Origin of the sequence: Psychrobacter sp. AOP7-A1-24 (assembly GCF_052376235.1) — a bacterium.
Classification (GTDB): Bacteria; Pseudomonadota; Gammaproteobacteria; order Pseudomonadales; family Moraxellaceae; genus Psychrobacter.
In genome coordinates, this window is sequence record NZ_JBQSVM010000007.1 from 1 (window position 1) to 102,367 (window position 102,367).

Below are 102,367 nucleotides of genomic sequence, written 5' to 3' on the forward strand. Positions count from 1 at the left end.
TGCTTTTTAATATCTAAATAATTTTTTAGACAAACTTTTATAACTCAGCTGGCAAGCTGTTATGATAAAGAGCAAAATGCGCTAAAGCCAGCTTAGTCTGGCTGCACGCGTCTTAAGTTATTCATATATTATAATAAACTATCAACATCGCTCAATAGTTACCGAGACCATTATGACCGCCTCTACTCCGATAAAAGCAGCTGAACAATCGACTAACGAAAACTTCAATAAAATACTGACTCATAAATTACTACTAGTAAATGGGGTAAATCTAAATTTACTAGGTAAACGAGAACCGCATATTTATGGTCATACGACGCTTGCTGATATAGAAAAGCAACTAATCGAGCGCGCCGCACGCCATGGTATAGATTTAATATGCATACAGTCTAACCATGAAGGTAAGCTAGTAGACGACATTCAGTATCACGGATTATTGGCGGATAAATCTGACCAAGTCGATGCTATCATCATCAACCCAGCTGCATTTACGCATACTTCAGTAGCTCTACGCGATGCACTATTGGCCACGCAAAAACCATTTATAGAAGTGCATTTATCAAACGTTCATGCACGCGAGCCTTTTAGGCATCATTCCTATCTAAGTGATGTTGCGGTTGGAGTTATTTGCGGCTTGGGCCAATTAGGCTATCAAATGGCGCTTGATTACTGGTTGAGCAATATATATGCAGCCGAGACAAACAAATAAAGTGACGGTGTTTACTCTTTTACAAATAATTGCACGCGTCTTCACACATTAGTCAAACAGTAATATTGTAATTAAAATAATAGAATTACGACTGAGCAAACAACCCATTATACGGTGACATGAATGGCAAAATCGTCCGGAAAACGCTTTATGAAACTTGCTGGTATGACAGCAAGTATTGCTGGCAAAGCCGCTAAAAACTCATTTAAGCATCTCTCAAGTGACGAAGAAAAGCGTCTGCAAGCTCGCTCAGATCTGATGCAAGACGTAGGCGTTCAAATTGCCGAGACGTTGGGGGAGATGAAAGGCGCTGTGATGAAGGTCGGACAGATTGCTTCACAGTACAAGGATGTGTTCCCGCCTGAGGTGGCATCAGCACTCGAAAAGCTACAGAAAGATGCACCGCCAATGCCGTATGCGCAGATACGTGCCCAAGTTGAACGCGAGCTAAAAGCGCCTATATTAGAATTATTCAGCGAGTTTGAAGAGACACCTTTTGCCGCAGCATCGATTGGACAAGTGCACAAAGCGACGTTACCATCGGGTCAAAAGGTGGTGGTCAAAGTTCAGTATCCGGATGTTGACGAAAACTGTGATAGCGATCTCAAACAAGTACGCATGGCATTAAAAATTGCTGGCGTGCTCAATATGAGTAAGCAGTTACAAGAGCAACTTTTTAATGAGATTCGCCAAAGTCTGCATGACGAACTAGACTATGTCAAAGAAGCTCATAATTTACGCGTGTTTGGTGCTTTTCATGCAGAAGATGAAGGCCTTATTATTCCTAAAGTGATTAGCAGTCATTCTTCTAAAAGGATTCTGACTTTAACTGAAGAGATGGGAGAGACATTGACTGTCGCTGCGACATGGGACAATAACGTCAAACAAAAAATCGCTGAACGTCTGTTTCACTTTACCGCAGGTCAATTATTTGGGTTGTACCGTATGCACTGCGACCCTCATCCAGGTAACTTCGCTTTCCGTCATGACGGCAGTGTCGTGGCATATGATTTTGGCGGTATCCGTAGTTATAGCGATAGTGAAGTGCAGCTATTCAAATGCTTTGTCAAACATGCGCTAAAAGGTGACGTCACTGCACTCGAACAAGATTTGATTGCCCTAGATATTCGCCGCGAAGACGACAAGAACATCCCTGGTGAATTTTATGAACAGTGGCTATCAATTGGTATGAAGCCTTTATCTATTAGCCCCTATCAAGAAGGTGCATTTGATTTTGGTAGTAGCCAAGTACATCACGAGGCCATTGCTCAGATGCGTACTTCTTTAAAGTACTTCGGTCAGTTTCAACCTTCCGCTACCACTATGATGCTAGATCGTACTGTATCAGGACAATACTGGAATCTGGTCAATCTAGACGTCGAGATCGATCTGTCGCCTCTAGTTGATGAGTACATCGATGCGTAGTAGATTCATTTGCTGTCACAATTGAATCTATATATGTAGTGCGTGTCCGCAGCGATCACAAAAGTCTGCCCCTACCGCATGACCAAACTTGCCGCAGTTTGGACAAGTCACTGGGTTCAACTGCGGACGCATATTACGAGCTAGCTCTGACGTAAAGATACCTGTTGGTACAGCAATAATCGAATAACCCGTGATCATGACCATGGTTGCGATTGCTTGTCCAAGCGGTGTTTTGGGTGACATATCACCGTAGCCAACCGTCGTCATCGTGACAACTGCCCAGTAGATAGACAATGGAATACTGGTAAATCCATTCTCTGGCCCTTCTACCACATAAATGATTGAACCGAAGATGGTTACCAATAGGACAAGCGATAGGAAGAAGACCGTGATTTTCTGCTGACTGGTTTTTAATGCGGAAGCCAAAAACCCAGCCTGTTGCATATAGGCTTTGAGCTTAAGAACACGGAATACACGTAAAATACGTAATACCCGTATCACGAGTAGATACTGCACGCCCACAAACATTAGGCTCAAGTAACTTGGCAATACAGACAGCAAATCCACTATCCCAAAGAAACTAAAAGCATAACGTAAGCGGTTGGGTGCTGAAAACAGTCTTAGCACATACTCAATGGTAAATAGGATGGTAAAAAACCATTCTGCATAAAAGAACAACGTGCCATACTGCAAACGCATATATAGCACACTATCAAGCATGACGACGGCCACACTGGTTAAAATTGCAATCAGCAATACAATATCAAAGAGTTTACCCAAACGGGTATCTGTGCCTTCGATAATGATATGCGTACGGTTACGTAAGTGTGTAAGAGCTTCGGCGGTTGGTTGCTTCATAGAATCAGTACTTTATAAAATCAATGGTTTGGTAGCACGCAATGACTTAAAATGTGATGGATAAGGGCAAGTTGGTCAAAATAGCTAAAACTGGTTTATAATATCGCTCACCTATCACAGTGAATACAATCTATAGGTTGCCACAGTGTAGCAAAAAAGCACTCTCAACAACATACAAATCGTTAACGTGCCAGTAGCGCTGCTGCCTCATATAGACAAAGTAATGATAGTATAAAATCAGGCAATCACATATTGAAGGTTGTTATTGTTCACTCTTTTTATTCATAAAAAGAGTACGTAGAACTTAAGGATGTTATATGGCAGGCCATTCAAAATGGGCAAATATTAAACACCGTAAAGCCCGTCAGGATGCAGTAAGGGGTAAGATATTTACCAAAATTATTCGTGAAATCGTTTCAGCTGCCAAACAAGGCGATCCCGATCCTGACAAAAACCCACGCTTACGTGCCGTTATCGAAAAAGCGCTATCAGCCAATATGACGCGCGACACGATTAATCGAGCTGTCGACCGCGGTACAGGCGGCGGTGATAACGAGAATATGGAAGAAGTCAGTTACGAAGGCTATGGTGTTGGTGGTGTAGCTGTATTGGTCGAAACCATGACGGATAACCTCAACCGTACGGTTAGCGAAGTACGTCACGCTTTTACCAAAAACGATGGAAACCTTGGTACATCAGGCTCAGTAGCATATCTATTCACTAAACGTGGCGAGATCACTTTTAACGATATCAGTTTAGAAGATGAAGTGATGCTCGTTGCATTAGATGCGGGCGCCATAGATATCGAAAATGACGGCGAGAGCTTACTCGTTATTACTGAATGGGAGAGTTTTGGTCAGGTCCAAGATGCCCTAAATGCGGCCGGTCTGGTTTCTGACAATGCCGAAGTTACCATGTCACCATCTACCACGGCTGAGATCGACAATGTTGATGATGCTGAAAAGATTATAAAGATGATTGATATGTTAGAAGATGCTGATGATGTGCAAGAAGTTTATACTAACGTAAAATTCTCTGCTGACGTCATGGCTCAGCTTGAAGCATAATCTTATTAATTGTTCATTGAAAAGGGCCAGACACTAAAAGTATTTGGCCCTTTTCTATTAAGATAGATTTGGACTCAGCTTTACGTCCAACTTCCTTCTAGTGCTAGTAAATATTCCTTTTTATCTAGCCCGCCTGTATAACCACCAAGCTTACCATCGCTAGCAATCACTCGATGACAAGGCACAATAATGCTAAAAGGATTTTTGCCATTGGCCTGTGCGACCGCACGAAACCCCTTTGGACTGTTGACACGCTGCGCGAGTGTGGCATAGCTGATAGTTTCACCATACTCAATACCTTGCAATGCCTGCCATACTCTTTGCTGGAACTCAGTACCCATAGAAAAGTCTAAAGGCAAATCCAATGTCTTACGTTTACCATCAGCATAGTCTTTGAGCTGGAAAATCGTTTCTATTAATAAGGCTTGAGCAGGTTCATCCATGCTTAGGCTATTTTTATCTATAAAGGTAAAGTCTTTATCTGTCATACCATAGTACTTTTTAAGTTTAGGCACAGATTTTGAGCTATGCCATGAATTACCTGCCAGCAGCCAGTTGGTTTCAACAAGCATAGGCTGACCATGCTCGTCGGCATGAGCAATTAACGTTAATTGATGTGACCCAAAAGCTGCTGTGGTAACTATCATAGCATCTATTTCCATATTATCTTAAAAAATTTACTCACTAAAACTGGCTATTTTATTCTTTATCTTCGGTCTCGAATAAGGCGGCAACAAACTGCTTCGGACTAAAAGAACGCAAGTCATCAATCGACTCACCCACACCAATATAACGAATAGGCACATCTGTCGTTTCGGCAATATTAAACACCACACCACCTTTAGCAGTACCATCTAGTTTGGTAATAGTGATACCTGTCAGCGGTACAATTTTATTAAACAGCTCGACTTGATTGATAGCGTTTTGACCCGTACCAGCATCCAGTACAATCATACCTTCATGCGGGGCACTTGGATCCGCTTTACGCATGACACGTACGACTTTCTCTAGCTCTGCCATCAAATGTGTCTTATTTTGTAGACGACCAGCCGTATCAGCGATGAGTACATCAATATTTTTTGCTTTAGCTGACTGCATCGCATCAAAAATGACAGAAGCGCTGTCAGAACCATGACCTTGCGCCACAACTGGAATATCATTGCGCTCGCCCCAAATCTGTAGCTGCTCAGTCGCTGCCGCGCGGAACGTATCACCCGCTGCCAACATGACTGATTTTCCCTCACCTTGCAGACGCTTGGCAAGCTTACCAATTGTTGTGGTTTTACCCACACCATTGACACCTACTACCAATATAACGAATGGCTTTTTACTGGTATCAATCACTAATGGCTCAACTTTTGGTGTAAGGATATCAACCAGTTCGCTTTGCAACGCTTTATATAGTGAATGGGCGTAAATCAGATCACCACGATCTGTCTGCTCAGTGAGGCTCTTGATAATACGATTCGTCGCGTTGACACCGATATCAGCTACCAATAGTTGGTCTTCAACTTCTTCTAATAGCTCATCATCAATCTCTTTACCACCGATTAAAATACTAACCATACCTTCGGCTAAGTTTTTGCGTGACTTGCTGAGACCCGTTTTCATACGGTTGAACCAGCTGCCTTTTTTCTTGCTTTCTTTAGGCTCTTGTGTTTCTGCAGCAGGCTCTTTGGTAGTAGCCGCCTGCGTGTCGCTATCAGACACTGGGTCTACACTTGGTGTATCACCCAATTGATCTTGTAACGGCATAGCAGGAACGGTTGATGCTGTATTGGACTGACTTGTAGTACTTGTCTCTTCAGCGCTTAAAAAGCTTTCAGGAGCACCTTTAGGAACATTGTGCTCTTCTGTCATCACAATTGGCGTGGCCAACGCAATATTATCTGCAGAATCATTATTCGGGACGTCTTGACTTAACGTACTGTCCTGTTTAGGGGCAATATCATCGGCATCATCGACGATGGGTACAGATTGCACCGGTAGACTGGGTAAGGTAATATCATCGTCATCTAAGTCGTCGTGACCAGCATCAAGGTTAATGACTACGCGGTTAGTATTGTTTGGGTTATTCATAAACTTGCCCTAAAGGTTATCACTATCAATTATTTGTTTATTGTTAATGGATTTGTATGTTGCCATCTGGCTGCGAGCGACATGACACCTAATTTTGACTTATTTTAGCATATTTAAAGTCATGCTCAGCCCTTACCCTATTAGACTATCGTCAAAATTTATCTGTTTAAGAAATCACTCTATGATTTGAGAAAGTTTTGCTTAAGGTTTGGACACAAAATTCTGACCCGCTACTTATCAGACTTCGCCTACTCTACCAAGACTTATTTGATAAATATTTATTAGGAACGCTTTATGTCATTATTCTCTAAACACTATAAGAAAATCAGTAGCATCAGTGTGGCTGTTCTGCTAACGACGACTATATTGGTGACAGGTTGCACCACCACGCAAGAGTTTAGACCGACTGCGAGCGTTATGGTTGGTGCTCAGACCTCTTTGTAATGCCTTCTATTATTATGATTATCATTTAATTCTTCAGTCATCATTCTATATAAGTAGACCATATCATGCCATTGTCTTTACCTCTACCGGCTGCGCCATTACGTATTGCTTGTGCCTTAGCAGTAGCAGCGTCACTTGCTGCGTGTCAAACCAACACGATGCCTACTAATTCCGCAACCACGACAAGCTCAATCACAACAAATAGCTTGGCTCAAAATATGTCAGATGAAAGCAAAGATACTCAACCATCCGAGTTGACAATGGACATGTCGAGCCGACATGAATATCAATTAGAAAATGGTCTAAAAGTCGTCATAAAAGAAGACCACCGAGCCCCAGTCGCTATGACACAAATCTGGTACCGAGTGGGCTCGGCAGACGAGCCTGTTGATAAAGGTGGTATCTCTCACTTACTCGAGCACATGATGTTTAAAGGTACTACCAATGTCGATAGCGATGATTATGAGCGGCTAATTGCTAAATTTGGTGGCGTCAACAACGCTTTTACTAGCTATGACTATACTGGATATTACGAGCTGTTTCCTGCCAACCGTATGCCGCTGGCATTGGAGCTTGAAGCAGATCGCATGAAAAACCTTACTTTCGATGACAATGAATTTGCCAAAGAACATCAAGTAGTTATGGAAGAGCGTCGTCAACGTACTGATGATAATCCGCTTGCCAAAGCCTATGAATCATTTCGTCTGTTAGCGCTACCTGACAGTCCAAAAGGCGAGTCTGTCATTGGACCTATGGACGAGCTAGAATCGATTAAACTTTCAGACTTAAAAGACTGGTATAAGACATGGTATGCACCCAATAATGCAACGTTAGTCATCGTCGGTGACGTACAACCACAGAAAGTGCTCACCCAAGTCAAACGTTACTTCGGTGATCTAGAAAAAAGCAACCTACCCAAACGCACCTCTGTCACTCAAAAAGGTTTTCGTGGTTACCAAAAAATAGACTCTGAGCAAGCTGTACAAGTACCCGTTCTATTAATGGGTTACAACGTACCGAGCCTTGCAACGGCAGGTGCAAGCAATGAAAAGCAAGCTTATGCCCTCTCACTTGCTCAAGATGTGCTCGATGGCGGATTATCTGCACGCTTAGAGAGTCGCTTGATACGTGAACAGGGTCTGCTGACCTCTGTTGGCACTTCTTATGATTTACTAGACCGCGGCGATGGACTGTTTTTAATACAAGCAACACCGCGTGAAGGCGTCAGCTTAGAGCAAGCACAACAAGCCATAACCTCAGAAATAGAAAAACTAAAAACCGATCCTATTGCCAATGATGAAATCAGTCGCGCTAAAACCAATACGGTTACTGGTTTGATTTATGCGCAAGACAGTATGGAAGGACAAGCACGTATGATTGGCTCGCTACAGTCTATCGGTCTAGATGATAGGTTGCTGGCTAAGTTGCCAGCTAAGCTCGATGATATCAGTGTGGCCGACATCCAAACTGCCAGTAAAAAATACTTGGTCAGAGACAACTTGACGGTGATGCATATCGTGCCACCTCAAGACAATGAAAAACCAACTAAATAATAGACGCTATGTATCATCAAACGTCTCATAAACATGGCCACAAAACCGTATTATTAATAAGAAGAAACTCATGATTCAGAATAAATACGATTCTAAAGCGAAGCAAGAATCCTTTAAGACTACCTCACCCTCTGTAAGAAGTACCTTTTCATCTAAAAAGCGATCCTACCTCAGTACCAGCGTAGCTTTTGCTTTTAGCATCTTGGCTACTACCGCGCAGGCTGATACAGCCGCTGCTGAAGATTACCGCGCACCTGCTACAGTCGATACAAGTGCGTCAATTGCTGCTCTATCTAGGCTAACCAGCTTAAACGATGACAAACCTTTAAAAGTCACCGTACCAACAATTCAACAGTTTAAGACCAAGTCTGGCGTACCTGTTATGTTTGTACAAACGACCACCCTACCAATCGTCGATGTTGATTTGCGTTTTAATGCGGGTAGCGCGCGTGATGGTAGTATCAAAAAGGATGGCTTTGGTATTGCTAACATGACAGCGACGATGCTCGAACAAGGCTCCGAAAGTCTAGATGAAAATGCATTTACACGTGCCGTAGAAACTTTGGGTATCAACCTAAGCAGTAGTGCCTATAAAGACATGTTTATCGTTTCACTACGCAGCCTATCTGATGATCAGCATCTCCTGCCAGCCGTTGATTTAATGACACAGATGGTAAGTGAGCCTACGTTTGACGAGGAAACGCTAGCACGCAATAAAGCACGACTCCTCGTTGGTTTACAGCAACAAAAACAAGATCCAAATAGTCTAGCAAGTATTGCTTTCAGCGATGCTTTGTACGGTACTCACCCTTATGCGCATCCATCAGTCGGCACATTAGAAAGCGTTCCTACTATCCAGAAACAGCAACTTATAGACTTCAAAAACAAATATCTAGTGGCGGCAAACGCATCTATTGCTATGACAGGTAATCTGACATTAGAGCAAGCAAAAAATCTGGCAGAAAATATCACTGCTAAATTGCCTACTGGCCAAGCTGCCGCCGAATTACCTGAGCCGAAACCGCTTACTAAAGCGCAGCACGTTCATATTCCATTTCCAAGCACTCAAACCACTGTACTCATGGGACAATTGGGTAGCAAGCGGGCAACTGACCCAATAGCACAGCAGCAGCAAACCAACTTTGCGGTTGGAAACGAAGTCATGGCAGGTAGTGATTTTAATGCACGGCTAATGACAGAAGTGAGACAAAACCTTGGCTATACTTATGGAATCTCGGGATCAATGAATTCCATGCTCTCTCGAGGCCCCTATCAGATTGGTTTTTCGACACGTAATGACAAAGCGCGTGCGGCAATTGATGCAAGTTTAGAGGTTATCAACGAGACACTGGATGAGGGTATCACTAATGATGAGATGCGCTTGACTACTGATAACTTAAAAAACAGCTTCCCAATGGGATTTGCAAGCAATGCAGGCATCAATGGCTTACTCGGAATGATGAATTTTTACCAATTACCGAATAATTACTTAGCTGACTATACCAATCGCATCGATCAAGTCACACTTTCAGAGGTCAATCAAACCATGCAAGATACACTAAAGCCTGATAATTTCTTGATTGTCACTGTGGGACAAGAAAATCCGTGGGAAGAAAAGAAAGCGACAAAGAAAACCAGTAAGAAATAAGTTGCTAGGAAGTAGGATATTTTTAGATATAAGAGTTATTAACAATATATGCATGTTATGAGTAGTAGAGAATACTACTCATAACACTTACTTTAATATTTGAAATACTATGGCCCTAAAATAAAAAATGGAGCATTCTTAATATTTAGCATTAGGAATGCTTGGCATCAGAGATTTTTAGCGTAACATCATAGACAAAATGCTCAGGCTTATAGGTAGCCCCATTATAGCTTAGACGGATGACATGCTTATCATAAGACGTCACTTGATACTTACCATTAGCAAAATTATGTATCGTTGGCACAACTAATAGCGCTTCTATTTGACGGTTATCTACTTTGACATTGAGACGCTGCCCCTCTCGCGGATATAAAAAATAATCACAATAGTCATTTACCATGACCTCCGATATACGCTCAATAACCTGATTCCCTGTTTCTTCTTGAATTAATTTTGGACAAACGTCAGAACGCTTAGATGCCAAACGTGCGTAAGAGTTCTTGATATTGTCTTCTATCTCCTTAGAGCTTTGTATGTTTCTAGCAGAATTATCTGTCACTGTCATACTACTTTCGGAGGACACCTCTGTACTACATGCGCTGACCATCAGTATGGATACGAGTGCAGGAATAAGTAAAACGCCATACTTGTTATGGGTCGGCTGCAAAAGACTCTGACGCCTACCTTTTGCTTTATAGTATCTTACTGTTGTTGAGCACTGATTTTTCATAAATGTCGCTTAAGGTAAATTCAGTCGTTTTTTGTAGATCATGGAGACAATTGATCGCACACATTATTAAAGCATGGCTTGCGAATACCAAACAAATTTTTGATGAACTTATGCGTACAACCTATAAATCCTACTAAACAATTGCAATAGTATTGCTTTTAGTAAATACCGTCGCAGTATATATAAAAATGAATATACATATCTAGCGTTATTATGATTTGTTTATCTTTATTCGACATTTATATCAGTAACAATCTACTTAATATCGACAAGAAGAAGAGCTACTAGCGTGATTAAATCCCCATTTACGGTAGCCATCAGTATCCAAATGAATAGCCCCTGTCGCATATAATCCTAAGCCGAAATTGTAAGACTTTCCCTGATATTGCCAAAACTGACATAGGCCATCTTGCATGGTATTCAAGCGCCATAAATTATCTTCGTACTCAGGCACCCAAATATCTATAGCACTCGCATTCATATGCTTACTACTATCAGCACCACCTGCACAATCATTCAGTCCTGGGTTACGATATACCGACCGTATTTCACTGCTGGTCGGCAAAATGCCTTGATTTTTCAATTCACTATAGAGATGCAATGTCGGTACGATGTTAGGCCATAACTCTTGGGGTGGTAGCTGATAAGGTTCATACCCACATTTACTCCAGCTACGAGCGGTTGTAAGTAATTGAGATAGCGGTGGTACATTCTGTGACCCTACTCGTGAACTGAGATAGCGTTCATACTCTGCCACTTGCCTAGCACGATAGCTATTACTATTTAGCCATGCGTTAAAGTCCATGTTAGTAGAATCTTTATAAGCATTATTGTAGGTGTTGTTTGACGTACTATAGATGGCACCGCGCTTCACTATATTCACACTTTTGTTTTCTTCAATAGATAACCTAGCATCAATCTCAAAATCACGCTGCTTTTGTACAATCAAGTTCTGCATACTATCGCTATTTGATGTATTCGCACTACTACTTTGACGTATTTGAATACGGCGTTCACTATCATCACTGATAATAACGGCATGAGCAGTTATACTACCAGCACAAAGTATGAACGTAAGAACAGGCTGGAAAATTTGCCTATACGCATAGGTTTTTGATTTCATCATGACAAGAAGCTACCGCTAAAAACGTTTTATCGATACTATCAAATTTTCGACAAGCAGGCTAAACTATCGCTTCTAATTTGAAGTCCGATATTGATAATTAACACTTATCCTCACAACTTTTATAATTGAGTGACTTTATTACTTGTGTGCCAATTAACTGACTGTTGATTGCTCGCGTACTTTTATTAGAAATGGTACTTTTAAGCTTATCTCACTCTATGTTTATAACGAAAAAATTTAGTTAGTACTTCCTTCCTACATCAATTGTTAGTCAAACTCTGCCTATGTCTTCTAGCCCGCAATATCGTTTTTCACGTCAGAGCCATCATCTGGGTCAAGGTCATGCACCGACACTATGGCAACGTATCCATATCGATCCATGGTTAACCTTACTACTACTGACAGTTTGTTGTATTGGTCTAACGATACTATATAGCGCTGCAAGCCAAGATATTGGTATGGTCATTCGCCAAATGGTCAGTTATGGTGTGGCATTTGCTGTGATGTTTACCATGGCACAAATACCGCCCAGTCTCTATCGTACTTTTACGCCTATATTTTATGTCCTAGGACTCATACTATTAGTATTGGTAGATATTATTGGTGAAGTGCGTATGGGTGCTCAGCGCTGGATTAACTTACCTGGTTTTGGTAGTGTACAACCTTCGGAATTTATGAAACTTGGCATGCCAATGATGTGTGCTTGGTTTTTGTCTAAGCGTGATCTGCCACCGTCAGCGTCTAGCATTGCTATCACATTAGCTTTGATTATTGTACCTGTGCTATTAATTGCTAAAGAGCCTGATCTTGGTACGTCACTACTGGTCGCTGCCAGTGGTATATTTGTACTTTTCTTAGCAGGCCTCTCGTGGCGTTTAATCTCTGCCGCTGTAATCTTAGCTGTACCTTTTATCGCTTTCGCTTGGAATTTTTTACTCCACGACTATCAGCGTACGCGGGTATTAACACTCCTCAATCCTGAAGCAGATGTACAAGGTGCTGGATGGAACATTATTCAGTCGAAAACAGCCATTGGATCTGGTGGTCTCACTGGAAAAGGCTACCTAGAAGGCACTCAATCACATCTACACTTTCTACCAGAGGGCCATACTGATTTTATCATTGCTGCTTTCTCCGAGGAGTTTGGTTTACTCGGCGTGATGCTACTAATGTTTATCTACTTTTGCCTTCTATCACGTGCTCTATATATTGCTTTCACCCATCCTGATGTCTATTGCAGGTTGTTAGCTGGTGCTATCGCCATGTCTTTCTTTGTTTATATATTTGTCAACGTCGGTATGGTTGGCGGCATCTTACCTGTTGTAGGTGTTCCACTACCATTCATTAGTTATGGGGGTACGGCAATTGTAACTCTGATGGCAGGATTTGGCTTACTTATGTCTATTCATACTCATAAATCTGGCTAGATTACCTACGACTTCATAAAAAATGATATATGTTCGTGCAGGTAACAACAATAGTTACAAACCTGAAATAATGAGTCATTCTACTCGCTATTATTCTAATGATAAACGAGCATAATTTCTGATATTGATCAATTAACCACAGATACGGAAAGATTTTATTGCTTGTTTTTTACAAAAAATTGCGTTAATCTCATTTAACTATACTCTGATACATAACATGTACATAGCTACCAACAAATATTGCATTTAAATATATTTAGGTTGTAGCTTAGCTGTATAGTTAACATCTTGTAGATTCCAGACTTTCAAATACACTACTTAATTAACGGTTTGATAACAAAGCGATACGCGATGTCTTCTAAACCTTCTATTAATGTAGCACTCTAAAGAAGTTTGTATATCGCACATCATGTAAATACGACATAGTGATATTGTCACTCAGTCTTTGTTCTAGACTCTGTATTCAATAGTTATCGCTAACTATCATTTGAGCGTATCGTCAGTCGCTCTAGCCATTATATTCGCTAAACACTGATGAGAATGAAATGAAAAATTACCATACATCAATATTTATAAGAGCCATCTATTAACCGACATGAAAATAATAGGTTGATATTATGCTCAGTCTAAATTATTTAGCGTTAGGTTTTGATGTATAAGTTATAGAGGTATTTATGAATAAGCGTTTATCTGGTTTACTCACCATGTCAGCAATGTTGTTTGCTGGCTCTGCAGTCGCTACCAATGCAAATGCTGCAGAAGCAAAGACCACACTTGCTATGATTTCGCAAGATAACGCCTCCCACATCGACCGTGTACTTGGTGAACTGAGTCGTCAGCACGATGGCGCATCAAGTTTAGTTAAATCAGCCCGTCAGCCTACTTCGTTAGCCCTTAGTAGCTCATTACTGGCTAATGATACGACCCAAGTTACTAATGATGAAGATGTACTAGAGCGTCTAACAGCTGTGGCCTCTAACTCAGTAAGCAAATTCAAGCAGACTGGTCTTGCTTCATGGTATGGTCGTAAGTTCCATGGTCGCAAGACTGCTAGTGGTGAAACTTTTGACATGAATGCTCTGACTGCAGCGCATCGCTCATTGCCACTAAACTGCTATGTCAAAGTTACTAACAAAACCAATGGTAAAACGGTCGTCGTAAAAGTGAACGATCGCGGCCCATTCCATGGTAACCGCGTGTTAGATCTATCCTATGGCGCTGCCAAGAAACTTGGTATTACAAGTAAAGGTGTGGGTAACGTTTCTATTGAGCGCGTTGCAGGACCATAGTTTCAAGTATCGATTTTAAATACTGATAACATTGCTAACGTATATAACAAAAAACGCCTAACTAATAATTAGTTAGGCGTTTTTTATGATTTATATTTATTGTTCCAAACTGATAGTAATGACTTAATTACTTAAAACCAAGCACTATGATTTCTACATACCCTATAATTCAAATGCGCTTTCGATAGCATCATCAAGTCGCTCAACCGCAATTACGTTGATACCTTTAAACTGAGGCGCTCCCTTAGCAGGTGCATTGGCTTTTGGAATAATGGCATGCTTAAACCCATGCTTCATCGCTTCTTTTAAACGTTCCTGTCCATTGGGTACTGGACGAATTTCACCAGATAGACCTACCTCTCCAAACACGGCTAGTGATGATGGTAATGCCCTCTCTTTGATACTTGATGCACAAGCCAGCAATACGGCTAAATCAGACCCCGTCTCTATAACTTTTACGCCACCAACAACGTTGACATAGACGTCTTGCCCGCTAGTGTGTATCCCACCGTGACGATGCATCACTGCTAATAACATAGATAAACGCTGGAAATCCAGACCCAGCGCCATCCTTCTAGGCGAACCTTGTGAATCATCGACCAAGGCCTGTACTTCTACCAATAATGGTCTTGTACCTTCACGGCTGACCATAACCACAGAGCCCGCAACAGGTTTGTCATAACGACTCAAAAATATTGCTGATGGATTGGCAACTTCTTTGAGCCCCATATCAGTCATACCAAAGATACCCAGTTCATTAACCGCACCAAAGCGATTCTTGACCGCACGAATCATACGAAAACGCGAGTCAGACTGGCCTTCAAAATAAAGCACCGTATCAACCATATGCTCTAATACTCGCGGACCAGCCAGTGTACCCTCTTTTGTTACATGCCCTACTAAGAATAGCGCTGTCCCTGTTTGCTTAGCATAGCGCGTCAAAATCGCAGCAGATTCTCTAATCTGACTGACACCACCTGGCGCAGAGTTAATAGCATCCGTATAAATCGTCTGAATAGAATCAATAATCGCAATGGCTGGCTGCTCTTGCGTCAATGCAGCACAGATAGTCTCTACGTTAGTTTCGGCAAGTACACGTAACCTGTCAGCAGGCAGGTCTAAGCGTTTGGCTCGCATGGCCACCTGTGCCAGTGACTCTTCACCCGTCACGTATAATGCACTACCTGCCAATGAATCAGCCCGTGCCATATTGGTCGCCGTTTGCAGCAAGATCGTTGACTTACCAATACCCGGATCACCACCGATTAATACAACAGAACCTGCAACTAGTCCACCGCCAAGTACGCGATCAAACTCACTGATACCAGTTGGTAGGCGTGTGTCAAGTGTGACGCTTACTGCGTTAAGTGGCATAACAGCGCTATGAGTACCAGAGTAATTACCAGCTGGCGCACTACTGCTACTATGAGCAGCAGCTCGAGCACTATTAGGCTTCGCGGTGCTCTTATTATGATGTGGCATACTGACATTTGGGGCTTCAACCAAGCTATTCCATTCCCCGCAATCTGTACACTGACCTGCCCATTTACCAAAATGCGCGCCGCAATGCTGACAGACATAGCTGGTTTTATTTTTTGCCATAGCTTATAAGCCTTATTCAGAATATCAATCGAGAATAATAAAGAAAGTATTGTCACGCTTTTTAAGCGTTGATTCAGAAGTATTTGTTATGATAGCCAGCCATTATTTTGTAAGCTGTACTTTAAAGAGGATGATGTTAATTGTAGATACAAGTAGTAGCTGGCTTACAAGTTCTATAAAGAGTAGTTTCAGCCAGCTCTATTAGTTAATTAGAGAGTACAAAATTGTTGGTATGAATTTTACACAGCGTTTGGAAAGCAAAACGTATAGGAAGTAAGGAAAATCCATACAAGTATAACTCTACTTTAACGGCATATTTTTGTTTTAAGCGCACTATATAAAATAGAGTATGAGATAAGGGATTTAATGTTCTCACTTATACTTGAAAGTCTTTGCCTAGATAAACAGATTTTACTAAGTCGTTTTCTAACACTTCAGTTGAAGTGCCTTCTGCAATGATAGCGCCTTCTGATACGATATAAGCTTTTTCACAAATTGCCAGTGTATCTCGAACATTATGATCGGTTATTAGAACGCCTATACCGCGTTTTTTTAATGTTAAAATAACGTCTTTAATATCGCCAACAGAGATAGGATCTACCCCTGCAAATGGCTCATCCAACAAGATGAACTTAGGATCAGCGGCCAATGCTCGCGCAATCTCACAGCGACGACGCTCACCGCCTGACACGCTCATACCCTGAGACTTGCGTACATGTTCTAAATGGAACTCGCCAATCAACTTTTCAAGCTCTTGCTGCTGTTCAGCCTTACTTAATTCTGTACGAGTCTGTAAGATAGATAGAATATTATCTTCGATAGACAACTTACGGAAGATTGATGCTTCTTGCGGTAGATAGCCGATACCTGCACGCGCACGCTCGTGCATTGCATACTTGGATAAGTCCATTTTACCTAAAGTGACACGGCCTTTATCCATATTAACCAGTCCCACAACCATATAAAAGCTAGTCGTTTTACCAGCACCGTTAGGCCCCAACAGTCCTACAACTTGTCCTTGCTCAACAGAAAACGAAACGTCTTTGACCACCCAACGCTTGCCATAACGTTTGCCTAGGTTTTGCATAGTCAATCGAGCAACTGGCGCCGTGTTGGTATTTGATGCCGATAGGTCTAGATTTTTATCTTCGCTCATAAATTACTCTTACTTTCACACAACTTAAGCATTGCTAAGGACAAACTTATTGATTCGTGATCTATTTATTTGGATTAACGTACGCCGCTTTGGTTTGTGCCGTTATTAGGCGGGAATACCAACTCAACGCGCTGATTGCCACCAGCAGTCGCTTCGACATCACCTGCTTTTAGACTATAACGAATGACATTACCAGCAAAGCTTGCACCGTTCTGAACCAGCTTAGCATTGCCAGTTAGCGTAATGATTCCAGACACCGCATTATAGTCAATTTTATTAGCCTGACCTTTTGCCAAGCCCTTTTCTTGCGTGACTATTTGCTGCATAGTAGCGGGACGGCCAGTTGCTACCGCTGAGTTAATGCTACGCTGCTGAGAAAGATTGACCGTAATGTTGTCGGCTGTCATCTTAAAGGTACCTTGAGTAATAATGACATTACCTGCATAACTGGTCACACCTGTGCGCTCACTATAAGTGGCTTTATCCGCTAGCAACTTAATCTGCTGATTGGAATCTGATGGCAGTGCGTGACTATAAAGCGGTAGCGCTAACAACATTACCATTGGCAATGCACGTAACTTATGCAAGCAGACTGATGATGCGCGTAAAGTAGGCAAAAATTTAAGTTTCATATAAATAACTCATTTCATAATAGGTGGTAGGATTTGCAAACTTTATGCTAGCCGCTATTTTTAACACAATGAATAGAAAAGGTTTCAATTAAAATAATGCTTGATCTTGGCGTTCAGATGGAGAAAAAGCAACAGCAACTTGGCCAAATTCATACTCACCCGTCTCAAGATTAGCCGTCATACTAGAGGCTTCAAACCGGTTCATGCCTTGTTCAACCTTTACAGGTGCATCACTATACACCTTACCTGATTTCGTATTACCCTTTAGCGTACTACCGGTTACTTTTATCGGTTCAATATCAGGAGTATCCTTGTTGCCTTCGCTTACTAGTGTAAATCCACCTGATAAGCTAAATTCTCCTGTCTGTTGGCTGATCGCTGCACTGCCTGCCTGAATGCGATAACGTTGCTCTTCAGATGGTTCCCAATTCATAGTAATGCCTGACATTTCATCCTGATTGGTCTCAGGATTATGGGTCAAAGATTCAGCCGTAAGCTCATACTCGGTTTCGCCTTGCTCATTCGTCTGCACAGCTTTGATATCGGTGGCTTCGTAATCGACATCTGTTGTTTCAATATTGACGGGTGGCGTTACGTCGTCTTGCTGCTGAAAGAACCAACCCGCGATACCAGCAATAATTAAGGCTAATATAATTAAGACACGTGTATTCACGACTGTTTATCCTGATTTTGTGCCTCATCAAGCGTGTAATGCGCGATAAAGTCTTGATAATGTCCATGACCTTTTAGGATAAGATCACATATTTCGCGCACTGCCCCAGTACCGCCAGCACGAGTCGTTACCATGTCGCTACGCTGAATAACTTCAGCATGCGCGTTAGGTACCGTTGCTGCAAACCCTACTGTTTGCATCGCCTTAATATCTGGTAAATCATCACCCATGTAAGCACAATCGGCAGCAGTAATATTAAGCGTAGGATCTAGAGATGATAGCAGCTCATTTAGCGCGATTAACTTATCGTCACGTCCTTGCACCACATGGTCGACGCCCATTTCTGCTGCGCGTTTATTTACCATCGCACTACTACGGCCCGTAATAATGGCTGTCAAAATACCGTAACGCGCTAGAGACTTAACACCCACACCGTCCTGTACTGAAAACGCTTTGGTCTCAACGCCATTAGCATCATAGATAATTTGACCATTGGATAAAATACCATCGACATCCATGACCAATAATTTTACTTGTCCGGCTTTCTGTATTAAATCTTGCATCATTCATCTCTTTTTAATATTTATTTTCTAAGAGTTATACTATATAGCTTAACTATTTCGACACTAACTCACAAACCTTATTTCACACCAGCTTGCAGCAAATCATGCACGGTAATAATAGCTTCTAAACGATCTTCATCATCAATAATCAATAACTGACTGATAGCATTCTCATTCATGACACTCAGCGCATCTGACGCACGCATCGTTTTGCTGATATGGCGTGGGTTACTGACCATTACTTCATGCATTGGCGTTTGTAAATCGATGCCTTTTTCCAACCCTCGGCGCAAGTCACCATCTGTGAACACACCAACGACCTTGTTGTCATCACCAGTCACTACCGTCATGCCCAAGCGACCAGCAGACATAGTAAACAAAGCTTGTTGCAATGGGGCTTGCTGATGAATCAAGGGCAAATCTTCTGATTTGGTATGCATTAAATCTTCGACGCGCGTCAACAGCTGACGGCCCAAAGCACCAGCAGGATGTGATAATGCAAAGTCTTCAGAAGTGAAATTGCGTGCATGTACTAAAGCAACTGCTAACGCATCCCCAAGCGCTAAAGTAGCCGTCGTACTGGAAGTAGGCGCTAGATTAAGCGGACAAGCCTCTTGCGACTGACCAAGCGTCAATACAATGTCAGCTGCTCGTGGTAGCATACCGCGCTTGTCGCGACTGATACTGATAAGTGGAATATTTAGATGTTTAACAACTGGCAGTAGCATCTTGATTTCATCTGACTCACCTGAGTTTGAAATAGCAAGCAGTACATCACCTTTCACAAGCATTCCCAAATCGCCATGACCTGCTTCGCCAGGATGCATAAAAAACGCAGGCGTACCGGTTGAGGCGAAAGTCGCTGCGATCTTGCGGCCAATTAGCCCAGACTTACCCATGCCCGTGACCACTACTCGACCCTTACAAGTCAAAATGATGTCGCAAGCCTGTGCAAACCTGTCGTCAATCTGCTCTGTTAGCAATGCCAACGCTGATATCTCAGTATTAATCGCCTCAATAGCAGTCGTAATAAATTGCTCATGGGTTAAGTTGTTTTTGGTATCACTCATGAATCCGCTCTATTTTTATAATGAATCAATAGTTTATTTTACTACACTACGTTTCATATTAGTAATGGTCTACATTAATATAGTATTTTACAATCAATAAACAGCTTACTGCTATCTATACAAAAAAAACCCACTATTATCAGCAGGTTTTAAACAGATAAATCATACTTCAATAATTTGGCTCTAAACAATATGCTCGGTTAACGCAACGAATTAGTTGTTATTATCGTTAGGTCCATCATTTGGGTTATCTTCAAAACCTATATTATCTGCTGTAGCATCAAAACCACGGTCTTGACCAAAACCCCCACGCTCAAAACCACGCTCTTGACCTTGGCCAAAACTACCACGTTCAAAGCCACGATCTTGACCTTGGCTAAAACCACCACGGTTAAATCCACTACGATTCGATGCAAAGCCACGCTCTTCGAAACCACTAGCAGCAGGGTTGCCACCACGTTCAAATCCACCACCTTGATATCCAGTTGGTGCTGCACTTTGAGGTTGAGCACTGGTACCTGTCGACGTACTACTACGCGGGTTACGTGCTGGTACTACTGTTGAAATGGCATGCTTATATACCATTTGGCTCACTGTGTTTTTCAGGAGAACAACATATTGATCAAATGATTCAATTTGGCCTTGTAGTTTAATACCATTGACCAGAAAAATAGAAACAGGAATGCGATCTTTACGCAGCGAATTCAAGAATGGATCTTGTAAAGTTTGTCCTTTTGACATGAAATCTCTCCTAAATATTATATAATTATGTTTTGAGTGCCAATCATTTTAAGTGTCAATTTAATTATAATGGCTAAAAGGTAGATACAATAAGGTGTTTTCTTTATAAAACGTATCTAAATAAATACTCGTTGCTCTTAAGTGATTCCACTTTATCGCGAATACGTTATTATTGTAAATAATTAAGTAACTAGTTGTTTCCTCAATATTTTCTGTATACAAAAGTTTATAAATGGCTGTTATAACAATAATCAACTCATTGAGCTAAATTATAACAGCTATTTATACCGATTTTTGAAACTAATTGTGATACCTATCATTACACTTTAAGATAAATACTCTCGTGCTTCGGCCATCGTTTCAAACGTTTGTAATATCATACGACTGCTAGTATCAACTTCGTTTTCAGATTGCGAGATCTTACTTGACGATGTATTAGGCAATTGCATTACCTTTCGCAGCCATGTGTACTGACGTTTCGCTAGTTGTCTTGTAGCATATAATGCCTTATTTTGCATTTCCTGACAAGCAAGCGCCTCGGTCTCTTGTTTGGCTATGTCCGATTGAGCGGCCGACTGAGTCATATTATCTGGGGTTTCTTTTTCTCCATTGACAGCTGTATGCGCTCCAAAAGCTTCATAAAATTGATTTTTGTCCAGGTGAGTCTCATCAAATATCGGATGATCAGTATTTACCAAGTATTCTAGTACTTGCCTGTAACCTACACAGCGCATCGAAGGCATATTAGGCGTAAGCGGATACTTTTTTAGTAAATCAATGACTTCAGTCACTAGCCCTTCATTCCACATGATGTCTAAGCGTTGTTCGATACGATCATGTAGCCATGGACGATCTGGCATTACCGATAGCGCATGCCACTGCTGCTCTGGGTTGTGTGCCAGTGCTTGCTTTGGCTTGCGCTGCCAGTCACTTATTGGCGTGTCCGTTTGCAGATAGACTTCAACCGCACGCGTGATACGCTGAGTATCAGTAGCGTTTAAACGCTCATGGCTTGTAGGATCTACACTACCCAAGTAATCATATAGAGCACTAATACCTTTCTCTTGACGCCATTCTTCTACTCGCGCCCGTATACTATCATCACTATCAGGCACAGGAGACAATCCATCGAGTAGCGCCATGTAATACATCATGGTACCGCCTACTAATAACGGTATCTTTCCTTTTTTATGACACTTATCAATGAGACGGGCAACATCACTAACAAATTCAGCCACGCTATAGCTTTGCGTAGGATCAATAATATCGACCAAGTGATGTGGGTAACGCGCCAGCTCAGTCGCTGTTGGCTTGGCTGTACCAATGTTCATATCACGGTATATCAGTGCTGAGTCCACTGAGATTAACTCAAAGCGGCCAGTATCGTATAGCTCGTACGCCAGTGACGTTTTGCCGCTAGCGGTTGGTGCCATGAGACAAACCACACTATTATCCGCCAGTTTGTGAGGCAGACTGTCAGACGAACGATGCATAAAGTGGCCTTTCATAATATATGTATAACGGTTATTTTAATTATTATTAAATGCTGTCATTATTCTCAAATAGTCAAGAAAGCATTAGCTTCACTAAACGGCGACTATCCATCGCTTTGATAGCATAATTCGTGATTATTTCAGTAAGATCATTCGCAAAAACCATTGAATCTTGCGCAGACATTTGCATATTGACCGTTATCAGTTGCTGATTAATCTCCATGGCGCTGTTTGGCAATTCATCTTTTTTGAATACTTGCTGATTAGAGGTAAGTGATGCAAACAACTGGCTTACTTTAAACTGCCAATCTTTAGCACTTATCAGTAAACACTGCCCTTGATGATAAAATAACAGCCAAGGTAGATTTTTATCATCTGCGTTTGAGTCAATATCAATAGTTTCTATACTATCGACCATATCTAAGCAAATTGGCAAGGATGCCGAATTGGCTGCTCCAGTAGAGGAATGTGAAGTACTACTATCACTTTGTCCTGCCTGCTCACCAACATACGGTTGTACTGATTCTTGCAATAAAGACTTACCTGAAGATATTTGACTTGCAGTGGACTGATAAGACTGTCTAGTAGCTTCTACTTTATTATGCTGCCTTTGATCATTGGTAGGCTGACTACTGGACATAGGAATTTCAGACGGATAACCTTCAGAAGCATTACTATTTGCTCGTTCCGAAGACATGTACTGACTATCAGCGTCTGTCGTTGGTACAGATACGGGGGCATTGACTGTTTTCAACTGAGAGCGAATCGTATGGCCTAAATGTGCCATAATATTATTCAATGGACTGATTTTGATACGTTGTTTAGATGGATGTACATTGATATTCAACCATTGAGTTGGTAAATCAAAATACAGTGCGTACCCCATACCTGCCAGCTGTGCACCTTGTGCAAGTTGACGTATTTGATTGCTAATCAACGCTTCTTTTACCAGTCTACCATTTACATAAATCAGCTTTGGTAAGTCAGGTTTTTCATAATGCAATGGCCATAACCAACCACTAATTGCTGCTTGATTAACATTACTATCATCGTACTCTACAGACGACTGTACCAGACTCGACAAATCTATCGATATTGCTAATGCATTGTCTGTCAACGCCATACCTGTTGCTTGTTCTAGACGCGGCAGTGGCAAGCGGCTGTCATTGTTACCACTAATACTCGTAGCACTTGCAGATAATGATAGCCGCTGTTTATTGTCATGAAAAAGTGTCAAAGCAACATCGGCACGCGCCAGTGCGACTTCTCGAACAATGGTTTCGATATGACCGAACTCAGTGGCAATAGATTTTAAATTGCCACGGCGGGCAGGTACGTTAAAATACAGATCTTTTACGACGATCGTTGTACCGCGGTTATGCACAACTGGTAACAGTTTCGGTGTATCATCTAATACGCCAGCGACTTGTAATTGACGACCAATACCACTCTCATCATGACTACTGGTTAGGGACAAACGCGAGACAGCAGCCATCGCCGCTAACGCTTCACCGCGAAAACCCAACGTCGTAATACCATGCAAATTAGCAACATCGGCAACCTTACTAGTCGCATGACGAGTAATCGCCATAATCATATCATCAGGATGAATACCGACCCCATTATCCACCACTTCAATCAAGCCCATACCGCCTTGAGTGATGCGAACCTCAATGCTGGTCGCACCAGCATCAATGGCGTTTTCGAGTAACTCTTTGACCACTGCTGATGGACGTGTCACCACTTCACCTGCTGCTAATTGATTAATTAGCAGCGGCGATAGTTTTTTAATACGTGTATTAGAATGATTATCTGGCATTGATAGATGTCATATTTTAGAAGAGTAACAATTGATATAGTTTAGATAGTGAGCTGCGATAAGTCCAAAGCTTGTGCTTGACCTGATTTTGATAATCTTAGCTGCACTTGGCGTGCTTCATTACCATTGTCATCGCTTGCATTTTGGGTCATATCGATGAATAACGTGGGCGGTGGTAGATAGCTATCAGCCCGGCTCGCCCATTCAATAATGACTAAGGCTTCAGGCTCATCCAAATACTCATCGAATCCTATAAAAGACAACTCTTCAGGATCTTGCAGACGATATAAATCTGCATGATAGACTGGCTTAACACCCCCATCCTGTTGCTGAATACTATAAGGCTCAACCAAGGTATAGGTTGGGCTTTTCACTGCACCTGTATTACCAAGCGCTTGTAACCAGTAACGCGTCAACGTGGTTTTGCCCGCCCCCAAGTCACCTGCCAGCCATACACTTCCTGTAAGTGGCAATAAAGCTAATTGCTCAGCCAATGATTGAGTATCTTGCTCAGACGCTAGGGTCAGAGTCTTTAAGTATTTACCGTTTTCTATAGATTGACCATCACACATCAGATTGAACCTGCTTGTACTTGCTCTGTTTGTACCTGCATGGTCACGGTTGGATTTGTAAAGCTTTCGCCGCCCATCAGCTTGGCATACAGCTCGGAGTCAGTCCACTCAGCGCGAACTTGCTCACTAAATTCAAAGTCCTCTAAAACCAATTTACCCATTTGATCGTTTGCGACATCATCAGCAAAGCACTGTGCATACCCTGTCGCCGTCTCATGGGCGATTACTGAGTACACGCACACATCTGCTTCACCATTTTGCATTTGTGTCTGGCGCAGTATTTCTTGCGCCCAAAAGAATATCACTCGTGAAAACTGCTCTGCCGATGGTGAAACTGGCAAACTTATCCAACGTGCGCTAAATTTCTTACACGCTGCGACATACTCAGGATCATCTTTGTTCCAGAAGCAAATAGCATGATCAAAGCTATCAATAATATCTTTGATCGAAGATTTTAGCAGACCAAAGTCATAAACCATTTGCCCATGGTCTAAACGAGTGGCCTCTAAAATCAGCTCAATCTGATAACTGTGACCATGAATCGAGTGCTTACAACGCTCAGAGCTACAGTTACGAACGATATGAGCATTTTCAAATTTGAATAGTTTACGAATACGCATAATAATTTGACCAAAACAGCAAGCACTATGGTGCTAAATGTTAATAAATAAGAGTTTACCGCGTTTATGAGTCGGTTTATGATCTATTATAGCAAATCGCTATGTATCCGTAAGTAAGCACTTATTAATACAATGATTGATTGAACGAATTAACTGATAACCTATAGTTATCCGTACTAACCGTTTAGTTGGTATTTTTTTGATTGGTCATCGGCTTTTATAAGTACTACATTTTTAACCAGATACTGTTTTGACTTAAGCTTCGGTTTTAATCAAGCTCCACGCGGTGCAAACATAATAATCGCCATTCCTAACAATGCAACTACTGAACCCAATATATCCCATGTGGTTGGTCGTATGCCATTGACCGTCCACAACCATAAAATCGCCATACATATATACACACCACCATATGCAGCATAGACCCTACCCGCAGCAGTCGGATGTAACGACAGCAGCCAGACAAACGCAACCAGACTAAGCGCACCAGGTATCAGCAGCCAGATTGATTTGCCTTCTCGTAGCCATAGATAAGGCAGATAACACCCTGCAATCTCAGCCAATGCAGTAAGCGCAAACAGCCCAAAGGTTTTTAATTCTGTCAAAACTTACTCTTCCTTACCCGACATTCCTTAATAGTGGTAAAACTTGTTAAATATTATACGGCGTTATCAGAAACCAGTACTCTATCATTATAGCCGTACAATCGAACACCCTACCTCGACTGAATACTCTATAAGCTTTATATCCATCTGCGTACTCTAGATAGATAAGCCTGATATTCTCTACCAAATTTTTGTGCCATCATTTTTTCTTCTGGCTGTATTTGAAAGCGCGTCATATAAATCATAAAAACAGGCACTAGTATAAATGGTAAAAAATGAGACAGATAAAAAGCCCAGCCTAATAGAATAAACACTAATCCTAAATACATTGGGTTGCGAGTATATCGATAAATACCATTTGTCACTAGGTTTGTAGCTTTTTCGGGCGTATGCGGATTCACGGTGGTTTGTGCTTTTTTAAATTGAGCCACACCCATGACCCCACTGCATAACCCTATAATACTCAAACCAATCGCCAGCGTATTTGATCTATCAAAATCGAACTGTAAACTAACTATAGTTTTAGAAGCACCATACATAACAGCTGCTGTAATAATAACTTGCGCTACAGGTGGGATTTTGAGCTCTAGAGCGTTCATGATTAGGCCTTTTTTATTTCTATTAAGTATTGTGGTTGTATTAAACGCAGCATGCTAACAAGCAAATATTTTCAAACCTATTCATAATATTTTTGCATTTTTTAAATGCTTAACCTTGGTCATGTTCAGAAAAATCAAAGTACAAAATATTCGACCAAAGCCCCAGAGCAAGACTAAAGATAGCTTAGTCTAATTTATTCGCAGACAATGCCTTCGCGGGTGTTGGACGGCGGCCAAACAGTTTTGCCAATAAGCCAATAGGTCTTGGTTGTTCGTTCATGACTTTGGCAGGTGGCAACAGTGACTGATATGCCGCCTCTATCTCAGGCTGCAGATTCTGTACTTGATTGAGCAGTGCCAGATTTTGCGCTTCTATTGGCGTCTCACTCATAGAAAAAAATCTCGCCACACTCTAAAATAAAATACTGATTTTGGTTCTCTGGCATTCTTAAGAACTCAAGCGCTTCTGTAATTGGAGCCTGAGCAGCAGGTAGCGTAATAGCTGCTAAAAATGCTTCAAGATTTTGCACACCGCTGGCATAATCTCCAATAAGAGCAATCTTTTCAGGGTTATCCCAAATCAATGATAGACAGGCTTGCGGATTACCAGAGAGTAACACCTTAAAGACAATTGGAATATCATAGTTATATTCTGATATGCCAGTTAACACACGGCTGCTATCATTTTGATTTGCTTCGGGAATAGTGTTAGTTGAATACAAAACAAATAACTACGGTTCGCCATAATAATCACTTCAGTTTATAATAAAATTAATCGCTATACGCTGTTTTGACTCTTAGTTTACAGCAGTGGCATCCGTTCAATATAATTTAAATACAACTATAGCAAACAAACCTCTTAGAGAGTGCTCTATCGAGGCCATACCGACACTTTACATAGGAAGTTCGCGTCATGATGCGCATTGGATTATTTTTGTTGACCAACTTAGCAGTGATTGTGGTATTTAGCATTGTGTTTGGTATTTTATCGAGGTTTTTTGGCATTGGTGGTGTACATACGGCAGGCGGACTTAATTATGTTAGCCTTGCCATTATGTGCGGCATCTACGGTATGGTTGGCTCGATGATATCGCTATTTTTGTCAAAGTGGATGGCTAAGAGATCAACCGGTACGGTCGTCATAGAATCCCCACGTAACGCTACTGAGCAATGGCTGGTCGATACGGTAGCCAAACAAGCAAAATCGGTAAGTATCGGTATGCCTGAAGTCGGTATTTTTAATAATTCTCAGCCAAATGCTTTTGCGACTGGTTGGAATAAGAACAAAGCGCTGGTGGCGGTATCGTCTGGTCTACTACAGAATATGAATCAAGAGGAAGTCGAGGCCGTATTGGCACACGAGATTGGTCATGTAGCCAATGGCGACATGGTAACCTTAGCCCTCATTCAAGGGGTAGTCAATGCGTTTGTGATGTTCTTTGCTCGTATTGTCGGTAATTTCGTGGACCGTGCTGTGTTTAAAAACACCAGTGATCGCCCAGGTATTGGCTATTTCATTACCAGTATTGTGATGGATATTCTGCTTGGGTTTTTGGCGTCTGCCATCGTGATGTGGTTTTCACGTTTACGTGAGTTTCATGCGGATCAAATGGGCGCAAAACTTGCTAGCCGCGAAAAAATGATCAGTGCGCTTGATGCGCTTCGCCCCTCTGCACAGCGCCCCGACCAAATGCCTGAGAGTATGAAAGCGTTTGCAATCTCGTCAGGACAAACGCAAGGCTTTAGTATTGCAAACCTATTCCGCTCACACCCAACGCTGGATGACCGTATTGCGGCGTTGCGAGAATATAATTCTAGTAAATAGAGATAACCAGACTCTTTGTGCACTGCCACACAGAGTTCAGCCTACTAAAACTACTATTATGAAATACTATTTGTTATTCAGAACTATTATAAACAACAAATATTAAGCTAATTATAAATAGCTCACTGACCTTCTGAGTACTGCTCCATATCTTCATATTCAAGCCACGGCAGATCGTGTGACATCCAAATATGAGATTCAGGTTTTATTTTAGGGTCATCATCCAATGTTGCCACACGAAGAACAATATGTGACTGTGCAGGTCTTTGAGCCATTAAATGAGAACCACAACACTTACAGAAGTGACGGAATTTTCCTGCTGATGATTCATAGGTAGAAATAAACTCCTCTCCTCTGAGCCAACGAAAATTATCACGTTGAATACCTGCTACTGTGGCAAATGCTGCTGCATGAGCTTTACGGCAAGTATGACAATGACAGTGAACAATAGGCATATCCAAGGAATCCACTTCATAAATAATTTTTCGACATAAACAGCTTCCTTTAATTGCCATAGAAATGCTTCCTTTTTCATTAATAGCAGACGTAAGTATAAATTGATGAGCTATTTTTCAAACCTGCAAGTTAAAGCTCATTCAAAAAAAGCTCATTCGAAAGTAGTTAATCGCAGTAGGTAACAACAATAACATAATATCACCGCTAGCCCTGACAGTAGCGGCTATCCTGCCATAGCCGCTAGATTATATAAGACATAGATATTACTTCTCTTCCTCAGACCCAAAAAGCGATATCAAGCCATCCCCGATAATTCCTCGCCAAGAAAAGTAATCATGCCCTGCACCATACTCTTCATAACGAGTGTCATATCCTTTTGCCAACAGCACATCACGTAGATGACGATTGGTTCCCAATATACCGTTGCTACTACTATCACCACGAGCCGTTTCAAACACGCCAGCACTCAAAAATAACCGAACAGGTACTTTATCCATTCTGATAACTTCAGACGCCACAAAGTGCTTATCATCTGCTGTTTGCTCCTTTGGCTTCCACCAATAAGACCCAGACATAGAAATGACGTTGCCAAATATAACAGGATGACGTAGCGCAATCGTCGTCGCAGCCAATCCACCATAGCTAGACCCTGCAATCACCGTTCTATCTTTTGGTATCGCTCTCGGTAGTTTTTTATTTACCTGTGGCACCAACTCATTAGCCATGACATCTGCAAATACTGGATTGGCAGGTAACTCACGCGCACGAGCATCTCTATCAGGATTGCTAATAAATACCGCTGTTACTGGTGGGATTTTGCCTTCTATAATCAGATTATCCAATATCGTTGGTAGCTCCACTGTATCGATATAAGACTCAGCATCAAAGATATACAACAACACTTCATCCCCTGCTGTATTACTATTTATAGAAGGCGTATAAACAGTAATGTCACGGGTATTGCCTAATGTCGCACTGGTAAATTTAAAAGTAGACAACTCGCCTTTAGGGGTTTCTTTTTGCACATCTACCCAAGGCCTTTTTGGCACGCCTTCTAAGGTAACAGTAGATTTGGTTGTGTACTTGTCAATTGCTGAACGAGGCCATGGATGGTGATTATAGGGATCAGCTTGAGCCACAGCTCTTATCGCTACTCTACGTGCAAATCCAGATTCTGGTGGTTGAGGCACATTAAACGCTATCTGATAAGAAAAATGGGTATCTTTTGGCACCACAAAACTCTTATACCAAACATCAGAATCAGCTAGCTGTTGTAGCGACTCGTGATTGTTAGAAGGTGCGCCTAAAAGTTTTACGTTGTCGTAACTGCCCTGCGCCAAGAACGTCATCACAGTACCAGCAGCAGTATCTTCAACGAGCGGTGTGCCTAATACCTCTACATCCGCCCAAAAACTATCGCTACTCTGTCCTTTTGTCAGCGACTCACGTAATGCTGTTACTTTTGGACTGAGTAACGTGTCAGAGCTTTCTAAAGCACTTTCTAAATTCTGTTCTTCTAAACTGATACGTTGCTCAAGCACTACTTGGTATGCACCTGATCCGGACAAGCGCCATGTCGCATCGCAGTTTTCTGCCACTAAATAAAAATTTTGCTTACCACTCTTATGATCAATTAAACGGCGCGATACTGTTCCTGTAGCATCTATGACATCCATCGTCATCACATCACTACTCTCTACATACCCAGTCAAATAGTCACCCGTCTCGCAAGGAACATTGATATCCAGTGGCTGAGGTTTGGTATTATTTTTTTCACTGCTAGGATGATTTAGTTCACCTTCTAGAGGACTTTCAATCGTTAACATCGCTGTCTCCAAACCAAATGCCGAAAATGACGTCGAATATAACAAACAAGTGAATCCTGCTGTAACCCATTTTTTAGAGAAAAATCGTGCGTATGTCATCCACTGCTCCTAACTTTATTTACTGACAAACCTCTAACCTCCACCGTTACAAGATGTCTAGCAAATGATACAAAGGTGCAATACTAGCGTACTTTTCCTATAAATGATATTGAAAATCATTATCATTTAAACCCTATAACACTTAATGAACTAACAATAATTCATCTTTTCTTAGTTTCGAGCATGTAAAAACGAAAAAAGCCCACCTGACTTAATTAAAGTCAGATGGGCTTGAGAACAGATACGACGACTAATTAAATATCAAACTCAAGCGCTCTATCACCATTCTCATCTTTGATACGAGTTGGCAAACCAATCTTATTCAACAGATTGATCAATGGTTTAGCATCTAGTTCTTCAACGTTAACCATTTTACCAGCATCCCATTCGCCAGTCGCAACCAACATAGCAGCAGCAACAGGTGGTACACCTGCGGTATAAGAGATACCTTGGCTACCAACTTCATTGTACGCATCTTTATGATCTGAGACATTGTAGATAAATACTTCAGTCTCAACGCCATTGATCTTGCCTTTGACTTTGTCACCAATGCAGGTCTTGCCCGTATAGTTCGGTGCAAGCGAGCTTGGATCTGGTAATACTGCTTTGACGACTTTTAGCGGTACTACTTCTTGACCTTCAGCAGTCATTACTGGCTGCTCAGACAGCAACCCTAAACTTTGTAGCACAGTGAAGACATTAATGTAGTGCTCACCAAAGCCCATCCAAAAGCGAATGTTTGGTACATCTAGATTGGCTGATAATGAGTGGATCTCGTCATGACCGCTTAAGTAGCTATTTTGTTCACCAACCACTGGTAAATCGTCCGTACGTTTGACTTCAAACATTTTGTTGGACTGCCACTTGCTATCTTGCCAAGAGTAAACCGTACCAGTGAACTCACGGAAATTAATCTCTGGGTCAAAGTTGGTCGCAAAGTATTTGCCATGGCTACCTGCATTGATATCGATGATGTCAATATCAGTCACAGATCCTGCATCCATCATGTCATAGCCAAGACGCGCATAAGCGTTGACCATACCAGGATCAAACCCTGCACCTAAAATAGCAGTAACATTGTTGTCTGCACAGCGGTCTTTGCGTTGCCACTCATAGTTGTTGTACCACGGCGGTGTCTCACAAATCTTGTGTGGATCTTCATGAATGGCCGTATCTATGTAGGCAGTACCCGTCTCAATGCAGGCTTCTAGTACGGTCATATTGATAAATGCCGAGCCAACATTAATAAGTATTTGAATTTCAGTGTCTTGTATTAGCTGCACAAGTGCTTGGCTATCCATGGCATCGACTTGATGCGTGTGCAAGACCGCAGCTTGCTTAAAGCTGTCTTTTTCTTTTACGCTTTGGGCGATGGCATCACATTTGTCTTTGGTACGCGAGGCGATATGAATCTCACCAAGCACATCGTTGTGCATTGCACATTTATGCGCGACTACTTGAGCGACACCGCCTGCTCCGATGATCAGTACGTCTTTTTTGTTGGACTTAGCTTGTTGGTTTGTGTTCAATGAACAATCCTCCTTTGGGTCCCTGTCGATACCATCGATAGTGGCTATGCAAAACAGAAACGAGTGAATGATATGCGTGAATTAAAAAGGAAGACCGAGGAAAACCCACGCACCCGTCGGGCAAACAATACTCCGTTATTTGCCCGAGGCGATTATAACAATTTTTATTCCTTTATCGGTAAAAAATAATGTATCAATAGCAGATACCTTTAAATCACCCATTATTGAGACTAAGCCTTTGTTTTTTAATGTAGAAAAGACATGAAAATATCGCGTTAAGACAAGCTGGCTTTATAGTCTTGATAGTCAAATTCGCGCTGGATATCGATACTGCCATCCAAACGGCGAATGACAATCGCTGGCATGTTAACACCATTGAACCAGTTTTTCTTTACCATCGTATAACCAGCTGCATTACCAAAGCTAATCTGATCGCCTATCTGTAAATTATCTGGCAAATCATATTCACCAAAGATATCGCCTGCTAAGCAAGAGCGACCATAAATAATAGTATTGCCTGCCGATTCAGCATTAGCTTTAGAAGGTACGGCTTCCGCAGGATTACCTATCGGCGCGATATTGGTAGCGGTATGGTTAATCGCAGCAATCGGTGCGGACTCACGATAAATCAATAAATCCAGCATATGCGCTTCGATAGAAGCATCAACGACTGCTAGGTTTTTTTCATTATGCATGGTATCTAACACGGTGGTCACCAACGTGCCTGCGCCATGAATACTGGCTTCTCCCGGCTCAAGGTACACTTGCACGCCATAGGTTTCACTAAATGATTTTAATCTGTCAGCGAGCTTCTCTAGTGGATAATCAGGCGCGATAAAGTGAATGCCACCGCCCAAGCTCACCCACTCAAGCTGTGCTAATACATCACCAAATCTTTCTTCGATATCAGCCAAGCTTTCGCTAAAGGCTTCAAAGCTATCATTTTCGCAGTTGTTATGAATCATGACGCCAGTGATATCACCAAGTACCGCTGCAATTTTCTCTTTATCGTGCTCACCCAGACGGCTAAAGGGACGCGCAGGATCAGCAATTAAAAACGATGAGTTGCTGGTCTTAGGGTTGAGTCGTAGACCTACGGGTATATTTTGCGCGGCGGCTTGCGCGCTAAAAGCGTTAAGCTGAGAGATGGAGTTAAAGATGATTTTATCCGCATAGTTCAATACTTCAGGGATTTCATCTGCACTATAGGCAACGCTATAAGCATGGGTTTCTTTTTTATCGCTGCTATTGGCATCATCGTTATTACCAAAGGTTTCATAGCCCAATCTGACTTCGTTCAGTGAAGACGAAGTCGTACCATGCAGATAAGGCTGCATCACATCGAAAACACCCCATGTGGCAAAGCATTTTAGTGCTAGCAATGCTTTTGCATCAGACAACTCACATAGCCTAGCGATGATTTTCATATTGGCAACGATGGCCGCTTCATCAAGCACATAGTAAGGCGTTGGTGGCAATGATGCGTTGGTAGAATTCTCTAGATTTTTTGCATTCATAATAGATTACCTAATAGAAACCCTGCTGTTGGTATCTTGACAGACAGATATAAATATTTGCGCTATAGTAGACTAAATTCATTATAATTAGAATATCTTATGTCACTTTCAACCGATTATTCCACCTCAGCCAGTCAATCTCATTCATCACAATTGGATCCTGAAAACATAGATTTGACGTATCTAGATCCTGATGCGCGCGCCGTGCTGGATTTTTGGTTTGATAAAAGCAATGAAGCTTATTGGTTTGAACAAAACGATCGTTTTGATAAGCAGATACAAGATAAGTTTGGCAGTATTTGGCACGAAGCCAAACAAGGCGAATGTGTCACTTGGCGTATCGCAGAGTCTTCGTTGGATGGTAATAGTTCGATAACAGCATTGGCAGGACGCTTAGCAGAAATTATTGTGCTCGATCAGTTTTCACGCAATTTATGTCGTGGACAAGCAAGTGCATTTGCGCAAGATGGTATGGCCTTAGCACTGGCGCAAGAAGCCATTCAACAGCCTTATTTTGATACTCTACCGATGCAATGGCGTAGATTTATTATCATACCGTTCATGCATTCCGAGTCAGCCATGATTCATAAGCGTTATTTGCCATTGTTTGAACAATTGGATGATGCCAATACGCTAGATTTTGAACATCGTCATAAACAAATTATCGATCAATTTGGTCGTTACCCACATCGTAATGATATATTGAATCGTATCTCAACCGAAGATGAAAAGAGCTTTTTAAAACAGCCTAACTCATCGTTTTAGAATACATTTCTCATATTACATGAAGATAGTCAAAGTTATTACACAAAAAATTATCACATAAAAATAAGGGCTGAATCATATTACTGGTTCAGACCTTTTTTTTACGATAGAGAGTTAGAATGTATTAGACACTTATTAGTAATTTACCTTACCAGTGGTAAACGTAAATGACTGCTGCTCTAATGTTTTATCGTCCACCAAAATATCAAAACTGACCTTATATTTACTATTACCATGAAGTCCACAATTGCCACCTTTATTACTACCTGACTCACAGCTTTTGAGTGCATCAGTTAATGGCAAAATAAATGCTTCATTCGTTGGTAGTGCGTAATTCGTACCTTCGTACGGATCATTGTCAAAATCAAGCAGTTGAATCGGTACATCTATATTGCGCTGCACATCATGAAATTTGACGTTGTTGATCTTAACTTTATCAGCGGATGGCATATTGATATAAACTGGCTGTCCGATAGGATCAGTACGTAAATTGCGTCCAGAGCCTCTGACTGGATTTGGTGTTTCGTTATACAGCGCTGTGACTGTCCCGCTTACATCTTGACATGGGTACGTAAAAACACCTTCAAGCGTTTTATTTGCCGTGGTTTTGGTCGCTGCAGCATTGCTGACTAAAACATAGCCTTTATTGTTAGTCGCACTTTTGCCATTAGGTGTATAGGTCACCATACCTGTTCCTACTACGTCTGAGGTTGGCAACATCAAAGAACGCAGGTGATACGGTGCTGACAACAACGACTTTGCCATAGAACTTGCTACGACCTCTGTATTAGAAAAATTGCCCGCCGAACTATAATAGACAGACTGGGCAATATTTTCCGTAACACCATATTGCGAGTTGCCATAGTCCGCATTGATCAATCGATCTGCCAGATCTAATCCACTGAAAAAAGGGTTTTTGGTGCCTGTCGCACTAGCAATATTAGTTATTTCATTTTCGAAGTGCGCATTAAAACTAATTGGTGAGCTGTTCGCAAATACATACTTTATATAGTTCGCGTGCTGAATAGCCAGATCGTCTAGTTCTGTATCAACGGATAGACCGTTTAGACCACAGCTGGTTCTTGCTAGACTAAACTGATTATTCGCACCTAATGCTGCTTGTATATTGTTATCAGCTGACCCATTACCACCAGCGTTAGGAATACCATCGCTTGGCTCGTCACCCTGACTAGTAGGTGTCGCTATAATCGGAGCAGAAATAATAGGTTCTGATGTTGTCGGCTTGGCAGCTTCATCATTTTGTGAACTGTCTGGTGTATTAGCAGACGTAGAGCCACTATCAGAATCGTCACCGCCTCCACAAGCGCTAAGAAACATCGTCAAGAATAGCACTGCCGCAATATTTTTTTGAGAAGTATAAGAAGTCATCGCCCATCCTATAAAATAATAACCTGTTTGTGAAAAGCAATGAGAATAAAAACCAGCTAAAGGATTGTTAGTAACTGATTTGACAGTGTTTTATTTCTATAAATATCTATTGTATTATAGAAAATGAACTTTTGCTGATTATTTTGTAAAAAACCTGTTACTCGCTGATTGCAAGTAACAGGTTTTTTTTAGATTTATAAATCAATACTAGGCTTAGACTATTTTTAAGGAAGACAAACCATCTATAAATCACTCTTTTTTGGTATCTGCTATACAGTCACTTGTTTATAGCTACTGTACGTCTAAAGCTTTTCTCACTGGTGCAAAACTACGTCTATGCGTTGGCAAGACCCCATGTTTTTCAATTGCCTCCATGTGCGCGCGCGTCGGATAACCTTTATGTTTGGCAATGTTGTATTCTGGATATTGAGCATCCAGTGCATACATAGTTTGGTCACGACTTACTTTTGCCAATATACTGGCTGCAGCGATACTAGTATGGCGCGCATCCCCTTTTACCCACGCTTGGCAGTCAATCGCAGATGACGCTACCTCTAGTTTGTTAAAGCTATTATAATTCAGGTCAGGACAACGATTTCCATCAAACAGTACTTCAACTTTCAATTGATCGAGCGACATACTTTTATCATTTCCAGCTATCAAGAAATTTGCAAAAATCACGTCTAATAATGACTCAGTACACAAGCGCATACCGAGCATTGTTGCTTGTAGAATATTTACTTGGTCAATCACTGCGGCTGGTATATCAGCAATGATATAGCCAATAGCATGTTCCTGAACCAATGGATAAAGGATATCTCGCTTTTTTTCACTCAGTTTTTTGGAATCTGTCAGTATCGACAACGGCGTTTCTTTGAGCGGTTGTTCTTCAATTAATCCTGACCAAGTCGCCGGTAATATTGCCGCTGCCACATTAACGCTACCTAATAATGGTCCACGTCCTGCTTCATCAACGCCAATCTGTAGTATTGATTGATTTGTCTTTTGGCCATTATTAGCCAAATACTCATTTAGCAACTCAGAGGTATTGATTTGCCCACATAAGTGTATGGGCGTGGCTAGCTGAACATATTGCCCTTTGACATCAATGTGTTCAATCTTGATGTCAATTTTTTGAACTGCTCTTTCTGTACTGTGTTGAATATGCATAATATTAGACGGTCTTTTTCATTTAATTAGGATTGACGTTAGTCGTATTTTGGATAAACCATTGCTCAATCACACTGTTTGCAGGCTCATGGTTACTTTGCTGTTGTAACGACTGCTTTGTCACTAATAAATCGTGTAATTGCTCGGCATAAGCGCGTGGTTGCAGCAAACGCATGACGGTTCGGCAAATATTGTCACCGCTCGCCTGCTCTTGAATCAGCTCAGGTACAATTGGCGCATTAGCCAATATATTAGGCAATGCCACATACGGTACTTTTACCAGACGCTTGGCAATTTGATAAGTCAGCTGATTTAATTGATAGACCACTACCATCGGCCGTTCAAGCAACATTGCCTCCAGCGTTGCTGTCCCAGATGCCAGCATCACGATGTCTGATGCCGCCATGGCATGTTGGCTAAATTCTGGCTGGGTATCATCGTAGACCACTACAATTGCTGCACGCAGCTGCTCTGAGCGTTGGTCGATAACCTCTTGTACGATATATTGATGGTTTTGATCGACCGTTGGAATGATGAAGCACAGCTTAGGATCTAATAGGATTAACTTTTGAATACCATCAAGCATCAATGGCAAAATAGCCGTAATTTCACCGCGCCTAGAGCCTGGCATCACACAAATAAGCTGACTCACATCATCAAAGCGTTCAATAAAAAACTGCTGCAGTCCATCATTGTGCCAGACCAACTCACTACGACGTTGATTGATTGGTATATCAATCAACGTCTGATCAATGGTTCGTAGTAATGGATGGCCCACACAGATCGCCGGATGGTTATGTCGCTTGTAAACTGGCAACTCAAACGGGAATAGGCATAGCACTAGATTGGTCGCCGCTTTAATATTATGAATACGTGACTCGCGCCATGCCCAGATAGATGGACTGACGTACTGCACACAGAACACGCCTTGGGGCTTTAGTTTTTTGGATACTCGTAAATTAAAATCGGGCGCATCGATACCGACGAACCAATCAATACTAGCGGCTTTAAATGCACTCAGTAGCTCACGGCGCGCTTTGAGCAAATCTGGTAGCTGCGACATCACTTCTACCAGCCCCATCACTGCTAGTCGCTCTAATGGGAAAATACTCTGTAACCCTTGTGCTTGCATCTTTGTACCGCCTACGCCCACCCAGACAATATCATCACGTAGATTATTCATTTGCCGCATAAAATCTGCGCCTAAGCTATCACCAGATACTTCACCTGCGACGATACCTATCACTAGTGATGTGGCTTTTACATTTGGTAGTTGAAGATCCGTCTCAGCTTGATGAATGAGGTCAGTATGGTGATGAGACGTAGCAGAATCTGTCATGACAAGCTCTCGATATTAGAAATATACAAAATAAAATAAACCGTTATTATAAAATATAACGTAATAAATCAGTGATAGGTTTTGACGGACAATGTGCGCACCCATCCGTACTATTTTAATGCTATGGTTTTGACGACCTATCGCTAATGTTGCCATCATACTTGACGATGATACAAATAGCGAAATTCACACATAAAATCTGAGTGTTATGCATAAAAAACTCAAGCAACTCTTATTAATAGATAGAAAAACCAAATGCTAAACGTGCATTTAGAACGTCAAACATCACACTAAGTCTCTATAAGTATAACTAAGCTTTGTTTTCCACATTCCAGTTATCAGTCAATTAACTGCTCGACTACCCTTGTCAACCAACACTTTTGTCCGCATAATGAATGTTCCTATAAATCAGCTAGACGATATATAACCATGACAACATCAGTTACCCATAATGCAGATATTGACGACGTGAATATTGAAAAATTTATTCCTTTGATTACCCCCGCCGAGCTAAAATCCGAGCTGCCTTTATCAGACGACGCGTATAACACCGTACTAAAAGGTCGTAATACTATTCAAGATATCTTGGATGGTAAAGACAAGCGTCTGTTTGTGGTCATTGGCCCCTGCTCTATTCATGATATTAAAGCCGCTCACGAATATGCCGATCGTTTGGCCGTATTGGCAAAAGAAATAGAAGACAGTGTATTTGTGGTTATGCGTGTTTACTTCGAAAAACCTCGCACGACAGTTGGCTGGAAAGGCATGATCAACGATCCTGACATGAATGACAGCTTTGATATAGAAAAAGGCTTGCGCACAGCTCGTAAATTGCTACTTGATCTGAACGAAAAAGGCTTGCCTTGTGCGACTGAAGCACTTGATCCAAATACGCCGCAATACATGCAAGATCTCATCAGCTGGTCAGCTATTGGCGCACGTACCACTGAGAGCCAAACGCATCGTGAAATGAGCTCAGGTTTGTCATGTCCAGTTGGCTTTAAGAACGGTACTGATGGCGGTATGACGGTTGCTGTAAATGCCATGCAAGCGGTTAAAGAAGGTCATAGCTTCTTAGGTCTATCGTCAGATGGTAAAGTCTCTATCATCAAATCTAAAGGTAACCCTTACGCGCACGTGGTACTTCGCGGTGGCAATGGCAAGCCTAACTATGATGAAACTGCAGTTGCTCAAGTTGAAAATGAGCTGGCAAAAGGCAAAACCAATAGCAAGATTATGATTGATTCAAGCCATGCCAACTCAGGTAAAGATCCTTACCTACAACCGATGGTTATTAAAAACGTTGCCGAGCAAATTCAAAATGGCAATAAATCAATTATCGGTATGATGATTGAAAGTCATTTAAAAGGTGGCAATCAAAAATTGACTGCTGATTTGAGTCAGCTTGAGTATGGCAAATCGATCACCGATGGCTGTCTAGATTGGGATAGCACTGTTACAGCATTACGCGAATTGCGTGATATGGTAAAAGATGTACTGCCGAATCGCTAATAGCTATTAGCGATAGTTTGTTGTTAAGCACATAAATAAAAAGCCCCTTTTGCATTAATGCAAAAGGGGCTTTTTATTTATGAACATACTGCTCTCAGTTAACTCTTTGCAGCACCTAACACACTCTCTAAGCTTTCCAGCACATGCTTAGATGAGACATTCTTTTGTAAATCTATCAGCTGCTCTTGCGCCATTTGACGGCGAGGCTCAGCCAATGTATTCCAGCGCGCTAATACTTGCAGTAAGCGCGACGCTAGTACAGGATTAGCATCATCTAATTTCTGAATCACGCCTGTATACATCTCTAGACCCTCTGCCGTCCAAAGTACCGTCGGTTGCGAGCTAAAGGCACTGATCACTGAACGAACACGGTTGGGCGTATTCCAATCAAAGTCTGTATGATTCAGTAGCAACTTGACCATGTCAGGCGCCACATCATCAGCGGCAGCTTGTACACTGAACCACAAATCGATAACCAGATCATTTGCTTGGAAACGCTCATAGAAGTCCGCTAAGTACTTACCTGCATCTACCAATTGATGATTGACCATGGCCTTCAATGCACCGAAGCGCTCAGTCATACAGCTCGCATTTTCATACTGCTGCTGTGCCCAGTCGGCCGCATCATCCACATTGGCAGTCAACGCCATATCAAGCACAACATTACGTAGCGCACGAATGCCTCGAGCTTCAGCGCTGTCCTCATAAGACTGCATTGGCAAGTTGTTGTATAGCTCAGCCCATTGCTCTTTTAACTTGTCAGCTACTTGCTTGTATAACCTATCGCGCTGCTCTTTAACCAGCACTGGATCGTAGTTTTTAGAAATAGCAGAAGCTAACTCTTGCGCTGATGGAATATCAAGCAATCGTGCCGCTAGCATGGCATCGTCAGCCGCTAAGACAGGCAATGTCTGCGCCAATGCTTCTAAATATACATCAGGGCTGCTCTTCGTACCTTGTCCTTGCAGCAAAATACGATTGACCAGCATTTGGGTTACTTGCCAGCGGTTAAACCCATTGGTTTCGTGCTTAAGCAAAAATGCCAAATCTGCATCTTGGTAGTCGTAATTGAGCTGTACTGGCGCGCTAAAATCACGTAGTAAAGACACGACAGGCTCGCTTACAACATTTTCAAAGACAAAAGTCTGCGTTGCCTCATTAAGCAATAACATACGCTCAGCAACGATAGCGCCTGAGTTTTTGTCAAATAGTGCCGTTGCTACGGGTATCGGCAATGGCTTTGGCGCATCGAAGCCTTTCACGTGGCGTGTCTGCTGATTCAGAGTAATGGTCAGCGTCTGCGCGGCGCTATCGTAGGTTTGAGAGCCTGATACCACTGGCGTACCAGGTTGACGATACCAATCAATGAAATTCTCTATTTTATCATCAGTGATACTAAGTGCTGATAAGAAGTCCTCAACTGTTACCGCTTGTCCATCATAACGACGAAAATATTCATCGGTACCTTTGCGGAAATCATCTGGCCCTAACGTATTGGCAATCATACGCACAATTTCAGCGCCTTTTTCATAGACAGTCGTCGTATAAAAATTATTAATCTCAACAAAGCTCTCTGGACGCACTGGATGTGCTAATGGACCTGCATCTTCGCTGAATTGATGAGCACGTAGAGTCGCTACGTCATCGATACGCTGTACCGCACTTGACTGCTGATCTGCTGAAAATGACTGATCACGATAAACGGTAAAACCTTCTTTCAAGCACAGCTGAAACCAATCACGGCAGGTGATACGGTTACCAGTCCAATTATGAAAATACTCATGAGCGATAATGGCTTTTACACTAAAGCTGCGTGCATCGGTGGTCGTCTCAGGGCTAGATAACACACAAGCGGTGTTAAAAATATTCAGACCTTTATTTTCCATCGCACCCATATTGAATTGGCTGACCGCTACTATCATATAGCGATCCAAATCATAGGCCCGCCCGTAATTAACCTCATCCCACTTCATAGCATCTTTTAAAGCCTGCATACCGACATCGCATTTATCAATATCAGCAGACTTGGCATACAACTCAAGCAATACTTCGCGGCCTTCGCTAGTCGTATAAGAATCTGTCAATACATCTAAATCAGCAACCACACAGGCAAATAGATAACTTGGCTTATTGGTCGGATCGTGCCAGATGGCATAATGACGGTCGGGCGCATCGGTCACCTCACCCGCTTCAACTAAGTTACCATTGGCCAATAACGTCGGATAACGCTTGTCTGCCTCAAGTCGCGTGGTAAATATCGCTAGCACATCAGGGCGGTCTGGATAAAAAGTTATCTTACGAAAACCCTCTGGCTCGCACTGAGTCACGAACATCGTGTCGTCACCACTACCAGCCATATATAAACCTTCAAGCGCCGTATTAGTCTGTGGGCAGATGCGCACTTGAATATCTAGAGTAGCTCGCTCAGGGGCGTCATAAATCGTTAGCTTGCCTGCTTCCTGCTGATAATTTTCAGTGGTCAACGTCTTACCGTTCATCGCAATCGTTAGCAGCTCTAATGACTCACCAAATAAAACAATGTCCCCTGCTGTTTGGCGTACCATCTCAAGCGTACTGTCTACCTGCGCATAGTCTTCAAATAGCTTAATATCTAGATGTACTGTCTCGACATCAAAACTTGGTTTCGTATAGTCTTTTAGATTAATCTTGCTTGGTGCATGAGGCGGCACATCTGGCATTTCAGGGTTGATGATTTGTGCATCAGTTTCAGCAGTAGACATATGGTGTCCTATTATTATTGGAGATTTGGTTATAAGTTATTTTTACTGACAATGAAGTGTCATTTCGCTATTTTGTAAGATTTTAGCGTAAATAAAGGCTTTATCTGGATGCCAATCACATAAACTCGCTATATAGACAAAACTTGATAGCTAATCTTAAGCTGACTTCTATTACTAAATTGACTTTATCGTTGGGCTCGCTTATAGCTAGATTGACCTAAATCGCTAAATTTCAAGTATGTCGATTAAGATATCGTCATTTCAAGATAATTTAAATATGAAACGTACGTTATCCATTGGATAATGTCATTTAAAATGATTTAATAGTCGTACTGATTACCAATCAATTAACTAACGGCCTATTATATGACAAAAAATACGGTGAAACGCGCAGACATTACCCTACCTTTACTTGTAGAGTATGTTGACGCGCTACTACCTTCGTTGATCACTCAGACAGACCTGACACCTGACCATAGCAAAGATAAGAATGATGCATTGTGGGTAACACATAACAATGCAGGTTTGTTAGAACTACAAGCACAACTTGATAAGATTACATCTACTAAGAAGGATACTGAGACGAGTTTGAATGCAAGCCATTTATCAACGTTATCAGAGCTTGTTAAACAAAATATACTCGACCGTTATGAGCTTGCTTGCTTTTGGCTACCAACTTTGTCAGAAGAGCTGACTCAACACTACCTGCCATTACTGATGCGCTATCGTGACCTGTATGCAGCACATTTGCTGATTGCCCTAGATAGCTCGATAGACCTAAAACCTTACGGCTTTACGCCATTTGATATTTTAAATGAGCCATCTCTAAATATAGATGACATTCAATCTATCACTTCCTCAACTACTACTGCAACGCTTTGGCAATTTAATTTATATAACTATAAACAATTACCAAATTGGCTCAATGCTGATTACTGGGCCAACCCTGAAAACTGGGGTAAACACCGCTGGTAAGATACTCTATTTTATCTCTCTAAACTTACAGTAAAAATACTTACACAAATTAACATTTAGTATATTATAGATAGAGATTGCCTAAGGTTTATCGGAAGCAGTTTAAAAAAACAAATTTAATTAAAATTTTAGGAGCTCGTCATGTCAATCAGTTTTTCTAAGATCGCTGTTCTTGCTGTGCTATCAAGCGCTGTTGCCTTCACCACTGGTTGTGCTACCAAGCGTACTACTTCAGAAGTGGTAGTTGCTCCGCTAGGTATTCCAGGTGGACAAGTTGGCTATAACGGTGCAGTTATCGTTGACAACTCAAACGCTGTCATAACTGGCGCTGAAAATATCCAAGCAGTGGTCTATTTTGCCTTTGATAGCAGCGAAATTACTGCTCAATCAGCGAGCGTCCTTAACCAACACGTGAACTTGCTAAAATCAAACCCAACAGCTGGGGTTGTTGTTGCAGGTCATACTGATGAACGCGGTAGCCGTGAATATAATATGGCACTAGGTGAACGACGCGCACAAGCTGCACGTAACTACCTTGCTGCTCAAGGTGTTGCTGCAAACAATATCCGTGTCATTAGCTATGGTGAAGAGCGCCCTGCAGCAGCTGGTAACACTGAGGATGCGTATGCACAAAACCGTCGTGCTGAGCTGTCTTACTAAATTGTGATTTAGCGTTATTTATAGCGCTCGGTAGTTTAACAAAAGCCCAGTAATGATATATTGCTGGGCTTTCGATATTTTTAGTAGGTTAATTAGATATAAACTATTTAAATATAGCTATTGTATGACTATCTATGTATCAAATATATAGATTTCAAACTTACACATTCTTATATACTTAATTCCAAAATAATCGTTTTTGACGACTAGTAATATATGCCGACTTCCAACCTTACCCAGATAAAATATACCCAACTCAATACCACGACATGGTGTGTGACAGCTCAAGTGAGCGAGCTGATAAGTCATTTAGTGACTGGAAGTTTGTGGAGTAAGTCCTTATGGTCATTGCCATGTAATACGCCTTGCACAGATTTGATCGATTTTAGCAGCCTAAGTTGGCACTATCATATGGCAAAAACAGTAACATCACGACAGTCGGTACCTGCACTAGCACGTAAACAACGTCAGCAGCAGCGACAAGGCGTCAGGCAACTATTAAAAGAGCTGCTTAAGAAGCTAGAAATCAATGATACCTTGGATGAATCAAGCTTTCCCTATCGACTCGTTAACAGTCAGCACTATGTATGCTTTAGCCATACAGGAGCTAATAGTACAAAGCAAACTACAGAATCAAATCAGACAAGTTTTACGCGTTTAAACAGCAAAATAGCTGTCGTTATTAGTCGTCAGCGTCCTGTTGGTATCGATATAGAGAGTAATAACATTGCATGGCAGATAGTCAAGCGCTTCTACTCAAAGAGCGAGCTGACCATATTACAGGAGCTGTCTACAGATCAGCGTGAACGCATTGCCAAACTGTTATGGCAAATAAAAGAAAGCTTTATTAAAGTGAACCAATATACCCTAGCTCAAGGATTAGGTATGAATTATTCTTACCTTATTCCTAATTTGGTTGAGAGTGATAAAAATACTAAACTTGTCTCTGTACTCAATGATAGTGAGAGTATTAACTGCCGATCTGTTTATCGCATCACCGCGTTACAATCTCAGCAAACTGTTGTCGTTTTTTAAGCAAAATTTTCTGAATAAAGTTTAATCTCGATTTTTAGAATATCTTTTACTACTTTATTTTAAGCATAAAAAAACGACCCTATTTAGGGTCGTTTTTTGTTTTCTACTAATGATAGTATTTAAACTGTGATTAGATTAGAAACGGTAAGTTGCACCAACTTTCACAATTGGGAACCATTCTAACCAATCTTTATCTTCTAGCTCTTGCTTAGCAGCTTCTGCAGCAGCAGTTGCTTCAGGAGTATTACCAGTAGCCGTTACATTGGCGTCTGTTTTACCCATATAAGCGGCACCAACTTCACCAAACACACCGAAGTTATTAGTGATGTTAGGACGGAAACCCACAGTTGCATAAGGAGCTAATTTGTTGCGATGTTCGATACTACCTTGTAGAGTACCTACGTCAGCTTCACTATAGTCAACATCATCAATTCTGTAGTTACCATCTTCAGAGTTTGCACGTACATCAATATCGTTATCAGGAACGATGATACCAGCACCTACTGTGAACCAGTTGCTAGCAGGGCGTAATTGCACACCTAGGTACGGGTTGCTGAAATCAGTATCAACATCATAGTTTACGTCATCTGCATCAAAATCACCGCCAAAAAGGTCAGCGGCATCACCACCTGCCCAACCAGCTTGTAGTTCAGTGTTTTCATTCATTGACCAACCAATGTTAGCACCATAACCTAAAGTACCAACTTCAGCGCTAACTGATGCTGGGTTGATAGCAGTTTGGAACAAAGTCTTGGTACCACCAAGTACCGCACCAGTAGTACTGCTAACAGCACTTGCAGTTTTACCGATAACACCAGTGTTAGTAGTATTTGCTTCAGGTTCTGCTTCATATGCTACAGCCACTGGCTCAGCTTCATATGCAACTGCAGCGTTGTTATCAACAACGACAACTGGCTCAGCAGCCATTGCAGCAGTTGAACCTAGAACAGCAGCAGAGATTGCCGTCAATTTAACTAATTTCATAATTATTCTCCTAAAGTGTAAAATAAACCCGCCCGTAGAAAACGATGATTGTGCTTTTTTAAACCATCATTTTGTTGAGGTGATTAAAACAATTCTGACTTAAAAAGTCACCCCTACTGTTGCTATTTTTATTTGCCGTTATGTAAAGATTGCATAGGTACTGTAATAATTGCTACACCAATCTGCAAAAATTCGCCTTTATGTTACATAACGTCCTTAAAGTAACCAAACAGCATGAACATGATAGTTAGCCTGCTTAATGTTTATGTAAAGGTATTGCAAAATATGTCCATATAATTATTTAAAACGCTTTGTGATTCAATGACAGTTATATGGCTTATTCTTACAGAATATTGTGTCTTGTGAATTGATATTTCTATTGTTACTTATATAAAAAATGCACACCAGCAAATAAAACGATATAAATTGTATCAGATGACAAGACTAACGCTTGCCTCAAGTCAATATTATGCTAAATTAGTTGTCATAATAGATTTGTTATAGAACGTCAGTATTATCACTGTTTGTCTAATTTATGAAAAAGCTGTGATGCTGTCTGCTTTATTTCTTTACTCCAACTGAGCTATATATAATATGCCTAAAGTATCGTCGATTACCCGTGTATTAGAAATCATAGAGGCAGTGTCCTATGCCTCAAAACCGCTTTCCCCACTGGAGCTCTCACAAGAGTTAGATATCCCTAAACCAACCATTCATAGATTGATTCAAAACTTGGTTGATGATGGTTTTTTGACGGTTGAAATTGGTGGTGGCATTATTCCTGGTAAACGCGTACGCAATTTGAGCGTTGAGCTATGGCAACAACGGCTGTTTTTCAATGAACGGCAAATGATTTTGCAAAAACTAGTTGACGAACTAAAGGAAACTTGCGGTATTGGTATTCCCTATCATATGGATATGATTTATACCAACCGTGCTCAGACTACCTTACCACTACAGATTTATCTTCCTGTCGGTGCAAAGTCACCCATGTGGTGTACAGCGACTGGCAAGCTCTATCTAAGCCAATTATCGACGACTAGCCGTATGAAAATACTACAAGGGTTACCGCTAGATAAGTTTACCAAGAATACTATTACCGATATCGATGCATTAAATGCCGAGCTTGATCGTATCGCTGATACTGGTATCGGCATTGACAATGAAGAGTTTATCTCTGAAATGGTCGCAGTGGCTGTGCCTATACTAGACAAAAAATCACGCTATTTGGCTTCTCTCTATCTACATGCACCAACCATACGGGTGTCACTGGACGATCTTCTGACTCATGTACCACGCCTGCAAAAAGCGGCACAAGATATTCAGGCGCTCGTCTACGACCTTCAAAGCTAACCCAGAAAACTGGTCATCAAAAAAGGTCTACGCTATGGTTTTAGCGTAGACCTTTTTCTTATTGGCAAATGCATTTTCTTAATTAGCATCACTACTAGTGACATTAAAAACTTTTAATCTCAATATAACTAAGGGCGTCATGTTTAAGACAATAGTGAAGCGTCATGACGTCCAATAATACTAGAAAAGTCTTTGTCACCATTCTCTACCATATGTGAGGCATACAACTCTGTTGCTTTAGCACCCATTGGCGTTTCCACTTCAGTATTTTGGGCTGTCTGCATCGCAAGGTTCAGGTCTTTTTGCATGAGCTTGCTCATAAAGCCGCCTTGATAACCATTACTAGAAGGAACGCTTTCCATTACTTGCGGGTAAGGATTATAGACTTCCAGAGTCCAATTACGACCCGAGCTTTGTAGCATGATATCTGATAGCACTTTGGGATCTAAGCCATTCTTAACTCCTAGATTGATCGCTTCTGCCGTCCCTGCCATCAAGATACCTAACAGCATGTTGTTGCAAATTTTTGCGACTTGTCCTGCACCATGCGCGCCAGCATGAAAGATATTTTTCCCCATTACTGCTAGTATCGGCTCAGCTTTGGCAAAAGCATCATCGTCGCCACCGACAATAAAGGTTAAGCTACCAGCAATCGCTCCGCCCGTACCACCAGAGACTGGTGCATCTAAAAATTCAATACCAAGCTTACTTGCTGCCTCTGCTACTGTTCTTGCATCAGCCGCCGCAATCGTACTACTGTCAATCACAAGCGTACCTTTTGGCAGTTCTGCCAATAAACCATTAGCGCCACTATCGCCCAAATATACAGAATGCACATGCTGACCTGCAGGTAACATACTAATCACAACTTGAGCATTGCTTGCAGCATCTTTAGGACTTCCTGCAACGCTAGCCCCTGCTTGTTGCAAACGATTAGTAGCTGTATCAGACAAATCAAAAACAGAGAGTGTATAACCTGCTTTTAATAAGTTTTCTGCCATTGGCGCACCCATATTACCAAGACCAATGAAGGCGATATTTGGTTTAGTGCTGTCATTATTCATTGTACTTGTATCCTTTGTACCCATCTCATCACTCCTTGATGATTTATAATGTAGCTATTGCTACCTGTTATTTAATAGTATTTATTAGTGAATATTGCTTGTACCTTACGTTATAAATTTCTTGTAGGCAGTTAGCGAACACTTTGACTGCCTAGTGCGTCACTACCTAACCAATCGCTCAAAGGATGCTCGCCTTTCGGATAAGGATTGACAAAGTGTTTATCGATATACGTTTGTCCTTCTAAACTTAGACAGTCTGCTAATGAGCGCGACCACTTAGGACTTCTATCTTTATCAATTAATAATGCTCGCACGCCTTCTTTAAAATCAGGATTGGCTGCACAATGTACTGCGACATTAGTCTCTAAATACAGCACCTGTTCGATTGATAGGTCAGCGACTTTTTGATACAGCGCATAGGTTAATGCGGCCGTTACTGGGCAGCCATGACGATAGGTTGCGACTGCACGCTGCGTCCAGCTATCTGCTGCAAAGTCTTGATTTAGCTGTTCGAGTGCTTCATCACTTTGTAGCAGCGCGTCGATATCAGCCAGACCACCACTATTCATCAGTTTTTGAATAGGCTGCCAGTATGTTGCAAGCTTACTATCAGGCAGTTCGGCTACTGGTAGCTCAGCTAATGCACGGCTGACAATACTATATGCACTACTATCATGGTACTTATTTGAACTGTTTGCGTTATCTACCGTGTTCCAGTCGCTCTGTTTGAGGCGTTGCATGACAGCATCATAGTCGTGGCTAGCAACGGCATACTCTGCCAAATTAGCCAATAGTGCATCGCTGCCATTACACATCGCTCCCGTTAGCCCTAAGAACAAACCTGTCTTGGCAGGCATACGCTGCAAAAACCAACTGCCAGAAGCATCAGGGAACAGTCCAATGGTAACTTCAGGCATGGCAAAACGTGTGCGTTCAGTGACCAGACGATGACTACATCCTGCCATTAGCCCCATACCGCCGCCCATGATAATACCGTCACCCCAAAGTATCAGTGGCTTTGCATAAAAATGCATTTGACGATAGAGACGATATTCATGACTGAAAAACTCAGTAGCATAAGGGTTAGGTATTGGTGCATCAGTAGACATGCTGTCATAGAGCTTACGGATATCGCCGCCCGCACAGAACGCTTTATCCCCTGCGCCTTTTAGTACAAGCGCGACTACTTGATCGTCGGCTTGCCACTGCTCTAGCTGCGCCGAGAGCAATTGACACATATCAACGCTAAGCGCATTAAGCGATTTAGGTGTATTGAGGGTCATAATCCCAATCACATGCCCGCAATCTGTTGGCTCGGTATTGAACAATACAGACGCTTCTTGTTTAGTATCGTTTGTCGCTGGCGTAGCTGCTGTCATAAAAGTGACCTACAAAATTAAATAATAAAGATGGCTAAAGCGTTTTAACCGCTGTTTATTTGTTTTGCCAAGTGGGTTTACGCTTTTCTAAAAAAGCTTGTACACCTTCGCGCTGATCCTTGGTATCAAACAACTTCACGAAAGCTTCACGCTCATGTATGAGATTTTGTGCAGGCGGGGTGTCTCTTGCCGCTTGAATAAGTTTCTTAGAATAACTGACAGCGACGGGTGATTGCTTAGCGACTTTTTTTGCTAAGTCCTGAGCGATTTGTAACCCTTCACCTTTTGATGCGATCTCTTCGACCAGACCGATACGCAATGCCGTATCTGCATCGACCCGCTCACCGCACAGGATCATGCGTTTGGCCCAACCTTCCCCTACTAGCATAGGTAGATTTTGCGTGCCACCAGCACATGGCAATAATCCCACACCTGTCTCTGGCAGTGCCATCTGTGCGTGTTCTTCTGCAATACGGATATCACAGGCGAGCGCACACTCAAGCCCGCCGCCCATCGCATAACCGTTGATGACGGCGATACTCACACCGCGGTAGGCAGATAGCGATTCGAACGCTTCGCCAAATGCAATTGCCATGCTTATAGCACGACCTTTATCGCCGTCTGAGAAGTTGTTTAAATCTGCACCAGCTGAGAAGAACTTTTCACCATCACCGTGTACGATTAAGGCGTAAACATCATCATTGGCATTGAGGTCTGCAATGAGCTGCTTAAGCGCAGACAAACTCTCCATCGTCCACGTATGCGCAGGTGGGTTGTTCAACGTTAGAGTTGCAGTGTTGCCATCAATTGATAGCTTTAAATTTGTATAATCTGTCATAAAACATCCTTGTTTTAGTAAAACGAGATAAATTAGCGTAGCTGATTTAATCCTTCATCCTGCATAACTTGACGTGAAATAATCACTCGCATGATCTCATTGGTACCTTCCAATATTTGATGCACACGTAAGTCTCGTACATGGCGCTCAAGTGGATACTCGTTTAGATAGCCATAGCCGCCGTGTAGTTGTAGAGCCTCATTAGCAACATCAAAACAAAGATCCGTAGATAAACGTTTTGCCATCGCGCAGTAGGTAGACGCTTGCCCATCATTGTTGTCGACTTTATCAGCTGCTAGATACAGCATTTGGCGCGCGGCGATGGTCTGCGTCAACATGTCAGCAAGTTTAAACTGTACCGATTGCAAGCTAGCAATCGGGCTGCCAAACTGGCTACGTTCTTGCACATAACTGGTTGCCGTCTCTAATGCCGCTTGCGCCGTACCTACCGCACAAATACCAATGTTAATACGGCCACCATCGAGTCCTTTCATCGCAATACGAAAACCTTGACCTTCCTCACCTATCAGGTTTTCTACTGGGACTTTGACGTCTTTGAAACTAATCGTTCGTGTTGGTTGCGCTTTCCAGCCCATTTTGTGCTCGTTCTTGCCATATTCGATATCAGCACTATTAGCGTCTACCACGAACGCTGACACGCCTTTTGGACCAGCACCACCAGTACGCGCCATGACTACCAATACATCAGTTGAGCCTGCACCAGAGATAAAGGTTTTTTCACCGTTCAGCACGTAATGCTCACCTTGCTTTTCAGCCTTGGTACGTAAGGAGGCTGCATCAGACCCTGCATTTGGTTCTGTTAGGCAATAGCTGCCAAGCCATTCACCGCTGACCATATTGGGTAGATATTTTTTGCATAACGTATCGCTGCCATACTCACCAATCATCCATGCGGCCATATTATGAATACTCATATACGCTGCTACAGCTGTATCACCCCAAGCAAGCTCTTCGAATACCATCGCTGAGTCCAGTCTTGGTAGGCCCAAACCATCATATTCTGGATTGGCGTACAGCCCTAAAAAGCCAAGCTCACCAGATTTTTTGATTACATCTACTGGGAAATGTGAGTTGCGATCCCATTCAGCTGCGTTTGGCTTTAGCTCTTTTTGTGCGAACTGACGAGCCGTTTGGCGAAAAGCGACTTGGTCATCGGTCAATGAAAAATCCATAGGGTCATCCTTGTTCTTATAGATCAAATAGAGGGCTTAGTCCTCAGATAAGTGTTAATCAAAGCACTAATAAAAATGTTGGTCAGAGATTTTATAAGACATTAGCGCGACATGATAGCGGTATAACGATAATAAAACTGCGCTCAATAGTACCGCAAGTCACATTATCGTCATACCTAAAACACAAAATATCATACTGAAAACACAATGAGCTGATGATTAAATTGAAATCGTTGTATTGACACTGCGGCTCGCTTCATCGTCAAACCAACGTGCAGTCACCGTCTTTGTCTGAGTGTAAAACTGTACGGCTTGCTTGCCATAAGGACCTAGGTCACCAAGTTTACTACCGCGTGAACCTGAGAATGAGAACATTGGTAGCGGCACAGGAATTGGTAGGTTAATACCGATTTGACCGACTTGAATGTCTTGTTGGAATTTGTGTGCGGCTGCCCCTGACTGAGTGAAGATCGCCGTGCCATTACCATGTGGATTGGCGTTCAGTAATTCAATCGCTTCGTCCAAGCTATTAGCACGCATAATACAGAGTACTGGGCCAAAGATTTCTTGTTGATAAATTTGCATGTCGCTTGTAACGTTATCAAAGATAGTTGGGCCTACAAAGTTACCCTTCTCATATCCTTCAACGGTAATCCCGCGACCATCCAGAATTAAGCTTGCACCCTCTTCTACCCCAGTTCCAATCAAGTGCTCGACACGAGCTTTTGCGGCAGGCGAAATCAATGGTCCCAAGTCTTTGTCATGTTTGCCAGCTGAGACAACCAAACTTTCTGCTTTTGCTTTAATCTCATCGATCCATTCACCAGCTGCGCCTACTAGTACAACTACCGACAGCGCCATACAGCGTTGACCAGCTGCACCAAATGCTGCACCTGCTAGCTGATTGAGCGTTTGCTCTTTGTTGGCATCTGGCAGGATAACGCCGTGGTTTTTGGCACCCATCATACACTGGGCACGCTTACCTGACTGACTTGCACGCTCATAGACATGTTTACCAACATGAGTAGAACCCACGAAAGAAACAGCTTTGATATCTGGATGGTCGCAGATAGCATCGACAGTTGCTTTGCCACCATGTACCACGTTAAGCACACCTTCTGGTACGCCCGCTTCAATCGCGAGCTCGACCAAGCGCATGGTTACCATCGGATCTTGTTCAGAAGGTTTTAGGATGAATGTATTACCCGTAGCAATCGCCATTGGGAACATCCATAACGGAATCATCGCTGGAAAGTTGAATGGTGTGATACCAGCACAAACACCGAGTGGCTGCCAAATACTATAAGTATCGACACCTGATGCCACGTTTTCTACAAAATCGCCGATTTGTAAATTGGCAATACCAGCGGCATGCTCTACCACTTCTAAACCGCGGAACACATCACCGCGTGCATCAGCAATTGTCTTGCCTTGCTCTGCGGTCAAAACTTCTGCCAACTCATCCATGTGATCACGAATCAGAGACTGATACTTCAAAAAGATACGCGCTCGCGTGGTAATTGGCGTCTTGCGCCATGTTTCGAACGCTGTTTGTGCGGCGGCAACTGCTTGGTTAATCTCATCATTGGTGGTTTGTGGCACTTTAGCGATAACTTCTTGAGTCGCTGGATCAGTAATATCAATCCATTCATCGGTGTTTGATTGTACGAATTGACCATTGATGAGCTGTTGAACGTGGTGCATAAGATATCCTTATCTTTTTTGCGAGACTACCGTGTGACGGCACCTAGATATTCATGAGAAAAATAAAAGCGATGAGTATTTATCTGTAAAGCATTGTTAAAAACAAAATTTTAAAATGATTTATTTTGTATCGTTATTGACTATAACAATAAACCATTTTTACGGTCAAGCGCTTTATCAAAATTTTATACAAGTTTATTTTGGTAGCACGTTTTTCTATAAAAATTATCTAAATAACAGAAACAAAAAAAGCCCATGATTGCTCATGAGCTTTTTGAAATTAATCTATCTTTCGGGTGCCATTAATACCATCACTGGTTTATATGGTACTAATTTATACCAATCAATAGTCTTTCATTGCTTGCTTGATCGCATCAATAGCGGTTGGATTATCAAGCGTTGACATATCTCCTGTTGGCTGATTTTCTGCTAGAGCACGAATTGAGCGACGTAATATTTTGCCAGAGCGAGTCTTGGGTAGCGCCTGCGGGAAATAGATAGCGGCTGGTCGGGCGATACCGCCTAAAGATTTGACGACAGCGCCTATCACTTGCTGCTCGATACGGAAACGGTTTTCGGTAGTTTCAATTTGTGTCTGATCTTTTAGGACACAAAATGCTATAGGTAGCTCGCCTTTTAGTTCATCTTGAATGCCTACTACAGCACACTCTGCCATCTCTGAATGCATACTGATGGCCTCCTCAATCTCTTGTGTACCTATTCGATGTCCTGCGACATTAATCACGTCATCGGTACGCCCCAAGATATAGAAATAACCCTCTTCGTCTGTCACTGCATAGTCCGAGGTTGAGTACTGCTGACCATCAAACAGACCAAAATAGCTGCTGATAAAACGCTCGTCGTTACGCCATACCGTGGTGAGACAACCAGGCGGTAATGGCGCTTTAATGGCGAGCAACCCTTTTTCGCCAGCCTGACAAGGATCGCCTGTTTCTTCATTGATGACATGCGCTTCATAGCCATACATCGGGTAACCAGGTGATCCCTGCTTGTGCGGTTTATGATCGAATTTTGGTGTATGGCTCAAGATTGGCCAACCAGACTCTGTTTGCCAATAATGATCCAGAATTGGCACGCCGAGATGCTGAGTCAACCAATTGGCTGTTGACTCATCAAGCGGCTCACCTGCCAAAAAGAATGATTTCACACTAGACACATCATAGCGCGTCATCCAGCTTTCGTCTTGTTTTTTAAGCATGCGCACGCCTGTGGGTGCAGTGAATAAGATATTAACTTTGTTGGCTTCGACAATACGCCACCAGATACCGGGGTTTGGCGTATGCGGCAAGCCTTCATACATAACACTGGTCATACCTGCTAGTAACGGCGCATAGATTGTATAAGAATGCCCAACAGCCCAGCCAATATCAGATATCGCCCAGAACGTCTCGCCAGCCTTTCCATCATAGACATAGTCCATCGATGTTGTTAGCGCTACGGCATGACCACCTGTATCACGCTGCACCCCTTTTGGTGTACCAGTAGTCCCAGAAGTATAAAGCAAGTAAGACGGTGTGTTTGACTCTAGCCAAACTGGCTCTACGACCGCATTGGCCTCACAGCTCTGACGACGCTCAGTAGCATAATCAACATCAACCGCTTTTGACTCGAATGGTAATATACCGCGGTTGACTACTAGCACATTCTCTGGCTTGACAGTCGCCTGCTCGACGCCTTGATTGACCAAATTTTTATAATTGACGATTTTACCGCCACGTAATCCTGCATCTACTGTAATGACCATCTTGGCCTCAGCATCGTCCATACGGATAGCCAAGTTATGTGCAGCAAATCCACCGAACACGACTGAATGAACCGCACCAATACGAGCACAAGCTAGCATGGCATAAGCCGCTTCTAATATCATTGGCATATAGATAATGACACGGTCACCCTTACCAATACCGTGACGCTGTAGCACATCGGCAAAGTAATTAACTTCTTTATATAAGTCATTATAGGTCAGACGACGCTTGGTATAGTCTGTATAAAACTCGACGTTGTTGCCTAAATCTTTAAACGAATCAACAACCGCTGGAAAGGTTTCTATCAATTCTTGGTTAATCTCTGATGACACCCACACAAAAGCATCTTGCTCTGCGCGGTCTGTTAGATGACGATCGACACAGTTATAACAAAGATTGGTCTCACCACCGACAAACCATTTGGCAAAAGGCAGATTACTGTCATCTAAAATTTGCTCAGGCTCTTTATGCCAATAGATACGCTTCGCCTGCTCCGTCCAAAACTGCTCTCGATCCGTAATAGACTCATGATAAATATCAGCAAATTGTGGCGTGTCTGTCGTTTGGGTAGAAACTGGGGATTGGGAATAGTCGCTCATAGTAGCTGTCCTTAGCATAAACGAGAAATGAGGCAGTAGTACTTTATAGTTAATACATTTCATCAGTTATAACGGTATTCACTTCACACACTGCACTATTTGCGTACAGCTAGCTAATACCAACTCTAAAATGCTTCAACTATAAAAAACCATGTCTTAATAAATACTGGTCATCCTTGCCAGAATTGAAAAACCGATACAATACGTATCGGTTTAAAATGTAGCAGAGCCTATCGGAAAGGTCAACTATTAAGCGTGTAATACGCACTACATTTTAACGAATACAAATATTTGAAAATATAGCTAAAACTAAATCTCAGTTTGATTGGCATACATTTCACGCATGACTTTTTTATCGTGTTTACCAACAGAGGTTTTTGGTAGTTCATCAACGAACTTAAACTGGCTTGGCACCCCATACTTAGGAATGATACCGCGCTCTACTGCTTTTTCTGCAATCGCTTTGATATCATCAGCACTGGTATTTTGAGAATCGGCCTTTAATACAACCAGAGCCAATGGACGCTCACCCCATTGCTTATCACGTACGCCAATCACTGACACATCAGCTACTGACGGATGCAGTGATAAAATGGTTTCAATCTCTAGTGATGAAATCCACTCGCCACCTGATTTGATTACGTCTTTTAAGCGATCGGTGATTTTAATATAGCCATCAGGACGTAGGTAAGCGATATCTTGGGTATGCATATAGCCATTTTCCCACAGCTCTTTGCCAGCATCGTCATTTTTAAGATAGCTTTGGGTCAACCAAGGTGCCCGTAATACCAACTCACCTGTATTTTCTGGTCCTGTTCCCACTGACTTATTGCCTTCACCCCATACTTGAGCATCAACCATAAGTACTGGCTTACCCGTCATACAACGACGGGCAATGTCTTCCTCTTCGGTCATTTCAGGCTCATCGAGACTAAAACCTGTCAAGCTAATAAGCGGCGCGGTCTCTGACATACCATAGCCCGTATAGACTTCAATACCCTGTGCCATCGCTGTTTTGGCTAGACCTTCGGTCAGTCTTGAACCACCAATAATCATTTTTAGACCATTGAAACTGACATCGCGATCTTGAGCTTCTTGGAGTACCATTTGCAAAATCGTTGGCACACAATGGGTGATACTGACCTTTTCATTGATAATCAAATCCATCAACGTGTCAGGCGCATAGCGACCCGGATAGACTTGCTTTAGACCCACCATTGTCGCTGTAAATGGGAAGCCCCATGCATGTACATGGAACATTGGCGTCATCGGCATATAAACATCACCATAGCTCACGCCTTGCTTATCAGGCAGCATACCCAAAGTTGCTGCTTCTGCTAGTGTATGGAGAACTAGCTGGCGATGGCTAAAGAAAACCCCTTTTGGATCACCGGTCGTACCAGACGTATAAAAAGTCGTCGCGATGGTGTTTTCATCAAAATCTGGAAAATCAAAGTCGCTGTTAGCAGCTTCTAGCAACGCTTCATACTCGCCTGTGACACGGCTTTGATTACTACCAAAGATACCTTCAGCAGTAACACCATTATCGTCAAGCCAGATAATATGTTCAATACTTGAGTTCTCAAACTGATAGTCTTTGACCAATGGTGCAAACTCAGAGTTGAGCATAAGCACTTTAGGCTTGGCATGGTTGATAGTATAGAGAATCTTTTCGGGTGATAGGCGAATATTAACGGTCTGTAAAACGTACTCTGACATTGGCACAGCAAAATAAGACTCGAGATAGCGATGACTGTCCCAGTCCATCACGGCAACCACATCACCTGCATCGAGCTCTAAATCCGCCAATACATTGGCCAAGCGATTGATACGCTCAAACAGCTCTTTATAAGTTAGGCGCTTTTTGTCCGCATAAACAATCTCTTGATCTTGCGATACCGTTTTGGCACGACTTAATAATTGCTTGACCAATAATGGGTAATCGTAGGCAGATGGTGCACTGTGATAAATGTTTGACATAGATTTGACTTCCTTGTTTGTCGTACTTATAAGGGATAAATAACAGTAATCAAGTTAAGAGCAGTACAGAATCTACTACTCTCACTATTCTAATTTTTATAATGTAATAACATCGTTATTGATAGTAAGAAAAAAGCGGCGCTGTGTAAAGCGGTCTTACAGTAAGTATCATAAGACAGTCAATCACTTCGCATGTACTGTTGTTTTAACCATACCAAAAAACGCCACTAATAAAGCCAGTACCTGTACAAGTGCTAAGAATCCTACTGTCAATTTCCACTGCCCTCGTGCATAAGCCATGCCGCACAGCCACGCCCCTAGCGTACCACCTGTATAGTAGCCCATATAATATAAACCTGATGCCAGTGAGCGTCCTTTTTTTACGTTGACTGCGATATAACTGATGGTCGCCGATTGGGTAACAAACACACCTGAGGACATAATTGCCAGCCCTATTACCACCCCCCACAAAGGCGTGACTAAGGTCAATAACAAGCCTACCATCGACACCACAATGGCGACACGGACCGTACGCGCTGAGCCAAACCGACGTAGCAATGTGCTAGATAATGGCGTGATAACAACGCCCAATAAATACACTGCGAAAATATTAGCAAGTGCCCCAGTCGTTAGCTTATACGGCTCATCTGCCAGATGTAAATTGATAAAAGTAAAACAGCCTACCAGTGAAAACAGCACGCAAGCACCAAGCAAACAAGACGTGACGACATAGCGATTGGTTAGGTGCTCGCCTAGCGTCTGTATCGCTGAGCGAAAATTAGGGTTGGCCACGAAATGACGCGACGATGGTAGCATCTTGCCGATCCATATCGCACCTAGCAAGGTCATCACCGTCATGACATAGTAGCCATCACGCCAGCCTATAAGCTCATGTAAATGTCCCAGCAAAAACCGCCCCATAAAGCCACCAAACACGCAGCCTGACACATAAAAGGACATCAGCTCAGTCACTGCCCGTCCCTCAAACTCCTCACCGATATAGGCAATTGTCACCACCGTAATACCCGGTACAGACAATCCTTGCATAAATCGCCACAAACCAACCCAGCCAATACTAGAGCTTTGAGCAATGAGTGCTGTTGGTATCGCCAAAAACAATAGAGCGCCAACGATAAAGGGCTTGCGCCCGACTGCATCCGAGAGCATACCCAGAAAGGGTGACATAATGGCGATCGCTAATACAGTGGCACCAACAATCATGCCGGCTTGTACTTCAGTCGCAGCAAAGTCCACCATCATGACCGGTAATACCGCCTGAATAGAGTACACTTGCAAAAAAGCAAACATACCTATCAGGCCGATTGTAAGCTTCAATATCCATGATGTTGAATGATTGGAGGGAACAGGTGGCACAGCTGCTATATCTTGGATTTGATCTTTAGAATGATTCACAGGGGATCTGACTATATTGGTTATACCATGACTGTAAATATTAACTGTCACTGGCGTGGATGATAGAGAGGTATAACGTATATTTGTGCTCAATACATGAGGTGAAAGCACGGTTATTAAACGATAGATGCTCATCATAACGACAAGAAAGTCATGTTAGCACATTCGCCAATATACTCAGGTTTAAAAGTGTTATTACCGTTTGATAAATGCTTTGTTGAGGCTAATGCTTATCGTGCTTCGACTTGAGACGGTGAAGGCAGCTTTCGACTCGCAAGGTCAATATCAACGTTACGTTTATCGCATATACAAGATAGTATGGTTAGATACTATTTGCGTACCTGCTAAGCACTTAACTGCTTTAACGATTAATAACAAGAACTACCTACGTCCAGCCTTTCTAGCTTAGAGACGTGCACGACTACACAATCTTTTAGAATAAAACTTACTATGATAAAAAACTTGATGCTTTTAAAACTTATTATCGCGATGTGTACATTCGTTTTCTCTACGATAGCTGTGGCTGAAGTCACTGTGTCCGAAACTAGTATTAAAAGTCTCAGTCCAGTCGTACCGATATTTAGCTCTACGAAATCACTAGCGGCAGTAGACTGTATAAAAGATGATGCCATTACTACTACTGAGCTCACAAAAACGCGTGATAATGGGCCATTTTCTGTCAGTACCAAGCATGTGAGTCGCCAATCAGCCAATGGCTTTGGTGGCGGTACCATACACTACCCAACGGATGCTGGTAACTGTGGTCTGCTAGGTGGTATCGCTGTGGTGCCAGGTTACGTGTCTTATGAGTCTTCTATTAAATGGTGGGGACCGCGTTTGGCCTCTTGAGGATTTGTCATTATTACCAGCTCCATTTACGACAATCCAGATAGCCGTGCTGAACAATTGAGCGCCGCTCTCGATCATCTTATCGATGATGAAACAGTAAGTCATATGATCGATCCAAATCGTTTGGGTGCTATTGGCTGGTCAATGGGTGGCGGCGGTGCGCTACGACTGGCAACTAAGCGCAGTACGGTGCAAGCCATCATTGCACAAACGCCCTACTACGATAAAAACTATGGTGCGATGAATACGCCTGCTCTATTTATTGCTTGTGAAAATGACCGTATCGCCCCTAATAAAAAATATACCAATACCTTTTATCAAAAAGCCGACGGTCCAAAAATGAAGATCGAGATTAACAACGGTAGTCATTTCTGCGCCAGCCATCGTTTTAACGAGAAACTATTGAGTAAGCCTGCCATCGCATGGATGCAACGTTATATTAACGGTGATACCCGTTTCGATAAATTTCTGTGTGGCAATGAAAATTATAAAGATGACTCTCGTATCTCAGCCTATGATTACGAAGGTTGTTTATAGGCTATTTCAATATACTTACAAAAGGAAAGACTGATAGCCTTCACTGCTGATAATGATACTTGAATAACAACTATTTTTTATTTTTACACATTTACATTGCTTCTATCTTTTTTCTTACAGACTTTACTGCCATAAAAATTAATAATCATAGAGCGTTATATACGAATAATTAAAATAATTGAATAAACCATTAAGGAGCAATATTTATGACTGATCATATTCATGATTTAGGTGCAGGGTTTTGGAACATACGCGGATCATTCCGTATCGGTGGCGTGCTAAATATCGGTACTCAATGCTCGCTGGTCAAGCTACCATCAGGAAAATTTATCTTTTTGGACAGTTATGCCCTAACGGGTGATGTTCGAGATGAGGTGATGGCACTGACTAACAATGGTCAAAATGTCGAAGCTGTCCTTAACGTACATCCTTTTCATACAGTCAGCTGTGCTCAAATGGCCAAAGACTTTCCGCAAGCCACATTTTATGGCAGTAGCCGTCATTATAAAAAAGTACCAGAAATCAATTGGGCAGACGACTTGGTAGAGAGCGATGCAGTCGCTGCACGCTATCCTGAACTTAAATTTTCAATGTCGGAGGGTGTCTATTATATTTCACCCAATGAGATGATTCATGCAGGTTCTTTATTGGCCTATCATCCTGCCAGTCAAAGCTTGCACGTAGATGATACTTTTATGAGTCCACCAACGAAGTTACTAGAAGCTGTACTACCTGAGCTGATATTACATCCCACGACCAAAAAAGCATTGAAAAATGAACCAGACGCTGGCGCGCAATATTGCGACTGGGCAACCAATCTGGCCCATGAATGGCGTGACGTTCGCAATTTCTGTGCTGCGCATTCTTATCTTGTGCAATTCAAAGAAGGCGAGTTTGAAAAAGCGTTGTTAAAAGCTGTTAAGAAAGCACGTCCAAAACTAGAAAATGCCTAATTTTTCGCATCTTAGACATGTATTTTTGGTAAACATAAAAATGGGTCGCTATTACTGTATCTCTAATATAGCGACCCGTTTTTTCGGCTAATGAATCTATAAAGCACATGATTATCTGAACAGCAAAGTAGCCAACTCATCTTCATTATTAATAATATCGGCCAATGTATAACGCTCAAGCACAGTAATAAATGCAGTGAGCGCTTCAAAAAACACGCTCTTTAGCTGACAGGCTGGACTAACCACACAGCCTAGTGATTTATTCTTCTCTTCCTCAATGAATGTCACGGGCAAATCCGTCTGATGAGCGCCCTGCTCACTGTCTTTGTGAGACGCTGGTACAGCAAAGCACTCTACCAGATTAAAATCAGGTTCTATTTGCTTGATCAATATGCCCAAATTGATATCTTTAGGCATGCGTGCCAATCGTATACCACCGTTTTTGCCGCGCACACTTTCTATATAACCGAGTTGACCCAGCTGATGAATAATCTTGGTCAAATGACTTTTGGAGATACTATAGCTCTCAGCAATATCGCTAATATTAGCCAGCAGTGATGGATCTGGTCTCACGGCTAAATAAATCAATGAACGTAGCGCGTAGTCACTATAGTTGGTCAGTCGCATGTACTTGCGCTCCTATTTTTATAAATTTTATATATTAAGCCAAACAAAGTAAGTCGCATTTTTGGTAATAATATTTAGACATAGCATTTGTAACCATTATCGTTAATCCGCTTTAACCAAATAAACCATCTGGCCGTGGACGTGCCAACATGGGCATATAACTGATGCAAAATAGCACGAAACAAGCAATCCAAGCACTTTGCGCAATCATAATCCATATTAGGTAGTGACTCATGTCTACTAGCGGTAGTAGTACGCGGCTGACAAATACTAAGACCATCAAACCGTACATAACGCTTACTGCTTTTGGCGGTTGATGAATACTGCGGCCCGTATGCCCCAAAGATACTCTAGTCATCATTGCTAAGGTCATCATACCAACACCAGAAATCGCCAGTCCATGCATAGCAATGCTGTGCGGATACCCAAGCCAAGGCTGTAGTGCATACAATAAGAAGCTCAAGCACATGCCTAAAAACGCAATATACAATGACCAAAGTAATGGCTTTTGCCAAATACCGTGATGATACCACCCTATTAGACGTATGATATTGATCACTGCCACACTGAGCGCAGTAACCGTCAGCAGATATTTATTTGGATAAAATACATCACTAATAAAAAAGGCCAAGAAAAACACTAAGCTTGTGATATCTTGTGTCTTGCTATTACGTAACTTAATAGATTCTGACTTTTCTATACCCACACTAAGACCACGTTCAATAAAGAATGGTACCACGCGGCGGCCAATCGTTAGTACCAAGCCGATAATCAAGTAGAACCCCAGATAAATGCCTATCTTGGTTGTGTTCATATCAGCATTGATAATGCCCCAATAGCAGAGTCCACTGCCAAAGTTAAGCAGAGCCAGTTTTGCCAAGATACCCATTTGCTTATACTGCTTAACTTGCCATACCGCTCGACATATCACATATGCCATCGAGACGACAAACGCTATATCAAAAATAGCCGCTATATATAGCCACGATATACTATCACCTGTCAGTGCTATACCAAGCCCAAAACACAACCAGCTTAGGCGCGCCAGCAACCAACAGATAAAGATACCTAGCAGTTTATAACCGTGCGGCATCACTACCCCTGTCCATGTCTTGACCGCGGTCAGTAAAAACCCTGCAACCACTGCCAAGGTGTAACCATACACCATCTCATGGCCGTGCCAGTATAACGGGTTCAAAACCTGTACATCGATATCCGTGTGACCAGTGAACACAAACGCCCATAGCAACATCGTTACGACAGCAAATAGCGCCGCAGCACTAAAAAATATGCGAAAGCTTAAATTAAGGATAGGATGCGGAGAGCTTGGTGGTTTGCTAGGTAATTTGATAGATTGCATAGCCGTCTTCTTAGAAGAGTATAGATGCTTTGATTATAACATTCATATTATATAGATGTTATAATTTACAGTACAGCTATCAAAACATTAGATATTTCTAAGTGCATCAGGTTTGGGTGTTTCTGAGATTAATGTTTAAAGCAAAAAAACCTAGAAAGAACCTTGGCTCATATTTAACTATAATTAAGTCACTCTCATTGACAACTGCAATGCCGCAACGACTAACGATACGACGACTATCGCCGTGACGTACTTTCTCACTTTAAAATATGTGTGACTAATAATCCGCACTCGATGAAGTCCATAATCAATAACTAAAAGGCTTATGAAGCCAATCACCAATAGCCAAATAAAACTACTGGCTGATAAGATTAAAAAGCCAAGCCAAAGGCCAAGCGCAATGACATTGCTATAGATAGGTAGCTTAATAGCCCATTCATTATCATCAGCCAATCCTAAATGATTGCCCCAATGTGCACCTGCCATAAACGATGCAATCACTAAACCATAAGCACTCAATATATCGACTACTGAACCAAGTACAGGCACGGTAATAACGTCTATCATCAGCAAAAACGCACAGGCTATAAATGGAATCGTACCTGCAAAAGTTAGATAAGGACTTGGCTTTTTCATTGTTTGAACCTATCTTATAATTAGTCTAATAATAGCTGTCATCTGTTAAGTGGGAGCCTTCAACACACATTAATCGCTCTTTTGAACGTTACCTTGCCATTGACGGATAAACTCACCGTTTGGATCGTATTGTTGGGTTTGCTTGTCAAGATTAAACTGTCTGCATCCTCTTGGATCAACACCCACGCCTGCCAGATATTGCCAATTGCCCCAGTTACTAGCGACATCATAGTCGATAAGATATTGCTCAAAGTGAGCCGCGCCGTAGCGCCAATCGAGGCCTAGCTCGTGAATAAAGCAACTTGCAACCAGTTGTCTTCCACGATTCGACATATAGCCTGTCATGCGTAATTGGTTCATACATGCGTTGACGATAGGATACGGTGTCGTACCGTTCTTCCATTGTACTAAAAGATTTCCGTCCAATTGAGTCGAAGGTGTACGTTGACTGATGCCTTTAAACCAAAACAACTTTTCCTGATGGGTCACTGCATACCAATAAAAATACTCACGCCACAGTAGCTCGAACCATATCCAATAGGTAGAGTCATTTGCAATCATATCGCGCTCATAACGACGTAGACGGTTCAATACTGTGTTTACAGACAGCGAGCCGTTTGCAAGCCAAGCAGAAAACTTCGTAGAATGTGTCCAGTCATCAAGTGCATTTCGAGTGGTTTTATAAGTGCTAGGTGCATCGGAGTCAAAATAAGTATTTAAGTGTTTGAGACCGCTCGACTCACCACCTCTAAAACAAGATGGCTGCTGTGATGATTTATCAAGCCCTGCCTGATTAAACAACTGCGATTCAAAAAAGTACTCGTCCCGACTCAGCATATTGTCAGGCAATGGCGCGAGTGATTCTGGTATGGGCTCAATATTTATATCTTTTTCTGCATGCAGCAAATCATAATCAGTTTCGATTTGTTTACGAAATTGCGTAAAGCTTTTGGGCAAACTCTCTAGCGGCAACTCGTCAAATAAAGTCGCTGTTGTTTGAACATGCCATTGTATCTCTGGATATTTCGCCTGCAGAAGGTCATATACTTTGTTTTGATTATAATCTGCCGTCTGACTGATGCAGACATCTGTCACTTGCTGCTGTTCTATTAAATTACTCAACTGAGTAAAGGCATCCAATGCTTCATCGCTTTTCTGTAAATACAGCAACCTATTACCAAGCTCCATCAGCGACGTATTTAAATCAGCTAGACTCTCATGTAGAAACTGCTGACGAGCTTGACCTATAGCCTCATAACGATAGGCATCGTAATGGTCTTTATCGTCTAATGTATCTGTCAACGATGAAGCATAAACCAATAGCAGCTCTCCATCAGTGGATATCTCAGATGCTTTTAGCAAAGTTGCGTTATCCGTTACCCGCAAGTCATTATGAAACAATACCAATGTGACATTATTGTTCTCTAAGTTGTTCACTGTCTGATTTGACATACCCTATCCTTCTAGCTATTTAGCGCTGATTTATTATTTTTAATCTTAAAAGATCATATACGGTGTAAAAAACACTTAGCATTCAACTTTAATGCGAATCTAATACTTGTAAGGTAATGCGCTCAGCCCCACAAATAACTTATAAGCATTAGCTCTCATGTGTCTGATTGCTTAAACAGCTTACCTCTAGGAGAACACCATGACTCAAAATGATACTACGACTGAAGAGAATAAATCAGATGAAAAACGTAAACTTATTAATCGTTTTTTAATGAGATTGACAAAAGAGCAGCCTCAAATGTATTACGCGACCACCTCTGAGATATCGCGGAGCATTCATACGATGATAAAAGAACACACCAACCGCTTGTCAGTAGAAGAGCAAGCACTGGTCAGACGAATGACTATGGAAGAGATTGAAGGGTTACTTGGCTTTCATGCCAGATAAATGATTGTTTGTCAGATATAACGTTTCGATAAATTTCCTGATGTCACACAAAAAAAGACCGCTATCCAAGCGGTCTTTTTTATTAACTATATTGTCATTTGGAACAATTAAAATAGATAGTCACGCGGCTCGTTTTGCATTGAGATCCAATGTGTTCTGGTGAACTCTTCTAGTACCCACTCACCGTTAAAGCGGCCGATGCCTGAGTTTTTCTCACCACCAAATGGCGTATTGCTTTCATCATTGACTGAGATGTCATTGATATGGGTCATGCCAGCTCTAATACCGCGAGCGAAACGTAGGCCTTTTTGCATATCAGCAGTGAACACTGCACTAGACAGACCATACATGGAGTCATTGGCAATCGACAGTGCATCGTCTTCGTCTTTAGCACGGATGATACCAACCAATGGTCCGAACACTTCATTACGTGATAAGTCCATTTCACGAGTGACTTCGGTAAAGATGTGTGGTGGCACTACTTGACCTTCAATCTCGCCACTGAGTATCATTTTCGCGCCTTCTTCCTGCGCTTTAGCGATTTTTTCTTTGAGTGATTTAACTTGTTTTTCATTGATGATTGGGCCAACAGCAGTATCTTGCTTATTAGGATCACCGACATTCAATGTTTTGACATGCGCTAAGAAACGCTCTACAAAATCATCATATATCTCATCTTCTACAATCACTCTATTGATAGCAATACAGATCTGACCTTGGTGCAGGAATTTGCCAAAGGCAGCCGCTTTGACTGCTTGCTCGATATCAGCATCTTTTAGTACGACAAATGGGCTGTTGCCGCCTAGCTCAAGTGCCACTTGTTTGATGTATTCACCACCATTTGCCAATTCACCGATGTGTTTGCCTACTGAGGTCGAACCTGTGAACGACACTAGACTTGGCGCTTTATGCTCAACGATTGCGTCGCCTATCTCACTACCTGAGCCAACTACGACGTTTAACAGACCTTTTGGTAGACCTGCTTCTTCAAATACTTTGGCCAATAGCAGACCACCTGTCACTGGCGTATCACTAGCAGGCTTGAGTACCACTGCGTTACCAAGGGCTAAGACTGGCGCGATAGAGCGCTGGGTTAAATGTAGCGGAAAGTTCCATGGGCTAATAACAGCGACAACACCGATTGGCTCACGATAAATGAAATTTTCTTTGCCAGGAGTATTCGATGGACGAATCTCACCGTGGACACGATTAGGGAAAGTTGCGGCCTCTAACGTAATAGCACGAGCTGTACTCAACTCGACCATGGCTTTAATACGCGTACTACCCGACTCTTTAATTAGCCAATCAACGATTTCTTCTTGGCGCTGATCAAGTATGTTTACGACTTTATATAACACTGCGGCACGCTCTACTGGTGTTTTCTTAGCCCACGCTGTTTGAGCTTTGGTAGCAGCGTCATAGGCTTCGTTCAGCTGATCTTTGTTCGCTTGCTGAATCTCTACGAGCGTATCGCCGTTATATGGGTTGGTATCCGTGTTAGTGCTATCATCTTTACCGGTTTGCCATTCGCCAGCGATGAACTGCAAATGGAAGTCACTGTATGCACTAGTAGTATTGGTTGACATAATCATCCTTATTTTTAATTTGTTATGTTAAGTACTGGTTTGCGGTTATTAAAATAAAATTATTAAGTCAGCGATATCTCAATGAGAAAATATCTGGCAAGTGGTAAATCTGAAATCGTTATCGAACTATCAATTAGTCATTATTAACTACAGAGACGCTTGAATCAAAAATGATCTTTAGCAATGAATACTAACGGTAACGGATAACAACAAAACCTACCTTGCTAGACGACTGGTCTAATGCTACCATAGCTTTTAATAAAACAAGACTATTTTGTCAGTGAATATTGTTGATAAAACGTAACATATATAAAAATATCCTATTACAATATGCCGTCAACGTGACGTTCAAATGACCGCTGACCGATTCATCTGACCATTTGATACATATGCTAATACAAGCGACTACCAAAGGAGACAATCCTGTTTATGTCTAATACAGACGCAACTACACCAGATACTAAAGCTCATTTACTAGCCACTGGCTATCAATTAATTGCCAAAAAAGGTTTTACCGCTGTGGGTCTAAAACAGGTTTTAGATACGGCAGGTGTGCCAAAGGGCTCTTTTTACCATTACTTTGCTTCTAAGGAAGCCTTTGGTGAAGCCATCATTAATCATTATTTTAGCTTATATAAGACTCGCCTAGATGTGATCGATGCACAAGATGTCAGTGCGCAGCAGAAGCTATATGATTATTTTCAAAACTGGTATGACACGCAGCAGAACGGCTGCGATCACGAGAAATGTTTGGTGGTGAAGCTCAGCGCAGAGGTAGCCGATATGTCAGAAACCATGCGCAAAGCGCTCGATACTGGCTACCAGCAGACAACCATGTGGCTCGCTAAACAGATCAAGGCTGGTTGGCTCGATGAATCTGTACCTCGCCACGATAACCTTTCAGCAGAGAGTATGGCCAAGCGTTGGTATTTTGCGTGGCTTGGTGCAAGCTTGATTGCAAAGATTAGCCAAACCAATACTCCCTTGGCAGAGATTTGGCAGATGACCACGACTCAAATGGGACGCTAATAGCCAGTCGTTCAAATTTATGACGACTACACTTCTAACGTAAATATTAAGGCACATTGAATACCCATAGATAGCAGTTATTAAAACGCTGCTTAAGTATTCAGTGTGCCTTACCCTTTTCTCTTCTCGAACAATTTCCTCAAAAATATCTATGTGTCACTTGAACAGTTATACGATAGTTTTGTAAATATCACTAGACGACTGGTCTAATTGGTGTACAATGCGCACAAATATTAAGAATGAATGTCTATACGAGCATTGCTCACCATTCATTAATTGGTATCAAACAATATCCCTTTTCAAAAAAACTTAATTGAATCGTTTTTACTAATCAATTTTTATTACTAAATAGGAATCTTATGAACAACTTCCAATACTACAACCCAGTTCGTATCGTTTTTGGTGAAGGTCAAATCGAGCAGTTATCAGATTTAGTCCCTACTGATGCACGTGTCCTTATTACTTATGGTGGTGGTTCAGCTCAGCGTACTGGTACGCTAGACGAGGTAAAAAACGCCTTGTCAGCAAGCGGTAACCGTACCGTGTTTGAATTTGGTGGTATTGAAGCCAACCCAGAATTCACGACGCTACTCAAAGCCGCTGACATGGTCAATGAGCACAACATCGACTTCTTATTAGCAGTTGGTGGTGGTTCTGTGATTGATGGCAGTAAATTCGTTGCTCTAGTTTCTTCATTGACTGAAGAAGATGGGAGCGTCTCACGTGATAAGGCTTGGGATGCCCTAACTGGTTATTGCAAAAACATTGATTCTGCTATCGACTTGGGTGCTGTATTGACTATTCCAGCAACAGGTTCTGAGATGAACTCAGGCGGCGTCATCAACTATAGCGAACGTCAAGCAAAACTACCATTTGGTAACCCACTTGCTTTCCCTAAATTCTCAATTCTAGATCCAGTCAAAACGCTTACTTTGCCTGAACGTCAGGTCATGAATGGTGTAGCTGATGCATTTGTTCATGTAATGGAGCAATATCTGACTTACCCAGTAAATGCAAAAGTCCAAGACGCCTTTGCTGAAAGTTTGCTTAAGATTCTTATCGATGAAGGCTTAGTCGTTAAACAAGATCCAGAAAACCTAGAAACACGTAAAAATATTATGTGGACGGCGACCATGGCATTGAATGGTCTGATCGGTACTGGTGTACCGCAAGACTGGACAACTCACATGGTTGGTCATGAGCTAACATCATTACACGCTATCGATCATGCGCGTACGCTAACGATCTTATTGCCATCAGTGATGCGTGAGCTAAAAGAAAGCAAGAAAGAAAAACTGCTTCAGTATGCACGTAACGTATGGAACATCACCGATGCTGATCTAGACGACGATGCCATCATTGAAACAGCCATTGTTTACACTGAAAATTTCTTCCGCGAGCTTGGCTTGCCAGTTAGCCTAGAAGATGCTGACTTGACGGAATCAGCAATTGATCCAATCATCAAGCAACTTGAAGTGCATAACATGGTCAAGCTTGGTGAACATGGCACCAACGATCTAGAAGTGTCACGTCGTATCTTGCAGCGTGCTGTGACTAGCAAAGCGTCTTAATAAGCGCTATAGCAAGAACTGTCAGAAGAATTATAAGAAAAATCATGACAGTAACAATAAGTACATATCGTTATGATATCTATAGTAGTTACTTAGCCAAGTGCTAAGTAACTACTATACTCAACGTACTATAATAATGACAATTAACAAATATAAAGGAGTCCTACAATGAGCTTCGACAAACAACAGAATCAACAAACAAACCGTCAAATTAAATTGGCTAGCCGTCCTAATGGCGAACCAACTGCTAACAATTTTGACATGGCAACCAGCGATATACCAACGCCAAACGATAACGAGATGCTACTACGCACTGTCTATCTATCACTAGATCCATATATGCGTGGACGTATGAGTGATGCAAAAAGTTATGCAGACCCATTAGAAGTCGGTGACGTCATCATGGGTGGTACCGTGGCGCAAGTGGTCGAGTCAAATATCGATAACTTCGCAGTAGGCGACCTAGTCGTATCAAACTCAGGTTGGCAGGACTACAGCGTCAGTGACGGCGAAGGCGTCCTGAAACTAGACAAAAACATGTCAAACCCTTCTTACGGTTTAGGCGTATTAGGTATGCCAGGGTTCACCGGTTATATGGGTTTGACTGATATCGGTAAACCACAAAAAGGCGAAACCTTAGTCGTAGCAGCAGCAACTGGACCTGTAGGCGCCACTGTCGGTCAAGTGGGCAACCAGTATGGTCTGCGTACTGTTGGTGTGGCAGGCGGCAAAGAGAAATGCGACTTTGCGGTCAATGAACTGGGCTTTGATGTCTGTATCGACCACAAAGCTGATGACTTTGCTGAGCAGTTAAAAGCAGCATGTCCAGATGGTATTGACATCTACTATGAAAACGTTGGCGGCAAAGTATTTGATGCAGTGATGCCATTACTTAACGACCACGCTCGTATTCCAGTATGTGGTCTGGTATCACAGTACAATGCGACTGATTTGCCTGATGGCAAAGATCGCCTAGGTATGCTGATGGGTCTTATCTTAAGTCAGCGCCTAACGGTCAGAGGTTTCATTATTTTTGAAGAGTACGGCGACCACTTCCCAGAGTTCTTAGAAACCATGAGCAAATGGGTAGAGTCAGGTGAAGTAAAAACCAAAGAGCACATTACTAATGGTCTAGATAATGCCCCAAATGCATTTGTCAGCATGTTAAATGGTGATAACTTTGGTAAAACCGTAATCAAAGTATCTGATGTTAAATAGTTACTAGTTACACATTCACTAGTTAAGTAGCCACTAACAATTAACAGTCGTTATGAATAACTACTTAACAACATAAATTGCTAATATTACTACTGAAAGTTGCTCACAAAGCAGGAATAATGCTAACAGTCATTATTTGCATTCAGGCTAATCAAGTAAAAATAGCTAATGATGCAACATAAAACTTATGACTGTTGGCTATTATGATTGCTGTCTGCATAGACACTAACAGATAAATAATAAACAAGGATAATTATGAATATTTTAATGGTACTAACTTCTCATGACCGTTTAGGTGATACTGGTAAGAAAACCGGTTTCTGGCTAGAAGAATTTGCTGCTCCTTACTATGCTTTTCTAGATGCTGGTGTCAATGTAACTCTAGCCTCTCCAGCAGGCGGCCAACCACCACTAGATCCTAGTAGTGACACAGAAGACACGCAAACCAAAGATACGACTCGTTTTAAAGATGATAAAGACGCTCAAGAGCATCTGGCTAATACCAAAAAACTTGCTGACATGAATGCTGAAGATTTTGATTCAGTATTTTATCCTGGTGGTCATGGCCCATTGTGGGACTTGGCAGTAGATAAAGACTCTATCAACCTGATCGAGAGTTTCTTTAAGCAAGATAAGCCTGTTGCTTTTGTTTGTCATTCTCCTGCAGCGCTTAAAAATGTAAAAGTTGACGGCGAGTACTTGGTAAAAGGTAAAAAAGTGACTGGTTTTACTAACTCTGAAGAAGACGCAGTTGGCCTAACAGATGTGGTACCGTTCTTGGTAGAAGATGCACTGAAGGCCAATGGCGGCAACTACGAAAAAGCAGCTGATTGGGAATCATTTGTTGTTGAAGATGGTTTACTGGTCACAGGTCAAAACCCTGCCTCATCAGAAGAAGCTGCTAAGCGTCTAATGGCGAAGCTTAAAGGTTAGTCAAACCCACTACGCAACAAGGTCGATACCATGATTCGCTTACATCATCTTAATCAATCACGCTCATTACGTACGCTATGGCTCTTAGAAGAGCTAGGCGTTGCTTATGAAGTGGTTAGTCATCAGCGCGATGCCAAGACTCATTTGGCACCATATTCTCTAAAGGCTGTACATCCCCTCGGTAAGTCTCCGGTTATCGAAATGGATGGACAGGTTTATGCTGAATCAGGTGCTATCACTGAGCTGTTGATTGAACGATTTGCGCCAGAGCGTCTGCGTCCTGATACAGATAGCTCAGACTATGGCTATTATCTTCAGTGGATTGATTTTGCAGAAAGCTCGCTTATGTTGCCATTAATGCTTGAGTTATTTACTAACAAAGCAGGTATCAATGATAATGAGTTTTTGAACGGTTATATCGAGACAGAAAAAACCAGATTGTTTAAGTATCTGGATACCTCAGTTGAAGGCAAATCGTTTATCGTTGGTGATAAGCTAAGCGGTGCTGACTTTATGCTATCGTTCGACTTGATTATTCTTGCTAAGCGTCAGAAACTTGACGCCTACCCGCATATCAAGCAGTATGCTGAAAAGCTGGCTAGTCTTGGTAGCTATCAGCGTGCGATGCAGCTAGAAGCGAAATATGATGAATCGAACTAGTATTTGGTATTAACTGATACTATGTACCAGTTGATCGAACAATTATTCGATACACAAAAACAGCTCTGTATAGAGCTGTTTTTTATACGTATAGCACTTTTTGCCTGTTGTACCACTCGTCATATTGCATAAGACACTATTATATTTTTATTCAGCAGTGTCAATAAGTTACGCGGTGATGACAAAAGCGCTGTAGAGGTTATGATAAAATGCGCTCTGCATTTCTTGGGCTATCTTTCCAGTTTGACCAGTATTTCCATTAGTAACTTCCTTACTTTCTAAGCTATGAACTTTCATCGTACTGACCTAATTTTGTGTCTGGAATCTGTTCTATGCCATTCTATTTACTTATACAGATTACGGTACGTCCATGAGTAATGAATATCAGTTTAAGCCCCATGAACAACCGATAATGGTGGGCTCTCCTGCCAACCCTGATCATCCTGCACGCCGCAAATTATTTTACTTACTGATTGGCATTTTCGTTGGTCTCACTGCCAGCTTCCAAAACGGTCTACTCGTCGCAAACCTTACTCAGATTCAGGGCCAACTGGGCTTAACGCCAGCTGAAGGTGGTTGGATATCTGTCAGTTACAACATGACCAACGCCTGTATCACCGTTCTGCTATATAAAATTCGCCAACAATTTGGCATGTCACTCTTCAGTAAAGTCACCTTATTCTTTTTATTAGCTGCCACAAGTTTACAGTGGCTGATCAGTAGTCGTCTATTAGACACACCTAATATTAGAATTGAACCCTATTACCTAGAGATTGTTGCAAGGGGACTCAGCGGTATGGTCGCAAGTGGCATGACCATATTAGGGTTATTCTATTGTCTACAAGGTATGCCAACCGTCAAGCGTACTAGTGGTTTGATACTGGGTTTTGGCTTGGTGCAGTTTGGTATTCCATTATCACGGATTATCTCGCCCTACCTCACTATCGATGGTCAGCTTGAAAATTTATTTTTATTTCAACTTGGCTTAGCACTGATTTGTTTTGGGCTGATTAATATATTAGAGCTACCACCAGGCAACACAGAAAAGGTATTTGAGAAACTCGATTTTTTAAGCTTTGCTTTTTTTGCGAGCGGTTTGGCTGCACTGGCGGTTATTTTGGTGCAAGGTAGGGTTTTATGGTGGACAACGCCTTGGCTCGTCTATCCACTGATGATTGCTATCGTTGGGATTAGCATCGCTCTATGGACTGAAACCCACCGAAAAAACCCGATGTTACAAGTCCGCTGGATGCGTAGTCGCAATATTATTGCCTTTATGACTACTGGTGCAGTCATGCGGATTTTGCTATCTGAACAAAATGTTGGTGCTGCAGGTCTACTTGCCAATTTGGGTTACGGCAACGATCAGTTAGTTACTTTTTATGCTGTCATAGTGGCTGCTAGTGTGTTGGCTTTGGTGATTAGTATTTTTAGTACCAATCCGATGGATTTGCGCCGTCCCGTTATTTTTGCAGTGGCACTGATTGCCTTAGGTTCTTGGATGGACGTCGGAGTGTCTATTAATTCCGCTCCTTACATGTTTTATATTAGCCAATTTTTGATTGCATTTGCCGCAGTGTATTTCATGGGACCTTTGGTTTTTGAAGGATTTTTGCGAGCTATTGCCAGTGGCCCTGCTTATATTATTAGTTTTTCGGTTATCTTTGGTATCTCCCAAACGGTTGGTGGATTGGCAGGTGCAGCCGCCATTCAAGCATTTACGACCATTCGTACGCAAGTACATTATGCAGATATGGTCGGCTCATTGAATTTGGGTGACCCTGCATTCAGCGCTCAAATTGCTGGTACTCGTAATGTGTTGTCAAACCAAACGACGGACGTCGCCCAAGCGAATGTGGCTGCAATGAGCCAAGTGTTGCAGGGGATTCAGCGCCAAGCAACTGTCTCCGCTTATAGCGATTTGTTTTTTTTGATGGCCAGTTTTGCGACTTTCGTTACGATCATTTTATTGATCAATTATTTTTATAACCGTTACCACAAGCGCAATCCATTGGCTAAAGAGCTTGCGGTCATTGCAAAAATGCGTGAACAGAAATAACTTAGCTTATTATATTAATAATGTTTCACCCCATTTGTTTATAGCCAGTCCATTTGAATATTTATTGAAAACTTAGGAGTACGTCGTGAGCCAAGAAAAACCAAATGAGCTTAATCAAACACCTCAGACGTCAACTGGCGCTCCAGCAACAGACACACCTATAGCGTTCGCCACAAGTAAAGAAGAGTCTGCTGTAACTTCTTCGGAATCAGCAACTGAGACAACAGAAGGCGATATAAAAAACAGTTCAGACAGCAATGAAACACCGATGCCACCAAAAGAGCCAATACCAGATACTACTCGCTGGTCGCCCAAAAAAAAATCCTATTTGAATTTAGGTTTGTTAGTCATATTGATTGTTATTGGTGTGGCATTGATTTTGTATGCATGGAGGCTTCCACCATTTACCCCAACGGTACAACAAACCAATAATGCTTTTGTCAAAGGTCAGACGACTATCATTAGCCCGCAAGTTTCTGGCTATGTCACCAAAGTAGCGGTGCAAGACTTCGCCAATGTAAAAGCGGGCGACCTACTTATAAAAATAGATGATCGAACCTTTCAGCAGCAGCTTGAACAAGCGCAAGCGAATACAGAGGTGGCAGTCACTAACCGCTCTACTAATGAACAAGACACGCAAACCAGCCAAGCACAAATCGAAGCACGTAGAGCTGATTTATATAGTGCCAAAATCAACGTAGAAAGCGCGCGTGAAGATGTAAATCGCTATCAAGGTTTAGATGCTATGGGTGCAGTATCAAAAGCAGAAGTTGCTCATATCAAGGCGCAATTGGCTCAAGCACGAGCAGGTGTACAGCAAGCAGAAGCCAATTTGCAAGCCGCCCAAGAGAACCGTGAAAAGACTAGCGGTAGTCGCTCATCGCTGGACGCAAATATTAAAAATGCTGAGGCAGGCGTCAAGCAAGCGCAAATCAATCTAGACAATACTATTATCACTGCACCTGAATCTGGCCAGCTAAGCCAAGTCAGTGTCAAAGAAGGTCAGTATGTCAGCGCTGGTACGCAGCTCATGTACATCGTGCCAAAAGGCATTTGGATTATTGCAAACTTTAAGGAAACCCAAATAGCCAATATGGCAGTCGGCGAGCCTGCAACCATCCATGTCGATGCGCTTGGCGGTGCTAAATTTACAGGTCATGTGAGTAATATCTCGCCAGCGACTGGTAGCGAGTTTAGTGCTGCTGCTGCCAACCCTGCGACAGGCAACTACATAAAAATTGCGCAACGTATCCCTGTACGCATCGACCTAGACCAAAACCAGCCTGAACTGGCACGATTACGTCCTGGCATGTCAGTCTCAGTGGATGTCGATACTGATATTGAGTAAAAATTTAAATAAGAAATAATACCCAATAAAGTAAACAGCTAACGTAAAAAAGCCACTCTAGATACCAAAAAAATGGGATTTAGAGCGGCTTTCTAGTTTTGTATCATCTATAACTTCAAACTATAAAAACTATGGTAATAAACGCTTGGTTGTCCAGCTTGTATGGTCTTCATTGCGTTCACTGTCGTCGCTACTACTCTGCGTATATGCAATTCGGTCATGCATCCGATTGGCGCGACCTTGCCAAAACTCAATGCTTTCAACCGTAATCTCATACCCACCCCAGAACTCTGGCGTTGGCACGGTAGCACTGTCAGGATGTGCATTTTGCAGCTGTTCAAACGTTTGCTCCATGACTTCACGATTGGCCACTTCCCCACTTTGCGGTTGACTGACCCAAGCCCCTACTTGGCTATCATGGGGACGTTTTTGAAAGTAAGCAGCTGACTTATCAGGATCAATCTTCGCGATACTACCGCTGATACGAACTTGACGCTCAAGCTCATGCCAAAAGAATAATGCTTCGGCATTAGGATTTTCTGCTATATCCTGCCCTTTTGCACTTTCATAATTGGTATAAAAGATGATACCTGTCTCAGTAATCTCACGTAGCAACACAATGCGGACGCTAGGCTTATTGTCTGCGCCACATGTCGCTAAACTCATTGCATAAGGCTCTTGTACTTTTTGTGCTAATGCCTCATTCATCCAAGCTTTGAAAAGCTCAAATGGTAACGTTGGTACTGACTGTTGGTCAAGCTCACCTTTCTCATATGAGAGGCGTTGGTCGGTAAAATCCATGCTCATGGCAGTTCCTTATTTGAACACTATAATGTTGTTATTGTAAATACCAGTTATTGTCTGAAATCATATTAGCCTAGTACCGACTTGATAAGATCAGCTAAGTCGTTAGCCATAACATCGCACTCTATTTCATCATCTGATTCCACCATCACGCGAATCATAGGCTCTGTGCCTGACTGACGTATCAACAGACGACCTCGACCCTCGAGCGTTGCCTGTGCTTTATCAAAAGCAGCAACCAACTCTTCATGTTTGAATGGATCTTGCATTTGAGATAAGCGCACATTGACTAGCTTTTGCGGTAACACTTCAAAACCTTCAACAAGCTCACTTAGTGCACGTTCTCTAGCTTGCATGACTGCCAGTACTTGCAAACCAGCGATGATAGCGTCCCCCGTGCGACTTTTGTCTAAGCAGAGAATATGACCAGATGGCTCACCGCCCAATATCCAACCATTAGCTTCTAAATCCTGCATCACATAACGGTCACCTACCTTTGCGCGAGCAAACTGAATGTCCGCATCTTTTAGAGCCAGCTCTAACCCCATGTTACTCATGAGCGTACCTACGATGCCTTCGGCTTTGGTTTTACCTTGGGTAGCAAGCACATATAAGATACCATCGCCATCGACTAGCTTACCCGTCTCATCAACCATTACGATACGATCGCCATCACCATCTAGTGCAATACCGACATCTGCTTCATGCTCAAGCACAGCCTTTTGTAAGCTTTCAGGATGAGTAGAGCCACAGTCGGCATTAATATTGATACCGTCCGGCGTGTTATTGATGGCAATAACATTGGCCCCTAGCTCACGCATGACTCTAGGTGCGACGCTATAACCTGCACCATTGGCGCAATCTACCACTACTGTCAGATGACTGAGGTCATACTGATAAGGGAAGCTACCTTTGCAAAATTCAATATAGCGACCTTTTGCGTCATCGATGCGATTGTTTTTACCCAGATGTGCAGGATCAAGAATAGGCATTATAGCAACGTCATTACTAGCATCATTCATAATTGCCGTCAATTTATCGTTGATTGCAGCCTGCATCTCATCACTTATTTTTTTGCCGTCGCCTGAGAAAAACTTGATACCATTATCATAATAAGGATTGTGCGAGGCGGAGATAACCACACCAGCATCTGCATTAAAGCTACGAGTTAAATGCGCAATCGCTGGAGTTGGTAATGGGCCAAGCATATAAACGTCAACACCAGCCGCATTAAAACCTGCTTGTAATGCTCCTTCTATCACATAGCCTGACAAACGCGTATCTTTACCAATCACCACACTTGGCTTACGCGTAGAATTTTCATTTTTTTCTATGAGAACGAGCCCTGTTACATAGCCTAATTTCAAAATAAAGTCAGGTGTGATTGGTAATTCGCCAAATTTACCACGTATCCCATCAGTGCCGAAATAGCTCATTATGTGCTCCTCAAGTCAAAAAAAATAAAAGGCCAAACGTATACGCAGGCAATACTGTTGTTATAATAATCTGCTTCTGTATTCTACAAAAAAAACAGCCAACAATAACAGAGCATTGTTGGCTGTTTGTATCTTAAGCTCGCTGCAGCCTTACGTCTCAGCTAACACAAATAAGATGCAAATCTATAAAAGAAAGGTATTTCACTAAACGATCTAGTTTACTCGATAGTTTGGTGCTTCTTTAGTGATTTGCACATCATGGACGTGAGATTCTTTCATACCTGCTGAAGTTACTTTGATAAACTGTGGCTTAGTACGCATGTCTTCGATAGTTGCAGAACCTGTATAACCCATTGATGAACGTAATCCACCAACCAACTGATTAACGATACCAGCAACTGGGCCTTTATAAGGTACACGACCTTCGATACCTTCTGGCACTAGCTTCTCTACGCCGTCTTTTGCATCTTGGAAGTAGCGATCTGAAGAACCATTTGATCCTGACATCGCACCCAAGCTACCCATACCGCGATAAGCTTTATAGTAGCGACCTTGGAACAGTTCAACTTCACCTGGCGCTTCTTCAGTACCAGCCATGAGTGAACCAACCATGATACATGATGCACCAGCAGCAATTGCTTTTGCCATATCACCTGAGAAACGAATACCACCATCAGCAATCAATGGAATACTGTCTTTCAAAGCGCTAGCGACATTATCAATTGCTGAGATTTGTGGTACACCGATACCTGCGATAATACGAGTGGTACAGATAGAACCAGGGCCGATACCAACTTTTACTGCATCAGCACCTGCATCACGTAAAGCAATTGCAGCCTCACCTGTTGCAATGTTACCACCGATTACTTGTACGTGCGGGTAGTTCTCTTTAATCCAAGAAACTTTGTCAATCACGCCTTTTGAGTGACCGTGTGCCGTATCAACGACGATAACGTCAACGTCAGCAGCAATCAATGCTTCAACGCGTGCTTGTGTGTCTGCGCCAGTACCTACAGCAGCACCAACACGCAAACGACCTTGCTCATCTTTACAAGCATTTGGATTGTTTTCAGCTTTGGCAAAGTCATTAACCGTAATCAAACCACGCAGACGGAAATTGTCATCAATAACGATAACTTTTTCGATGCGGTGCTCATGCAGCAATCTTTTGATGTTCTCGTTGCTTTCACCTTCGTGTACAGTGACTAGCTGCTCTTTTGGCGTCATAATCTGACTAACTGGCAACGACAGATTGGTTTCAAAGCGCCAATCTCTATGAGTAACAATACCCACAACATTATCTGTGCCTTTTTCGACCACAGGCACACCTGAGATATTGTTGTCTTGCGTCAAACGCAGCAACTCACCAATCGTCATCTCTGGATGTACAGTGATAGGATCAACTACAGTACCCGCTTCAAACTTTTTGACGCGGCGTACTTGTGTGGCCTGCTTTTCGATGTCCATGCTCTTATGCAAAATACCCATGCCACCAAGCTGTGCCATAGTAATAGCCATTTCAGACTCAGTCACAGTATCCATCGCCGCAGAGATTAGCGGAAGATTAAGTGTGATGTTTTTAGTCAAACGAGTAGACAGATCAGCAGTTTTTGGCAGAACTTCAGAATAGGCTGGTAATAATAAAACGTCATCAAAGGTTAAGGCTTCATCGACAATTCGCAACATACAGACCCCTAGTGGTGGTTATTTTGATGGGTAGGAGCTCAGGGTAAAACGGATTAATCATTACAACTGCATCCACAGTGCTGACTTATCGCTACCACTCAGTTATCCTATAAAAATAACGCCACATTATAACAAATAAGCGCCTCGCTGACACACTATATTTGTCAGATTATTTTTCACAAATCAGTCTTTATCGATAGCCGTCCTATCTCAAACCATAAATAACTCAGTTTTGAAGCTTGCAAAGCACATAGTTGTTTCTGACTTCTATTCACCTTTCGTCAAAGTAAAACGCTCGGTGGGCAAATATTTGTTTTGCTGCGTATACAGATAACCAAGCATTTGCTCTCGTATTTCACAGGCCAGCGTCCATGCCTCTATAGGCCCAATTGATGAAACAGCACCGCGTAGTTGAATGGTATTTTCAGTCACATCAACCACATACATTTCAGGTTCTGTTTTGTTATCCCAAAGCTCATTCTCTTTAACCATCGATGTAAACTTCTCTCGAATAGCGTCAATATCTGCACCATAATCAATATACAAAAATACAGGACAGGTTTGATGTACTTCTGTATGCGACCAGTTTTCGACCTTTTCAGTAATCAGTTCGCGCATCGGCACGATTAATCGACGTTCATCCCATGTTTTTAAAACAGCGTAAGTGTAACGCAGGTCTTCAACCGTACTAAAATTGCCATCCATTATCACGCTATCGCCAATCCGCACTGGCTGCGTCACTGCCACCTGTACCCCAGCGATGATGTTGCCCAATATTGGCTGGGCAGCGATACCTATCACCACACCAGCAATACCAGCTGAGGTCAATAAGGTCTTGCCCAGACCTTCCATGTTGGCAAACTCACTAAGGCCTATCCAAAAACTTCCCAAAATCATTACAAAGATAAAAACCCGGCGAAATATCGATACGTAAGTACGGCGACGGCGCTCTTTATCAAAATGCTCTGCAGCCAAATTCTCAATCTGCATGTCTTGATAGCGATTAGCAAAAAAGTTAATAATGCGAATACCTAACCACATGGTACTAAATACCAACCCAATCCAGATAAGTGGACGAGTAGATGAGGCGACGGCATCTAAATAAGGAAAACCGCCTGAAACCAGAGCAAATACAAGTGAGAAACTGATTGTAAAGGTCAATGGCACCGTTAGCTTACTGATCAAATCTGCAACGCCATTAGTGCTACCAACATACATACTATATTTTTCATCATCGACATAATGGTTGATGATTTTTTCAGTACCTTTACTGAGTAGCCAGCCCACACCCATGGTCAGCAAGAAAAATACGATAAGCGCTGAGAATTCCCATAGCGCAATCCCGAAAATATCTAGCTTTAACCAAGTGGGCAAATAACGTTCGAACTCAGCTGGGTGATACTGCTCATAGAGATTATCAATATTGCCTACTGTCTGCGCCGAAAACACCCATATAGGAGCGCCTTCCCCTACTCGTACTCGCTGCAAATAAATAGGAACGCGGCGCTCTCGATAATCGATAGAGCCGAGTTGGATAGATCGTCTGGCGATACCCATTACACTACTGTTATTACCAAGTGGTGGTTCAATCAAGCCATCAGGACGATCTGGCATATCGTCGAATACATACAACTCTCTTTCAGATAGTAAAAAATCCAAACGCTTTGTGAGATCAAGCGCACGGCTGCGCTGGCTTTTCTCATCAATCAAGTTCATGTTTAGCGCATAAGCCGCCAAATCATACTGCTGCTTCATTAATGCTGACTGAAAAAACTCTAAGGCTGCAAGCGGCGTTTCTAAGTTAGGTGGCTCTGATAAAGGCGGCAATCCAGCATTCAGTTTATCAACTATATAGTAGCTCTCGCTGTATTCTCCGGTCAGTGCCGTATCGCCTTGTAGTCTACCTGCCTGCTCTACTACGTTACGCTCAGTAGGATCAAATACCTCTTCAGTAATACCAGAAATGCTGATATTTTCATCTTTAATCGTATTGACTTGCTGAGCCGCATATTCAGCAAAGTTATCGGGCTTACTAGGCGTTTGTTTTTCTGGCTCATTCGCACTCTCTCCACTCTCACCATTTGCTGCACTGGCCGCATTAGCAGGTGCGTAGACCATACTCATAGTCACAATAAGAAAACCCATTACTACTTGTAGCATTTGACTTTTAAAACGATTTTTCTTTATATTTAATCGATGATTATCATCTGAGCGCACAATGGCACAATGATTGTCCATAAGGTTGTCTTTAAGAGTGTTCATGTTTTCAAAACCATCAGTCTACAAGAGGAAAGTACAAAAAATATAACTACACTGCTTTAACCTAATTCAGTAAACAAAAAAAAGCCAGCCTGAAGCTGACTTAATTTATTATGAGATTTGTAGCCGTCATACCTATAATCGATAAATAGTCGATAAAAATTATCTTAAGCGCGGCGCCATGTTGTGCCAGCACGGCTGTCTTCTAACTCAATGCCAGCAGCTTTTAGTTGCTCACGTATTTCATCAGCACGGGCAAAGTTTTTATTGGCTTTCGCATCTCCACGTTCAATGATTAAATTATCAATAACGGCATCCGTCAGACCGTCTTCTGTTTGCTCACCCACTACTGCTTGCAAAAACTGCTGCACTGGCTGCTGTAAAATGTTTAATACCTGCGCTAATGCTTTTAGCTGCTGTGCCAATTGCCATGCGGTATCGACGTCTTCTGCTTTAATCGCTTTATTGATATCACGAGCCAATCCAAATAGTACGCTGATAGCCGTCGAGCTATTGAAGTCATCATTCATTGCTTTAATGAAGTCTTGTCCAGCTGTACTGTTGTAAGCTTCAACCACTAAGTCTTCATCAATTACGATTGACTGTCCTTTTTGCTGCTCAGCCAATTTCAACGCATTGTATAATCTACTTAAGCTATTATGCGCTTCATCTAACGCACTGTCAGAGAAATTGACTTGACTGCGATAATGGCTCGACAATAAGAAGAAACGCACTGTCTCAGGCAAATACTTTGCCATGACATCGCGAATGGTAAAAAAGTTACCCAATGACTTAGACATTTTTTCGCCATCGACATTGATAAAACCAACATGCATCCAGTTGCGTGCATACTCACAACCAGTCGCCGCTTCAGACTGCGCGATTTCGTTTTCATGATGCGGGAACTGTAAGTCATGACCACCGCCATGAATATCAAAGGTACTACCTAAGCACTTAGTCGACATCGCTGAGCATTCAATATGCCAACCTGGTCGCCCTTGCCCCCATGGAGATGCCCACTGCGGCTCATCAGGTTTTGCGGCTTTCCATAGTACAAAGTCAAATGGGTTGCGCTTATCATTCTCGACCTCAACTCGCGAGCCTGCCTGCATATCGTCTAGATTGCGCTTAGATAGTTTTCCATAACCGTCAAAGCTATCAACAGCATAGTAAACATCACCGTTGTCGCCTGCGTACGCATAGTTGCCAGTGACTAACGTCTCAATCATGTCCTGCATGTCGTCGATATGGTCAGTTGCGCGTGGCTCAGCATTTGGCATCTCGCAACCAAGCGCAGTCGCGTCTTCATGCATCGCTTCAATAAAGCGCTGCGTCAATGTAGCAATCTCTTCACCATTTTCAGTGGCACGAGCAATGATCTTATCATCAATATCAGTGATATTACGTACGTAGTTCACGTCATAACCCAAGCGTGCCAACCAACGATTGGCCATATCAAAGCCGACCATTACTCGCGCATGACCAATATGACAATAGTCATAAACGGTCATGCCGCACACATACATACCAACCTGCCCTGCTTTGAGTGGTACAAATTGACGCTTGCTGCCAGTCAATGAATCATAAATGGCAAGTTGTGACATCGCATCTGCAAGTGGTGTGGTCATAGTAAAAAAGCCTTGTAACGTAAATAAAATAGAAAAATGTGAAAACTCAGTCGCCGTGTATGAATACGCCATACCGAAGACTGTGACTATAAATCAAAAAATAAAGAATTCAGACTAGAAATATCGTGATATAAAACGTAACCCATTATCTTAGCGAAAACAGGCATAAAATACTACAATGAGCGTGCAACTAACGCTATTCAATCATAAAAAACGTTGAGGATGTAAAGATGGGCAATCGTTTGAGTAAGATATACACACGTACTGGAGATGACGGTAGCACTGGTATGGCTGATGGCAGCCGCCTTAGTAAAGCGGACAATCTATTTAGTGTCATGGGTGACGTCGATGAGCTCAACTCACACATTGGCCTAGTACGCGCGCAATTAAAGCATAATAAAGGGCAATCTATAGATAAAGAGTTTTCTGAAGCCTTGGTCATCATTCAACACTTGCTATTCAATATAGGCGGCGAGCTTGCCATGCCAGAGTATGAAGGAGTTAATACCACTCATATTGAATGGTTAGAGCAGCAAATAGATATGATGAACACTGCATTGCCGCCGCTAAAAGACTTTATTTTGCCGACAGGTTCTATACTAGTGAGTCAATTACACGTAGCCCGTAGTGTGTGTCGCCGTGCTGAACGCCAAGCCGTATCATTGAAACAACAACGTCCAGACGCGATTCGTCATACAGCAGTGAGCTTTATTAATCGCTTATCTGATTGGTTGTTTGTCGCTGCACGTTTTTGTACGGATCCAGAAAAAGTCTCTGAAGTGTTATGGGACAGTCAAGCATTGAAAACGTTCACTGACAATCAATAACATCCTTGATTCGTTATAGTTTTTAACCAAACAAACTAAATATAGTCAATTCACTATGTTTATTATTAATCAGTATAAACGTACAAAAAAAACCTGCAACATTACTGTTGCAGGTTTTTTTATTCAACGATAGTAATTAGTTCTACTAGTTAATTGCTATTGCTTATCACAATGACAAATTAATAAGTAGCACTCTCATCTTCAATGATAACCATATCGATAGTTTCATCTTTAGGTACTACTTTTGGTGTGGCAGGCTTGCTAGGCTCAGCTGCTGCTTGGTTATTTTCAGACGAACTGCTCTGATTTTCAGCAGGCTTATTGATAGTTGGCGGCGGCGTAGGTTCAATCGGACGAATCGGCTCAACTGGCGTTACAGTTCTTGGCTGACGGGTTGGTGCTGTTTGAGTATTATCATTGTTCTGTTGTGCTGCGCGGCGCTCAGCAGCACGCTGTTCATCCATTGCAGCCTTAAATACAGAACCTGCCATCACGTCTGCAACGACAGTAAGCAAAGCAGGTTGACCCGCAATGCGCGTACGCACTTGACCGCCTTGAGTTCCAACGATGTACGTGAAAGCGTCATCAACAAGCATGTTGTTATTGATGCGAATGTTGTCTTGCGCTAGACGCGATTGTAAGCTTGGCTGGTTATTTGCGGCTTGTACCTGACTGGCTTGATACAAATCTTCGCTTGGTAACGTCATACTAATACTGGCTTGACAGGTGGTCATACCGTTGTCATTGGCTTGTTGTAAGATAGCAGCGTTTTGGATGTCGATGACAACGCCATCTATTTTTTCGCTGACCACACCATTTGCTAAACTGATTTCAGCATCATTTGCATAGTTGGCAGCCAATGACTGTGCTTGTTGATTGAGCGTGTTTTTTAGAGCTGACTTGAGACGATCTTGTACCATAGGGTCATCACAAGTAACTGCAGGCGAAACGCTATTTTCAGCATCGACAGTCTCTTGTTCTGTTAGCTCTGCCTGCTCAGTAGTATCTTCTTTATCTGAGCGGTCACAGCCTGCAAGCGCCAAACCACATACCAACCCAATCCCAGCGACTTTATGCCACTTGCTCAAACTTATACTTGCTACGCTCATACTAACTCTACTCCCAATTTACAGGTTCTTACCGCCACTAACTGACAATGTTCAATATTTAAATCGCAACGCTAGCTGCTATAGACATAAAAACCACATCATTATACGGTGTTTACATCAAATGGCCATTATTGTAGCCCATGCACACACAAATAGAGCCCCTCATTGTGGAAAAAACCTGCGTTTGGTTGCAAAAACATAACAAACATTGGTAGGTTTGGTTCTAAATGGTCATATTTAAAAAATTACAAATTGCTTTACAGTTTTCATTAGACGTTACTAATATGACTCTATATTATTGGGCATAAAAAAACATCAGTAGATGGTGCATATGATAAATTTTAGAGATACGTTGTTACTGGGTCACCGAGGTGCGCGCGGTGAGGCATTAGAAAACACTTTTTCAGGCTTTCAGCATTCTCAAAACCTTAAGAAAAAAGGCTTGGCAGGCGTAGAGTTTGATATACAGCTAAATGCGGACGGTCACTTAATCGTATTTCATGACGACGATCTAGAGCGGATGTGCGGTCGACAATCGCGTCTTGATCAGTTAAAACTGACAGAAATTCAATGCCAGTTGCAGTTTGGTCAACCTATCATGACGCTCGCAAGCATTGCGCCTGCGCTCAGTGGATTTAATGTTATTGAGCTTGAGATTAAAACGCATAGCCGTACCAATTATGCAATACTGATCAGAGCACTTCAGCAGGCATTCATTGATACACCTCTCACTAGACTACCCGTTGTATTAACGAGCTTCGATGTAGAGCTACATAACCGCTTACAACGTCACAGACTACTATCTCGTATGCCTCGTGGGCTGCTTATTCGAACTCCACAAGCATTAGCAAACGCTACTAATACAGCGTTGCAACTTGGCTGTATTCAGTTGGGTATCTATCATCCTCTTTTAACACAAGCCGTTATCAAACATAGTCATCGTTATGGATTACCAGTAAGTGCTTGGACGGTTAATGATATTCCTACCATTAAGCAGCTTATAAAATGGGAGACCGACGTTATCATTACAGATTTTCCCAGCCATTTGCTTTTGCCTTGAGCCATCTATCCGTAGTTTTTTGATATTTAATCGTTTTTTCGATAACCCTACTCTTTCCTACATATTTATTTTCTTTGTTACACTTTTCCTTCATGCCTGATAAGTCACTCGTATTTTTGACCGATACATTCTATAATCCATACAAGTTATTGTTATTTAGCAATATTTTTATAGTGTATAAGTGTTCACTTTATACGCTTTTTAAGGTACTATGGAGACTTAAATTAATACCGTTAGGGATATTATATGATTGCAAAAAAAGCACTTGGCTTACCGCTTAAAGGCTTACGTTTCGCTATCAAATCTGGCGACACAATCGTGAAGACTGTCAGCACTCAAGTAACGCGTTTTAAGACTCGTTTTGATGAGAAAAAAGCGCAAATGGCTCTTGATGAGCAGCCTGTTGCAAAACGCAATTATGCTAAAGCTTCTGAGCAAGCAGATCTTTCTACGAAAGAGCAAAGCATTGATATGCGTGAGTTTGAGTTTACCAAAGCACCGATTAACTGGATTCCAGCGACTATTTTGGTAGCGACACCAATTGCTGCTGCTATCATTACACCATGGTACTTATTCACTCATGAAGTAAGCGCACCCGTATGGGGCGTATTTGGTGCCTTTATGGTATGGACTGGTATGAGCATTACAGCAGGCTATCATCGCTTGCTTGCACACCGTGCGTACAAAACTCATCCAATCGTAAGAAATTTTTTGTTGTTAGGTTCTACCTTAGCGGTACAGGGCTCTGCGTTTGACTGGGTTTCAGGCCACCGTGTCCATCATCGTCATGTAGATGATCGTTTGGATGATCCGTATTCAGCGAAACGCGGATTTTGGTTCAGTCATATTGGTTGGATGCTACGTAACTACCCTAGCGGCAAGTTCGATTACAAAAATATTCCCGACTTGACTAAAGATAGAGTCTTACAGATTCAGCACAAGTACTATGGCCTGTGGGTCGTTGCTATGAACGTTGGTATGGTTGCCGCTATTGGTTGGTTGATTGGTGATATCTGGGGCACATTAGTTATTGCAGGCTTGTTGCGCTTAGTACTGACGCATCATTTTACGTTCTTTATCAATTCATTATGCCATATGCTTGGTACTCGCCCTTATACTGATACCAATACGGCCCGTGACAACTTCTTTTTGGCTATCTTTACATGGGGTGAGGGTTATCATAACTACCATCACTTCTTCCAATACGATTATCGTAACGGTGTAAAATGGTGGCAATATGATCCAACCAAATGGTTGATTGCTGGTCTATCAAAAATTGGTCTGGCTTCTGAGCTGCGTACAGTGGATGATACAACTATCAAACATGCAGAAGTACAAATGCAGTTTAAGAAAGCTCAGCAGCAAATCGATACAGCAACAGTAGGTGGCATTGATATTCCTCATGCAATGAAGAGCTTCCAAGATCGTATTAAGTTTGAATATGATGCTTTTACACAAACTGTTGAAGAATGGCAGGCGCTTAAAGCCAAAACTATCGAGCTTAAAAAGACAGAGTTTGCCGATCGTTTGCATGAAGCTGATGACAAGCTAAAGCACGACTATGCCAAGATTGAGCAAAAAATTCTTGAGCATAACAGCAACTTAAAGACTGCTTTCCGTTCTATTGGCGCAAGTGAAAAAGCTGCTTAATCAATCTTTGATTCACTTTATAATTTTGAAGCTTCTCCATCCCCTTATCTGTCCTAGGTAGGGGGATTTTTTTGCTCATAATTTCTCGCTTGTGTCATTACGGCGACTTCTAATGACTTTATTATTATAGTAAATGATATAAATATATAGAACAATGCATTGTCATCTCTAATCTAAGAACCGTGGCAATCTGGTCTTTCAAATTCAACCTGTCAGAGACCGATAACTCCATTTTTAGTCAGATATTACAAGAGATGGACAGAGTGCAACGATGCCATATGAGAGCTGTGCTATAGTGACATTCTCACTTCTATATTTTAATGGAAACGGCCTGTATGCGTTATCAGAACACTTATGTCAACCTAGACACACGCCTTTATCATGAGCAGCCACCTACGCCACTGGACAACCCTCGTGCTGGTCACTTCAATACTCAAGTTGCTCAGCAATTAGGCTGGGCAAATGATGATGAGTTGATGACTAATTGGGTTGAGATATTAGGTGGTCAATACGTGCCAACTGACTTTAAACCGCTATCGATGGCCTATGCTGGTCACCAATTTGGACAATGGGCTGGGCAGTTAGGCGACGGTCGCGGTCTACTGATGGCACAAGTACTCGACAACGATGGACAGCCACAAGACTTGCATCTCAAAGGCGCTGGCTTGACGCCCTACTCACGCATGGGTGATGGGCGCGCAGTCTTACGTAGTACCATTCGCGAGTACTTGTGCGGTCATGCATTGACTCAGCTTGGCATCCCCTCATCTAACGCTTTGGGGTTTGTGGTATCTGATACGAGAGTGCGCCGTGAGCGTATTGAAGCAGGTGCAGCGTTAATGCGTGTGGCGGACAGTCATATTCGTCTCGGTCATGTGGAGTGGATTGCTAGCTTTGCACCTGATTTACTCAGTGAATTTACCGATTATATGATTGATACCTATTATCCAGAGTGTCGCGATAATGAGCAACCTGTAGCAGCGTTTTTGACGGCAGTGGTTGAGCGTACCGCCCGCATGATTGCTGATTGGCAATTGATTGGCTTTGCCCATGGTGTGATGAATACAGACAATCTATCTATCACCGGCAGTACGTTGGATTTCGGTCCGTTTGGCTTTATGGAGCGATTCAATCCTGCATGGATTAATAACCACTCTGACCACACTGGTCGCTATGCCTATCAAAACCAGCCTGCTATTGGACATTGGAATCTAAATGTTTGGCTGCCACACTTTATGCGCCTGGAAGGCGTTACTCGTGAGACGCTCGCTAACTGCCTAGCGCCTTATGAAGCAACCTTCATGCAGTACTATCAACAAGGTCTGTGCCGTAAGCTTGGCCTACCGCATCAAAAAGAGAGCCTCAGCTTAGCCTTTGAATGGTTGACGCTATTAGAAGATAACTTGCTCGACTATACCAATAGCTTCCGCGCCCTACTCGGTTTGGTCGCACCAGCAGATCATCCTTATGAGCAAAAGCTACTGACTACCATGACCACTGAATTAAACAGTGATGCACAGCAAGTATGGCAAGACTGGTCAACACGTTATCTTGCCAGCACCGAGCAACTGCCACTTGAGCAAGTAATCAGTGACATGAAGACCAGCAATCTTGTCTATATCCTACGTAATAGTATGGCGCAACGTGCAATTACTGCCGCAGAGCAAGATCAGTTTGAAGAAGTTGATCGAGTGTTTCGCTTACTAGCCAATCCTTATAACGTACAAGATATCGCAGTCGACTTAGATACTAATGCGCCTGCAGCTGATACACCGCAGATGCCTATTAGCTGCTCGTCTTAGCACCTTTCAACTCTGTAATATTTTGAAACATTATGAAATTAAGGTTGATATCTGACCGCATTATTTGGCATTATCAACGAGATAAATAACGAATATCATTTTATTATATTATTCGCATAATTCACTGTTGTTGACTAGGCAGTGAATTATCAATAGTGCTAGAATGAATATTTTAGCCAGTTTGCTTTTTTGACTTGATCTTCGATCGCCGACCATGATTCTGGTGGTCGTGAGTCGTTTAACGTCTTTGTACCTTTTAATTGTTATCATTCAATGATTTTTGGAGGGTTAGACGTTATTTTTTATCACCATTTAATTTATTCCAATTTATTCCAACCATGGCAATTATTATGAATGACGATACCACTTCGAATACGGATAACCTCAGTACAGAAAAAGAGCAGTTTGAACAAGCCGCTCTACATTACCATGAGTTTCCACGCCCAGGTAAAATTTCAGTAACCCCTACTAAGCAGCTAGCCAACCAACGCGATTTAGCACTTGCCTACTCTCCAGGCGTTGCTGTACCTTGTCTTGAGATCCAAAAGGATCCAAAGCTTGCTTCTAAGTACACGGCACGTAACAACTTAGTTGGTGTGATCACTAACGGTACTGCTGTACTGGGTCTGGGTAATATCGGTCCATTGGCGTCAAAACCAGTTATGGAAGGTAAAGGAGTTCTATTCAAGAAGTTTGCAGGTATCGACGTTTTTGATATTGAAATTGCTCAAAATGATCCAGACAAGTTCATCGAAGCGGTTGCTTCACTTGAGCCTACCTTTGGTGGTATCAACCTAGAAGATATCAAAGCACCAGAATGTTTCAAAATTGAGCGTGTACTACGTGAGCGTATGAACATTCCTGTATTCCATGATGACCAACATGGTACGTCAATCATCGTTGCCGCAGCAATGCTAAACGCTTTGTTGATTACTGGCAAAAAAATCGAAGAGATTAAAATTGTTTGTTCAGGTGCAGGTGCAGCAGCTATTTCTTGCTTAGATATCATTTGCGCACTTGGTGTTAATAAGAACAACATCATTGTTTCGGACTCACGCGGTATCATTAGTACTAGTCGTGAAAACCTTGATGAAACCAAACAACGTTATGCTCGTGATACTACGGCTACTTCTATCGAAGAAGTAATGGACGATGTTGATATGTTCCTAGGCTTATCAATGCCAGGTACGCTATCAGAAGATATGGTTCGCCGTATGGCAAAAGACCCTATCGTCTTTGCACTTGCTAACCCAACACCTGAAATCATGCCAGAGTTGGCACATGCGGTACGTCCAGACGTTATTATGGCAACCGGTCGTTCAGACTATCCAAACCAAGTAAACAACGCGCTATGTTTCCCATATATTTTCCGCGGTGCATTAGACGTTGGTGCGACTACTGTCAACGAAGAGATGAAAGTCGCTTGCGTAAAAGCAATCGCTGCGATGGCACACGTTGAAGCCACGCCAACGACCAGCGCTAGAAACATTGAGAAAATGCAAAGTTTTGGTCGTGACTACCTAATCCCAGGCCCTCTAGAGCCAAACCTAATTATTGAAATTGCATCTGCTGTCGCCAAAGCAGCAATGGATTCAGGCGTTGCTACTTTACCTATCGATGACATGCAAGTATATCGTCAGCGTCTATCAGAGTTTGTTTACAACTCAGCGTTTGTCATGAAGCCAATCTTTGCTCGTGCAAAATCTGCTCCAAAACGTATTGTTTACTGTGAAGGTGAAGACAACAATATCCTACTTGCTGTGCAAGTGGTTGTTGATGAGAAGCTGGCAGACCCTATTCTGGTTGGTCGTCCTTCGGTCATTGCAGCGAATATCGAAAAACTGGGCTTGCGTCTCAAAGATGGCGAGAATATTACCATTGTCAACGTTGATGATGATCCACGCTACAAAGACTACTGGCAGGGCTACTATGAAAAAAATAAACGTCGCGGTGTGAGTATTGAGCTTGCGCGTCGTGATGTTCGCCGTAAGACGACTTTGATTGGTTCTTTACTGGTCGAAAACGGTGCGGCTGATGGTATGGTATGTGGTACGTTTGGTCATTATCAATTGCACTTAAAATATGTTGAAAGCGTCATTGGTAAAAAAGAAGATATGAACGATTTTTATGCGATGAATGCTGTACTCATGCAAGATCGTAATATTTTCATTGCAGATACTTATATCCACGAAGATCCAACTGCTGAACAATTGGCTGAAATGACAGTCTTAGCAGCTGAGCAATTACGTCGCTTTGGCATTACCCCACGTGTCGCGCTAGTGTCTCATTCTAACTTTGGTGCTTCAGATCGCGTTAGCGCTGTCAAAATGCGCAAGGTATATCAGCTACTAACAGATATGAATGTCGACTTTGAGTTCGATGGTGAGATACAAGGTGATGCCGCGCTAAATGAGAATATTCGTCTCAATCATATGCCATCAAGCCCACTAAAAGGTGCAGCCAACCTGCTTATCCTACCAACACTCGATGCCTCAAACATCGCCTTCAACTTGCTTAAAACAGCTACTAGCAGTGCTTCTATTGGACCTATCTTATTAGGTACTAATAAGCCGGTACATATTTTGACGCCGTCAGCGACAGCACGTGGTATCGTTAATATGACTGCTTTGGCCGTCACTGAAGCTCAAGACCTAGAAAACGAAAAATAGTCTATATCGTACGCAGTATGACTGCACGATCAAGAAGGGCTCTGTCATCCATTGACGGGGCCCTTCTGCTATACTAAAACCAGTCAATGCAACTTATAAAGCATTGGCTGTTTTTTTGACTCATAAAAATTGAGCTGATGATATAAAACTAAATAATAATAAGAGGCTTCTATGCAAATTTATCTTGTGGGCGGTGCTGTACGCGATCGACTACTCAAGCGTCCTATTAAGGACAAGGACTTCGTCGTCGTTGGTGCTACGGTTGCAGAGATGATTGATGCAGGGTTTCAACAAGTGGGCGCTGACTTCCCTGTGTTTTTGCATCCGACCAGTCATGAAGAGTATGCATTAGCACGTACAGAGCGCAAGCAAGGCTCAGGCTACAAAGGTTTTAGCGTACATGCCAGTCCTGATGTTAGTCTAGAGGATGATTTGCGCCGTCGTGATTTAACGATCAATGCAATGGCAATTGAAGTTACCAGCTTGACTGACGACACTCCCATTAACGGACAAGTCATCGACTATTATGGCGGACTACAAGACTTAAAAAGCAAGACGTTGCGTCATGTATCCACTGCTTTCAGCGAAGACCCATTACGAGTGCTTCGAACAGTTCGTTTCTATAGCCGTTACTACGACTTGGGCTTTACCATTGCCGATGACACTTTAGCGTTAATGCGTCAGCTAGTCGATTCAGAAGAGCTTTCTCATTTGAGTGCAGAGCGTATCTGGCAAGAATCAAGCCGTGCAACCCTGCAACTATCACCGCAAGTCTATTGGCAAAAACTATTTGAAATTGGTGCACTGACAGAATATTTCGCGCCCTTGCATCATGCTTGGAATGATGTTCATATAAGGGAAACGGTGCAGACAGCGTTATATTTTGCAGGTCAGATGCATTTGAATTTATCGCAGCGCTGGGCGCTACTAATGACTAGCCTGTCTTCATCATTATTTAATAGCGAAAACTCTGAGTCTACCTCTAACGTATCGACTGCTATAAAAAATATTAACGCTATCGGTAATAAAGCCAAAGTCCCAAAAGCACATACGCAGTTCGCAACTTTATTCGCTCAACAGGCTGAAAAATTAAGCAAAATAAACAGTCTAAATGCCGCTGAAAAAATCGATCTAATCCAAACCTGCGGTGCGCATAAGGAGCCTGACAAGCTCTCTCAACTACTGGTGTGCAGTCATGTCTTGCAGCTAGCAACACAGCATCGTCAAATGATGCTAGCGCTAAACAGCTTTCACGCTATTGGTATGACGGATATTACGCCAGACCTGAAAGGCCCCGCTATCGGTGCGGCCTTACGCCAAAGTAGGATTGAACACTTGCAAGCGCAACAATGATATAGACACGCACCCTAGAGAAAAAAGTATTATTGCTATGAACCAAAAAATTAATGCCTGCCAAACAGAAAATACAAATAACCAAACGCCCGTGATGCTGGTCACCGGTAGTGCTAGGCGCATTGGGGCAGCTATTGTTAAAGCGGCTCATAGTCAAGGCTACCACGTTATCATTCACTGTCACCGTAGTGAACAAGATGCAGACAACTTAGCTGATCAGCTAAACGACATCCGTGCTAATAGTGCAAAAGTTATCGTTGCTGACTTAGCGATAGTCAACGATGGCGCGGCTTTAGAGAGCTTTATTGAACATATTTTAAAATCATTTGGACAGCTTGATGTACTAGTGCATAATGCTTCGCGGTTTTACCCTAGCCCACTTGGCAGTATTGATCGCACACAGTGGGATGAGTTATTTTTAACCAATGCGAAAGCGCCTTTATTATTAAGCCAAGCCCTACTGCCCTACCTTAAGCGGCAACAAGGCTGTATTGTCAGTTTATTGGATATACATGCTCATGATAGGCCGTTTAGCAATTATACTGTCTATAACATGGCAAAGGCTGCGCATCGAATGATGGTACAATCTCTAGCGCTAGAAATGGCGCCAGAAGTACGTGTCAACGGTGTAGCACCTGGAGTCAATATTTTACCTGACCCTACTAGCGACCAAGCAATAGATGAAACACAACAACTAGATATTATCCGCTCCATTCCTATGCAGCGAATCGGTACACCTAATGAGATCGCTCATAGCGTTCTGTATTTGGTGCAAGCCCAATATGTCACTGGTGAGATAATTACTGTTGATGGTGGACGTAGTCTGACCATGGCTGGTGGTCATCTTTAATATAAAGATACGGTTGAATAAAAAATATCTTGATTACTACCCATTTTTCACTTGAAAAATTAAAAAAATCAGGTATCATTGTGCGTCTAACGTTAGGGCCCATAGCTCAGTTGGTTAGAGCAGAGGACTCATAATCCTTTGGTCGTAGGTTCAAGTCCTACTGGGCCCACCATATTTAAGATATATCATTGAGGATTTCCAAAAAATTGGAAGTCCTTTTTTGTTGAGCATTATTTTCTATCGATATATAAAAGCTAATAGTAGGTATATTGCAAAGCCAAAAAAGACGCTAGCCTTTCGGTGTAGCGTCTTTTTATTTGAGATAAGCGTGTAAAGTGCTCATCACATATCAAAAATCTTCCCACGGTTCATAATGTTGTTTGGATCAAACACTTTCTTAACTTCTTTGAGATACTCAATCTCAGTCTCACTACGGCTGTAATTTAGATAAGGCTTTTTCGTCATACCTACACCATGCTCGGCAGATACTGAACCGCCATATTTTTGTACGGTCTCAAATACGTATTTATTGACGACCTGACACTCAGCAAAGAAATCATCTTTGCTCATACTTTCAGGCTTTAAGATATTAAGGTGCAAGTTGCCATCGCCGATATGACCGAACCAGCAGACTTCAAAGTCAGGATAGTTGCTGCTAACAATGTCATCAATCTCTACGATAAAGGTCGGTACGTGACTGATAAGGACAGAGACATCGTTCTTATAAGGGGTGAATACTGAAATAGTCTCTGAGATATACTCACGTAGCTTCCACAGCTCTTCAGCCTGCGTGAGGTTTTGGCTCATCACACCATCGACAACCCAGCCTTGTTCCATACAGTGCTCAAATATAGCCATGGCTTTGTCCATGATAGGCTCATATGGTGCCTCAAATTCTAATAGCGTATAAAACTTGGTGCGTGACTCAAAAGGTTCTTGTACTTGACCGTGTGCCATCAGCTTATCAATCGCCACATCGTCAAAGAACTCAAAGGCCGTCAAATCAATTTGCGCTTGAAACGCTGCCAGTACATTCATCACATCATTGAAGCTGTCCATACCAAGTACCATGACGTTTAAGTCTTGTGGCTGACGCTCAAGTTTGATCTTCGCATGGGTGACGAGACCGAGTGTCCCTTCACTGCCGATGAACAGTTGACGCAGGTCATACCCAGTGGCATTCTTTACCATACCGCGATTCAATTGTAAGATGTCACCTTTGCCTGTGACGACAGTTAATCCCATTATCCATTGACGGGTCATGCCATAGCGAATGACTTTGATACCGCCCGCATTGGTGCCGATATTACCACCGATTTGACTAGAGCCTGCTGAGGCAAAGTCGACAGGGTAGTATAAGTCTTTCGACTCAGCGAATTCTTGCAACTGCTGAGTGACGACACCAGCTTCAATTTCGACCATCCGGTCTGCAGGGTAGAACTGTCCGATATGGTTCATTTTATCCATACTGACGACGATTTCACCATTGGCAGCGACTGCACCAGCAGATAGACCGGTACGACCACCACTTGGGGTGAGGACGACGTTGTGCTCATTGGCAAGCAGTACGATAGTTTGTACTTGTTCAGTAGTCTTTGGAAAGACGATGGCAGCAGCAGCAGGAGAAAAGTGTTTGGTCCAGTCTTTACCCCAATGCTCTAAGCTCTCAGCATCTGTCTTGATTTGGCTGGGATCGAAATTATGATTTTGTTGCAACTTTTGTATGATAATATTAACCACCCCTTGTGAGAGGCTTGAAAAATTATTCACCAGATATGTTCCCTACGATAGTAAATAAAAACGCATTAATAGCTGCCGCTATTTTTATCAATAGTGACACAGAGGTTTTGCTATTTTGAGCCGACTATATGTGTTTAACTCTTATGCCGTCTTTTGCAAAGCAATAAAACAATCTTGTAGACTCTGAGCTTGGGTCGTCTCATACAAAGCCAACTCATCTTGAACATGAAAACCCAGTGCTTTTTCAAACTCTTGTTGATTTGAACTTCCCTCATAACTACTTTGTTCATTATCACGTAGATTCGACTGAAAAATTCCTGCCGCACTCACGGGTAAAAAATCTTCGTAAACAATAGGCTCAATACGTATCACGTTTTTTTCGATCAGCTCGACAATCGCGGATTTGGACTCAGCCGTCTCCAAGCTCGTGAGTTGCAAGTCAGTATTGCTGTTATCCACTGGTTGATAATAAAAATACGCCAAACCTTCTTTATGTAGCGTTTGATAATCATCAGGAAATGCGGCAAATGTCGCCTCTAAAATCTGATAATACTGTGAAGCATTAACTTCATTTGGGGTCATACCTAGCTGTTCACGAGCGTCACTCAGCAGTTTGTCATATAGTGCTCGACCCTTTGGCGTCAATGCCACACCGCGCTGCTCAATCTCACCAAAGCGTGCCGTATGTTGGCCTTGCTCATAGCTACTTTGTCCTGCATCGGCCAACGTATTCTTAAAGCAAACCGCTTCTTCTAATGCCTTAAAACTCGTTTGTCTTAATAAAATCGGGCAATTTCGTTTTGGTGGCCCTTCGATGATTGCTTTTGGCGGTATCCCTCTTGCTTGCATGCTACGCTGTACAGAATCAATGTCTAACGTTCGAGGTGTTAGGTGGTTGATATGCGGGCCTTTGAACCCGACCACATCAGCGATGAGGCCATGTTGCTGCAACAGTTTTTCATACAGCCCCTTTGACACAGAAGTACTGTCATGCCAGCGAAACGTTTCTAGTGCCTCAACGACGAACTGCTGGCCTGCTTGCTCACTCAATCCACCTTGTGCTTCAAAAGACTCGATAAGCTCGATAACAGTATCAGTAAAGATATTACGGCGTGCTAATGCTGCTACAGCCTCTTCTTTGAGCGTTTCATCACCAATGAGATCTAATCGTAATAATGAGGTAAATACTCGAAAGGGACTTTTGCTCAATGACTCTGCATCAGTCGCTCGAAATGCGGTGGAGTGTACGGGCACGCCAGCAGGGGCCAAATCATAGTATCCCACAGGATACATACCCATCACCGCAAACAATCGACGCATCATACTAAGCTCAGCAGCAGTACCTACTCTAATGGCTCCATGGCGCTCCATACTAAGCCTATCCATTTCGCCAGTATTCTCAAGCTGTGCTTTAAGGTCAGGTTGAACAGCTAAAACCTCGCTGTTCACGTCAGTGACCAAATCAATAAGATCACCATATAACGGAACTTCTGCCTGGTACATTGCTGACATGGCCACAGAAAACTGATGGCGAATATCATCACTGCTCATAAAATTGTGATTACTCATAGATATTTATCCTTGTTTATCTCTACTGATAAGGTCAAATATGGGTTTGAAACCCATTTATCATTCATTGTTTACCATTACTAGCAACTAAGTAGTGTACTTAAGACCAGTCAGCTGGATTCTGATCAGGAATCGTACGTAATACATCTCTTAAAATATCAAGACCAGCTTGTAGTGTTTCAGGCTCAATGGTCAGTGGCGGTAACAATCGAATGATATGACGGTGCTTGCCACTTGGCATGAGCAATAAGCCTCGCTTTCGCGCTTGAGTAAGTATGTGAGTCATCACATTAGGATGAGATCCATACTCCACATGACGCAGCTCAATACCGCGCATTGCCCCAATACCTGTGAGACCATACAACCAAGGAGAAACATCTTCCGTCTGCCATTGCGCGATACTTGTTTCAATTACTTGCGCATAGTGCTTAGCAGATACCCATACATCATCCTCTTGCATGATGTCTATCGTGGCATTTGCCGCTGCACATGCCACTGGGTTACCAGAGTATGTACCGCCCAAACTGCCTTTAGGCAGGCCATTTATGACACTGGCCTTACCTACAACCGCACCTAAGGGCAAGCCGCCTGCAATACTTTTGCCTAGCAGTATCATATCTGGCTCAATGCCTAAATGTGAAAAGGCGAATGGTGAGCCAGTACGCCCATAGCCTGATTGAATCTCATCCATAATCAATAAGATACCGTGATCATCACAAAAAGCGCGCAGGTACTGAGCAAAAGAGGTCGACATTAATTGAAACCCGCCTTCCCCTTGTATAGGCTCTGCGATAATCGCACCAATATTATTGATGTCAGTTTCTACTTCAAACAAACGACTTAGCGCATCGATTGCTTGTTGGTCACTAATCTCATTGTCTGGACTGGGGAAAGGAATATGGTAGACACTACCAGCTAACGGCCCCAACCCTCGCTTGTAAGGGGCAACCTTGCCATTTAGATTAACAGCAGCCAATGTACGGCCATGGAACCCGCCATCAAAAGCAACGACCCCAGTACGCTTGGTTTTGAGACGGGCAATTTTTATGGCGTTTTCCGTGGCTTCTGCACCAGAATTAGTCAGCATGCCTGATAACTCACCACTGATAGGAATGAGCTCGCACAATCGTGGCATGAAGGTTTGATAGGGGGTATGAGCAGCTGCATTGTAGGCATAATGAATGAGCGATTGGGTTTGATTGATAATGGCTGTCACGATGTGAGGATGGCAATGTCCGAAGTTCAAGACCCCAATGCCACCCAAAAAATCGATGTAGCATTGGTCATTATTGTCCCAAACTTTTGCATTCTTACCTTTGATTAAAGTGATGGGATGCACCATCGTAAACGCATCAGTGACATTGTATAACTTATCCATTAGGAGTCTCTTATCTTCCTTAAATGTGACCCTCATTTCAGCAAAACCTGATGCACTCAGCAAACGAATAATAGTTGTGCTTTCATTCCTTTTTGTCATTGTGAGAAAAATTTAATGCCAAGATAAAAAGACCCAAACATAAATGCACATCCAATCAAAGTCTTATAAGGCCTTTCAGCAAACTCCAGTTCAACGCATTTGCATTTTCCATTGCAGATTATCTATAAGTATTTATCTGACTAATCAGCATGACTCGTTTTTAACGGTTCAACTTATCCTAGGTTTCAAGATAAGCAGATATCCAATTTACAATGACTTTTATTCTGTGTGACTCACCGAGAGACAAAGGATAAGTCATATAGTAGGACCCTCTACCTTTTACCGTATAATCCCATGCTCTGATAAGCGTACCTGACTGCAACTCACGTTCTACCAAACGTAGTGGTACAAGCGCAATACCGTATCCCAATAACGCTGCTGATATACATGCCTGAAACGTATCAAATCGTGGGCCAATGAATGTACTATTAACACTAATCTCTTGTTGTTCAAAATATTCGTACCATGCGTTCAAGCGCGAATTAAGATGCAACAAGGTATAATTCGCAACACCGTTAGTAAAGGGCTTATTATCCTGTAAATAGTCAGGATGACAAACAGCCACACTATATTCATCAAACAGTTTAATCGCCTCCATTCCACCCCAGATTCCCGTACCATATAGAAAAGCAATATCGACGTTTTGGTCTTCGGAGAAAAAAGGTCCAACCTGTTCTTTGATCTCTAAATTAATCAAAGGATATGCTTTATCAAATCCGCTCAAAGCAGGAATTAACCAGCGCGAACAAAACGTTGGGTGCGATACAATTCTCAATACCTCAGTATTATCATTATGAGATACCAAATTAGTAGTCGCTATCTCAATATATTTCAGTATGTCGAGCACGTCTAAATAGTAGGTTTTACCAGCAGGCGTCAATGAAATTTTCTGCGGTGTTCGATAAAACAACGCAATATTTAATACTTCCTCTAGCTGGGCTACTTGTTTACTAATAGCACTCTGGGTCATATGCATCTCTTGCGCTGCGTTAGTAAAACTTAAGTGTCTAGCAGCTGATTCGAAACATTGTAAGGACTTTGTTGATGGGTATTTCCTAAAATCTAGCGAACTGTTGGTATCCGTTTTCATAGCTTATTTTTAAATCCAAGACGGTAATGATATTTTTTAATTAATTGCTCTATAGTCCGTTAGAAATATAAAACGCTAATTCTGTATGAGTAAGAAAAAAAGGAATGGTTGCAATAATTTAATTCGCTTGTTCCAGTAATTGTAGGTGTTTAGTATCTTTACCTTAAGGAATAATTCTAATATTACACGTCTGAAAACTGATAACAGTCGCATCAAACAAAAGCGTTTGAATCATACAGGATTGGACAATGGAATGTCTAAAATCAATATATTCTCTTGTCATCTCGATATGCCTTGCCAGCAATCAGTAACAGATAGTATAAATAACAGGAGATAATAATGGGAATAATTTGGCGTTGGTATACCAGTATGTCATTCATGGTAAAAATGACAGGTGGCTTTTTGATAGGTATTTTTCTGGCCTTGGTACTGGGCGAGCATAGTAGTGTTTTATCACCGCTTGGAACCCTGTTTTTAAACT

At 42.2% G+C, this 102,367-nt stretch carries 82 protein-coding genes, 1 tRNA gene and 2 pseudogenes; 33 read left to right on the forward strand and 52 right to left on the reverse strand.

From position 1 onward, the window contains the following. Positions 1-172 precede the first annotated feature (172 nt). Both aroQ and ACT3QQ_RS03890 read left to right on the forward strand, forming a co-directional pair. Complete coding sequence (gene aroQ, locus ACT3QQ_RS03885; RefSeq protein WP_444526991.1) at positions 173-709, forward strand: type II 3-dehydroquinate dehydratase; 537 nt, start codon at positions 173-175, stop codon at positions 707-709. 123 nt (positions 710-832) lie between these two features. Then, positions 833-2,134: an ABC1 kinase family protein gene (locus tag ACT3QQ_RS03890; RefSeq protein WP_444526992.1), complete on the forward strand. Its 1,302-nt coding sequence runs from the start codon at positions 833-835 to the stop codon at positions 2,132-2,134. Between the two features lie 27 nt (positions 2,135-2,161). Here the strand turns inward: ACT3QQ_RS03890 and ACT3QQ_RS03895 are convergent, their stop codons facing one another. Then, positions 2,162-2,992 carry an ion transporter gene (locus ACT3QQ_RS03895; RefSeq protein ID WP_444526993.1) on the reverse strand — a complete coding sequence of 277 codons (831 nt, stop codon included), beginning with the start codon at positions 2,990-2,992 and terminating at the stop codon, positions 2,162-2,164. A gap of 317 nt (positions 2,993-3,309) precedes the next feature. Between ACT3QQ_RS03895 and ACT3QQ_RS03900 the strand changes: the two genes are divergently transcribed. Then, on the forward strand, positions 3,310-4,059 hold the full coding sequence (locus ACT3QQ_RS03900; RefSeq protein ID WP_444526994.1) for a YebC/PmpR family DNA-binding transcriptional regulator: 750 nt from the start codon (positions 3,310-3,312) through the stop codon (positions 4,057-4,059). 80 nt (positions 4,060-4,139) lie between these two features. Here the strand turns inward: ACT3QQ_RS03900 and ACT3QQ_RS03905 are convergent, their stop codons facing one another. Both ACT3QQ_RS03905 and ftsY read right to left on the reverse strand, forming a co-directional pair. Then, the gene (locus tag ACT3QQ_RS03905; RefSeq protein WP_444526995.1) at positions 4,140-4,706 is read right to left on the reverse strand and encodes a methylated-DNA--[protein]-cysteine S-methyltransferase; all 567 of its coding nucleotides are present in this window, start codon (positions 4,704-4,706) and stop codon (positions 4,140-4,142) included. Between the two features lie 52 nt (positions 4,707-4,758). After that, positions 4,759-6,138, reverse strand: a complete 1,380-nt coding sequence (gene ftsY, locus ACT3QQ_RS03910) for a signal recognition particle-docking protein FtsY (protein ID WP_444526996.1) — start codon at positions 6,136-6,138, stop codon at positions 4,759-4,761. A gap of 294 nt (positions 6,139-6,432) precedes the next feature. Between ftsY and ACT3QQ_RS03915 the strand changes: the two genes are divergently transcribed. From ACT3QQ_RS03915 to ACT3QQ_RS03925, 3 genes are all read left to right on the forward strand, one after another. Then, entirely contained in the window at positions 6,433-6,582 is a 150-nt protein-coding gene (locus tag ACT3QQ_RS03915) for a hypothetical protein (RefSeq protein WP_156410696.1), read from the forward strand. A 65-nt stretch (positions 6,583-6,647) separates the two neighbouring features. Then, the gene (locus ACT3QQ_RS03920) at positions 6,648-8,135 is read left to right on the forward strand and encodes a M16 family metallopeptidase (protein WP_444526997.1); all 1,488 of its coding nucleotides are present in this window, start codon (positions 6,648-6,650) and stop codon (positions 8,133-8,135) included. A 70-nt stretch (positions 8,136-8,205) separates the two neighbouring features. Next, positions 8,206-9,783: a M16 family metallopeptidase gene (locus ACT3QQ_RS03925; RefSeq protein WP_444526998.1), complete on the forward strand. Its 1,578-nt coding sequence runs from the start codon at positions 8,206-8,208 to the stop codon at positions 9,781-9,783. Between the two features lie 151 nt (positions 9,784-9,934). Here the strand turns inward: ACT3QQ_RS03925 and ACT3QQ_RS03930 are convergent, their stop codons facing one another. Then, on the reverse strand, positions 9,935-10,450 hold the full coding sequence (locus ACT3QQ_RS03930; RefSeq protein ID WP_444526999.1) for a hypothetical protein: 516 nt from the start codon (positions 10,448-10,450) through the stop codon (positions 9,935-9,937). A gap of 322 nt (positions 10,451-10,772) precedes the next feature. After that, a complete protein-coding gene (locus tag ACT3QQ_RS03935) occupies positions 10,773-11,639 on the reverse strand; it encodes a D-Ala-D-Ala carboxypeptidase family metallohydrolase (RefSeq protein WP_444527000.1) in 867 nt (288 codons plus the stop codon). A 284-nt stretch (positions 11,640-11,923) separates the two neighbouring features. Here ACT3QQ_RS03935 and rodA point away from each other — a divergent pair, with 284 nt between their 5' ends. Next, a complete protein-coding gene (rodA, locus tag ACT3QQ_RS03940) occupies positions 11,924-13,066 on the forward strand; it encodes a rod shape-determining protein RodA (protein WP_444520923.1) in 1,143 nt (380 codons plus the stop codon). Positions 13,067-14,013: 947 nt separating this feature from the next. Next, positions 14,014-14,355, forward strand: a pseudogene (locus ACT3QQ_RS03945) (septal ring lytic transglycosylase RlpA family protein); the annotation flags it as partial. A 162-nt stretch (positions 14,356-14,517) separates the two neighbouring features. Here the strand turns inward: ACT3QQ_RS03945 and radA are convergent. The 15 genes from radA to ACT3QQ_RS04020 form a co-directional block, all read right to left on the reverse strand. Then, on the reverse strand, positions 14,518-15,957 hold the full coding sequence (gene radA / locus ACT3QQ_RS03950) for a DNA repair protein RadA (protein WP_444520922.1): 1,440 nt from the start codon (positions 15,955-15,957) through the stop codon (positions 14,518-14,520). 376 nt (positions 15,958-16,333) lie between these two features. Continuing rightward, the gene (gene lptB, locus ACT3QQ_RS03955; RefSeq protein ID WP_444527058.1) at positions 16,334-17,044 is read right to left on the reverse strand and encodes an LPS export ABC transporter ATP-binding protein; all 711 of its coding nucleotides are present in this window, start codon (positions 17,042-17,044) and stop codon (positions 16,334-16,336) included. Positions 17,045-17,187: 143 nt separating this feature from the next. Next, positions 17,188-17,745 (reverse strand): lipopolysaccharide transport periplasmic protein LptA, encoded by a 558-nt coding sequence (gene lptA / locus ACT3QQ_RS03960; RefSeq protein WP_444527001.1) that lies wholly within the window; start codon positions 17,743-17,745, stop codon positions 17,188-17,190. A gap of 88 nt (positions 17,746-17,833) precedes the next feature. After that, positions 17,834-18,418, reverse strand: coding sequence for an LPS export ABC transporter periplasmic protein LptC (lptC, locus tag ACT3QQ_RS03965; protein ID WP_444527002.1), 585 nt, complete (start codon positions 18,416-18,418; stop codon positions 17,834-17,836). Then, positions 18,415-18,981, reverse strand: coding sequence for a KdsC family phosphatase (locus ACT3QQ_RS03970; RefSeq protein WP_444527059.1), 567 nt, complete (start codon positions 18,979-18,981; stop codon positions 18,415-18,417). Before ACT3QQ_RS03970 ends, lptC begins: the two co-directional genes overlap by 4 nt. 77 nt (positions 18,982-19,058) lie before the next feature. After that, a complete protein-coding gene (locus ACT3QQ_RS03975; protein ID WP_444527003.1) occupies positions 19,059-20,051 on the reverse strand; it encodes a KpsF/GutQ family sugar-phosphate isomerase in 993 nt (330 codons plus the stop codon). A gap of 213 nt (positions 20,052-20,264) precedes the next feature. Next, the gene (hfq, locus tag ACT3QQ_RS03980; RefSeq protein WP_444527004.1) at positions 20,265-20,792 is read right to left on the reverse strand and encodes an RNA chaperone Hfq; all 528 of its coding nucleotides are present in this window, start codon (positions 20,790-20,792) and stop codon (positions 20,265-20,267) included. A 326-nt stretch (positions 20,793-21,118) separates the two neighbouring features. Then, a complete protein-coding gene (gene miaA / locus ACT3QQ_RS03985; RefSeq protein WP_444527005.1) occupies positions 21,119-22,285 on the reverse strand; it encodes a tRNA (adenosine(37)-N6)-dimethylallyltransferase MiaA in 1,167 nt (388 codons plus the stop codon). A gap of 73 nt (positions 22,286-22,358) precedes the next feature. After that, entirely contained in the window at positions 22,359-24,104 is a 1,746-nt protein-coding gene (gene mutL / locus ACT3QQ_RS03990) for a DNA mismatch repair endonuclease MutL (RefSeq protein ID WP_444527006.1), read from the reverse strand. Positions 24,105-24,145: 41 nt separating this feature from the next. Then, positions 24,146-24,676, reverse strand: a complete 531-nt coding sequence (tsaE, locus tag ACT3QQ_RS03995) for a tRNA (adenosine(37)-N6)-threonylcarbamoyltransferase complex ATPase subunit type 1 TsaE (protein ID WP_444527007.1) — start codon at positions 24,674-24,676, stop codon at positions 24,146-24,148. After that, the gene (locus tag ACT3QQ_RS04000) at positions 24,676-25,296 is read right to left on the reverse strand and encodes a 6-pyruvoyl trahydropterin synthase family protein (protein ID WP_444527008.1); all 621 of its coding nucleotides are present in this window, start codon (positions 25,294-25,296) and stop codon (positions 24,676-24,678) included. Before ACT3QQ_RS04000 ends, tsaE begins: the two co-directional genes overlap by 1 nt. Before the next feature lie 272 nt (positions 25,297-25,568). After that, positions 25,569-25,901, reverse strand: coding sequence for a YnfA family protein (locus tag ACT3QQ_RS04005; protein ID WP_444527009.1), 333 nt, complete (start codon positions 25,899-25,901; stop codon positions 25,569-25,571). A gap of 137 nt (positions 25,902-26,038) precedes the next feature. Next, the gene (locus ACT3QQ_RS04010; RefSeq protein ID WP_444527010.1) at positions 26,039-26,500 is read right to left on the reverse strand and encodes a methyltransferase family protein; all 462 of its coding nucleotides are present in this window, start codon (positions 26,498-26,500) and stop codon (positions 26,039-26,041) included. Between the two features lie 184 nt (positions 26,501-26,684). Continuing rightward, complete coding sequence (locus ACT3QQ_RS04015) at positions 26,685-26,891, reverse strand: hypothetical protein (RefSeq protein ID WP_444527011.1); 207 nt, start codon at positions 26,889-26,891, stop codon at positions 26,685-26,687. After that, positions 26,884-27,222: a DUF7822 domain-containing protein gene (locus tag ACT3QQ_RS04020; RefSeq protein ID WP_444527012.1), complete on the reverse strand. Its 339-nt coding sequence runs from the start codon at positions 27,220-27,222 to the stop codon at positions 26,884-26,886. Before ACT3QQ_RS04020 ends, ACT3QQ_RS04015 begins: the two co-directional genes overlap by 8 nt. Positions 27,223-27,413: 191 nt before the next feature. Here ACT3QQ_RS04020 and htpX point away from each other — a divergent pair, with 191 nt between their 5' ends. Then, positions 27,414-28,325 carry a protease HtpX gene (htpX, locus tag ACT3QQ_RS04025; RefSeq protein WP_444527013.1) on the forward strand — a complete coding sequence of 304 codons (912 nt, stop codon included), beginning with the start codon at positions 27,414-27,416 and terminating at the stop codon, positions 28,323-28,325. 122 nt (positions 28,326-28,447) lie between these two features. On the opposite strand, the gene ACT3QQ_RS04030 is transcribed toward htpX, so the two are convergent. The 4 genes from ACT3QQ_RS04030 to ACT3QQ_RS04045 form a co-directional block, all read right to left on the reverse strand. Then, positions 28,448-28,840, reverse strand: a complete 393-nt coding sequence (locus ACT3QQ_RS04030) for a GFA family protein (RefSeq protein WP_444527014.1) — start codon at positions 28,838-28,840, stop codon at positions 28,448-28,450. Between the two features lie 204 nt (positions 28,841-29,044). Continuing rightward, positions 29,045-30,706 (reverse strand): alpha/beta hydrolase, encoded by a 1,662-nt coding sequence (locus tag ACT3QQ_RS04035; RefSeq protein ID WP_444527015.1) that lies wholly within the window; start codon positions 30,704-30,706, stop codon positions 29,045-29,047. 254 nt (positions 30,707-30,960) lie between these two features. Further along, on the reverse strand, positions 30,961-32,235 hold the full coding sequence (locus ACT3QQ_RS04040; RefSeq protein ID WP_444522700.1) for a saccharopine dehydrogenase NADP-binding domain-containing protein: 1,275 nt from the start codon (positions 32,233-32,235) through the stop codon (positions 30,961-30,963). Between the two features lie 275 nt (positions 32,236-32,510). Next, positions 32,511-33,752, reverse strand: a complete 1,242-nt coding sequence (locus ACT3QQ_RS04045; RefSeq protein ID WP_444527016.1) for a carboxynorspermidine decarboxylase — start codon at positions 33,750-33,752, stop codon at positions 32,511-32,513. A gap of 99 nt (positions 33,753-33,851) precedes the next feature. On the opposite strand from ACT3QQ_RS04045, the gene ACT3QQ_RS04050 reads away from it, so the two are divergent. Continuing rightward, the gene (locus ACT3QQ_RS04050; protein WP_444527017.1) at positions 33,852-34,517 is read left to right on the forward strand and encodes a DUF924 family protein; all 666 of its coding nucleotides are present in this window, start codon (positions 33,852-33,854) and stop codon (positions 34,515-34,517) included. A gap of 135 nt (positions 34,518-34,652) precedes the next feature. Here ACT3QQ_RS04050 and ACT3QQ_RS04055 read toward each other — a convergent pair whose 3' ends face one another. From ACT3QQ_RS04055 to lpxB, 3 genes are all read right to left on the reverse strand, one after another. Further along, the gene (locus ACT3QQ_RS04055; RefSeq protein WP_444527018.1) at positions 34,653-35,906 is read right to left on the reverse strand and encodes a CAP domain-containing protein; all 1,254 of its coding nucleotides are present in this window, start codon (positions 35,904-35,906) and stop codon (positions 34,653-34,655) included. A gap of 291 nt (positions 35,907-36,197) precedes the next feature. Further along, positions 36,198-37,076 (reverse strand): ribonuclease HII, encoded by an 879-nt coding sequence (locus ACT3QQ_RS04060; RefSeq protein WP_444527019.1) that lies wholly within the window; start codon positions 37,074-37,076, stop codon positions 36,198-36,200. 22 nt (positions 37,077-37,098) lie between these two features. Then, positions 37,099-38,415: a lipid-A-disaccharide synthase gene (lpxB, locus tag ACT3QQ_RS04065; RefSeq protein ID WP_444527020.1), complete on the reverse strand. Its 1,317-nt coding sequence runs from the start codon at positions 38,413-38,415 to the stop codon at positions 37,099-37,101. Positions 38,416-38,844: 429 nt separating this feature from the next. Between lpxB and ACT3QQ_RS04070 the strand changes: the two genes are divergently transcribed. Beyond that, entirely contained in the window at positions 38,845-39,927 is a 1,083-nt protein-coding gene (locus ACT3QQ_RS04070) for a 3-deoxy-7-phosphoheptulonate synthase (RefSeq protein WP_444520901.1), read from the forward strand. A 98-nt stretch (positions 39,928-40,025) separates the two neighbouring features. Here ACT3QQ_RS04070 and pepN read toward each other — a convergent pair whose 3' ends face one another. Further along, complete coding sequence (gene pepN / locus ACT3QQ_RS04075) at positions 40,026-42,626, reverse strand: aminopeptidase N (RefSeq protein ID WP_444527060.1); 2,601 nt, start codon at positions 42,624-42,626, stop codon at positions 40,026-40,028. Between the two features lie 408 nt (positions 42,627-43,034). Here pepN and ACT3QQ_RS04080 point away from each other — a divergent pair, with 408 nt between their 5' ends. The 3 genes from ACT3QQ_RS04080 to ACT3QQ_RS04090 all read left to right on the forward strand — a co-directional run bounded on the left by ACT3QQ_RS04080 (position 43,035) and on the right by ACT3QQ_RS04090 (position 45,338). Then, positions 43,035-43,643, forward strand: a complete 609-nt coding sequence (locus ACT3QQ_RS04080) for a DUF6231 family protein (protein ID WP_444527021.1) — start codon at positions 43,035-43,037, stop codon at positions 43,641-43,643. Positions 43,644-43,784: 141 nt separating this feature from the next. Then, a complete protein-coding gene (gene pal / locus ACT3QQ_RS04085; protein WP_444523542.1) occupies positions 43,785-44,303 on the forward strand; it encodes a peptidoglycan-associated lipoprotein Pal in 519 nt (172 codons plus the stop codon). A 216-nt stretch (positions 44,304-44,519) separates the two neighbouring features. Next, complete coding sequence (locus tag ACT3QQ_RS04090; protein ID WP_444527022.1) at positions 44,520-45,338, forward strand: 4'-phosphopantetheinyl transferase family protein; 819 nt, start codon at positions 44,520-44,522, stop codon at positions 45,336-45,338. A 135-nt stretch (positions 45,339-45,473) separates the two neighbouring features. Here the strand turns inward: ACT3QQ_RS04090 and ACT3QQ_RS04095 are convergent, their stop codons facing one another. Beyond that, positions 45,474-46,322, reverse strand: a complete 849-nt coding sequence (locus tag ACT3QQ_RS04095; RefSeq protein WP_444527023.1) for a hypothetical protein — start codon at positions 46,320-46,322, stop codon at positions 45,474-45,476. A gap of 594 nt (positions 46,323-46,916) precedes the next feature. Here ACT3QQ_RS04095 and ACT3QQ_RS04100 point away from each other — a divergent pair. Then, a complete protein-coding gene (locus ACT3QQ_RS04100) occupies positions 46,917-47,675 on the forward strand; it encodes an IclR family transcriptional regulator (protein ID WP_444520896.1) in 759 nt (252 codons plus the stop codon). Positions 47,676-47,818: 143 nt separating this feature from the next. Here ACT3QQ_RS04100 and mmsB read toward each other — a convergent pair whose 3' ends face one another. The 8 genes from mmsB to ACT3QQ_RS04140 all read right to left on the reverse strand — a co-directional run bounded on the left by mmsB (position 47,819) and on the right by ACT3QQ_RS04140 (position 59,572). Then, positions 47,819-48,763 (reverse strand): 3-hydroxyisobutyrate dehydrogenase, encoded by a 945-nt coding sequence (gene mmsB, locus ACT3QQ_RS04105; protein WP_444527024.1) that lies wholly within the window; start codon positions 48,761-48,763, stop codon positions 47,819-47,821. Between the two features lie 107 nt (positions 48,764-48,870). After that, entirely contained in the window at positions 48,871-50,118 is a 1,248-nt protein-coding gene (locus ACT3QQ_RS04110; protein ID WP_444527025.1) for an enoyl-CoA hydratase/isomerase family protein, read from the reverse strand. Positions 50,119-50,173: 55 nt separating this feature from the next. Next, on the reverse strand, positions 50,174-50,956 hold the full coding sequence (locus tag ACT3QQ_RS04115; protein WP_444527026.1) for an enoyl-CoA hydratase: 783 nt from the start codon (positions 50,954-50,956) through the stop codon (positions 50,174-50,176). Positions 50,957-50,988: 32 nt separating this feature from the next. Next, positions 50,989-52,149 carry an acyl-CoA dehydrogenase family protein gene (locus ACT3QQ_RS04120; protein WP_444527027.1) on the reverse strand — a complete coding sequence of 387 codons (1,161 nt, stop codon included), beginning with the start codon at positions 52,147-52,149 and terminating at the stop codon, positions 50,989-50,991. A gap of 219 nt (positions 52,150-52,368) precedes the next feature. After that, entirely contained in the window at positions 52,369-53,853 is a 1,485-nt protein-coding gene (locus ACT3QQ_RS04125; RefSeq protein WP_444527028.1) for a CoA-acylating methylmalonate-semialdehyde dehydrogenase, read from the reverse strand. 343 nt (positions 53,854-54,196) lie between these two features. Beyond that, entirely contained in the window at positions 54,197-56,218 is a 2,022-nt protein-coding gene (locus ACT3QQ_RS04130; protein WP_444527029.1) for a propionate--CoA ligase, read from the reverse strand. Positions 56,219-56,527: 309 nt separating this feature from the next. Continuing rightward, complete coding sequence (locus tag ACT3QQ_RS04135) at positions 56,528-58,198, reverse strand: fatty acid--CoA ligase (protein WP_444527030.1); 1,671 nt, start codon at positions 58,196-58,198, stop codon at positions 56,528-56,530. A 183-nt stretch (positions 58,199-58,381) separates the two neighbouring features. After that, positions 58,382-59,572: an MFS transporter gene (locus ACT3QQ_RS04140; protein WP_444527061.1), complete on the reverse strand. Its 1,191-nt coding sequence runs from the start codon at positions 59,570-59,572 to the stop codon at positions 58,382-58,384. Between the two features lie 528 nt (positions 59,573-60,100). Between ACT3QQ_RS04140 and ACT3QQ_RS04145 the strand changes: the two are divergent. After that, positions 60,101-60,997 (forward strand): annotated as a pseudogene (locus ACT3QQ_RS04145) (dienelactone hydrolase family protein). A 206-nt stretch (positions 60,998-61,203) separates the two neighbouring features. Further along, entirely contained in the window at positions 61,204-61,950 is a 747-nt protein-coding gene (locus ACT3QQ_RS04150; RefSeq protein WP_444527031.1) for a hypothetical protein, read from the forward strand. A gap of 111 nt (positions 61,951-62,061) precedes the next feature. Here ACT3QQ_RS04150 and ACT3QQ_RS04155 read toward each other — a convergent pair whose 3' ends face one another. The 4 genes from ACT3QQ_RS04155 to ACT3QQ_RS04170 all read right to left on the reverse strand — a co-directional run bounded on the left by ACT3QQ_RS04155 (position 62,062) and on the right by ACT3QQ_RS04170 (position 66,025). Further along, positions 62,062-62,577, reverse strand: coding sequence for an Rrf2 family transcriptional regulator (locus ACT3QQ_RS04155; protein ID WP_444527032.1), 516 nt, complete (start codon positions 62,575-62,577; stop codon positions 62,062-62,064). Positions 62,578-62,689: 112 nt separating this feature from the next. After that, on the reverse strand, positions 62,690-63,937 hold the full coding sequence (locus ACT3QQ_RS04160; RefSeq protein ID WP_444527033.1) for an NnrS family protein: 1,248 nt from the start codon (positions 63,935-63,937) through the stop codon (positions 62,690-62,692). A gap of 183 nt (positions 63,938-64,120) precedes the next feature. After that, positions 64,121-64,573, reverse strand: a complete 453-nt coding sequence (locus ACT3QQ_RS04165) for a DUF3429 domain-containing protein (protein ID WP_444527034.1) — start codon at positions 64,571-64,573, stop codon at positions 64,121-64,123. Between the two features lie 69 nt (positions 64,574-64,642). Beyond that, positions 64,643-66,025, reverse strand: a complete 1,383-nt coding sequence (locus tag ACT3QQ_RS04170; RefSeq protein WP_444527035.1) for a DASH family cryptochrome — start codon at positions 66,023-66,025, stop codon at positions 64,643-64,645. Between the two features lie 199 nt (positions 66,026-66,224). On the opposite strand from ACT3QQ_RS04170, the gene ACT3QQ_RS04175 reads away from it, so the two are divergent. After that, on the forward strand, positions 66,225-66,473 hold the full coding sequence (locus ACT3QQ_RS04175; protein ID WP_444523527.1) for a hypothetical protein: 249 nt from the start codon (positions 66,225-66,227) through the stop codon (positions 66,471-66,473). A gap of 107 nt (positions 66,474-66,580) precedes the next feature. Here the strand turns inward: ACT3QQ_RS04175 and ACT3QQ_RS04180 are convergent, their stop codons facing one another. Then, a complete protein-coding gene (locus ACT3QQ_RS04180) occupies positions 66,581-68,059 on the reverse strand; it encodes an aldehyde dehydrogenase family protein (RefSeq protein WP_444527036.1) in 1,479 nt (492 codons plus the stop codon). A gap of 429 nt (positions 68,060-68,488) precedes the next feature. On the opposite strand from ACT3QQ_RS04180, the gene ACT3QQ_RS04185 reads away from it, so the two are divergent. The 7 genes from ACT3QQ_RS04185 (at position 68,489) to ACT3QQ_RS04215 (ending at position 76,877) form a co-directional block, all read left to right on the forward strand. Beyond that, entirely contained in the window at positions 68,489-69,088 is a 600-nt protein-coding gene (locus tag ACT3QQ_RS04185) for a TetR/AcrR family transcriptional regulator (RefSeq protein WP_444527037.1), read from the forward strand. 359 nt (positions 69,089-69,447) lie between these two features. Continuing rightward, positions 69,448-70,659, forward strand: coding sequence for an iron-containing alcohol dehydrogenase (locus ACT3QQ_RS04190; protein WP_444527038.1), 1,212 nt, complete (start codon positions 69,448-69,450; stop codon positions 70,657-70,659). A gap of 168 nt (positions 70,660-70,827) precedes the next feature. Beyond that, positions 70,828-71,877 carry an NADP-dependent oxidoreductase gene (locus tag ACT3QQ_RS04195; protein ID WP_444527039.1) on the forward strand — a complete coding sequence of 350 codons (1,050 nt, stop codon included), beginning with the start codon at positions 70,828-70,830 and terminating at the stop codon, positions 71,875-71,877. 255 nt (positions 71,878-72,132) lie between these two features. Next, complete coding sequence (locus ACT3QQ_RS04200) at positions 72,133-72,810, forward strand: type 1 glutamine amidotransferase domain-containing protein (RefSeq protein ID WP_444527040.1); 678 nt, start codon at positions 72,133-72,135, stop codon at positions 72,808-72,810. A 30-nt stretch (positions 72,811-72,840) separates the two neighbouring features. Further along, positions 72,841-73,470 carry a glutathione S-transferase family protein gene (locus ACT3QQ_RS04205; RefSeq protein ID WP_444527041.1) on the forward strand — a complete coding sequence of 210 codons (630 nt, stop codon included), beginning with the start codon at positions 72,841-72,843 and terminating at the stop codon, positions 73,468-73,470. Positions 73,471-73,840: 370 nt separating this feature from the next. Beyond that, the gene (locus ACT3QQ_RS04210; RefSeq protein ID WP_444527042.1) at positions 73,841-75,529 is read left to right on the forward strand and encodes an MFS transporter; all 1,689 of its coding nucleotides are present in this window, start codon (positions 73,841-73,843) and stop codon (positions 75,527-75,529) included. An 85-nt stretch (positions 75,530-75,614) separates the two neighbouring features. Continuing rightward, positions 75,615-76,877, forward strand: a complete 1,263-nt coding sequence (locus ACT3QQ_RS04215; protein ID WP_444527043.1) for an HlyD family secretion protein — start codon at positions 75,615-75,617, stop codon at positions 76,875-76,877. Between the two features lie 129 nt (positions 76,878-77,006). Here ACT3QQ_RS04215 and pdxH read toward each other — a convergent pair whose 3' ends face one another. From pdxH to cysS, 5 genes are all read right to left on the reverse strand, one after another. Beyond that, positions 77,007-77,678 (reverse strand): pyridoxamine 5'-phosphate oxidase, encoded by a 672-nt coding sequence (pdxH, locus tag ACT3QQ_RS04220; protein WP_444527062.1) that lies wholly within the window; start codon positions 77,676-77,678, stop codon positions 77,007-77,009. Between the two features lie 71 nt (positions 77,679-77,749). Further along, positions 77,750-79,117 carry a phosphoglucosamine mutase gene (gene glmM, locus ACT3QQ_RS04225; RefSeq protein ID WP_444527044.1) on the reverse strand — a complete coding sequence of 456 codons (1,368 nt, stop codon included), beginning with the start codon at positions 79,115-79,117 and terminating at the stop codon, positions 77,750-77,752. A gap of 213 nt (positions 79,118-79,330) precedes the next feature. Further along, complete coding sequence (gene guaB / locus ACT3QQ_RS04230) at positions 79,331-80,803, reverse strand: IMP dehydrogenase (RefSeq protein WP_444527045.1); 1,473 nt, start codon at positions 80,801-80,803, stop codon at positions 79,331-79,333. A 267-nt stretch (positions 80,804-81,070) separates the two neighbouring features. Next, complete coding sequence (locus ACT3QQ_RS04235) at positions 81,071-83,065, reverse strand: mechanosensitive ion channel family protein (RefSeq protein WP_444527046.1); 1,995 nt, start codon at positions 83,063-83,065, stop codon at positions 81,071-81,073. Positions 83,066-83,229: 164 nt separating this feature from the next. Then, positions 83,230-84,690 carry a cysteine--tRNA ligase gene (gene cysS / locus ACT3QQ_RS04240; protein WP_444527047.1) on the reverse strand — a complete coding sequence of 487 codons (1,461 nt, stop codon included), beginning with the start codon at positions 84,688-84,690 and terminating at the stop codon, positions 83,230-83,232. Between the two features lie 230 nt (positions 84,691-84,920). Between cysS and ACT3QQ_RS04245 the strand changes: the two genes are divergently transcribed. Beyond that, positions 84,921-85,517 carry a cob(I)yrinic acid a,c-diamide adenosyltransferase gene (locus ACT3QQ_RS04245; protein ID WP_444527048.1) on the forward strand — a complete coding sequence of 199 codons (597 nt, stop codon included), beginning with the start codon at positions 84,921-84,923 and terminating at the stop codon, positions 85,515-85,517. Positions 85,518-85,696: 179 nt separating this feature from the next. Here ACT3QQ_RS04245 and ACT3QQ_RS04250 read toward each other — a convergent pair whose 3' ends face one another. Beyond that, a complete protein-coding gene (locus ACT3QQ_RS04250) occupies positions 85,697-86,626 on the reverse strand; it encodes a hypothetical protein (protein WP_444527049.1) in 930 nt (309 codons plus the stop codon). A 331-nt stretch (positions 86,627-86,957) separates the two neighbouring features. Here ACT3QQ_RS04250 and ACT3QQ_RS04255 point away from each other — a divergent pair, with 331 nt between their 5' ends. From ACT3QQ_RS04255 to ACT3QQ_RS04285, 7 genes are all read left to right on the forward strand, one after another. Further along, the gene (locus tag ACT3QQ_RS04255; RefSeq protein ID WP_444527050.1) at positions 86,958-87,686 is read left to right on the forward strand and encodes a glycerophosphodiester phosphodiesterase; all 729 of its coding nucleotides are present in this window, start codon (positions 86,958-86,960) and stop codon (positions 87,684-87,686) included. Positions 87,687-88,157: 471 nt separating this feature from the next. Next, positions 88,158-89,336 (forward strand): acyl-CoA desaturase, encoded by a 1,179-nt coding sequence (locus tag ACT3QQ_RS04260; protein ID WP_444527063.1) that lies wholly within the window; start codon positions 88,158-88,160, stop codon positions 89,334-89,336. Between the two features lie 335 nt (positions 89,337-89,671). Further along, positions 89,672-91,138 carry a protein adenylyltransferase SelO gene (locus ACT3QQ_RS04265; protein ID WP_444527051.1) on the forward strand — a complete coding sequence of 489 codons (1,467 nt, stop codon included), beginning with the start codon at positions 89,672-89,674 and terminating at the stop codon, positions 91,136-91,138. A 350-nt stretch (positions 91,139-91,488) separates the two neighbouring features. Continuing rightward, complete coding sequence (locus tag ACT3QQ_RS04270; protein WP_444527052.1) at positions 91,489-93,807, forward strand: NADP-dependent malic enzyme; 2,319 nt, start codon at positions 91,489-91,491, stop codon at positions 93,805-93,807. A 171-nt stretch (positions 93,808-93,978) separates the two neighbouring features. Continuing rightward, positions 93,979-95,160, forward strand: a complete 1,182-nt coding sequence (locus ACT3QQ_RS04275; protein ID WP_444527053.1) for a tRNA nucleotidyltransferase — start codon at positions 93,979-93,981, stop codon at positions 95,158-95,160. A 37-nt stretch (positions 95,161-95,197) separates the two neighbouring features. Further along, on the forward strand, positions 95,198-96,010 hold the full coding sequence (locus ACT3QQ_RS04280; RefSeq protein WP_444527054.1) for a pteridine reductase: 813 nt from the start codon (positions 95,198-95,200) through the stop codon (positions 96,008-96,010). 95 nt (positions 96,011-96,105) lie between these two features. Then, positions 96,106-96,182, forward strand: a tRNA-Ile gene (locus tag ACT3QQ_RS04285). Between the two features lie 170 nt (positions 96,183-96,352). Here ACT3QQ_RS04285 and ACT3QQ_RS04290 read toward each other — a convergent pair. The 4 genes from ACT3QQ_RS04290 to ACT3QQ_RS04305 form a co-directional block, all read right to left on the reverse strand. Continuing rightward, on the reverse strand, positions 96,353-97,750 hold the full coding sequence (locus ACT3QQ_RS04290) for an FAD-binding oxidoreductase (protein ID WP_444527064.1): 1,398 nt from the start codon (positions 97,748-97,750) through the stop codon (positions 96,353-96,355). 141 nt (positions 97,751-97,891) lie between these two features. After that, positions 97,892-99,319, reverse strand: coding sequence for a 2-oxoadipate dioxygenase/decarboxylase HglS (gene hglS / locus ACT3QQ_RS04295; RefSeq protein ID WP_444527055.1), 1,428 nt, complete (start codon positions 99,317-99,319; stop codon positions 97,892-97,894). Positions 99,320-99,419: 100 nt separating this feature from the next. Next, positions 99,420-100,697 carry a 2-aminoadipate transaminase gene (locus ACT3QQ_RS04300; RefSeq protein WP_444527056.1) on the reverse strand — a complete coding sequence of 426 codons (1,278 nt, stop codon included), beginning with the start codon at positions 100,695-100,697 and terminating at the stop codon, positions 99,420-99,422. A 277-nt stretch (positions 100,698-100,974) separates the two neighbouring features. Beyond that, positions 100,975-101,886, reverse strand: a complete 912-nt coding sequence (locus tag ACT3QQ_RS04305) for a LysR substrate-binding domain-containing protein (protein WP_444527057.1) — start codon at positions 101,884-101,886, stop codon at positions 100,975-100,977. Positions 101,887-102,367: the final 481 nt, after the last annotated feature.

Coding starts and splice junctions, on each gene's coding strand:
- aroQ (WP_444526991.1), top strand. CDS start 173: ATGACCGCCTCTACTCCGATAAAAGCAGCTGAACAATCGACTAACGAA.
- ACT3QQ_RS03890 (WP_444526992.1), top strand. CDS start 833: ATGGCAAAATCGTCCGGAAAACGCTTTATGAAACTTGCTGGTATGACA.
- ACT3QQ_RS03895 (WP_444526993.1), bottom strand. CDS start 2,992: ATGAAGCAACCAACCGCCGAAGCTCTTACACACTTACGTAACCGTACG.
- ACT3QQ_RS03900 (WP_444526994.1), top strand. CDS start 3,310: ATGGCAGGCCATTCAAAATGGGCAAATATTAAACACCGTAAAGCCCGT.
- ACT3QQ_RS03905 (WP_444526995.1), bottom strand. CDS start 4,706: ATGATAGTTACCACAGCAGCTTTTGGGTCACATCAATTAACGTTAATT.
- ftsY (WP_444526996.1), bottom strand. CDS start 6,138: ATGAATAACCCAAACAATACTAACCGCGTAGTCATTAACCTTGATGCT.
- ACT3QQ_RS03915 (WP_156410696.1), top strand. CDS start 6,433: ATGTCATTATTCTCTAAACACTATAAGAAAATCAGTAGCATCAGTGTG.
- ACT3QQ_RS03920 (WP_444526997.1), top strand. CDS start 6,648: ATGCCATTGTCTTTACCTCTACCGGCTGCGCCATTACGTATTGCTTGT.
- ACT3QQ_RS03925 (WP_444526998.1), top strand. CDS start 8,206: ATGATTCAGAATAAATACGATTCTAAAGCGAAGCAAGAATCCTTTAAG.
- ACT3QQ_RS03935 (WP_444527000.1), bottom strand. CDS start 11,639: ATGATGAAATCAAAAACCTATGCGTATAGGCAAATTTTCCAGCCTGTT.
- rodA (WP_444520923.1), top strand. CDS start 11,924: ATGTCTTCTAGCCCGCAATATCGTTTTTCACGTCAGAGCCATCATCTG.
- radA (WP_444520922.1), bottom strand. CDS start 15,957: ATGGCAAAAAATAAAACCAGCTATGTCTGTCAGCATTGCGGCGCGCAT.
- lptB (WP_444527058.1), bottom strand. CDS start 17,044: ATGCAAAACCTAGGCAAACGTTATGGCAAGCGTTGGGTGGTCAAAGAC.
- lptA (WP_444527001.1), bottom strand. CDS start 17,745: ATGAAACTTAAATTTTTGCCTACTTTACGCGCATCATCAGTCTGCTTG.
- ACT3QQ_RS03970 (WP_444527059.1), bottom strand. CDS start 18,981: ATGCAAGATTTAATACAGAAAGCCGGACAAGTAAAATTATTGGTCATG.
- ACT3QQ_RS03975 (WP_444527003.1), bottom strand. CDS start 20,051: ATGAGTGATACCAAAAACAACTTAACCCATGAGCAATTTATTACGACT.
- hfq (WP_444527004.1), bottom strand. CDS start 20,792: ATGTCAAAAGGACAAACTTTACAAGATCCATTCTTGAATTCGCTGCGT.
- miaA (WP_444527005.1), bottom strand. CDS start 22,285: ATGCATCGTTCGTCTGACAGTCTGCCTCACAAACTGGCGGATAATAGT.
- mutL (WP_444527006.1), bottom strand. CDS start 24,104: ATGCCAGATAATCATTCTAATACACGTATTAAAAAACTATCGCCGCTG.
- tsaE (WP_444527007.1), bottom strand. CDS start 24,676: ATGTGTGATGGTCAATCTATAGAAAACGGTAAATACTTAAAGACTCTG.
- ACT3QQ_RS04000 (WP_444527008.1), bottom strand. CDS start 25,296: ATGCGTATTCGTAAACTATTCAAATTTGAAAATGCTCATATCGTTCGT.
- ACT3QQ_RS04010 (WP_444527010.1), bottom strand. CDS start 26,500: ATGAACGCTCTAGAGCTCAAAATCCCACCTGTAGCGCAAGTTATTATT.
- ACT3QQ_RS04015 (WP_444527011.1), bottom strand. CDS start 26,891: ATGAGTGAGACGCCAATAGAAGCGCAAAATCTGGCACTGCTCAATCAA.
- htpX (WP_444527013.1), top strand. CDS start 27,414: ATGATGCGCATTGGATTATTTTTGTTGACCAACTTAGCAGTGATTGTG.
- ACT3QQ_RS04030 (WP_444527014.1), bottom strand. CDS start 28,840: ATGGCAATTAAAGGAAGCTGTTTATGTCGAAAAATTATTTATGAAGTG.
- ACT3QQ_RS04035 (WP_444527015.1), bottom strand. CDS start 30,706: ATGACATACGCACGATTTTTCTCTAAAAAATGGGTTACAGCAGGATTC.
- ACT3QQ_RS04045 (WP_444527016.1), bottom strand. CDS start 33,752: ATGAATGCAAAAAATCTAGAGAATTCTACCAACGCATCATTGCCACCA.
- ACT3QQ_RS04050 (WP_444527017.1), top strand. CDS start 33,852: ATGTCACTTTCAACCGATTATTCCACCTCAGCCAGTCAATCTCATTCA.
- ACT3QQ_RS04055 (WP_444527018.1), bottom strand. CDS start 35,906: ATGACTTCTTATACTTCTCAAAAAAATATTGCGGCAGTGCTATTCTTG.
- ACT3QQ_RS04060 (WP_444527019.1), bottom strand. CDS start 37,076: ATGCATATTCAACACAGTACAGAAAGAGCAGTTCAAAAAATTGACATC.
- lpxB (WP_444527020.1), bottom strand. CDS start 38,415: ATGACAGATTCTGCTACGTCTCATCACCATACTGACCTCATTCATCAA.
- ACT3QQ_RS04070 (WP_444520901.1), top strand. CDS start 38,845: ATGACAACATCAGTTACCCATAATGCAGATATTGACGACGTGAATATT.
- pepN (WP_444527060.1), bottom strand. CDS start 42,626: ATGCCAGATGTGCCGCCTCATGCACCAAGCAAGATTAATCTAAAAGAC.
- ACT3QQ_RS04080 (WP_444527021.1), top strand. CDS start 43,035: ATGACAAAAAATACGGTGAAACGCGCAGACATTACCCTACCTTTACTT.
- pal (WP_444523542.1), top strand. CDS start 43,785: ATGTCAATCAGTTTTTCTAAGATCGCTGTTCTTGCTGTGCTATCAAGC.
- ACT3QQ_RS04090 (WP_444527022.1), top strand. CDS start 44,520: ATGCCGACTTCCAACCTTACCCAGATAAAATATACCCAACTCAATACC.
- ACT3QQ_RS04095 (WP_444527023.1), bottom strand. CDS start 46,322: ATGAAATTAGTTAAATTGACGGCAATCTCTGCTGCTGTTCTAGGTTCA.
- ACT3QQ_RS04100 (WP_444520896.1), top strand. CDS start 46,917: ATGCCTAAAGTATCGTCGATTACCCGTGTATTAGAAATCATAGAGGCA.
- mmsB (WP_444527024.1), bottom strand. CDS start 48,763: ATGGGTACAAAGGATACAAGTACAATGAATAATGACAGCACTAAACCA.
- ACT3QQ_RS04110 (WP_444527025.1), bottom strand. CDS start 50,118: ATGACAGCAGCTACGCCAGCGACAAACGATACTAAACAAGAAGCGTCT.
- ACT3QQ_RS04115 (WP_444527026.1), bottom strand. CDS start 50,956: ATGACAGATTATACAAATTTAAAGCTATCAATTGATGGCAACACTGCA.
- ACT3QQ_RS04120 (WP_444527027.1), bottom strand. CDS start 52,149: ATGGATTTTTCATTGACCGATGACCAAGTCGCTTTTCGCCAAACGGCT.
- ACT3QQ_RS04125 (WP_444527028.1), bottom strand. CDS start 53,853: ATGCACCACGTTCAACAGCTCATCAATGGTCAATTCGTACAATCAAAC.
- ACT3QQ_RS04130 (WP_444527029.1), bottom strand. CDS start 56,218: ATGAGCGACTATTCCCAATCCCCAGTTTCTACCCAAACGACAGACACG.
- ACT3QQ_RS04135 (WP_444527030.1), bottom strand. CDS start 58,198: ATGTCAAACATTTATCACAGTGCACCATCTGCCTACGATTACCCATTA.
- ACT3QQ_RS04150 (WP_444527031.1), top strand. CDS start 61,204: ATGACTGATCATATTCATGATTTAGGTGCAGGGTTTTGGAACATACGC.
- ACT3QQ_RS04155 (WP_444527032.1), bottom strand. CDS start 62,577: ATGCGACTGACCAACTATAGTGACTACGCGCTACGTTCATTGATTTAT.
- ACT3QQ_RS04160 (WP_444527033.1), bottom strand. CDS start 63,937: ATGCAATCTATCAAATTACCTAGCAAACCACCAAGCTCTCCGCATCCT.
- ACT3QQ_RS04165 (WP_444527034.1), bottom strand. CDS start 64,573: ATGAAAAAGCCAAGTCCTTATCTAACTTTTGCAGGTACGATTCCATTT.
- ACT3QQ_RS04170 (WP_444527035.1), bottom strand. CDS start 66,025: ATGTCAAATCAGACAGTGAACAACTTAGAGAACAATAATGTCACATTG.
- ACT3QQ_RS04175 (WP_444523527.1), top strand. CDS start 66,225: ATGACTCAAAATGATACTACGACTGAAGAGAATAAATCAGATGAAAAA.
- ACT3QQ_RS04180 (WP_444527036.1), bottom strand. CDS start 68,059: ATGTCAACCAATACTACTAGTGCATACAGTGACTTCCATTTGCAGTTC.
- ACT3QQ_RS04185 (WP_444527037.1), top strand. CDS start 68,489: ATGTCTAATACAGACGCAACTACACCAGATACTAAAGCTCATTTACTA.
- ACT3QQ_RS04190 (WP_444527038.1), top strand. CDS start 69,448: ATGAACAACTTCCAATACTACAACCCAGTTCGTATCGTTTTTGGTGAA.
- ACT3QQ_RS04195 (WP_444527039.1), top strand. CDS start 70,828: ATGAGCTTCGACAAACAACAGAATCAACAAACAAACCGTCAAATTAAA.
- ACT3QQ_RS04200 (WP_444527040.1), top strand. CDS start 72,133: ATGAATATTTTAATGGTACTAACTTCTCATGACCGTTTAGGTGATACT.
- ACT3QQ_RS04205 (WP_444527041.1), top strand. CDS start 72,841: ATGATTCGCTTACATCATCTTAATCAATCACGCTCATTACGTACGCTA.
- ACT3QQ_RS04210 (WP_444527042.1), top strand. CDS start 73,841: ATGAGTAATGAATATCAGTTTAAGCCCCATGAACAACCGATAATGGTG.
- pdxH (WP_444527062.1), bottom strand. CDS start 77,678: ATGGATTTTACCGACCAACGCCTCTCATATGAGAAAGGTGAGCTTGAC.
- glmM (WP_444527044.1), bottom strand. CDS start 79,117: ATGAGCTATTTCGGCACTGATGGGATACGTGGTAAATTTGGCGAATTA.
- guaB (WP_444527045.1), bottom strand. CDS start 80,803: ATGTTGCGAATTGTCGATGAAGCCTTAACCTTTGATGACGTTTTATTA.
- ACT3QQ_RS04235 (WP_444527046.1), bottom strand. CDS start 83,065: ATGAACACTCTTAAAGACAACCTTATGGACAATCATTGTGCCATTGTG.
- cysS (WP_444527047.1), bottom strand. CDS start 84,690: ATGACCACACCACTTGCAGATGCGATGTCACAACTTGCCATTTATGAT.
- ACT3QQ_RS04245 (WP_444527048.1), top strand. CDS start 84,921: ATGGGCAATCGTTTGAGTAAGATATACACACGTACTGGAGATGACGGT.
- ACT3QQ_RS04250 (WP_444527049.1), bottom strand. CDS start 86,626: ATGAGCGTAGCAAGTATAAGTTTGAGCAAGTGGCATAAAGTCGCTGGG.
- ACT3QQ_RS04255 (WP_444527050.1), top strand. CDS start 86,958: ATGATAAATTTTAGAGATACGTTGTTACTGGGTCACCGAGGTGCGCGC.
- ACT3QQ_RS04260 (WP_444527063.1), top strand. CDS start 88,158: ATGCGTGAGTTTGAGTTTACCAAAGCACCGATTAACTGGATTCCAGCG.
- ACT3QQ_RS04265 (WP_444527051.1), top strand. CDS start 89,672: ATGCGTTATCAGAACACTTATGTCAACCTAGACACACGCCTTTATCAT.
- ACT3QQ_RS04270 (WP_444527052.1), top strand. CDS start 91,489: ATGAATGACGATACCACTTCGAATACGGATAACCTCAGTACAGAAAAA.
- ACT3QQ_RS04275 (WP_444527053.1), top strand. CDS start 93,979: ATGCAAATTTATCTTGTGGGCGGTGCTGTACGCGATCGACTACTCAAG.
- ACT3QQ_RS04280 (WP_444527054.1), top strand. CDS start 95,198: ATGAACCAAAAAATTAATGCCTGCCAAACAGAAAATACAAATAACCAA.
- hglS (WP_444527055.1), bottom strand. CDS start 99,319: ATGAGTAATCACAATTTTATGAGCAGTGATGATATTCGCCATCAGTTT.
- ACT3QQ_RS04300 (WP_444527056.1), bottom strand. CDS start 100,697: ATGGATAAGTTATACAATGTCACTGATGCGTTTACGATGGTGCATCCC.
- ACT3QQ_RS04305 (WP_444527057.1), bottom strand. CDS start 101,886: ATGAAAACGGATACCAACAGTTCGCTAGATTTTAGGAAATACCCATCA.